83 protein-coding genes and 1 riboswitch are annotated in these 91,827 nt (G+C 72.1%); of the genes, 54 read left to right on the top strand and 29 right to left on the bottom strand.

Going from position 1 to position 91,827, the window contains the following annotated elements:
* Nucleotides 1–142: 142 nt before the first annotated feature.
* On the bottom strand, nt 143–643 hold the full coding sequence (gene bldD, locus ACH41F_RS39450) for a transcriptional regulator BldD (RefSeq protein WP_391240860.1): 501 nt from the start codon (nt 641–643) through the stop codon (nt 143–145).
* Nucleotides 644–895: 252 nt separating this feature from the next.
* Between bldD and pyrR the strand changes: the two genes are divergently transcribed.
* From pyrR to metK, 13 genes are all read left to right on the top strand, one after another.
* A complete protein-coding gene (gene pyrR, locus ACH41F_RS39445) occupies nt 896–1,480 on the top strand; it encodes a bifunctional pyr operon transcriptional regulator/uracil phosphoribosyltransferase PyrR (RefSeq protein WP_398839664.1) in 585 nt (194 codons plus the stop codon).
* Between the two features lie 79 nt (nt 1,481–1,559).
* On the top strand, nt 1,560–2,537 hold the full coding sequence (locus tag ACH41F_RS39440; protein WP_391240866.1) for an aspartate carbamoyltransferase catalytic subunit: 978 nt from the start codon (nt 1,560–1,562) through the stop codon (nt 2,535–2,537).
* A gap of 5 nt (nt 2,538–2,542) precedes the next feature.
* Entirely contained in the window at nt 2,543–3,829 is a 1,287-nt protein-coding gene (locus tag ACH41F_RS39435; RefSeq protein WP_391240869.1) for a dihydroorotase, read from the top strand.
* Nucleotides 3,826–4,392 carry a hypothetical protein gene (locus ACH41F_RS39430; RefSeq protein ID WP_391240871.1) on the top strand — a complete coding sequence of 189 codons (567 nt, stop codon included), beginning with the start codon at nt 3,826–3,828 and terminating at the stop codon, nt 4,390–4,392. Before ACH41F_RS39435 ends, ACH41F_RS39430 begins: the two co-directional genes overlap by 4 nt.
* Nucleotides 4,389–5,531: a glutamine-hydrolyzing carbamoyl-phosphate synthase small subunit gene (carA, locus tag ACH41F_RS39425; protein WP_391240874.1), complete on the top strand. Its 1,143-nt coding sequence runs from the start codon at nt 4,389–4,391 to the stop codon at nt 5,529–5,531. The genes ACH41F_RS39430 and carA overlap by 4 nt, the downstream gene beginning before the upstream one ends.
* Entirely contained in the window at nt 5,524–8,832 is a 3,309-nt protein-coding gene (carB, locus tag ACH41F_RS39420; RefSeq protein ID WP_398839663.1) for a carbamoyl-phosphate synthase large subunit, read from the top strand. The genes carA and carB overlap by 8 nt, the downstream gene beginning before the upstream one ends.
* 54 nt (nt 8,833–8,886) lie before the next feature.
* Nucleotides 8,887–9,993, top strand: a complete 1,107-nt coding sequence (locus ACH41F_RS39415; protein WP_398839662.1) for a quinone-dependent dihydroorotate dehydrogenase — start codon at nt 8,887–8,889, stop codon at nt 9,991–9,993.
* Nucleotides 9,990–10,835 (top strand): orotidine-5'-phosphate decarboxylase, encoded by an 846-nt coding sequence (gene pyrF / locus ACH41F_RS39410; protein WP_398839661.1) that lies wholly within the window; start codon nt 9,990–9,992, stop codon nt 10,833–10,835. Before ACH41F_RS39415 ends, pyrF begins: the two co-directional genes overlap by 4 nt.
* Before the next feature lie 320 nt (nt 10,836–11,155).
* On the top strand, nt 11,156–11,479 hold the full coding sequence (locus tag ACH41F_RS39405) for an integration host factor (protein ID WP_003977346.1): 324 nt from the start codon (nt 11,156–11,158) through the stop codon (nt 11,477–11,479).
* Nucleotides 11,480–11,539: 60 nt separating this feature from the next.
* Complete coding sequence (gmk, locus tag ACH41F_RS39400) at nt 11,540–12,097, top strand: guanylate kinase (RefSeq protein ID WP_391240886.1); 558 nt, start codon at nt 11,540–11,542, stop codon at nt 12,095–12,097.
* 65 nt (nt 12,098–12,162) lie between these two features.
* Entirely contained in the window at nt 12,163–12,435 is a 273-nt protein-coding gene (gene rpoZ, locus ACH41F_RS39395; protein ID WP_003982715.1) for a DNA-directed RNA polymerase subunit omega, read from the top strand.
* Nucleotides 12,436–12,551: 116 nt separating this feature from the next.
* Entirely contained in the window at nt 12,552–13,754 is a 1,203-nt protein-coding gene (gene coaBC / locus ACH41F_RS39390; RefSeq protein ID WP_398839669.1) for a bifunctional phosphopantothenoylcysteine decarboxylase/phosphopantothenate--cysteine ligase CoaBC, read from the top strand.
* Nucleotides 13,755–13,994: 240 nt separating this feature from the next.
* Nucleotides 13,995–15,203, top strand: a complete 1,209-nt coding sequence (gene metK, locus ACH41F_RS39385; protein WP_391240889.1) for a methionine adenosyltransferase — start codon at nt 13,995–13,997, stop codon at nt 15,201–15,203.
* A 60-nt stretch (nt 15,204–15,263) separates the two neighbouring features.
* Here metK and ACH41F_RS39380 read toward each other — a convergent pair whose 3' ends face one another.
* From ACH41F_RS39380 to ACH41F_RS39365, 4 genes are read right to left on the bottom strand one after another with little or no spacing between them, the layout of a single operon-like run.
* Complete coding sequence (locus ACH41F_RS39380) at nt 15,264–16,376, bottom strand: hypothetical protein (RefSeq protein WP_398839660.1); 1,113 nt, start codon at nt 16,374–16,376, stop codon at nt 15,264–15,266.
* A 26-nt stretch (nt 16,377–16,402) separates the two neighbouring features.
* Nucleotides 16,403–18,349 (bottom strand): ABC transporter substrate-binding protein, encoded by a 1,947-nt coding sequence (locus ACH41F_RS39375; RefSeq protein WP_398839659.1) that lies wholly within the window; start codon nt 18,347–18,349, stop codon nt 16,403–16,405.
* The gene (locus ACH41F_RS39370; protein WP_398839658.1) at nt 18,346–19,077 is read right to left on the bottom strand and encodes a TIR domain-containing protein; all 732 of its coding nucleotides are present in this window, start codon (nt 19,075–19,077) and stop codon (nt 18,346–18,348) included. Before ACH41F_RS39370 ends, ACH41F_RS39375 begins: the two co-directional genes overlap by 4 nt.
* 13 nt (nt 19,078–19,090) lie before the next feature.
* Nucleotides 19,091–20,383, bottom strand: a complete 1,293-nt coding sequence (locus ACH41F_RS39365; RefSeq protein ID WP_398839657.1) for a helix-turn-helix domain-containing protein — start codon at nt 20,381–20,383, stop codon at nt 19,091–19,093.
* Between the two features lie 229 nt (nt 20,384–20,612).
* Here ACH41F_RS39365 and ACH41F_RS39360 point away from each other — a divergent pair, with 229 nt between their 5' ends.
* Complete coding sequence (locus tag ACH41F_RS39360) at nt 20,613–22,766, top strand: primosomal protein N' (protein WP_391240892.1); 2,154 nt, start codon at nt 20,613–20,615, stop codon at nt 22,764–22,766.
* 188 nt (nt 22,767–22,954) lie between these two features.
* Here ACH41F_RS39360 and ACH41F_RS39355 read toward each other — a convergent pair whose 3' ends face one another.
* Nucleotides 22,955–23,497 carry a hypothetical protein gene (locus tag ACH41F_RS39355; protein ID WP_391240895.1) on the bottom strand — a complete coding sequence of 181 codons (543 nt, stop codon included), beginning with the start codon at nt 23,495–23,497 and terminating at the stop codon, nt 22,955–22,957.
* Between the two features lie 581 nt (nt 23,498–24,078).
* On the opposite strand from ACH41F_RS39355, the gene fmt reads away from it, so the two are divergent.
* Both fmt and ACH41F_RS39345 read left to right on the top strand, forming a co-directional pair.
* Nucleotides 24,079–25,011: a methionyl-tRNA formyltransferase gene (fmt, locus tag ACH41F_RS39350; protein WP_391240898.1), complete on the top strand. Its 933-nt coding sequence runs from the start codon at nt 24,079–24,081 to the stop codon at nt 25,009–25,011.
* Between the two features lie 100 nt (nt 25,012–25,111).
* Nucleotides 25,112–26,539: a transcription antitermination factor NusB gene (locus ACH41F_RS39345; RefSeq protein ID WP_391240901.1), complete on the top strand. Its 1,428-nt coding sequence runs from the start codon at nt 25,112–25,114 to the stop codon at nt 26,537–26,539.
* A gap of 109 nt (nt 26,540–26,648) precedes the next feature.
* Here the strand turns inward: ACH41F_RS39345 and ACH41F_RS39340 are convergent, their stop codons facing one another.
* Entirely contained in the window at nt 26,649–28,790 is a 2,142-nt protein-coding gene (locus ACH41F_RS39340; RefSeq protein WP_391240905.1) for an MMPL family transporter, read from the bottom strand.
* Between the two features lie 137 nt (nt 28,791–28,927).
* On the opposite strand from ACH41F_RS39340, the gene rpe reads away from it, so the two are divergent.
* The 7 genes from rpe to ACH41F_RS39305 all read left to right on the top strand — a co-directional run bounded on the left by rpe (nt 28,928) and on the right by ACH41F_RS39305 (nt 35,414).
* Nucleotides 28,928–29,614, top strand: coding sequence for a ribulose-phosphate 3-epimerase (gene rpe / locus ACH41F_RS39335; protein ID WP_391240908.1), 687 nt, complete (start codon nt 28,928–28,930; stop codon nt 29,612–29,614).
* A 79-nt stretch (nt 29,615–29,693) separates the two neighbouring features.
* Nucleotides 29,694–30,737, top strand: coding sequence for a sugar-binding domain-containing protein (locus tag ACH41F_RS39330; RefSeq protein WP_391240911.1), 1,044 nt, complete (start codon nt 29,694–29,696; stop codon nt 30,735–30,737).
* Nucleotides 30,738–30,777: 40 nt separating this feature from the next.
* A complete protein-coding gene (locus ACH41F_RS39325) occupies nt 30,778–31,149 on the top strand; it encodes a ribonuclease domain-containing protein (RefSeq protein WP_391240913.1) in 372 nt (123 codons plus the stop codon).
* Nucleotides 31,146–31,472, top strand: a complete 327-nt coding sequence (locus tag ACH41F_RS39320; protein ID WP_391240916.1) for a barstar family protein — start codon at nt 31,146–31,148, stop codon at nt 31,470–31,472. Before ACH41F_RS39325 ends, ACH41F_RS39320 begins: the two co-directional genes overlap by 4 nt.
* Nucleotides 31,473–31,579: 107 nt before the next feature.
* On the top strand, nt 31,580–33,022 hold the full coding sequence (locus ACH41F_RS39315; RefSeq protein ID WP_391241105.1) for a GuaB1 family IMP dehydrogenase-related protein: 1,443 nt from the start codon (nt 31,580–31,582) through the stop codon (nt 33,020–33,022).
* 412 nt (nt 33,023–33,434) lie between these two features.
* Complete coding sequence (locus tag ACH41F_RS39310) at nt 33,435–34,919, top strand: amino acid transporter (protein ID WP_391240919.1); 1,485 nt, start codon at nt 33,435–33,437, stop codon at nt 34,917–34,919.
* 42 nt (nt 34,920–34,961) lie between these two features.
* Nucleotides 34,962–35,414: an Lrp/AsnC family transcriptional regulator gene (locus ACH41F_RS39305; protein WP_359427279.1), complete on the top strand. Its 453-nt coding sequence runs from the start codon at nt 34,962–34,964 to the stop codon at nt 35,412–35,414.
* Here the strand turns inward: ACH41F_RS39305 and ACH41F_RS39300 are convergent.
* Nucleotides 35,407–35,853, bottom strand: a complete 447-nt coding sequence (locus ACH41F_RS39300; protein ID WP_398839656.1) for a hypothetical protein — start codon at nt 35,851–35,853, stop codon at nt 35,407–35,409. The genes ACH41F_RS39305 and ACH41F_RS39300 overlap by 8 nt on opposite strands.
* A gap of 336 nt (nt 35,854–36,189) precedes the next feature.
* On the opposite strand from ACH41F_RS39300, the gene ACH41F_RS39295 reads away from it, so the two are divergent.
* Nucleotides 36,190–37,392, top strand: a complete 1,203-nt coding sequence (locus ACH41F_RS39295; RefSeq protein ID WP_398839655.1) for an MFS transporter — start codon at nt 36,190–36,192, stop codon at nt 37,390–37,392.
* Here ACH41F_RS39295 and ACH41F_RS39290 read toward each other — a convergent pair.
* Nucleotides 37,361–37,930, bottom strand: coding sequence for a Repetin (locus ACH41F_RS39290; RefSeq protein ID WP_398839654.1), 570 nt, complete (start codon nt 37,928–37,930; stop codon nt 37,361–37,363). The two genes, ACH41F_RS39295 and ACH41F_RS39290, sit on opposite strands and share 32 nt — an antisense overlap.
* A 286-nt stretch (nt 37,931–38,216) precedes the next feature.
* On the opposite strand from ACH41F_RS39290, the gene ACH41F_RS39285 reads away from it, so the two are divergent.
* A complete protein-coding gene (locus ACH41F_RS39285) occupies nt 38,217–39,005 on the top strand; it encodes a nitrilase-related carbon-nitrogen hydrolase (RefSeq protein ID WP_391240932.1) in 789 nt (262 codons plus the stop codon).
* A 38-nt stretch (nt 39,006–39,043) separates the two neighbouring features.
* The gene (locus ACH41F_RS39280) at nt 39,044–40,744 is read left to right on the top strand and encodes a flavin monoamine oxidase family protein (RefSeq protein WP_398839653.1); all 1,701 of its coding nucleotides are present in this window, start codon (nt 39,044–39,046) and stop codon (nt 40,742–40,744) included.
* 12 nt (nt 40,745–40,756) lie between these two features.
* Here ACH41F_RS39280 and ACH41F_RS39275 read toward each other — a convergent pair whose 3' ends face one another.
* Nucleotides 40,757–41,683, bottom strand: a complete 927-nt coding sequence (locus tag ACH41F_RS39275; protein WP_398839668.1) for an alpha/beta hydrolase family protein — start codon at nt 41,681–41,683, stop codon at nt 40,757–40,759.
* Between the two features lie 162 nt (nt 41,684–41,845).
* Between ACH41F_RS39275 and ACH41F_RS39270 the strand changes: the two genes are divergently transcribed.
* Complete coding sequence (locus ACH41F_RS39270; RefSeq protein WP_398839652.1) at nt 41,846–42,442, top strand: TetR/AcrR family transcriptional regulator; 597 nt, start codon at nt 41,846–41,848, stop codon at nt 42,440–42,442.
* Nucleotides 42,443–42,496: 54 nt separating this feature from the next.
* On the opposite strand, the gene ACH41F_RS39265 is transcribed toward ACH41F_RS39270, so the two are convergent.
* Nucleotides 42,497–43,183, bottom strand: coding sequence for a DUF5995 family protein (locus ACH41F_RS39265; RefSeq protein WP_391240941.1), 687 nt, complete (start codon nt 43,181–43,183; stop codon nt 42,497–42,499).
* 171 nt (nt 43,184–43,354) lie between these two features.
* Between ACH41F_RS39265 and ACH41F_RS39260 the strand changes: the two genes are divergently transcribed.
* Nucleotides 43,355–44,482: a glycoside hydrolase family 6 protein gene (locus ACH41F_RS39260; protein WP_398839667.1), complete on the top strand. Its 1,128-nt coding sequence runs from the start codon at nt 43,355–43,357 to the stop codon at nt 44,480–44,482.
* Here ACH41F_RS39260 and ACH41F_RS39255 read toward each other — a convergent pair.
* Complete coding sequence (locus ACH41F_RS39255; RefSeq protein ID WP_398839651.1) at nt 44,461–45,855, bottom strand: uracil-xanthine permease family protein; 1,395 nt, start codon at nt 45,853–45,855, stop codon at nt 44,461–44,463. The two genes, ACH41F_RS39260 and ACH41F_RS39255, sit on opposite strands and share 22 nt — an antisense overlap.
* Nucleotides 45,856–46,000: 145 nt before the next feature.
* Between ACH41F_RS39255 and ACH41F_RS39250 the strand changes: the two genes are divergently transcribed.
* Nucleotides 46,001–46,459 (top strand): thioesterase family protein, encoded by a 459-nt coding sequence (locus ACH41F_RS39250; protein WP_391240947.1) that lies wholly within the window; start codon nt 46,001–46,003, stop codon nt 46,457–46,459.
* Here the strand turns inward: ACH41F_RS39250 and ACH41F_RS39245 are convergent.
* Nucleotides 46,419–47,630, bottom strand: a complete 1,212-nt coding sequence (locus ACH41F_RS39245; RefSeq protein WP_398839650.1) for an MFS transporter — start codon at nt 47,628–47,630, stop codon at nt 46,419–46,421. The two genes, ACH41F_RS39250 and ACH41F_RS39245, sit on opposite strands and share 41 nt — an antisense overlap.
* Before the next feature lie 118 nt (nt 47,631–47,748).
* On the opposite strand from ACH41F_RS39245, the gene ACH41F_RS39240 reads away from it, so the two are divergent.
* On the top strand, nt 47,749–48,927 hold the full coding sequence (locus ACH41F_RS39240) for an ROK family protein (RefSeq protein ID WP_391240953.1): 1,179 nt from the start codon (nt 47,749–47,751) through the stop codon (nt 48,925–48,927).
* A 48-nt stretch (nt 48,928–48,975) separates the two neighbouring features.
* On the opposite strand, the gene ACH41F_RS39235 is transcribed toward ACH41F_RS39240, so the two are convergent.
* Entirely contained in the window at nt 48,976–49,719 is a 744-nt protein-coding gene (locus ACH41F_RS39235) for an NAD(P)H-binding protein (RefSeq protein ID WP_391240956.1), read from the bottom strand.
* Between the two features lie 396 nt (nt 49,720–50,115).
* Nucleotides 50,116–50,246, top strand: a riboswitch (FMN riboswitch).
* Nucleotides 50,247–50,391: 145 nt separating this feature from the next.
* On the opposite strand from ACH41F_RS39235, the gene ACH41F_RS39230 reads away from it, so the two are divergent.
* The 9 genes from ACH41F_RS39230 (at nt 50,392) to ACH41F_RS39190 (ending at nt 57,668) form a co-directional block, all read left to right on the top strand.
* Complete coding sequence (locus tag ACH41F_RS39230; RefSeq protein ID WP_391240958.1) at nt 50,392–50,997, top strand: riboflavin synthase; 606 nt, start codon at nt 50,392–50,394, stop codon at nt 50,995–50,997.
* Nucleotides 50,994–51,635: a nicotinamide mononucleotide transporter gene (locus ACH41F_RS39225; RefSeq protein ID WP_391240960.1), complete on the top strand. Its 642-nt coding sequence runs from the start codon at nt 50,994–50,996 to the stop codon at nt 51,633–51,635. Before ACH41F_RS39230 ends, ACH41F_RS39225 begins: the two co-directional genes overlap by 4 nt.
* Nucleotides 51,632–52,921, top strand: coding sequence for a bifunctional 3,4-dihydroxy-2-butanone-4-phosphate synthase/GTP cyclohydrolase II (locus ACH41F_RS39220; RefSeq protein WP_398839649.1), 1,290 nt, complete (start codon nt 51,632–51,634; stop codon nt 52,919–52,921). The genes ACH41F_RS39225 and ACH41F_RS39220 overlap by 4 nt, the downstream gene beginning before the upstream one ends.
* Nucleotides 52,922–52,946: 25 nt before the next feature.
* Nucleotides 52,947–53,432, top strand: coding sequence for a 6,7-dimethyl-8-ribityllumazine synthase (gene ribH, locus ACH41F_RS39215; RefSeq protein ID WP_391240965.1), 486 nt, complete (start codon nt 52,947–52,949; stop codon nt 53,430–53,432).
* A 34-nt stretch (nt 53,433–53,466) separates the two neighbouring features.
* Nucleotides 53,467–53,739, top strand: coding sequence for a phosphoribosyl-ATP diphosphatase (locus ACH41F_RS39210; protein WP_171144228.1), 273 nt, complete (start codon nt 53,467–53,469; stop codon nt 53,737–53,739).
* A 47-nt stretch (nt 53,740–53,786) separates the two neighbouring features.
* Nucleotides 53,787–54,644 (top strand): ATP phosphoribosyltransferase, encoded by an 858-nt coding sequence (gene hisG / locus ACH41F_RS39205; RefSeq protein WP_391240969.1) that lies wholly within the window; start codon nt 53,787–53,789, stop codon nt 54,642–54,644.
* Between the two features lie 12 nt (nt 54,645–54,656).
* Nucleotides 54,657–55,100, top strand: a complete 444-nt coding sequence (locus ACH41F_RS39200) for a PH domain-containing protein (RefSeq protein WP_391240971.1) — start codon at nt 54,657–54,659, stop codon at nt 55,098–55,100.
* Nucleotides 55,101–55,275: 175 nt separating this feature from the next.
* Nucleotides 55,276–56,601, top strand: a complete 1,326-nt coding sequence (locus tag ACH41F_RS39195; protein ID WP_391240973.1) for a CNNM domain-containing protein — start codon at nt 55,276–55,278, stop codon at nt 56,599–56,601.
* On the top strand, nt 56,598–57,668 hold the full coding sequence (locus ACH41F_RS39190; RefSeq protein ID WP_391240976.1) for a CNNM domain-containing protein: 1,071 nt from the start codon (nt 56,598–56,600) through the stop codon (nt 57,666–57,668). The genes ACH41F_RS39195 and ACH41F_RS39190 overlap by 4 nt, the downstream gene beginning before the upstream one ends.
* Before the next feature lie 104 nt (nt 57,669–57,772).
* Here the strand turns inward: ACH41F_RS39190 and ACH41F_RS39185 are convergent, their stop codons facing one another.
* Both ACH41F_RS39185 and ACH41F_RS39180 read right to left on the bottom strand, forming a co-directional pair.
* Complete coding sequence (locus tag ACH41F_RS39185; RefSeq protein WP_391240979.1) at nt 57,773–59,635, bottom strand: AAA family ATPase; 1,863 nt, start codon at nt 59,633–59,635, stop codon at nt 57,773–57,775.
* A gap of 433 nt (nt 59,636–60,068) precedes the next feature.
* Nucleotides 60,069–60,689: a uridine kinase gene (locus ACH41F_RS39180; RefSeq protein WP_391240982.1), complete on the bottom strand. Its 621-nt coding sequence runs from the start codon at nt 60,687–60,689 to the stop codon at nt 60,069–60,071.
* Between the two features lie 221 nt (nt 60,690–60,910).
* On the opposite strand from ACH41F_RS39180, the gene ACH41F_RS39175 reads away from it, so the two are divergent.
* From ACH41F_RS39175 to ACH41F_RS39165, 3 genes are all read left to right on the top strand, one after another.
* On the top strand, nt 60,911–62,281 hold the full coding sequence (locus ACH41F_RS39175; RefSeq protein ID WP_391240985.1) for a C39 family peptidase: 1,371 nt from the start codon (nt 60,911–60,913) through the stop codon (nt 62,279–62,281).
* Nucleotides 62,282–62,379: 98 nt separating this feature from the next.
* Nucleotides 62,380–62,520 (top strand): SCO1431 family membrane protein, encoded by a 141-nt coding sequence (locus tag ACH41F_RS39170; RefSeq protein ID WP_391240988.1) that lies wholly within the window; start codon nt 62,380–62,382, stop codon nt 62,518–62,520.
* Nucleotides 62,521–62,582: 62 nt separating this feature from the next.
* The gene (locus tag ACH41F_RS39165; RefSeq protein ID WP_391240990.1) at nt 62,583–63,245 is read left to right on the top strand and encodes a TetR family transcriptional regulator; all 663 of its coding nucleotides are present in this window, start codon (nt 62,583–62,585) and stop codon (nt 63,243–63,245) included.
* Between the two features lie 55 nt (nt 63,246–63,300).
* Here ACH41F_RS39165 and ACH41F_RS39160 read toward each other — a convergent pair whose 3' ends face one another.
* Nucleotides 63,301–64,539, bottom strand: a complete 1,239-nt coding sequence (locus tag ACH41F_RS39160; protein ID WP_391240993.1) for a glycosyl hydrolase family 18 protein — start codon at nt 64,537–64,539, stop codon at nt 63,301–63,303.
* Between the two features lie 335 nt (nt 64,540–64,874).
* Between ACH41F_RS39160 and ACH41F_RS39155 the strand changes: the two genes are divergently transcribed.
* Nucleotides 64,875–66,047 carry an acyl-CoA dehydrogenase family protein gene (locus ACH41F_RS39155; RefSeq protein ID WP_391240996.1) on the top strand — a complete coding sequence of 391 codons (1,173 nt, stop codon included), beginning with the start codon at nt 64,875–64,877 and terminating at the stop codon, nt 66,045–66,047.
* A 496-nt stretch (nt 66,048–66,543) separates the two neighbouring features.
* On the opposite strand, the gene ACH41F_RS39150 is transcribed toward ACH41F_RS39155, so the two are convergent.
* The gene (locus ACH41F_RS39150) at nt 66,544–66,978 is read right to left on the bottom strand and encodes a hypothetical protein (protein ID WP_391240999.1); all 435 of its coding nucleotides are present in this window, start codon (nt 66,976–66,978) and stop codon (nt 66,544–66,546) included.
* Between the two features lie 268 nt (nt 66,979–67,246).
* On the opposite strand from ACH41F_RS39150, the gene ACH41F_RS39145 reads away from it, so the two are divergent.
* From ACH41F_RS39145 to fxsA, 4 genes are all read left to right on the top strand, one after another.
* Complete coding sequence (locus tag ACH41F_RS39145; RefSeq protein WP_039932055.1) at nt 67,247–67,687, top strand: Lrp/AsnC family transcriptional regulator; 441 nt, start codon at nt 67,247–67,249, stop codon at nt 67,685–67,687.
* A gap of 120 nt (nt 67,688–67,807) precedes the next feature.
* A complete protein-coding gene (locus ACH41F_RS39140; protein WP_398839648.1) occupies nt 67,808–69,406 on the top strand; it encodes an amidohydrolase in 1,599 nt (532 codons plus the stop codon).
* Between the two features lie 535 nt (nt 69,407–69,941).
* Entirely contained in the window at nt 69,942–70,739 is a 798-nt protein-coding gene (locus ACH41F_RS39135; RefSeq protein ID WP_391241005.1) for a glycosyltransferase, read from the top strand.
* 83 nt (nt 70,740–70,822) lie between these two features.
* Complete coding sequence (fxsA, locus tag ACH41F_RS39130) at nt 70,823–71,374, top strand: FxsA family membrane protein (protein ID WP_398839647.1); 552 nt, start codon at nt 70,823–70,825, stop codon at nt 71,372–71,374.
* A 106-nt stretch (nt 71,375–71,480) separates the two neighbouring features.
* Here the strand turns inward: fxsA and ACH41F_RS39125 are convergent, their stop codons facing one another.
* The 4 genes from ACH41F_RS39125 to ACH41F_RS39110 all read right to left on the bottom strand — a co-directional run bounded on the left by ACH41F_RS39125 (nt 71,481) and on the right by ACH41F_RS39110 (nt 74,946).
* The gene (locus tag ACH41F_RS39125; protein ID WP_003977404.1) at nt 71,481–71,855 is read right to left on the bottom strand and encodes an RNA polymerase-binding protein RbpA; all 375 of its coding nucleotides are present in this window, start codon (nt 71,853–71,855) and stop codon (nt 71,481–71,483) included.
* A 256-nt stretch (nt 71,856–72,111) separates the two neighbouring features.
* Nucleotides 72,112–73,443 (bottom strand): MFS transporter, encoded by a 1,332-nt coding sequence (locus ACH41F_RS39120; RefSeq protein ID WP_398839666.1) that lies wholly within the window; start codon nt 73,441–73,443, stop codon nt 72,112–72,114.
* 85 nt (nt 73,444–73,528) lie between these two features.
* Nucleotides 73,529–74,296: a glycerophosphodiester phosphodiesterase family protein gene (locus ACH41F_RS39115; protein ID WP_391241014.1), complete on the bottom strand. Its 768-nt coding sequence runs from the start codon at nt 74,294–74,296 to the stop codon at nt 73,529–73,531.
* Nucleotides 74,293–74,946: a YitT family protein gene (locus tag ACH41F_RS39110; RefSeq protein WP_398839646.1), complete on the bottom strand. Its 654-nt coding sequence runs from the start codon at nt 74,944–74,946 to the stop codon at nt 74,293–74,295. Before ACH41F_RS39110 ends, ACH41F_RS39115 begins: the two co-directional genes overlap by 4 nt.
* A gap of 98 nt (nt 74,947–75,044) precedes the next feature.
* Here ACH41F_RS39110 and ACH41F_RS39105 point away from each other — a divergent pair, with 98 nt between their 5' ends.
* On the top strand, nt 75,045–76,544 hold the full coding sequence (locus ACH41F_RS39105) for an aminotransferase class I/II-fold pyridoxal phosphate-dependent enzyme (protein WP_391241019.1): 1,500 nt from the start codon (nt 75,045–75,047) through the stop codon (nt 76,542–76,544).
* A 19-nt stretch (nt 76,545–76,563) separates the two neighbouring features.
* Here the strand turns inward: ACH41F_RS39105 and ACH41F_RS39100 are convergent, their stop codons facing one another.
* Nucleotides 76,564–78,429 (bottom strand): hypothetical protein, encoded by a 1,866-nt coding sequence (locus ACH41F_RS39100; RefSeq protein WP_398839645.1) that lies wholly within the window; start codon nt 78,427–78,429, stop codon nt 76,564–76,566.
* Nucleotides 78,430–78,478: 49 nt separating this feature from the next.
* Nucleotides 78,479–78,673, bottom strand: coding sequence for a hypothetical protein (locus ACH41F_RS39095; RefSeq protein WP_391241024.1), 195 nt, complete (start codon nt 78,671–78,673; stop codon nt 78,479–78,481).
* Nucleotides 78,674–78,936: 263 nt separating this feature from the next.
* Here ACH41F_RS39095 and ACH41F_RS39090 point away from each other — a divergent pair, with 263 nt between their 5' ends.
* The 4 genes from ACH41F_RS39090 to ACH41F_RS39075 all read left to right on the top strand — a co-directional run bounded on the left by ACH41F_RS39090 (nt 78,937) and on the right by ACH41F_RS39075 (nt 83,632).
* Nucleotides 78,937–79,329 (top strand): ankyrin repeat domain-containing protein, encoded by a 393-nt coding sequence (locus tag ACH41F_RS39090; RefSeq protein ID WP_398839644.1) that lies wholly within the window; start codon nt 78,937–78,939, stop codon nt 79,327–79,329.
* A gap of 301 nt (nt 79,330–79,630) precedes the next feature.
* On the top strand, nt 79,631–81,052 hold the full coding sequence (locus tag ACH41F_RS39085) for a HEAT repeat domain-containing protein (RefSeq protein WP_398839643.1): 1,422 nt from the start codon (nt 79,631–79,633) through the stop codon (nt 81,050–81,052).
* A 157-nt stretch (nt 81,053–81,209) separates the two neighbouring features.
* On the top strand, nt 81,210–82,343 hold the full coding sequence (locus ACH41F_RS39080; RefSeq protein ID WP_398839642.1) for a glycosyltransferase family 4 protein: 1,134 nt from the start codon (nt 81,210–81,212) through the stop codon (nt 82,341–82,343).
* Nucleotides 82,344–82,504: 161 nt separating this feature from the next.
* Entirely contained in the window at nt 82,505–83,632 is a 1,128-nt protein-coding gene (locus ACH41F_RS39075) for a glycosyltransferase (protein ID WP_398839665.1), read from the top strand.
* A 458-nt stretch (nt 83,633–84,090) separates the two neighbouring features.
* On the opposite strand, the gene ACH41F_RS39070 is transcribed toward ACH41F_RS39075, so the two are convergent.
* The 5 genes from ACH41F_RS39070 to ACH41F_RS39050 all read right to left on the bottom strand — a co-directional run bounded on the left by ACH41F_RS39070 (nt 84,091) and on the right by ACH41F_RS39050 (nt 88,715).
* Entirely contained in the window at nt 84,091–84,960 is an 870-nt protein-coding gene (locus ACH41F_RS39070; protein WP_398839641.1) for a biotin-dependent carboxyltransferase family protein, read from the bottom strand.
* Entirely contained in the window at nt 84,957–85,574 is a 618-nt protein-coding gene (locus tag ACH41F_RS39065) for an allophanate hydrolase subunit 1 (protein ID WP_398839640.1), read from the bottom strand. The genes ACH41F_RS39070 and ACH41F_RS39065 overlap by 4 nt, the downstream gene beginning before the upstream one ends.
* A complete protein-coding gene (locus ACH41F_RS39060) occupies nt 85,571–86,329 on the bottom strand; it encodes a 5-oxoprolinase subunit PxpA (RefSeq protein ID WP_391241042.1) in 759 nt (252 codons plus the stop codon). The genes ACH41F_RS39065 and ACH41F_RS39060 overlap by 4 nt, the downstream gene beginning before the upstream one ends.
* Nucleotides 86,330–86,361: 32 nt before the next feature.
* A complete protein-coding gene (locus ACH41F_RS39055; RefSeq protein ID WP_398839639.1) occupies nt 86,362–87,231 on the bottom strand; it encodes a putative hydro-lyase in 870 nt (289 codons plus the stop codon).
* Nucleotides 87,232–87,419: 188 nt separating this feature from the next.
* Nucleotides 87,420–88,715: an MFS transporter gene (locus ACH41F_RS39050; RefSeq protein WP_398839638.1), complete on the bottom strand. Its 1,296-nt coding sequence runs from the start codon at nt 88,713–88,715 to the stop codon at nt 87,420–87,422.
* 130 nt (nt 88,716–88,845) lie between these two features.
* Here ACH41F_RS39050 and ACH41F_RS39045 point away from each other — a divergent pair, with 130 nt between their 5' ends.
* Entirely contained in the window at nt 88,846–89,541 is a 696-nt protein-coding gene (locus ACH41F_RS39045) for a GntR family transcriptional regulator (RefSeq protein WP_398839637.1), read from the top strand.
* Between the two features lie 376 nt (nt 89,542–89,917).
* Nucleotides 89,918–91,444, top strand: a complete 1,527-nt coding sequence (locus ACH41F_RS39040; protein ID WP_391241051.1) for a hypothetical protein — start codon at nt 89,918–89,920, stop codon at nt 91,442–91,444.
* Nucleotides 91,445–91,827 lie beyond the last annotated feature (383 nt).

Genomic DNA, 91,827 nt, shown 5'->3' with positions numbered 1-91,827 from the left:
TGCCGCGGGCGCGCCCCGGCGGGCTGGGCCGGGCCCCGGGGGGCCCGGGGGCCCCGGGGCCCCCCCCGCCCCGGGGGGGGGGGGGGGGGGGGGCCCCCCCCCCCCCCCCGGGCGCCACGTTTCTGCTGAGGCGGGAAGCGGCTCAGTTGTCCTCGTGGGCGACCGCGCGACGAGCGTCCGCGTCCAGGACGCCCCAGTTGATCAGCTGCTCGGTGAGGACCGAGGGCGACTGGTCGTAGATGACGGCGAGTGTGCGCAGGTCGTCCTGGCGGATCGAGAGCACCTTGCCGTTGTAGTCACCGCGCTGCGACTGGATCGTCGCCGCGTAGCGCTGGAGGGGGCCCGCCTTCTCGGCCGGGACGTGGGCCAGCCGCTCCAGGTCCAGGACCAGCTTCGGCGGCGGCTCGGCGGCACCGCCCGGCGTGGTGCCCGGCAGCAGCTCCTGGACGGGTACGCCGTAGAAATCCGCCAACTCGGCGAGACGCTGCACGGTCACGGCACGGTCGCCACGCTCGTACGAACCGACCACGACCGCCTTCCAGCGTCCCTGGGACTTCTCCTCGACACCGTGGAGGGAAAGCCCTTGCTGGGTGCGGATGGCCCGGAGCTTGGCCCCGAGCTGTTTGGCGTATTCGCTGGACATATAGCTCCCCGGACACTGTGTCGACGCGGATGGTGTGATCCAAGCCGCGCGGCTGGTAACTCACTGTGAGGTTACGCAGCGTTACTCTTCTGCGTCAAGCCGAATGAGCCGCACCGCCTCTTCCGTGGTTGTGGTGGGCGATTAGGCCAGGGGGGTGATCGGGGGCGTCGTTCCGGCCTGCTACCGTGGATGGCGCAATTCCGACGTCCTTTAAGGTCCGTCCCGTGAGGCGGAGAAGGAGGTCCGTTTCATATGGACAAGCACAACCAGCAGGACTCCCAGGCCGAGGCGGCGCCCGATGCGCGGCCCGTTCTCGAAGGCCCCGACATCGCACGGGTGTTGACCCGTATCGCCCACGAGATCGTCGAACGCGCCAAGGGCGCCGACGACGTGGTGCTCCTCGGCATCCCGACCCGTGGCGTCTTCCTCGCCCAGCGGCTCGCCGCCAAGCTGGAGCAGATCACCGAGCGCAAGATTCCGGTCGGTTCGCTCGACATCACCATGTACCGGGACGACCTGCGCATGCACCCGCCGCGTGCGCTGGCCCGCACCGAGATCCCCGGTGACGGCATCGACGGCCGCCTCGTCGTCCTCGTCGATGACGTGCTCTTCTCCGGCCGCACCATCCGCGCCGCCCTCGACGCCCTGAACGACATCGGGCGTCCGCGCGCGGTGCAGCTCGCGGTCCTCGTCGACCGCGGCCACCGCGAACTGCCCATCCGCGCCGACTACGTCGGCAAGAACCTCCCCACGTCGCTGCGGGAGACGGTCAAGGTCCAGCTTGCCGAGGAGGACGGTCGCGACACCGTGCTGCTCGGCGCGAAGCAGACCCCGTAGCGAGACGGCGAGCGACGCCGGCCTTCGGCGTGCCCGCACGTGCCCGTAATCTCCCGAACTTCCCTACGGAGCCTGACAGATGCAGCGTCATCTCATCTCGGCCGCCGACCTCACCCGCGACGACGCCGTCCTCATCCTCGACACCGCCGAGGAGATGGCCCGGGTCGCCGACCGGCCGATCAAGAAACTGCCGACCCTGCGCGGCCGCACGATCGTCAACCTCTTCTTCGAGGACTCCACGCGCACGCGCATCTCCTTCGAGGCCGCCGAGAAGCGCCTGTCCGCGGACGTCATCAACTTCACCGCCAAGGGCTCCAGCGTGTCCAAGGGTGAGTCCCTCAAGGACACCGCCCAGACCCTGGAGGCCATGGGCGTCGACGCGGTCGTCATCCGGCACGGCGCCTCCGGGGCGCCGTACCGCCTCGCCAACTCCGGCTGGATCGACGCGGCCGTGATCAACGCCGGCGACGGCACCCACCAGCACCCCACCCAGGCCCTGCTGGACGCCTTCACCATGCGCCGCCGGCTCGTCGGGCGGGACGCCGGGATCGGCCAGGACCTGTCCGGCCGGCGCATCACGATCGTCGGTGACGTCCTGCACAGCCGGGTCGCCCGCTCCAACGTCGACCTGCTGCACACCCTCGGCGCCCAGGTCACCCTCGTCGCGCCGCCCACCCTGGTGCCGGTCGGCGTCGAGACCTGGCCCTGCGAGGTGTCGTACGACCTCGACAGCACGCTGGCCAAGTCCGACGCGGTGATGATGCTGCGGGTGCAGCGCGAGCGGATGAACGCCGCGTTCTTCCCGACCGAGCGCGAGTACTCGCGGCGCTACGGGCTCGACGGCGACCGCATGGCGCGGATGCCCGAGCACGCCATCGTGATGCACCCCGGGCCGATGGTCCGCGGCATGGAGATCACCGCCGAGGTCGCCGACTCCGACCGCTGCACCGTGGTGGAGCAGGTCGCAAACGGAGTCTCCATCCGGATGGCCGTTCTGTACCTGCTGCTGGGTGGCAACGAGCCCGCCGTCAGCCACACCCGTACCGAGGAGAAGTAACAGACATGAGCAAGATCCTGATCCGTGGTGCGAAGGTGCTCGGCGGCGAGCCGCAGGACGTCCTGATCGACGGTGAGGTCATCGCCGAGGTGGGCACCGGCCTGTCGGACGAGGGCGCCGAGGTCGTCGAGGCCGGCGGCAAGGTCCTCCTGCCGGGCCTGGTCGACCTGCACACCCATCTGCGCGAGCCCGGCCGCGAGGACTCCGAGACCGTGCTCACCGGCACGCGCGCGGCGGCCTCCGGCGGCTACACGGCCGTGTTCGCCATGGCCAACACCTTCCCCGTCGCCGACACCGCCGGTGTGGTCGAGCAGGTCTGGCGACTGGGCCGGGAGCACGGGTACTGCGACGTGCAGCCCATCGGCGCCGTCACCGTCGGCCTGGAGGGCCGCAAGCTCGCCGAGCTGGGCGCGATGCACGAGTCGGCGGCCGGTGTGACCGTCTTCTCCGACGACGGCAAGTGCGTCGACGACGCCGTGATCATGCGCCGGGCGCTGGAGTACGTGAAGGCCTTCGGCGGCGTCGTCGCCCAGCACGCGCAGGAGCCGCGCCTGACCGAGGGCGCCCAGATGAACGAGGGCGTCGTCTCCGCCGAGCTGGGCCTGGGCGGCTGGCCCGCGGTGGCCGAGGAGTCGATCATCGCCCGCGACGTCCTGCTCGCCGAGCACGTCGGCTCCCGCGTCCACATCTGCCACCTGTCGACCGCCGGGTCCGTCGAGATCGTCCGCTGGGCCAAGTCCCGCGGCATCGACGTCACCGCCGAGGTCACCCCGCACCACCTGCTCCTCACCGACGAGCTGGTGCGCACGTACAACCCGGTCTACAAGGTCAACCCGCCGCTGCGCACCGAGCGCGACGTGCTCGCCCTGCGCGAGGCGCTCGCCGACGGCACGATCGACATCGTGGCCACCGATCACGCCCCGCACCCGCACGAGGACAAGGACTGCGAGTGGGCCGCGGCCGCGATGGGGATGGTGGGCCTGGAGACCGCGCTGTCGGTGGTGCAGGAGACCATGGTGGACACCGGGCTCCTCACCTGGGCCGGGGTCGCCGACCGGATGTCCTTCACGCCCGCGCGGATCGGGCAGGCCACCGGACACGGTCGCCCCGTCTCGGCAGGTGAGCCCGCCAACCTCACGCTCGTCGACACGGAATACCGTGGGGACGTGGACCCCGCGGGCTTCGCCTCGCGCAGCCGGAACACCCCGTACGAGGGGCGTGAGCTGCCGGGCCGTGTCACGCACACGTGGCTCCGGGGCAAGGCCACGCTCGTCGACGGGAAGCTCACGTGACATCTGAAATCCTGCTGGCCGCCGAGCAGAAATCGGCTGAGGTCACCGACTGGGCCGCCCGTATCGGCTGGCTCGTCGGACTGGCGTTGTTCGTCGCGCTCATCTACTGGCTGATGCGCGAGGGCTGGAAGTGGCGCGGCACGCTCCAGGGCGACCTGCCCGAGCTGCCCAGCGCGCCCTCGGAGCCCGGTGCGGCCAGACTGACGATGAGCGGCCGCTACCACGGCTCCACCACCGCCGGGCAGTGGCTCGACCGCATCGTGGCGCACGGCCTCGGCACCCGCAGCCTGGTCGAGCTCACCCTGACGGAGGCGGGACTGGACGTCGTACGCCCCGGGGCCGCCGACTTCTTCGTCCCCCGCGCGGCGCTGCGCGAGGCCCGGCTCGACAAGGGCATCGCCGGCAAGGTCCTCACCGAGGGCGGGCTGCTGGTCGTGACCTGGGAACACGGCGACCGGCTGATCGACTCCGGGTTCCGCTCCGACCGGGCGGCCGAGCACAACGAGTGGGTCGACGTCATCAACTCCATGATCAACAAGACGGAAACGGAAGGCGCACGATGACCACCTCCACAAGGGGAGCCTCGAAAGCTCCCGCGGTACTCGTCCTGGAGGACGGCCGGATCTTCCGCGGCCGCGCCTACGGGGCCGTGGGGGAGACCTTCGGCGAGGCCGTGTTCTCCACCGGCATGACCGGCTACCAGGAGACCCTGACCGACCCCTCGTACGCCCACCAGATCGTCGTCGCGACCGCCCCGCAGATCGGCAACACAGGCTGGAACGACGAGGACGACGAGTCGCGGCGCATCTGGGTCTCCGGCTACGTCGTGCGCGACCCCGCGCGCGTACCGTCCAACTGGCGCGCCAAGCGGTCCCTGGACGAGGAGCTGGTGGCGCAGGGCATCGTCGGCATCAGCGACATCGACACCCGCGCGCTCACCCGCCACCTGCGCGAGCGCGGCTCCATGCGCGCCGGGGTCTTCTCCGGCGAGGCGATCGCCACCGAGTCCGAGCTCGTCGCGCGCGTGCAGGCCCAGCCGCACATGAAGGGCGCCTCGCTGTACGAGGAGGTCGCCACCCAGGAGGCGTACGTCGTCCCCGCGGTCGGCGAGAAGAGGTTCACCGTCGCCGCCGTGGACCTGGGCATCAAGGGCATGACCCCGCACCGCATGGCCGAGCGCGGCATCGAGGTGCACGTCCTGCCCGCCACGGCGACCGCCGAGGACGTCTACGCGGTCGACCCGGACGGCGTGTTCTTCTCCAACGGCCCCGGCGACCCCGCCACCGCCGACCACCCGGTCTCCGTCATGCAGGCGGTCCTGGAGCGCGGCACCCCGCTGTTCGGCATCTGCTTCGGCAACCAGATCCTCGGCCGCGCCCTCGGCTTCGGCACCTACAAGCTGAAGTACGGCCACCGCGGCATCAACCAGCCGGTGCAGGACCGTACGACCGGCAAGGTCGAGGTCACCGCGCACAACCACGGCTTCGCCGTCGACGCGCCGCTCGACCAGGTCTCCGAGACCCCCTACGGCCGCGCCGAGGTCTCCCACGTCTGCCTGAACGACCAGGTCGTCGAAGGCCTCCGGCTCCTCGACCGCCCGGCGTTCAGCGTCCAGTACCACCCCGAAGCGGCAGCGGGCCCGCACGACGCCGCCTACCTGTTCGACCGCTTCGTATCCCTGATGGAGGGCCAGCGTGCCTAAGCGCACCGATATCCAGTCCGTCCTGGTCATCGGCTCCGGCCCGATCGTCATCGGTCAGGCCGCCGAGTTCGACTACTCCGGCACCCAGGCGTGCCGCATCCTGCGCGCCGAGGGCCTCAGGGTCATCCTGGTCAACTCCAACCCGGCGACGATCATGACCGACCCGGAGATCGCCGACGCCACCTACGTCGAGCCGATCACCCCGGAGTTCGTCGAGAAGATCATCGCCAAGGAGCGCCCCGACGCCCTGCTGCCGACCCTGGGCGGCCAGACGGCCCTCAACACGGCCATCTCGCTGCACGAGGCGGGCACGCTGGAGAAGTACGGCGTCGAACTGATCGGCGCCAACGTCGAGGCCATCAACAAGGGCGAGGACCGCGACCTCTTCAAGGGCGTCGTGGAGGAGGTCCGCAAGAAGATCGGGCACGGCGAGTCCGCCCGCTCGGTCATCTGCCACTCCATGGACGACGTCCTCCAGGGCGTCGAGACCCTGGGCGGCTACCCGGTCGTGGTCCGCCCCTCCTTCACCATGGGCGGCGCCGGCTCCGGCTTCGCCCACGACGAGGAGGAGCTGCGCCGCATCGCCGGGCAGGGCCTCACGCTCTCCCCGACCACCGAGGTGCTCCTGGAGGAGTCCATCCTCGGCTGGAAGGAGTACGAGCTGGAGCTGATGCGCGACAAGAACGACAACGTCGTGGTCGTCTGCTCCATCGAGAACTTCGACCCCATGGGCGTGCACACCGGCGACTCGATCACCGTCGCACCCGCCATGACGCTCACCGACCGCGAGTACCAAGTACTGCGCGACGTCGGCATCGCGATCATCCGCGAGGTCGGCGTCGACACCGGTGGCTGCAACATCCAGTTCGCGGTGAACCCCGAGGACGGTCGCGTGATCGTCATCGAGATGAACCCGCGCGTGTCGCGTTCCTCGGCCCTCGCCTCCAAGGCGACCGGCTTCCCGATCGCCAAGATCGCCGCGAAGCTCGCCGTCGGCTACACCCTCGACGAGATCCCCAACGACATCACGCGCGAGACCCCGGCCTCCTTCGAGCCCACGCTCGACTACGTGGTCGTCAAGGCCCCCCGGTTCGCCTTCGAGAAGTTCCCGCAGGCCGACTCCACGCTGACCACCACCATGAAGTCGGTCGGCGAGGCCATGGCCATCGGCCGCAACTTCACCGAGGCCTTCCAGAAGGCGCTGCGCTCGCTGGAGAAGAAGGGCAGCCAGTTCACCTTCGTCGGTGAGCCCGGCGACAAGGAGGCCCTGCTCGCGGAGTCCGTCCGGCCCACCGACGGCCGGATCAACACCGTCATGCAGGCCATCCGCGCGGGCGCCACCCCCGAGGAGGTCTTCGCGTACACGAAGATCGACCCCTGGTTCGTCGACCAGCTCTTCCTGATCAAGGAGATCGCCGACGAGCTCGCCCAGGCGCCGAAGCTGGACCCCGAGCTGCTGGCCGAGGCCAAGCGGCACGGCTTCTCCGACCAGCAGATCGGCGAGATCCGGGGCCTGCGCGAGGACGTCGTCCGCGAGGTGCGGCACGCGCTCGGCATCCGCCCGGTCTACAAGACGGTCGACACCTGCGCCGCCGAGTTCGCCGCGAAGACGCCGTACTTCTACTCCTCCTACGACGAGGAGACCGAGGTCGAGCGGCGCGAGAAGCCGGCCGTCATCATCCTCGGCTCCGGCCCCAACCGCATCGGCCAGGGCATCGAGTTCGACTACTCCTGCGTGCACGCCTCCTTCGCGCTGAGCGAGGCCGGGTACGAGACCGTGATGGTCAACTGCAACCCGGAGACCGTCTCCACGGACTACGACACCTCCGACCGCCTGTACTTCGAGCCGCTGACGCTGGAAGACGTGCTGGAGATCGTCCACGCGGAGTCCCTGGCGGGCCCCATCGCCGGTGTCGTCGTCCAACTGGGCGGCCAGACCCCGCTGGGCCTGGCGCAGGCGCTGAAGGACAACGGCGTGCCGATCGTGGGCACGTCCCCGGAGGCCATCCACGCCGCCGAGGACCGCGGCGCCTTCGGACGCGTGCTCGCCGAGGCGGGCCTGCCCGCCCCCAAGCACGGCACCGCGACCACCTTCGCCGAGGCCAAGGCCATCGCCGACGAGATCGGCTACCCGGTCCTCGTGCGGCCCTCGTACGTCCTCGGCGGCCGCGGCATGGAGATCGTCTACGACGAGACCCGCCTCGCCTCCTACATCGCCGAGTCGACCGAGATCAGCCCCTCCCGGCCGGTCCTGGTCGACCGGTTCCTGGACGACGCGATCGAGATCGACGTCGACGCGCTCTACGACGGCCAGGAGCTCTACCTCGGCGGTGTCATGGAGCACATCGAGGAGGCCGGCATCCACTCCGGCGACTCGGCGTGCGCGCTGCCCCCGATCACCCTGGGCGGCTTCGACATCAAGCGGCTGCGCGCCTCCACCGAGGCGATCGCCAAGGGTGTCGGGGTGCGCGGCCTGATCAACATCCAGTTCGCGATGGCCGGGGACATCCTCTACGTCCTCGAGGCCAACCCGCGCGCGTCCCGCACGGTCCCCTTCACCTCCAAGGCGACGGCGGTCCCGCTGGCCAAGGCCGCCGCCCGGATCTCGCTGGGCGCGACCATCGCCGAACTGCGCGCCGAGGGCCTGTTGCCGGCGAACAGCGACGGCGGCGAGCTGCCCTTCGACGCGCCGATCTCCGTCAAGGAGGCCGTCATGCCGTGGTCCCGCTTCCGGGACATCCACGGGCGCGGCGTCGACACGGTCCTCGGCCCGGAGATGCGCTCCACCGGCGAGGTCATGGGCATCGACTCGGTCTTCGGCACCGCCTACGCCAAGTCGCAGGCCGGCGCCTACGGGCCGCTGCCGACCAAGGGCCGCGCGTTCATCTCGGTCGCCAACCGGGACAAGCGCTCGATGATCTTCCCGGCGCGCGAGCTGGTCGCGCACGGCTTCGAGCTGCTCGCCACCTCCGGCACCGCCGAGGTCCTCAAGCGCAACGGCATCAACGCCAGGATCGTGCGCAAGCAGTCCGAGGGCACCGGCCCGAACGGCGAGAAGACCATCGTGCAGCTCATCCACGACGGCGAGGTCGACCTCATCGTCAACACCCCGTACGGCACCGGCGGCCGCCTCGACGGCTACGAGATCCGTACGGCGGCCGTGGCACGGTCGGTCCCCTGCCTGACGACGGTCCAGGCGCTCGCCGCCGCCGTCCAGGGCATCGACGCCCTCAACCACGGTGACGTGGGCGTCCGTTCGCTCCAGGAACACGCCGAACACCTGACCGCGGCCCGCGACTAGCAGCCGACGAGGGGGACACCGGGAACGGTGTCCCCCTCTTCATGAGGACTGAACATGTACAAGCTCTTCTTCCAGCTGGTCTTCAAGCGGCTCGACCCCGAGCAGGCGCACCACCTGGCCTTCCGCTGGATCCGCCTCGCCGCCCGCGTCCCGGTGCTGCGGACCTTCCTCGCCGCCGTGCTCGCCCCCCGCTACCGGGAGCTGCGCACCGAGGCCCTCGGGCTGCGGATGCACGGCCCCTTCGGGCTCGCCGCCGGCTTCGACAAGAACGCGGTCGCCGTCGACGGCATGTCGATGCTCGGCTTCGACCACATCGAGATCGGCACCGTGACGGGGGAGGCCCAGCCGGGCAACCCCAAGCAGCGGCTCTTCCGGCTCGTGAAGGACCGCGCGCTGATCAACCGCATGGGCTTCAACAACGAGGGCTCGCTGGCCGTCGCCGCGCGCCTGGCCTCCCGTACGCCGGTTTTCAAGACCGTCGTGGGCGTCAACATCGGCAAGACCAAGGTCGTCCCCGAGGACCAGGCCGTCGCCGACTACGTGAAGTCCACCGAGCGGCTGGCGCCCTACGCCGACTACCTGGTCGTGAACGTGTCCTCGCCGAACACACCGGGGCTGCGCAACCTCCAGGCCACCGAGGCGCTGCGCCCGCTGCTGAGCGCCGTTCGCGAGGCAGCCGACCGCACGGTGCCCTCGCGCCGCGTACCGCTGCTGGTGAAGATCGCGCCCGACCTCGCGGACGAGGACGTCGACGCGGTCGCCGACCTGGCCGTGGAGCTCGGCCTGGACGGGATCATCGCCACCAACACCACCGTCGCGCGCGAGGGCCTCGGTCTGACGTCCGAACCCTCGCTCGTCAAGGAGACCGGCGGCCTGTCCGGCGCCCCGCTGAAGGCCCGCTCCCTGGAGGTGCTCAGGCGCCTCTACGCGCGCGTGGGCGACCGCGTCACCCTCGTGGGCGTCGGCGGCGTGGAGAACGCCGAGGACGTCTGGCAGCGCATCCTGGCCGGTGCCACGCTCGTCCAGGGCTACAGCGCGTTCATCTACGAAGGGCCCTTCTGGGCCCGCGCCGTGCACAAGGGGCTTGCCGCGCGCCTGCGCACCAGCCCGTACGCCACGCTCGCCGACGCGGTCGGCGCCGACACAAGGAAGACGGCATGAGCTCTTTCGCACCCTTCGGCGCCCGTCTGCGCCGTGCCATGGACGAGCGCGGCCCCTTGTGCGTGGGCATCGACCCGCACGCCTCCCTGCTCGGCGAGTGGGGCCTGAACGACGACGTGGCCGGTCTGGAGCGGTTCAGCCGCACGGTCGTCGAGGCGCTGTCCGACCGGGTCGCCGTCTTCAAGCCGCAGAGCGCGTTCTTCGAGCGCTTCGGGTCGCGCGGCGTCGCCGTCCTGGAGAAGTCGGTCGAGGAGGCGCGGGCGGCCGGCGCGCTGGTCGTCATGGACGCCAAGCGCGGCGACATCGGCTCCACCATGGCCGCGTACGCCGAGGCCTTCCTGCACCCGGACTCCCCGCTGTTCTCCGACGCGCTGACGGTCTCGCCCTACCTCGGCTACGGGTCGCTGTCGCCGGCGGTCGCGCTGGCCCGGGAGAGCGGCGCGGGGCTGTTCGTGCTCGCGCTGACGTCCAACCCGGAGGGCGGCGAGGTCCAGCACGCCGTCCGCGCGGACGGCCGGACCGTCGGCGCGACCATGCTGGGGCACCTGGCGGCCGAGAACGCGGGTGAGGAGCCCCTCGGTTCCTTCGGTGCGGTCGTCGGCGCCACGCTCGGCGATCTGTCCTCCTACGACCTGGACATCAACGGCCCGCTCCTCGCGCCCGGGATCGGCGCCCAGGGGGCCACTCCGGCGGACCTGCCCAAGGTGTTCGGGTCCGTGGTGCGCAACGTCGTCCCCAACGTCAGCCGGGGCGTCCTGCGGCACGGTCCGGACGTCGGCGCGCTGCGGGCGGCCGCGGAGCGCTTCGCGGAGGAGACGCGGGCCGCGGTGGCGCTCGTATGACGGTCGTCGAGGGTCCTCAGGACGGCCGAGGGGGTCCTCCGATCAGTGTCTCCAGGACGACTTGAGGCTGAATACATCCTCAAATCCAGGGCAATATGCCCCAAATGTCCGGCCTGACGGAGGCTGACCAGGACTTTTCCGCTGTTCTCGCTGACTCTGGCGGACTTGGCCGCTAGTCTCCGACGAGTGGGGGCACCTCCCGCACCCATGAGTAATGGGGGAGAACGGGCGAGCGTGTTGCTCGTGGCTCCCCAGGTGTGGGGCGACTAGGTTCCTCACCGGTCCGTATCCGACAGTTCAACATCCGAGGTGACGTAGGCGTGGCTCTTCCGCCCCTTACCCCTGAACAGCGCGCAGCCGCGCTCGAAAAGGCCGCCGCGGCTCGCCGGGAGCGGGCCGAGGTCAAGAATCGACTCAAGCACTCCGGCGCCTCCCTTCACGAGGTCATCAAGCAGGGCCAGGAGAACGACGTCATCGGCAAGATGAAGGTCTCCGCCCTGCTCGAGTCCCTGCCGGGCGTGGGCAAGGTCCGCGCCAAGCAGATCATGGAGCGTCTGGGCATCTCCGAGAGCCGCCGCGTGCGTGGTCTCGGTTCGAACCAGATCGCCTCCCTGGAGCGTGAGTTCGGCAGCACCGGTTCCTGAGTCCGGCCCGGTCCGGACCGGGAGTCCCGGGCACCCCGGGATTGCTGGAATAATCGCTGCATGAGTGAACGTCCGCGGCTGACCGTGCTCTCCGGCCCCTCAGGGGTCGGCAAGAGCACGGTCGTCGCCCATATGCGCAAGGAACACCCCGAGGTCTGGCTCTCGGTGTCGGCGACGACCCGTAGGCCCCGCCCCGGCGAGAAGCACGGTGTCCACTACTTCTTCGTCACCGACGAGGAGATGGACAAGCTGATCGCCAACGGTGAGCTGCTGGAGTGGGCCGAGTTCGCCGGCAACCGCTACGGCACCCCGCGCGACGCGGTGCTGGAGCGCCTGGAGGCGGGTGAGCCGGTCCTGCTGGAGATCGACCTCCAGGGCGCCCGGCAGGTCCGTGAGTCCATGCCGGAGGCCCAGCTGGTGTTCCTGGCCCCGCCCTCCTGGGAGGAGCTCGTGCGCAGGCTCACGGGACGCGGGACCGAGCCGCCCGAGGTGATCGAGCGCCGCCTTCAGGCGGCGAAGGTCGAGCTGGCGGCCGAGCCCGAGTTCGATGTGACCTTGGTCAACACCTCCGTCGAGGACGTGGCGCGCGAGCTGCTAGCCTTGATGGATGTGGTCTGATCGATGCTGTTCGGTCAGCGTTGATCATCCAGACTGATTCTTTCCCACCCATCGGAAGGCAGAGCGTGTCCTCTTCCATCACCGCGCCCGAGGGCATCATCAACCCTCCGATCGACGAGCTCCTCGAGGCCACCGACTCGAAGTACAGCCTCGTGATCTACGCGGCCAAGCGTGCCCGTCAGATCAACGCGTACTACTCGCAGCTCGGTGAGGGCCTCCTCGAGTACGTCGGTCCGCTCGTGGACACCCACGTGCACGAGAAGCCGCTCTCGATCGCGCTCCGCGAGATCAACGCGGGTCTGCTGACGTCCGAGGCCGTCGAGGGCCCGGCGCAGTAAGTAGTATTTTCGGCTTTGAGCTGACTTGTCCACAGGCCCGGCAGCGCGACTGTCGGGCCTGTGGTGTGTCATGGGAGCCGTAGCTCCGGTCGTAGCTTCGAGGGATGGGAGACCTGGTGGACAAGCCGAGGGTCGTGCTGGGGGTCAGCGGTGGCATCGCCGCCTACAAGGCCTGCGAGCTGCTGCGCAGACTGACGGAGTCCGGCCACGACGTGCGCGTGGTGCCCACCGCCTCCGCCCTGCACTTCGTCGGCGCCGCCACCTGGTCCGCGCTCTCCGGCCACCCCGTCTCGACCGAGGTGTGGGACGACGTGCACGAGGTGCCGCACGTCCGCATCGGGCAGCACGCCGACCTGGTCGTCGTCGCCCCGGCCACCGCCGACATGCTCGCGAAGGCGGCCCACGGCCTCGCCGACGACCTGCTCACCAACACCCTCCTGACCGCCCGCTGTCCGGTCGTCTTCGCCCCCGCGATGCACACCGAGATGTGGGAGCACCCGGCCACCCAGGAGAACGTGGCGACCCTGCGCCGCCGGGGCGCCGTCGTGATCGAGCCGGCCGTCGGCCGCCTCACCGGCGTCGACACCGGCAAGGGGCGGCTGCCCGACCCGGCCGAGATCTTCGAGGTCTGCCGTCGTGTCCTGGCCCGCGGCGTCACCGAGCCCGACCTCGCCGGCCGTCACGTCGTCGTCAGCGCCGGCGGCACCCGCGAGCCCCTCGACCCGGTCCGCTTCCTCGGCAACCGCTCCTCGGGCAAGCAGGGGTACGCCCTCGCCCGCACCGCCGCCGCGCGCGGGGCCCGGGTGACACTGATCGCCGCGAACACCGGCCTGCCGGACCCGGCGGGCGTGGACGTCGTCCCGGTCGGTACGGCCGTACAGCTGCGGGAAGCCGTCCTCAAGGCGGCCGGCGACGCCGACGCGGTGGTCATGGCCGCCGCGGTCGCGGACTTCCGCCCGCAGACCTACGCGGCCGGGAAGATCAAGAAGAAGGACGGCCAGGATCCGGACCCCGTCGTTCTGGTGCGGAATCCGGACATCCTCGCCGAGATCTCGGCCGACCGTCCACATCCCGGACAGATCGTCGTCGGATTCGCCGCCGAGACCGACGATGTGCTGGCCAACGGCCGGACGAAGCTCGCCCGCAAGGGCTGCGACCTTCTCGTCGTCAACGAGGTGGGGGAGCGCAAGACCTTCGGGGCGGAGGAGAACGAGGCGGTGGTGCTGGGCGCCGACGGCAGCGAGACCCCGGTGCCGCACGGCCCCAAGGAAGCCCTGGCCGAAATCGTGTGGGACCTGGTGGTCCGGCGCCTGCGCTGACTGTCTCATTCGCTTCACCCCGCTCTCACACCTCGCCGATTGAGGCGTGGCGGGCCTGGCCAAGCCCGCTCGGGATTGGGCAGAATGCCCGTGCCGCAGGTCACAGCGCTCCCGAGAGGCGAGACAGGGAGTCCGATGGCCGGGCGCGACCGATAAACTGTTCTCGGACGGTGTCGGGCGCAGCCCCCGAGCCCGTCCGCCCATGATCAGCCAGCAGCCGCTGCAACCCCAGGGAGCGTTGTGTCCCGTCGTCTGTTCACCTCGGAGTCCGTGACCGAGGGTCACCCCGACAAGATCGCTGACCAGATCAGCGACACCATTCTCGACGCGCTCCTGCGCGAGGACCCGACCTCCAGGGTCGCGGTCGAGACCCTGATCACGACCGGCCTGGTGCACGTGGCCGGTGAGGTCACCACCAAGGCGTACGCGCCGATCCCCCAGCTCGTGCGGGACAAGATCCTCGCGATCGGCTACGACTCCTCCAAGAAGGGCTTCGACGGCGCCTCCTGCGGTGTGTCGGTGTCGATCGGTTCGCAGTCCCCGGACATCGCGCAGGGTGTCGACACGGCGTACGAGTCCCGGGTCGAGGGCGACGAGGACGAGCTGGACAAGCAGGGCGCGGGCGACCAGGGCCTGATGTTCGGCTACGCGACGGACGAGACGCCGACGCTGATGCCGCTCCCGATCTTCCTGGCGCACCGTCTGTCGAGCCGTCTGTCCGAGGTCCGCAAGAACGGCACGATCCCCTACCTGCGCCCCGACGGCAAGACGCAGGTCACCATCGAGTACGACGGCGACAAGGCCGTCCGCCTCGACACCGTCGTGGTCTCCTCGCAGCACGCCAGCGACATCGACCTGGAGTCCCTGCTGGCCCCGGACATCCGCGAGTTCGTCGTCGAGCCGGAGCTGAAGGCGCTGCTCGACGAGGGCATCAAGCTGGACACCGACGGCTACCGCCTGCTGGTCAACCCCACCGGCCGCTTCGAGATCGGCGGCCCGATGGGTGACGCCGGCCTGACCGGCCGCAAGATCATCATCGACACCTACGGCGGCATGGCCCGCCACGGCGGCGGCGCCTTCTCGGGCAAGGACCCGTCCAAGGTGGACCGTTCGGCCGCGTACGCCATGCGCTGGGTGGCCAAGAACGTCGTCGCCGCGGGCCTCGCCTCCCGCTGCGAGGTCCAGGTCGCGTACGCCATCGGCAAGGCCGAGCCGGTCGGTCTGTTCGTCGAGACCTTCGGCACCGCCAAGATCGACGCCGAGAAGATCGAGAAGGCCATCGACGAGGTCTTCGACCTCCGCCCGGCCGCGATCATCCGCGACCTCGACCTGCTCCGCCCGATCTACGCCCAGACCGCCGCGTACGGCCACTTCGGCCGTGAGCTGCCGGACTTCACCTGGGAGAAGACGGACCGCGTGGACGCGCTGCGCCAGGCGGCCGGGCTGTAGAAGCCCGCAGGTGATGTGCGCGAGGCCCGGCGTCCGGTGGGGACGCCGGGCCTCGGCGCGTCACAGGTCGGGTTGGTCCGGCGGGGGTGGCCCTGGGGGCACGCCCTCGTCGTCGCCCTGGTCGACCGAGGCGCCGTCGAACCGGCGGCTCAGCTCCTCGGCGACCTCGGACTTGCCGTGGGCGCGGGCGAGGTTGGTGAGGCGTCCTGCGAAAAGGTCGATGTCTGGATCGTCGGGAGCGAAGCCGAACCAAGCCAGGAATGAGTCCACGGAGGGGGCCGGTGTCGCACCGTTCCCCGGGGACGGACGGCCGGGTTCGAACGTCTGCTGCCAGTCGGGGTGCCGGGGCTCCCAGGCTGCGCCGTCCGTGTACGAAGGACCAGGCACGGTCGTCACCAGGTGTTCGAAAGGTGGCGCTACCTCGTCGTTGTTGGCGGCGGCGGACAATTGGGCAAGTAGCCCGATCCGGTCGACCGCACCCTCGACCTCGTCCTCGTTTCTCGACAGCCACCACACGACGGCGCTGCCGGTGTCCTTGAGCACATCGTCGCCCAGGTATGCCCGCTTGTTGCGTTCGTAGTTGCGCTCGTGCTCCCAGACGTCCTCATCCTTACGGACACCCGCGAGCTTTGCGAGCCTTTCGCGGTCGGGCTCCGGCAGATTCAGTGTGACGTCTTGGGCCATCGCCATGACCCGCCCCGTGGAGTCGCAGCGCATGGTCGCCAAGGCGCCGTCGAGCTGGTGCTGGGTGAACGCGCTCCGATGGGGCGGCTGTTGAGCCGTCACCACGCGTGCTCGTTGCAGGACCGCGTCCACGGCGAGGCCGGCCGGGTTGGCGTACGGGGCGTCGTCAGACGTGTCGAGGACGAGCCACCGCACGGTGGCGGAGAAGGAGAAGTCGTAGTCCGGGACGGAGCTGGGCAGTGCCACATGGGCGACTCGCTGTTCCTGTCGTACGGATTCGGGCAGGTCGGGCTCTGTCAACAGGGCACGAGGAAACGCCTCCGGTGTCGGAGCGAGAATTCTGTGGATTGCCACGCCCACTACCAACAGCAGTGCGGCCATGGTGGGCCAGGCCCAGATCGGCCAGTCGGCACTCAGCCCGAGGATGACCAGGATCATCCCGAGGATCACGGTGACGAACAGTGTCATCGTGCGGTGTCCAGAACTCATGGAAAGCCCCCGGTGGTCGTTCGGTGTCAGGCGGCATGGCCGTAGGACTCGATGCCCTGCTCGTCGTTGATCCGCTGCAGCAGGTGGTCTGCGGTGTGTGAGCGCTCGACGCCCCCCGCGGTGCGGGCCCAGGCGCGCGCCACGCGATATACCTGCCCCGAGACCCGGATGTCCGGGGCGCAGGCGGCGGCCAGGACACGCAGGACGAGCTCGCGGTGGCGGAGGTCCTCGGCGGCGGTGAGCCACCCGGTGAGCGCGAGATGCCAGGACTCGACCGGCTGCCGGAGCACGCCCGCCCAGCACGACACCAGTGAGTCCCGTACGGTGCGGGAGCCGATCAGGCGTACGGGATCGGCGAGTTGCAGGAAGATCTCGCGGTCGCGGGCCCAGTGGCCCTGAGTGATCCCGGTGCTGAGGCGGTGGAGCATGCTCCGGTAGAGGCGGTGGTCCGCGCCCGTCAGTTTCAGCAGAGCGAGACGGGCATCGGCCCCGGCCTGCCGCTCGGCGCGGCGGGCGAGGTGATGCAGGCGGACCATCGCTTGGTCCGGATGGGAGCCCGCCATCGACTCGGCACAGACGACCACAAGTACTTGCCTGAGCCGCTCGCTCGTTTCCCGGGAGGTGGCCCACTCGTAGATCCTCTGTCGGAAATGGCGGCCGTGACGCTCGTCGTCCAGTCCACAGGCGAGCACCTGGGCGGCGCTCGGGATCAGATGGCCCGGTGCGCCCTTCGACGTCCATTGTTCCGTGAGGCAGATCAGATCCTCGGGGCGTGCGGTGCGCAGGCTCTGGTCGGCGAATCGCTTGACCGCGTCGTTCCGTTCGTTCTTGGGGAGCGGGATCTGGGCCAAGCAGTGTTCGAACCAGTCGCACAACTGCCGACGGATGTCCGGTAGGAATGTCCAGAAATGGTTGAGCACGCCCCGGTCGTACTCGGGGGTGCGGAAGAGCACCCTGCCGTCCGGCCCGGGCTCGGCCTTGATGGCGGAGAGCTCCGCGTGCAGGTCGTCGCGCTCCAGCCGGGGAGCGGTCTCCGGTGGATGGCTCAGGACGTCGAGCAGCGAGTTGGCTGCTCGGAGCACGACGTCCGGTGTGGCGCCGTGGAACATGGCGAGGGACAGCCGTAGCGCCTTGCGGCGTCCGCTCTGCTCGGCCGCGAGGTCCGTTGCCACGCGCATGCTCTGGTCCTGCCGATGGTGCAGGGCGGCGGCGAGCCAGTCCGGGAAACCACGGTCAGGCGGTGACGTGTCCCGATGGCGTCGGATCCGGTCTACCAGTCCGGCGACCTCACGCATCGGCGCCTGCGTCAGAAACGTTCCAAGATCGCTGCCGTCCAGCTGCTCGGGCTGGAAGACGACGTCGTCGAGCCGTAGACGGCGGCTGAGAACCTGTCGTGCGGAAGGGCGGCCGATCTCGACCGTGAACCGCTTGAGTCCGTCGTCGAGCAGATAGCCGAGACGGTGGGGCAGGACGACCACGAGATGGGCCCCGCGGTCCAGGAGGCCGGCCCGAAAACTGGGGAGGACGTTCTGAACGGCGACGAACCGGGACTCGTCCGCTTCCGAGAGGTCCAGCAACAGGCGGTCGCCGTCGTTGATGTCGTCCGCGTCGAGCGGGGCGGAGTCGGTGTCGTCGTCGGAGGTGTCAGGCAATTCGTGCAGAGTGCCGCGAGTGTCGGACAAGTCGTGCAGCAGCATGACTGCCGCGGTGCGGCGTCCGCTGCCCGGCAGGCCCCCGATCAGCACGGTGTGGCTCTCGGCAAGCCTGGAGCGTGCGTTCTGGGTCCCGGCCGGGGGAACGAAACGAGCGGCGAGGTGCTCGCGGTCCGCCTCTGCGATGACGCGTCTGCGGGCGCAGGACTGCTCCCGCAGTCGGGACGCGGCTTCCTGGAAGTAGTAGATGTACTGGTGGCCCTGTCCGGTATGCACGGACCCGTGGGCCTGGCCTACGTACGAGCCGATCGTCTCCGTCACCGGTCCTCGCCCCCGCGCGGGGTCCGGGTACCGAAGCCCTGCCGTATGCCACCCTGGTTGTCGCCGACGTAGTTGGTGCCGTCGCCGTTGATCTGGTTGCCAGGTCCGGTGTGGAGCGGGCCACGCGCATCGTTGATGTACGTGCCGACAGAGCCGCCGACCTGACCGATGCCACCGCTCTGGTGCTCGTTGTGGACGCCGGCGGCCCGTTCGGCCGGCCTGGACGCTTGGGCGGGTTTCCTGCTGTCCAGCGCGGCCAGGGCGGGCACCCGGCGGACGAGGCGGTCGCCGAGGCTGGTGAGGTCTTCCTCGATGCGGTGCACTTCCACACGCGTGTACTGGTAGTCCGCGAGCTCGGTGATCGAACGGGGCAGCCGCCGAGGATCGAGCTGCTCCACCTTGCGCCCGATGAAGACCGGCACGATCAGCGCGCCACCGGACAGAGCCTGCTCGATTTCCCGGCGCACCCAGTCATCTGGGTCGTCGAGTGCGCGCTTGCCCGGCTCGTCGCGATGGGGCGCGTCCATCCACTCCGCGTCGATGAGAACCAATAACACGTGGCACCGTCGAGAGGCGCGCAGGAGGGCGTCCATGGTGTCCCCGGGGGCGATCGCATACCGGGCGAGGAAGACGCTGTCCGGGCCGAACCGTGCTGAAAGATGGTGTTCGCACATGTAGGCGACCTCTTTGCCGCCCTTGGTCCGGTAGTTGACGAAGATCTCGTGCACGGGTGTGTCCCTTCTAGGAAGTGCAGCGGGCGAGAGTGTCGGACAGGTCCGGTGTCAACGCCCGCACGGATCGTTGGCGGGCATGCCTGCCGAGGATGCGCGAGAGGCGACGCAGATCGGCCAGGATCGTCGAGGAGTGGATGAGCCGGACCGACGGCAGCAGCTCTGACGTGATCCGGCAGGCATGGTCGAGTTCGCCCGCCGCCGCGTGCGCGAGGGCACGTCGTAGGCCGTACCGCGCCCGCGTGCGGAAGGCGTGGGGTGCGATGCGTGCGGTCTCCTCATCGAGAAGCGCTGCCGCACGTTGGGGACGACCGAGGTCGTACAGGCACCAACCGGTGAACATGGAGACGACGTCGGGAACCTGAGAGGCTCCGAGAACCGGCTGCGCGGGGTCGGCGGCGTCCTGTTCGAGCAGATCCCGCGCGCGGTCGAGGCTGCGCATGCAGGCGTCGTAGTCGCCCTCGACGGCCCTGGCCTGGGCGAGGTGCTGGGCCGCCAACCCACGGACGCGTAAGGGGGCGTCGCTGTCCAGAGCGTGTGTGGCCAGCTGAGCGGCGTCGGGGGCGTCTCCGCGATACAGGCTGATCAAGGAGCGGCGGACCTGGGCGTAGGTGGCCAGTCCAGGGTCCGAACCCGCCGCAGCCAGCTGGGCCGCCCGCTCCGTCCACCAGAGTGCTGCCGTGTCGTCGCCGGACTCCTGGGCCATCCAGCCCGTGTACTCGGCATAGCGGGAGGCGAGGAGAAGCAGCTCACGTCTGGCGTGAGGGCCGCTGCGTACGGCTGACTGCTCCAGGCTGTGCGTCTGGGCGATGAGCGGGGGCAGGACGCTCGCTGGTCCGGACGCCTGGCCGAGGCGACGGTACTGGTCGAACAACATGCGCGAGGCATCCACGAGCGTTTCCGCACCCGCGAGGTCCGGGGGCAGGGCGAATGGATCAGCCGAGCAGATGCTCAGCACGGAAGCGGCCCCCACCGCGATCAGATCCCGCCGTGTCACCGGCTGGAAGGAACTTGAACCGTCCTTGCGGAGCTGCATCAGCCACACCTCGTCGTCGCTACCGGGAACAGGCACAGGCGGCCGCGAGCGCTGGACGGGCACCAGCCGGGTCAGGGCGCCCCTGGCATCGAGCACGGTGTCGCACAGACGGGCCAACTCGGACGTCGGCGGCTTCAGACCGCGTTCGACCTTGCTGAGCTGGCTCTTGCTGTAATGCACGCGCTGTCCCAGCTGTTGCAGGGACAAGCGGGCCGCCATCCGCCTACGGCGGAGTTCCCGCCCGAAATCGTGCGACTGCTCCAGCACTTCGACCTCCGTCGCTCTCCGGCCGCCAGCCGGTGAGCGCCGCGATTCAGCGTGCGGGGAACGGCTGGGCCGAACAAGGTGAAACGGGCGTTTCCCGTTTCCTCATCCGGAGCGAAGCCGAGCTGAGGAAACATGTCGAGAAAGCGATTTCAGCCAGGAGGCGGAAGGACGGGGCGCGGGAGGGCCCGGGCGGCGCCGGTTGTCAGTCGGGTTTGGTAAGAATGCAAGGGTGAGCGGCGAGGACGAGCAGGTGGGTGCGGGGGGCGAGGGGGCGCCGCCCGAGCAGCTCGCGCTCATTCGGGAGAGTGTGCGGAACGCGAAGGTGCCGCGGGCGAAGCCGCGCACGTGGCGGGGGGCCGCGCTTGCCAAGGAGCTGCCCGTCGCCCGGGTGCTGGTCGACAAGGGCGTACTGCATCTCGACCGGTACTTCGACTACGCCGTGCCCGAGGAGCTCGACGCCGAGGCGCAGCCCGGGGTGCGGGTGCGGGTGCGGTTCGGGGCCGGGCGGCATCGGGTGCGGGACGGGCGGCGTGAGGGCGGCGGGCTGATCGACGGGTTCCTCGTGGAGCGGCTCGCCGAGTCGGAGTACTCCGGGCCGCTGGCCGCGCTCGCCCAGGTCGTCTCGCCCGAGCCCGTGCTCGATCAGGAGCTGCTGGGCCTCGCCCGGGCCGTCGCCGATCGGTACGCCGGGAGTCTCGCGGACGTGTTGCAGCTCGCCGTGCCGCCGCGCAGTGCGCGGGCCGAGCAGCGTCCCTCGGCCGAGCCGTTGCCGCCGCCGGGAGCGCCCGAGGCCGGCTCCTGGGGGCGGTACGAGCAGGGGGCCGGGTTCCTGGAGGCCCTCGCCTCCGGTGCGGCGCCACGGGCCGTCTGGAACGCGTTGCCCGGGCCCGAGTGGAGCGAGGAGCTGGCGCGCGCCGTCGCCGCCACGCTGGCTTCCGGGCGCGGGGCGCTCGTCGTGGTGCCGGACGGGCGGGCCGTCGCGCGCGTGGACGCCGCGCTGACCTCCCTGCTGGGGGAGGGGCGGCATGCCGTGCTCACCGCCGACGCCGGGCCCGAGAAGCGCTACCGGGAGTGGCTCGCCGTGCGGCGGGGGACCGTGCGGGCCGTGGTGGGCACGCGCGCCGCCATGTTCGCGCCCGTGCGGGACCTCGGGCTCGTCGCCATCTGGGACGACGGCGACGACAGCCACAGCGAGCCGCACGCGCCGCAGCCGCACGCGCGTGAGGTGTTGCTGCTGCGGGCCGCCCAGGACAAGTGCGCCTTCCTGCTGGGGGGTTGGAGCTGCACCGTGGAGGCGGCGCAGCTCGTCGAGAGTGGGTGGGCGCGACCGATCGTCGCCGCCCGCGAGCAGGTCCGGAGTACCGCGCCGCTCGTACGTACCGTCGGCGACCAGGATCTCGCCCGGGACGAGGCGGCTCGGGCCGCCCGGCTGCCGACGCTCGCCTGGCAGGCCGTCAGGGACGGGTTGAAACAGGGGCCGGTGCTGGTGCAGGTGCCCCGGCGTGGCTATGTGCCGCGCATGGCGTGTGCCAACTGCCGGGCGCCCGCGCGGTGCCGGCACTGCGCCGGGCCGCTGGAGGGGCAGGAGGGAACGGGGGCCCTGCGGTGCGGGTGGTGCGGGCGCGAGGAGAGTGGCTGGCACTGTCCTGAGTGCGGGGCATTCCGGTTGCGGGCCCAGGTCGTGGGGGCGCGCCGGACCGCGGAGGAGCTGGGGCGGGCCTTTCCCGCCGTGCCGGTGCGCACGTCCGGGCGGGAGCATGTGCTGGACACCGTGCCGGGGGCGCCCGCGCTGGTGGTGAGTACACCGGGGGCCGAGCCGGTCGCCGAGGGCGGATACGCGGCGGCGCTGCTGCTGGACGGCTGGGCCATGCTCGGGCGGCCCGATCTGCGGGCCGGTGAGGACGCGCTGCGGCGGTGGATCGCCGCGGCGGCGCTGGTGCGTGCGCAGGGGGCCGGGGGGACCGTGGTGGTCGTCGCCGAGCCGACGCTTCGGCCGGTGCAGGCGTTGGTGCGGTGGGATCCGGTGGGACATGCGGTGCGGGAGCTGTCCGAGCGGGCCGAGCTGGGGTTCCCGCCGGTGTCCCGGATGGCGGCCGTGTCGGGGGACGCGGAGGCGGTGACGGCGTTTCTCGCGGCCGTGGAACTGCCGGGGGAGGCCGAGGTGTTGGGGCCGGTTCCGATGCCTGTGACGGCCGTGCGGGGGCCGCGGCGGGTGGGGGCTCCGCCGCCGGGGGAGCAGTGGGAGCGGGCGTTGATCCGGGTGCCGCCCGGGAAGGGGGCGGCGCTCGCCTCCGCGCTGAAGGCCGCGCAGGCCGCGCGGATGGCCCGCGGGGGTGCGGAGCCGGCGGTGCGGGTGCGGATCGATCCGCCGGACATCGGGTGAGGGGTGGGGAGCTGTGGGGCGGGTTCGGCGGCCATCGGTGGGGTGACGTGGTACGGGTGCGGCGGCCGCCGGTCGGGTGCGGGTGACTCCTTTGGGGTGGGCGTCGTCGGCGGCTGGCCGTCGGGACGTCCCGGCGTGCGGCTGCCCTCCCAGGAAGTCCCCAGGAGGGCAGAGGGGCGGGGTGGGTGTCAGCCGTTCCGGGGGCCGGGGAAGGCTGTGGGGCGTACCTCGTCGCGCAGGGACGGGCTGCCCGCCGTGGGCTGGGTCGGCATGGAGCGGGCGGCGGGCACGGTCGGTACCGAGGTGATGCCGGTGTTGACGTTGACCGTGCGGGTGGTCGACGTCTCGGTGGTGCGCTCGGCCTCGGCGGCGGCCTGGGTCACGGCGCGACGCGCACCGTAACGGCGGTGCACCGCCTGCTTGGTGACCCCGAGCGCGGAACCCACCGCGTCCCACGAGAAGCCGAGCGAGCGGTCGAAGTCGACCGCGGCCGTCACGAGGGTCTCGACGCTGTCCCGCAGCTCCTGCGCGAGACGGACCGTCGGCGCGGGGGCGCGGCCGTAGACGACGAAGCCCGTGGACGGGCCGGAGCGGCGCGGGCGGTAGACGTTCCCCAACTGGGCGGTGAGCGTGCGTAGTGCGTCCACCTGCCGGCGGACCCGCTCGATGTCCCGCACCAGCAAGTGCAGGCTGGCCCGAGCCTGGGCGTCGTGGGTTGCGTGGTCGGCCATGAACAAGCCTCTCGAACCGGCGATGAAAAGGATCGGGCCGCGACTGCGGCCCGTTGTGGTCAACTCTTTCTTGACCAACGCGGGATCGCTCCGCGGGTCACGCATGGGGGGCGCAGCGGCATATGCGTGCGCCCCGGCAGGGGTACGCACCGCGACCCCGGTGCGGCCCGCGCCGTCGCGTCGATCCGGCCCGCGCCGTCGTGCTGGTTCGGCCTCGGCGTCGCGTTGATCCGACCCCACGGTCACCCTGTGCGGTCCCCACCGTCGCCCCCTGTGCGGTCCTCACCGTCGCCCTGGTGCGGTCCCTGCCATCGTGCCGCTGCGCTCCTCGCCGTCGCCCTGGCGCGGTCCCCGCCGTCGCGTTGATCCGGCCCCCACGGTCACCCCAGTGCGGTCCCCGCCGCCGTGCCGCTGCGCTCCCCACCGTCACTCCAGTGCCGCCCCCGCCGTCACCACCGTGCGCCCCGCCCTCCCCACCAAGCCCTCCCCACCGCCCATGGTCCCTCCTCCCGACGTCACCCGGGGTCATAGACTTGTGCGTTGCCCGTATCGACCCCCGCCCGAGAGGCCCGCACCCACCTATGAAGCTCGTCTTCGCCGGTACCCCCGAGGTCGCCGTTCCCGCTCTGGACGCTCTCATCGCCTCCGGGCGGCACGAGGTGGCAGCCGTCGTCACGCGGCCCGACGCGCCGGCCGGGCGCGGGCGCAGGCTCGTGGCGAGTCCGGTGGCCGAGCGGGCCGTGGAGGCGGGCATCGAGGTGCTCAAGCCCGTGAAGCCGCGGGACCCGGAGTTCCTGGAGCGGCTGCGGGAGATCGCCCCCGACTGCTGCCCCGTCGTCGCCTACGGCGCGCTGCTGCCCCGGGTCGCCCTCGACGTGCCCGCCCACGGCTGGGTCAACCTGCACTTCTCGCTGCTGCCCGCCTGGCGTGGGGCGGCGCCCGTGCAGCACTCCATCATGGCCGGGGACGAGATCACGGGCGCGTCCACGTTCCTCATCGAGGAAGGCCTGGACTCCGGGCCCGTCTACGGCACCGTCACCGAGGAGATCCGGCACACCGACACCAGCGGCGACCTGCTGACCCGGCTCGCCTTCGCGGGCGCCGGGCTGCTCGCCGCGACCATGGACGGGATCGAGGACGGCACCCTGAAGGCCGTACCGCAGCCCACCGAGGGCATCACCCACGCGCCGAAGATCACCGTCGAGGACGCCCTGGTCGACTGGGCCACGCCCGCGCTGCGGGTCGACAGGGTCGTCCGCGGATGCACGCCCGCTCCCGGCGCCTGGACCGTCTTCCGCGGGGAGCGGCTCAAGCTCATCCAGGTGCAGCCCGTGCCCGACCGCGCCGACCTCGCGCCCGGGCAGCTGGCCGTGGGCAAGAACAGCGTCCAGGTCGGCACCGGCTCGTACGCCGTGGAGCTGCTGTGGGTGCAGGCCCAGGGCAAGAAGCCGATGCGGGCCGCCGACTGGGCGCGTGGGGTGCGGATCGGCGAGGGCGAGACCCTGGGCGCCTGACGCCCGCCGGGGCTTCTCGAACCCCTCGGCCGGGCGCACGCGCGCGAGTGGGACGTACCCTTGGGGCGTATCCCGTCACCACATCCGGAGCACCTTTTTCGTGAGCGAGCAGTCCCGTGGGCCCCGCCCGTCCGGCAAGCCCTACCGTCGGCCCAAGAAGGACCCCGTCCGCATCCTCGCCTTCGAGGCCCTGCGGGCCGTCGACGAGCGGGACGCGTACGCCAACCTCGTCCTGCCGCCGCTGCTGCGCAAGGCGCGGGAGAAGGCGGGGCCCGACGCGTTCGACGGGCGGGACGCCGCGCTGGCCACCGAGCTCGTCTACGGGACGCTGCGGTGGCAGGGGACGTACGACGCGGTCATCTCGGCGTGCGTCGACCGGCCGCTGAGGGAGGTCGACCCGCCGGTCCTCGATGTGCTGAGCCTCGGGGTGCACCAGCTGCTGGGGACGCGGATCCCCACGCACGCGGCCGTGTCCGCCTCCGTCGAGCTCGCGCGCGTGGTGCTCGGTGACGGGCGGGCCAAGTTCGTGAACGCCGTGCTGCGCAAGGTCGCCCAGGACGACCTGGAGGGGTGGATCGCCAAGGTCGCGCCGCCCTACGAGGACGACCCCGAGGACCACCTCGCCCTCGTGCACTCCCACCCCCGCTGGGTCGTCTCCGCGCTGTGGGACTCGCTCGGCGGCGGACGGGCGGGGATCGAGCGGCTGCTGGAGGCCGACAACGAGCGGCCCGAGGTGACCCTGGTCGCCCGCCCCGGCAGGGCCACCACCGACGAACTGCTGCGGGAGGAGGCCGCCGTCCCCGGACGCTGGTCGCCGTACGCCGTGCGGCTGGCCGAGGGCGGCGAACCCGGGGCGATCGAGGCCGTGCGGGAGGGGCGTGCGGGGGTCCAGGACGAGGGCAGCCAGTTGGTGGCCCTGGCGCTCGCCGACGCGCCCCTCGAGGGGCCGGACGAGAAGTGGCTCGACGGGTGCGCGGGGCCCGGTGGCAAGGCCGCGCTGCTCGCCGCGCTGGCCGCGGAGCGGGGGGCCACCCTGCTCGCCTCCGAGAAGCAGCCGCACCGGGCCGGGCTCGTGGCCAGGGCGCTGGCCGGGAACCCGGGGCCGTACCAGGTCATCGCCGCGGACGGGACCCAGCCGCCGTGGCGGCCGGGCAGCTTCGACCGGGTGCTGATGGATGTGCCGTGCACCGGGCTCGGCGCGTTGCGGCGGCGGCCCGAGGCGCGGTGGCGGCGGCGGCCGGAGGACCTGGAGGGGTTCGCGCCGTTGCAGCGAGGGCTGTTGAGGACCGCGCTGGAGTCCGTGCGGGTGGGCGGGGTCGTGGGGTACGCGACCTGTTCGCCGCATCTCGCCGAGACCCGGGCGGTCGTCGAGGACGTGCTGAAGCAGTGGCCCGACGCGGAGTTGATCGACGCGCGGCCGCTGCTGCCCGGGGTGCCGGAGCTCGGTGAGGGGCCGGACGTGCAGTTGTGGCCGCACGTGCACGGGACCGACGCGATGTATCTGGCGTTGATCCGCCGGACGGGGTGAGGTCCGCCCTCGCGCCGTAAGGGATGCGGGTCGCCGTGCCTGGGCGGGTCCGTCGTGGCTCGTCGCGCCCACGCGGCGGAGCCGCCCGTTCAACACAGCCCCGGACCCCTCAGGGCGTTCGGCTCACCCTCTCCGGCTCGGTCGCCGCGGGAGCGTCACCGTCCTCCCGCGCCAGTTTGTGCGGCCACCACACCTTCGGGCCCACGTCCAGGAACAGGGACGTCACCAGGACCGACCGGACGATGAACGTGTCCAGGAGGACGCCCAGCGCCACCGCGAAGCCGATCTCGGCGAAGGCGACCATGGGCAGCGTGCCGAGGGCCGCGAAAGTGCCGGCCAGGACCAGGCCCGCGGAGGTGATGACCGCGCCCGTCGCGGCGAGGCCGGTCACCACGCCGGGACGCGTGCCCTGGCGGGCCGCCTCCTCGCGGATGCGGGTGGTCAGGAAGATGTTGTAGTCGATGCCCAGGGCCACCAGGAAGACGAAGACGAAGAGCGGGAAGTCCGTCGTCTCTCCCGCGTAGTCGAACAGGTACCGGAACGCGAGCGCGCTGATGCCCAGGGCCGCCGCGAACGACAGGATCACCGTCCCGATCAGCAGCAGCGGGGCGATCAGGGCGCGCAGCAGGGCGCAAAGGATCAGCAGGACCACGGCCAGCACCAGCGGGATGATCAGGATGTTGTCGTGCGTGGTCGCCTTGTCCATGTCGAGCAGGGAGGCCGTGCCGCCGCCGACCTGGGCATCGGCGTCGGGTACCGCGTGGACCGCGTCCCGGACGCGTTCGACGGTCTGCTTCGCCGCTTCGCTGTCGGCCGGGTCGGTCATGGTCGCCTCGAAGAGGACCTTGCCGTCGAAGGACGGTTTCGTGCCCGGGGGCAGGCCCAGGGAGGCGGGGACGACTCCGTCCGTGGCGGCCACCGCCTCCCGGACCCGTGGTGCCTGCGCCTGGTCGCTGATGACGATCAGGGGGTCGCCGGCGCCCGCCGGGAAGTAGCGGGCGGAGACCTCCTGGCCGACGATCGAGTCCGGTTCACCGGTGAACGCGTCCGCGTTGCTGATGCCCTCGGCGCGCAGCTGGATCAGGCCCAGCGAGCAGACGGCGAGGATCAGCGCGGTGGCGCCCCAGACCATGCGCGGACGACGGGCGATACGGCGGCCCATGCGGGCCCACAGTCCCCGCTCGATGCGGTCGGGGTCGCCGAAGCGCGGGATCGCGGGCCAGAAGATCCAGCGGCCGCAGATCACCAGCAGGGCGGGGAAGAGCGTCATCATCGCCAGCAGGGCGACCGCGACGCCGATCGCCGCGACCGGGCCGAGGCCGCTCGTCGAGTTCATCTCCGCCGCCAGCAGCACCAGCATGCTCAGCACGACGGTCGCGCCGGAGGCGAGCACGGCCGGGCCCGCCCGGTGCAGGGCCAGCGCCATCGCCTCGTGCCGGTCCTCGTGGCGGTGCAACTCCTCGCGGTAGCGGGCGACGAGGAGCAGGGCGTAGTCCGTCCCCGCCCCGAAGACGAGGACGGTGAGGATGCCCGCGCTCTGGCCGTTGACCGTGAGGCCCGCGTGTTCGGCGAGGAAGTAGATGAGGGCCTGGGCGGTGAACAGGGCGGCGATGACCGAGAGCAGCGGGACCACCAGGAGGGTCGGGCTGCGGTAGGTGATCAACAGCATCACGACGACCACGCCCATCGCGGACAGCAGCAGCGTCGAGTCGATGCCCTCGAAGGCCTCGGAGAAGTCCGCGGAGGTCCCGCCCGGGCCGGTGATGTGCACGGCCAGTCCGTCGCCGCCCTCGCCGACGTCGTCCCGGATGCTGTCGACCGCGGGCGCGATCTCCTCCCAGCCCTTCTCGTCCATCGTGATCGGCACGAGGATCTGGGCCGCGCGCGGATCCGCCGGACGGTCCCAGACCGGGCCGCGGGTCTCCGCGCCGCGGATGCCGTGCTCGCGCAGCTCCTTCAGCTGCCGGGCGTCCTCGGCGATCAGCGCCCGGTCCTGGGCGGTCAGCCCGTCCGCGCGGGCGTAGACGACGATCGCCGGGATCTGCTCCGGTCTGAAGTCCTCGGAGATCTTCAGGACTTGGGTGGACTCCGCCGAGCCGGGCAGCCAGGAGGCGGCGTCGTTGTCCTGGGCGTCGGTGAGTTTCTGGGCGAACGGGGCCGTCAGGAACAGGGCCACCAGCCACAGGGCCAGGACGACCCACTTGGCGCGCCGCCCGCACACGAGGTGCCCGATGCCACGCTTGTCACTCATGCCGACCCCCGCAACCACGCCCCGTCAAGGTGCGGACAACCGCGCGACCAGCCATATACGGCCCGCACCGGACAAAAGACCGTACCCATCCGGTACCCGTGCGGCCAACCCCCCCCAGGGCATGGCAGGCTTGGGTCATGGCCGCGCAGATCAACCCCAGCATCCTGTCCGCAGACTTCGCCCGCCTCGCGGACGAGGCGAAGGCGGTGCAGGGAGCCGACTGGCTCCACGTCGACGTCATGGACAACCATTTCGTCCCGAACCTCACGCTCGGGGTGCCGGTCGTAGAGTCTCTGGCCCGTGCGACGGACACTCCGCTGGACTGTCATCTGATGATCGAGGCCCCCGATCGGTGGGCGCCCCAGTACGTCGAGGCGGGGGCCGGTTCCGTCACCTTCCACGTCGAGGCGGCCGCCGCCCCGGTCCGGCTCGCCCGGGAGATCCGGGCCAAGGGCGCCCGCGCGGCCATGGCGCTCAGGCCGGCGACGCCGATCGAACCGTACGAGGATCTGCTCCCCGAGCTCGACATGCTGCTGATCATGACGGTGGAGCCGGGCTTCGGGGGACAGGCGTTCCTCGACATCATGCTCCCCAAGATTCGCCGCACCCGCGAGTTGATCAGCAAGCACGGCCTCGACCTCTGGCTCCAGGTCGACGGCGGAGTCTCGGCCTCCACCATCGAGCAGTGCGCCGACGCCGGGGCCGATGTCTTCGTCGCGGGCTCCGCCGTCTACAACGCGTCCGACCCGGCCGAGGCGGTACGCGCACTACGCACCCAGGCGGACTCGGCCACCGCCAAGGCGTCCTGGGCGTGCGGCCACTGAGCCACGGGAACGTGAACGGCTTTCTGCAGGGCCTGATCAAGTCCGCCGGATCTGCAAGGATGAACGGCGAATCCAGAGTGTGAACAGCAGTGAGGAGATGGCCGTGTCGGGTATGTCGGCGGGCCGGTCAGCCATGCGGATGGGACCCGCTGAGCTGGTGCAGGCGGCGGCGATGGCCCGCCGCTTCTACCTCGAGGGCAAGTCCAAGATCCAGATCGCCGAGGAGTTCGGCGTCAGCCGCTTCAAGGTGGCCCGGGTTCTGGAGACGGCCCTCGAGCGGGATCTCGTACGCATCGAGATCCGGGTGCCGGCCGAGCTGGACGCCGAGCGCTCGGACGCGCTGCGCGCCCGGTACGGCCTCAGGCACGCCGTCGTGGTGGAGTCGCCGGCCGAGGCCGAGGACTCGCCCGACCCCGAGAACCTCGGGGAGACGGCCGCCGACCTGCTCGGCGAGCTGGTCAACGAGGGCGATGTGCTGGGCCTGGCCTGGGGCCGGTCCACCATCCACATGGCGGCGGCCCTCGACCGGCTGCCCCCGTGCACGGTGGTGCAGCTGACGGGGGTCTACGACGCCGGGACCGCCGAGCGCGGTTCGGTGGAGGCGGTACGCCGGGCCGCTCAGGTCTCGGGCGGCGACGCCCACCCGATCTACGCGCCCATGCTGCTGCCGGACGCGGCCACCGCGGCCGCGCTGCGCAACCAGACCGGGATCGCCCGGGCCTTCGAGTACTTCGACAAGGTCACGGTCGCCTGTGTCTCCATCGGGTCCTGGGAGCCGGGCATCTCCACGGTCCACGACATGCTCAGCGACGAGGAGCGCGCGCACTACGCCTCGCTCGGTGTCGCCGCCGAGATGTCCGCGCACCTCTTCGACGGCGAGGGGCGCCGGGTGGGCCGGGACCTCGGCGAGCGGTGCATCACCGTCAAGGCCGACCAGCTCCGCCGTGTCCCCGAGGTCGTCGCGATCGCGGGCGGGGCGCGCAAGGCGTCCGCGATCGACGCGGTGCTGCGGTCCGGGCTGGTCACCAGCCTGGTCACGGACACCCAGGCCGCGGACGTGCTGATGACGACGGGTTCGACGCCGAGGCCGGCGCTGAACAGGTCCGACCCGGACGGACCCTGACGGAAGGTCATGCGGGGGCGGCCGTGGCAGCGTGGGAAGCATGCTGTCGCGGTGTGTCTCCCGGGTGCTTCTGTGTGTACTGCTGCTGGCCGGCTGCTCGGCCACCGGCGACGACCGTCCCGCGTGGGTCGGCGACCTGGCCACCGTCCAGGAGGCCCGGCTGCCCGCCCAGGCCCGCGAGACGCTCCGGCTCATCGACGCGGGCGGCCCGTTCCCGTACCGCAAGGACGGCAGCGTCTTCGGCAACCTCGAGCGGCTGCTGCCCGCGCACCAGCGCGGTTACTACCACGAGTACACCGTCCCCACCCCCGGCTCGCGCGACCGCGGGGCCCGGCGCATCGTCACGGGGGAGGGCGGGGAGACCTACTACACCGACGATCACTACGACTCGTTCAGGGCGGTGCTGAGATGACACAGACCGTGATCGCGGTGGACCTCGCGGGGGTCTCGGACAAGTCGGGACTGATGGACCGCTGCGCGCGGGACCTGGGGCTGCCGGACTGGTTCGGCCGTAACTGGGACGCCCTGGCCGACGTCCTGTCCGACCCCGGCCTGTGGCCGCGGGGCGCCACCGAGCAGGAGCCGCTGGTCGTCGTACGGAACTGGCGGGCGTACGCCGAGGCGCGGCCGGAGGAGTGGGAGACCGCGTGCGAGGTGTTCGCCGGAGCGGTGGCGCTCACGGTCGCGCTCGCCCTTGGAGGATCGTCCCAAGGGCCCTCTGACCTGCCTGGATGATCTGCCGGGGCATGGCATTCCGGTCGACATGGGACAATGAAGTACGTGCTCTTCCCCCTGGCTGACCTGTCCGGGGGCCACCTCTGAACGACTGGGATGTGCAGCACGTGCGTTTCCTCAACGACATCCAGCCCCCGTACGACCTGACGTACGACGACGTCTTCATGGTCCCGAGCCGCAGCGCGGTCGGTTCGCGTCAGGGTGTGGACCTCAGCTCCCCGGACGGCACGGGCACCACGATCCCGCTGGTCGTCGCCAACATGACCGCCATCGCCGGGCGCCGGATGGCCGAGACGGTGGCCCGCCGCGGTGGCCTGGTGGTCATTCCGCAGGACATCCCGATCGAGGTCGTCACCGAGGTCGTGACCTGGGTCAAGAGCCGCCACCACGTCCTGGACACCCCGATCGTGCTGGCCCCGCACCAGACCGTCGCCGACGCCCTCGCGCTGCTGCCCAAGCGGGCGCACAACGCCGGTGTCGTCGTCGACGGGGACGGCCGGCCCGTCGGTGTCGTCACCGACGCGGATCTGACCGGCGTCGACCGCTTCACGCAGCTGGAGGTCGTGATGTCGCGCGACCTGCTGCTCCTGGACGCCGACATCGACCCGCGCGAGGCGTTCAACCGGCTCGACGCGGCCAACCGCCGCTACGCGCCCGCCGTCGGCCGCGACGGCACACTCGCCGGCATCCTCACCCGCAAGGGCGCCCTGCGCGCCACGCTGTACACGCCCGCCGTGGACGCGCACGGCAAGCTGCGGATCGCCGCCGCCGTCGGCATCAACGGCGACGTGGCCGGCAAGGCCAAGCAGCTGCTCGACGCGGGCGTGGACACGCTCGTCATCGACACGGCGCACGGCCACCAGGAGTCGATGATCAGCGCGATCAAGGTGGTCCGCGCGCTCGACCCGCAGGTGCCGATCGTGGCCGGCAACATCGTGGCCGCCGAGGGTGTGCGGGACCTCGTCGAGGCCGGCGCGGACATCATCAAGGTCGGCGTGGGCCCCGGTGCCATGTGCACCACCCGCATGATGACCGGTGTGGGCCGGCCGCAGTTCTCGGCGGTCCTGGAGTGCGCGGCCGAGGCGAAGAAGTACGGCAAGCACGTGTGGGCCGACGGCGGTGTCCGGCACCCGCGCGATGTCGCCATGGCGCTGGCCGCGGGCGCGTCCAACGTGATGATCGGCTCCTGGTTCGCGGGCACCTACGAGTCGCCGGGCGACCTCCAGCAGGACGCGAGCGGGCGCCTGTACAAGGAGTCCTTCGGCATGGCGTCCGCGCGTGCGGTGCGCAACCGCACCTCGGAGGAGTCGGCGTACGACCGGGCCCGCAAGGCGCTGTTCGAGGAGGGCATCTCCACCTCCCGGATGTTCCTCGACCCGGCCCGGCCGGGTGTCGAGGACCTGATCGACTCGATCATCGCGGGCGTCCGCTCCTCCTGCACCTACGCCGGTGCGGGCTCTCTGGAGGAGTTCGCGGAGAAGGCCGTCGTCGGCATCCAGAGCGCCGCCGGCTACGCCGAGGGCAAGGCGCTGCACGCCAGCTGGAGCTGAGGCACCGCCCGCGTCGCACACGGCCCCCGTCGAAGAACCGGGGGCCGTGCGCGCTGCCGCGCCACTGACCCTGTCGTCGGGATTCCGTCGTTCGCCCGGAGGGCCCGCCGACCGGCATCGGGACCGAGCCCGTCCCGGTCGTCGACCGGCCGGGATCGGCCGTGAAACCTGCCCTGACCAGGCCCGGCGCAACACTCCGAAAGCCCTTGTGCAACGAACACCCGTCCCCTCGCCACGAACGCAACGAACTTGCGGACACGCGCAAGGTTGCTGCATTACGACCGCGATGCCCTGGCTCGTAGGGTCATGCGCTGTACGTAGCGTGGCGGGGACCCCGCTCGGTGGGTTCCTGCCTCGCGCAGGTGCGCCGCCGGCCCCCGCCGCCCTCAGGCAGTGACGAAGGAGTCAGCGCGTGCTCGACCAAGGCGCACCCCCGCAACAGCGCACCGGGACCGGATCGGCGTCCCCCGGGCTCGGCGCCCGTCTGATGCGGCGCAAGCCCGTGGAACGCCTGGTGGCCGAGGGTGGCCAGGGCGAGGGCGGCAGTCTGCGCCGGTCCCTCGGACTCTGGCAGCTGACCATGATCAGCATCGGTGCCACGCTCGGCACCGGCATCTTCGTGGTGCTCGGGGAGGCCGTGCCCAAGGCCGGACCGGCGGTCACCCTGTCCTTCGTGATCGCGGGTCTGACGGCGCTGTTCTCGGCCCTGTCCTACGCCGAGCTGGCCGGCACGATCCCGGTCTCGGGGTCCTCGTACTCGTATGCGTACGCAACGATGGGTGAGCTGGTCGCCTGGGTCTGCGGCTGGTGTCTGATCCTGGAGTACGGCGTCTCGGTCGCCGCCGTCGCCGTCGGCTGGGGCGAGTACCTCAACGAACTGCTCGACGGGACCCTCGGCGTCACCATCCCGGACGCCCTGTCCGCACCGCCCGGCGACGGCGGGGTCTTCAACCTCCCGGCGCTGATCGTCGTCCTGCTCGCCATGGCCTTCCTGCTGGGCGGTGCCCGGGAGTCCGCGCGGGCCAACACCGTCATGGTCATCGTGAAGATCGCCGCGCTGGTGCTGTTCTGCGCCATCGGCGTCCAGGGCTTCCGCTCCGGCAACTACGACCACTTCATGCCGCTCGGCATGGCGGGCGTGAGCGCGGCCGGCGCCACGCTGTTCTTCTCCTACATCGGCTTCGACGCCGCCTCCACCGCCGGTGAGGAGGCGAAGAACGCCCAGCGCGACCTGCCGCGCGCGATCATGCTGTCGCTGGTCATCGTGACGGCGCTGTACGTCCTCGTCGCGGCCGTCGCGGTCGGTGCCAAGCCCTGGCAGCGGTTCGGGGACTCCGAGGCCGCGCTCGCCCAGATCATGCGCGACGTGACCGGACAGGCCTTCTGGGGCACCCTGCTGGCGTTCTGCGCGGTCATCGCCATCGCGAGCGTGGTCCTGACCGTGCTCTACGGCCAGACCCGGATCCTCTTCGCGATGTCCCGGGACGGGCTCGTGCCCAAGGCGTTCTCGCGGGTGCACCAGAAGACCGGCACGCCCCGCGTCAACACGGTCATCGTCTCCCTGTTCTGCGGGGTCCTGGCCGCCGCGATCCCGCTGGGGCAGCTCGCGGACGCCACCAGCATCGGCACCCTCTTCGCCTTCGGTCTGGTCAACATCGCGGTCGTGGTGCTGCGCCGGACCCGGCCCGACATGCCCCGCACCTTCCGGGTGCCGCTGTCGCCGGTGCTGCCCGCGCTGGGGCTCGGCTTCTGCGTCTGGATGATGGGCAGCCTGTCCGCCGTCACCTGGGTGGTCTTCGGGGTCTGGATGGCGGCCGGGCTCGTGTTCTACTTCGTGTACGGCCATCGCCGTTCCCGTCTGGCAACGCCTGAGACGCTCCCGTCCCGCGACAACTGAGACGCTCCCGTCTCGCCACACCTGAGAGCTGATCCACCCACCGTGCTCAACGATCTCGACGAACGCATCGTCCACGCCCTCGCCGAGGACGCCCGCCGCTCCTACGCGGACATCGGGCAGATCGTCGGCCTCTCCGCGCCCGCCGTGAAGCGGCGCGTGGACCGGCTGCGCGCCACCGGGGCCATCACCGGCTTCACGGTCCGGGTCGACCCGTCGGCCCTCGGCTGGGAGACCGAGGGGTTCGTCGAGATCTACTGCCGGCACAACACCTCGCCGGACACCATCCGGCGGGGCCTGGAGCGCTACCAGGAGGTCGTGGCCGCGTCCACCGTCACCGGGGACGCGGACGCGGTCGTGCAGGTCTTCGCCTCCGACATGCGGCACTTCGAGCGGGTCCTGGAACGGATCGCGGGCGAGCCCTTCGTGGAGCGCACCAAGTCGGTGCTGGTGCTGTCCCCGCTGCTGCGGCGGTTCTCGTCCGGCTCGCCTACCTGAGCCGCTCGGCCCGTTCGCGGATCGCCGCCAGCAGCCGCCCGGTGGCGACGGCATGCGCACCGGTGCGCATGAGGAGCAGCCGGTAGAGGGCGCCCCCGGGCCCGGGGAACCTGGCCCGGGTCTCGGCCCGCAGCCGGGTGCCGCCCGCGGCGGCCTCCTCCCAGCGGAAGATCAGGGCGTACGTCGAGAAGTGGTGGCGTCCGACCAGCACCAGCTCCCCTCCGGGCGCCGCGCGGACCACCCGGAAGCCGGGGAACGTCGACCCCTCGGCCGGCGGCCGGGGTCCGGACGACGTGCGGTCGGCGCAGCCCAGCAGGCGGCCCAGCCCGGAGCCGAGGGAACGGTCCAGGACCTCCCCGACGGCGCGCCGCACGGCCTCCGCCGGCGCCGCGGCCACCGTGGCGTGCTCGTCGATGTGGGGGAGCGCGGCGATCTCCATCTGACCTCCTAGGCCGGCCGTCCTGCGGTCGGCGCGTCGTCGTCCAGCGGGTCGTGCACGGTGGAGTCCACCGGGTCCGAACAGTAGTGGTCGCCCGTGCGCCCGCCGCGACCGGCTCCCTGACGTGCCCGTCGAGGGCCAGGACCCACCCCGTGCCGTCGTCAGGGCAGGGTGCACCGGGTGATCGCCGCCGTCAGGAATTCGCTGGGCAGCGGGCCGCGAGGTGTCTACCATCGATGCCATGACCTGGCGACATTGATCCACCAGCCGTGCCTCCCGAGGACCGCCTCGGACGCCGTACCGACGACGTCCGCACCGTCCTTCCGGGAAGGCCTCATGACACTCTCACCCGCACGCGTGCCCACGACCGGCGTCCGCCGGCTGACGGCCACGCTGTACGGCTACACGTTCCTCGACGACTTCGTCCTGCTCTACCCGGTGTACGCGCTGCTGTTCGCGGACACCGGCATGTCGCTCTGGCAGATCTCCTCCCTGTTCGCCCTGTGGTCGATCACCGCCGTCGTGCTGGAGGTCCCCTCCGGCGCCCTCGCCGACGCGGTCTCCCGACGGCTGCTGCTGTGGGTCGGCCCGCTGTTCAACGCGGTCGGGTTCGCCCTCTGGGTGCTCGTCCCGTCGTACGGGGCCTTCGCGCTCGGTTTCGTCCTGTGGGGCGTCGGCGGCGCGCTGTGCTCCGGCTCGCTGGAGGCGCTGGCCTACGACGAACTGGACCGGCTCGGGGCCGCCGACCGGTACGCGCGCGTGATGGGGCGTGTGCGGGCGGCGCGGCTGCTGGCCACCATGGCGGCGATCGGGCTCGCCGGGCCGGTGTTCGCGCTCGGCGGCTACGCGGCCGTGGGCGCGGGCAGTGTGCTGGCCTGTCTGCTGGCCGCCGTGCTGGCGACCCGCCTCCCGGAACACCGGACGCGGCCGGAGGGCGGGGGCGACGGCTGGGCGGCCACCCTGCGGGCCGGCCTCGCCGAGGCGCGCCGAGACCGTTCCGTACGGGGGGCCCTGCTGCTGATCCCGGCCGTCGCCGCGGTGTGGGGCGCGCTCGACGAGTACACCCCGCTCCTGATCCGCGACACCGGGGTGGCAAAGGCCTCGGTGCCCGCCCTGATCCTGCTCGTGTGGACGCTCGTCACGGTCGCGAGCCTGCTGACCGGACCGGCCGAACGCCTGGGCACGACCGGTACGGCCTGGCTGCTCGCGGCCTCCGCGGGGGCCCTGGCGGTCGGCGCCGCGGTCCGGACACCGGCCGGGATCGTGCTCGTCGGCCTCGCCTTCGGCGGGTTCCAGCTGGCCGAGGTGCTCGCCGACGTCCGCCTCCAGCACCGTATCGACGACGCCCGCCGCGCCACCCTCACCTCCCTGGCGAGCCTGGGCACCGAGCTGGTCACGGTCGCCACGTTCGGCGCGTACGCCCTGCTCGGCACGGTCGCGGCGCACAGCACCGTGTTCGTGGTGCTCGCGGTGCCCTATCTGCTGACGGCGCTGGTGCTGGCGTCGGCTAGAGGTCGGGCTGCCACGGCACGACCGTGAAGTCGCCCGTGCCCTGTTTGACCTTCTCGAACGGGGCCGAACTCACGCACTTCGGCAGGTCCTTGGGGCCCAGGCCCTCGGTCGCCGCCCAGCTGTAGCCGAGCCGGTCGCGGTGGCCGGTGTCGTGCACGGTGACGCCGACCCGGGTGCCCTTGGCGCCCGGCAGGTCGGTGTCGGTGACGACGCCGGACACCACGGCCACCTTGCCGCCGGTGAGCAGACAGTCCACGGTCGCCTTCGCCCAGGCGCCACGACCGTTGACGTGGTGGCTCCACGCGAAGGTGCCGGTCGCCTTCATCGGGTCGGTGTTGTCACCGGCCGCGAGGTGCGCGTCGAAGGAGAAGGTGATGTCGTCACCGGCGGAGCGGTACAGCTTGGCGGTGCCGGTGAGGACGGCGGCCTCCCGGGGTCTCACCTCGGACGCGGCACGCGGGGCGGTGCGCTCCGCCCGCCCGTCCGCGGCGGTCGCGGAGGCGGCGGCCCCCGTGCAGAGAAGCAGCGCGGCACCGAGCACAGTGATCCTGGTACGACGGTTCATGACCGTCCTCTCCGTGGGATGCGGGACGCTCACCACTGTCCTGGGGCCGCGCCCCCCGGGCATCGCGCCACGGTCGGCACTCCGGGTGCGCCCCGGGTCGCGCCCGCCCCTGCCGTGTACGCCCGCAGGGGGACGCGCGGGTACGCAACGAATCGCCGCAGCGCCCGGCACCGACGCAACAAACCGCTCACCAGCGCGCAACGGCTCCTTCTTGTCCGCCCTGGTCAGCCGCCCGTACCGTCTACATGGCCCCCACATCCACCCTTTCGCCCCGGTGAGGACACGCATGCGTACCGCCCTGCTCCAGAGCTCCGGCCGCCCCGGCTCGGTCGACGGGAACCTCAAGGTCCTCGACGAGGCCGCGGGCCGGGCCGCCGCCGCGGGTGCCGGGCTGCTGGCCGCGCCGGAGATGTTCCTGACGGGGTACGCGATCGGCGACGACATCGCCCGCCTCGCCGAGCCCGCCGACGGCGACAGCGCGGACGCGGTCGCGGAGATCGCCGCGCGGCACGGCATCGCCCTGGCGTACGGCTACCCGGAGCGCTCCGGCGACGCGGTCTTCAACTCGGCGCAGCTGATCTCGGCCACGGGCGACCGCCTCGCCAACTACCGCAAGACGCACCTCTTCGGCTGCTTCGAGCGCGACCACTTCACACCGGGCGAGCAGCCGGTCGTGCAGACGGAACTCGACGGCGTCCGCGTCGGCCTCATGATCTGCTACGACGTCGAGTTCCCGGAGAACGTCCGCGCCCACGCCCTCGCGGGCACCGACCTGCTGGTCGTCCCGACCGCGCAGATGCACCCCTTCCAGTTCGTCGCCGAGTCGATGATCCCGGTGCGCGCCTTCGAGAACCAGATGTACGTGGCGTACGTCAACCGGGTCGGCAGGGAAGGGGAGTTCGAGTTCGTCGGCCTCTCCACCCTCGCCGGCCCCGACGGGGTGGCCCGCACCCGCGCCGGACGCGGTGAGGAGCTGGTGTTCGCGGACGCCGACCCCGCCTTCGTCGCCGCCTCCCGCGAGGCGAACCCGTATCTGACGGACCGCCGCCCCGGTCTCTACGGGTCCCTGGTCTGAAGCCCCCTTTCCCTGTTGTCGCAAGGAGTCCGTACCCCATGACGTCCACGGTGCCCAACGCCGTCCAGCACGCCGACGAGCAGCAGCCGCCGATCACCATGTTCGGCCCGGACTTCCCGTACGCGTACGACGACTTCCTCGCCCACCCCGCGGGTCTCGGCCAGATACCGGCGACCGAGCACGGCAGCGAGGTCGCTGTGATCGGCGGCGGCCTGTCCGGCGTCGTGGCCGCGTACGAGCTGATGAAGATGGGCCTGAAGCCGGTCGTCTACGAGGCCGACCAGATCGGCGGCCGGCTGCGGACCGTGGGCTTCGACGGCCCGGGCACCGAGGGACTGAGCGCCGAGATGGGCGCGATGCGCTTCCCGCCCTCCTCCACCGCCCTCCAGCACTACATCGACCTGGTCGGACTCGAGACCCGCCCCTTCCCCAACCCCCTCGCGGAGGCGACCCCTTCGACGGTCGTCGACCTCAAGGGCGAGTCGCACTACGCCGAGACGATCGAGGACCTGCCGCAGGTCTACCGTGACGTCGCCGCCGCCTGGAACAAGTGCCTGGAGGAGGGCGCCGACTTCTCCGACATGAACCAGGCCATGCGCGAGCGGGACGTGCCGCGCATCCGCGAGATCTGGGCGAAGCTCGTCGAGAAGCTCGACAACCAGACCTTCTACGGCTTCCTCTGCGACTCCGAGGCCTTCCGGTCCTTCCGGCACCGCGAGATCTTCGGCCAGGTCGGCTTCGGCACCGGTGGCTGGGACACCGACTTCCCCAACTCCATCCTGGAGATCCTGCGGGTCGTCTACACCGAGGCCGACGACCACCACCGCGGCATCGTCGGCGGCTCCCAGCAGCTGCCGCTCCGGCTGTGGGAGCGCGCGCCGGAGAAGATCGTCCACTGGCCCCACGGCACCTCGCTGGCCGAGCTGCACGTGAACGGCGAGCCCCGCCCCGCCGTGACCCGGCTGCACCGCACGGCCGGCAACCGGATCACGGTCACCGACGCGAACGGCGACATCCGCACCTACCGGGCGGCGATCTTCACCGCCCAGTCCTGGATGCTGCTGTCGAAGATCGCCTGCGACGACTCGCTCTTCCCGATCGACCACTGGACGGCGATCGAGCGCACGCACTACATGGAGTCCAGCAAGCTCTTCGTGCCCGTGGACCGGCCGTTCTGGCTGGACAAGGACGAGGAGACCGGGCGGGACGTCATGTCGATGACCCTCACCGACCGTATGACGCGCGGGACTTACCTCCTCGATGACGGCCCTGACAAGCCGGCCGTCATCTGCCTGTCGTACACCTGGTGCGACGACAGCCTGAAGTGGCTGCCGCTGTCCGCGAACGAGCGGATGGAGGTCATGCTGAAGTCGCTGGGGGAGATCTACCCGAAGGTCGACGTCCGCAGCCACATCATCGGCAACCCGGTCACCGTCTCCTGGGAGAACGAGCCCTACTTCATGGGCGCGTTCAAGGCCAACCTGCCGGGCCACTACCGCTACCAGCGGCGCCTGTTCACCCACTTCATGCAGGACCGGCTGCCCGAGGACAAGCGGGGCATCTTCCTCGCCGGCGACGACATCTCCTGGACGGCCGGCTGGGCCGAGGGGGCGATCCAGACCGCCCTCAACGCGGTGTGGGGCGTCATGCACCACTTCGGCGGGGCGACGGACGCGACGAACCCGGGTCCTGGTGACGTCTACGACGAGATCGCGCCGGTCGAACTCCCGGAGGACTAGCCGCTGTGCGGCCTACTTGCTCTCGACCCTGCCGAGCGGGTCGGGAGCGGCTGCCAGCGCCTCGCACGCCGTTCGCCACGCGGGGTCCCCGGGGTGGAGCGTGCTGCGGAGGTAGGCGGTGGTGAGCCGCTGGACGAGGGCGACCCGGTCGGGGTTCTCGTCGGTGGTCTCGGCGACGTCGTACCCGGAGACCCCGCCGAGGCCGTGCTCGGCGTCGAAGAGGGTGAGCAGCGACTTGGGGCCGGGGGAGAGGTCGTAGGGGTCCCGGAACCACTCCGGGCCCCGGACGGTCAGATGCGTGGCGGCGTCCTTGTCGCCGATGACCACCAGGGCCGGTGCGCGCATCCCGGAGAAGTCCGGACCGGCCATGAACGCGTAGTTCTCGGCCACGAAGTCGGTGACGGAGTCACCGCCCCCGCCCGGCGCCGCGAGCAGCACACCCGCCGTGATCCGGGGCTCGGTCAGGTCCACCACCGTGCCGTCGAGCGGGTCGGTGACCCGGGTGCCCAGCAGCATGCTCGCGGTGTGCCCGCCCATGGAGTGCCCGGCCACCGCGACCTTCTCGCGGTCCACCCGCCCGCGCAGCTGGGGCACGGCCTCCTCGACGAGGTCGAGTCCGTCGAGGACGCGGGACATGTCCTCGGCGCGGGACCGCCAGAACAGGGGCGCCCCCGGGGTGTCGGGGTCCAGGCGCAGCGACCGCGAGCTCAGGTGGGTCGGCTGGATCACCACGAAGCCCTGTGCCGCCCAGTGGTGGGCGAGGGGCGCGTAGCCGTTCAGGGAGGAGAGGTGGTTCGAGTGGCCCTGGCCGTGCGACAGGAGGAGGACCGGCAGGTCGCCTCCGGTGACGGGCGCGGAGACCCGGACCTGGAGGTCCACGGCGCGGCCCGGGGCGGGCAGCACGATCGGGCTGACGGAGAGGACGGGTGCGTTCACGATGACTGATCTCCTTCGGCTTCAGCCGGAGCTGAAAGCGGAACACTGTTCCGTTTAATATACGGAACACTGTTCCGTTTGGTCAACGGCTAAGGTCGTCCCTGGCTGACGGCCATGCCCGGCCGAGGCCACGCCTGACGTCAACGCCGTCGGAAGGACAGCACGGTGCCCACTGGAGACCAGCCCGGGGCGGCGTCGCCCCGGAGCAAGCGGGCCGATGCGCAGCGCAACCAGCAGACGCTGCTCGCCGCCGCGGCGGACGTCTTCGTCACCTCCGGCGTCGACGCGCCGATCCGGGAGATCGCGGCCAGGGCGGGGGTCGGGCTCGGGACGATCTACCGGCACTTCCCCACCCGGGCCGATCTCGTCGTCGCCGTCTACCGCCACCAGGTCGAGGCCTGCGCCGAGGCCGGTCCGCGGCTGCTCGCCGAGGCCGACTCGCCCTCGGAGGCGCTCGGCCGATGGGCCGACCTGTTCGTCGACTTCCTGGTCACCAAGCACGGCCTCGCCAACGCCCTGCAGTCGGACAGCGGCGGCTTCGACGCCCTGCACGCCTACTTCCTGGACCGCCTGGTGCCCGTCTGCACCCGACTGCTGGACGCGGCCGCGGAGGCCGGCGAGATCGACTCCGACATCGAGGCCTACGAACTGATGCGCGGCATCGGCAACCTGTGCATCGGACGGGGCGGCGACCGCCCCTACGACCCGCGCCGCCTGGTCGCCCTGCTCCTGCGGGGACTGCGGGTCCCGCCGTCGCCCTGAACCGCCCGGCCCGGGCGCCACGCCGACCGGGCCCGGTTCCGCGACGGAGCCGGGTCAGTCCGGCAGCGGCGTCAGCAGCATCCGTCCCGCGAAGCCGACCGCGGTGTCCAGCCGCTGCGTGAACTCCTCGGCCACGTCGGGCAGTCCGCGCAGCGCCCACAGGGCCCGGGCGGCCGTCCAGGTGGCCTCCCGGGCGCGCTCCAGGCTCCACGCGCCGAGCAGATGGGTGAGCGGGTCGGCGATCTGGAGGAGGTCGGGGCCCGGCATCAGTTCTTCGCGGATGCGCTCCTCCAGCGACACGAGGAGATCGCCCACGCGGTCGAACTCGTCCTCCACGTCCACGGGTTCGCAGCCGAGCGTACGGCAGGTGTCCACCACCGCCAGCGCGAGATCGTGCCCGATGTGCGCGTTGATGCCCGCGAGAGCGAACTGCAGCGGACGTACGCCGGGATGGCGGCGGTACTGGAACAGGGGCCGCCAGCACGCGGGCGGGCGGTGCTCGACCGCCGCCACCTCGACGGCCCGCAAGTACCGCTCGGCGAACCGTACGTCCAGCGTGATCGCCGCCCGCGCGTCCGTGAACCGGCCGGCGTCGATGCCCCGGTCGACCGCCTCGGTGACGGCGAGGTAGACGCGGTTGAACACCGCGATCCCGTCCCGTGGCGGAAGCGCCTCGTCCAGGGCGCGCATCCGGGAGACGACGGTGTCCACCGGAGTGACGAACTGTTCCAACTGCGACATGCAGGCAGGGTCCCAGGCCTAGGGTGGCCGGAGCACCGGCGGGCCCGACGCTTCCCCAGAACGGGGGAACGCGCCCGCCGAAGGGGGAGGGGTTCACTGGTGGCGGGCTCACGTGCGCACCGCCTGGCCGAACGCAAGGCCGAGCGCAGGCGTGCCGCACGCCGCAGCGGCATGGTCGCCGCGGCCTCCGTCGTGGTCGCCGTGGCCACCGCGACCGGGATGGTCTCGGCGTTCGACGACCGGCGAGGCTCCGACGAGGCACGCCCGGAGGTGACGGGGTCCCCGACCCTGGAGCTCCAGCCGCCCCCGCCGACGCCGTCCCCCTCGGCCACCGGGCCGGCCTCCGCGTCCGCCTCGCCGAAGAAGAAGAGGACCGCGAGCCCCTCGCCCCCACCGACGAGGACCGAGAAGAAGCAGCGGACCGCCGCGGCCCCCACCCGGCTCTACCGCCACCCCGCCTCCCAGGTCCTCGACTGGGTCCGCGCCCACCCCGGCGACCCGCGCCAGGACGTCATCGCGTCCCGCATCGCCGACCAGCCGGCGGCCGTCTGGTTCGCCGACCACACCCCGTCGACCATCACGGCACGCGTGCGCGCGGTCACCTCCGGGGGCGCGGCGCAGGGCCGGGTGCCGGTGGTCGTGGCGTACGCGATCCCGGACCGCGACTGCGGCGGGGCCTCCCAGGGCGGGGCGCCGGACCTCGACGCCTACGACGCCTGGATCGACCGGTTCGCCGCGGGGCTCGGCTCCGGCGAGGTCGTGGTGATCCTGGAACCCGACGCGATCGCCCAGTCCGAGTGCCTGTCCACCGCTCAACGCGCCGACCGGTTCGCCTCGTTGGCCCGCGCGGGGCGTGTCCTGAAGGAGGCCGACCCCAGGGCCCGGGTCTACTTCGACGCCGGCCACTCCGGCTGGCACCCCGCGACCAGACAGGCGGAACTGCTCCGGCAGGCGGGCGCCGCCGACGCGGCCTCCTCCGACGGCGTCTTCAGCAACGTCTCCAACTTCCACCGCACCGCCGACGAGATCGTTTACGACCGACAGGTCCTCGCCGCCCTGCGGGGCCCGGCGGGCCTCGGCGCGGTCATCGACACCAGCCGCAACGGCGCCGGCGCCCCCGCCGACGGCGAGTGGTGCGACCCGGCCGGCCGCAAGATCGGCCGGGCCCCGACCCTGGACACCGGCGAGCCACGCATCGACGGCTACCTGTGGGTGAAGCTGCCGGGGGAGTCGGACGGCTGCAAGGGCGCGCCGGGCACGTTCACCCCCTCCTACGCCTACGACTTGGCGTCGTCGTAGTCGTCGGAGTCGTAGGCCGAGGTGCCCTCGTCCAGCAGCGGCCTCTGCGTCCTGAGGTGGGCCGGGGCGAAGGCCCGCAGCGCGTGGTAGCCGGTGATGACGACCAGCGTGCCCAGCGCGATGCCGCTCAGCGAGAAGGTGTCCGTGAACTTCATCGTCACGTCGCCGACGCCGATGATGATGCCCGCCGCGGCCGGCACCAGGTTGAGCGGATTGCGCAGGTCCACCTTGGCGTTGATCCAGATCTGCGCGCCGAGCAGGCCGATCATGCCGTAGAGGATGACGGTGATGCCGCCGAGGACTCCGCCGGGGATCGCGGCGACGACCGCGCCGAACTTGGGGCACAGGCCGAACAGGAGCGCGAAGCCGGCGGCGGCCCAGTAGGCGGCCGTCGAGTAGACGCGGGTCGCGGCCATCACGCCGATGTTCTCGGAGTACGTGGTGTTGGGCGGCCCGCCGAGCGCGGTGGACAGCATCGAGCCGACGCCGTCGGCCGAGATCGCGGTGCCGAGCCGGTCGTCCAGCGAGTCCCCGGTCATCTCGCCGACCGCCTTCACATGCCCGGCGTTCTCGGCGACCAGGGCGATGACGACGGGCAGCGCGACCAGGATGGCCGACCACTCGAAGGACGGGCCGTGGAAGCTCGGCAGCCCGATCCAGTCGGCCCGGCCGACTGCGGAGAGGTCCAGGCGCCAGTGGTCGGTGAGCCTGCCGCTCGCGTCGACGGAGTGGATGCGGCCGAAGATCCGGTCGAAGGCCCAGGAGACGCCGTAGCCGAGGACCAGCCCGAGGAAGATAGCGATCCGGGACCAGAAGCCACGCAGACAGACGACCGCCAGACCGGTGAACACCATCACCAGCAGGGCCGTCCACTGGTCCTGCGGCCAGTACGTGGAGGCGGTCACCGGCGCCAGGTTGAAGCCGATCAGCATGACCACCGCGCCGGTGACGATCGGCGGCATCGCCGCGTGGATGATCCGCGCCCCGAACCTCTGCACGGCGACACCGACCAGGAACAGCGCGACGCCGACGGCGAAGACCGCCCCGGTCACCGTGGCGCTCGTACCGCCCTGCGCGCGGATGACGGCGGCCACGCCCACGAAGGACAGCGAGCAGCCGAGGTAGCTCGGCACCCGGCCGCGGGTGGCGAGCAGGAAGATCACGGTCGCGACGCCGGACATCATGATCGCGAGGTTGGGGTCCAGGCCCATCAGGACCGGCGCCACGAAGGACGCCCCGAACATCGCCACCACATGCTGCGCGCCGAGGCCGACCGTGCGCGGCCAGGACAGCCGCTCGTCGGGGCGGACCACCGCTCCGGGCGCCGGGACGCGTCCGTCGCCGTGCAGTTTCCAGCCGACGCCAAGATCCATGGTGCGGTTTCGCTTTCGTCGTACGTGCGGATGTCCGGACCATTGTCAGGGAGATCCGCCCAGGTCACCGCCCCGGGTCGGGGATCCGGCCGAGCGCCCGCCCAAGGTGGGGGTGTCTCTGCCGTACCCCCCTGGAGCACCACCCGTGACCGTCGAAGCGCCCCCGTCCACCGCCCTGCACCACGGCCGGCTGATCCCCGTCACCGTCCACTTCGACGACCTGGACGCCCTCGGACTGCTGCACAACGCCCGCTACCCGCTCAAGGTCGAGCAGGCCTGGACCGAGCTGTGGCAGGAGCACGGCATCCACTTCGACGGCGACTGGGTCGCGGCCGGTGACGCCTGCAACGCGGTCAAGGAACTCCGGATCAGCTACGAGGCCCCGGTCACCCGGGCCGGCGCCTACGCCGTCCACCTGTGGCTGGAGCGGCTCGGCACCACCGGCCTGACGTACGGCTTCCGGTTCTGCTCGCGGGACGGCTCCGTGACCTACGCGCGGGGCACCCGTGTCCTGGTCCGGCTGGACCCCGGGACGATGCGTCCGGCGCCGTGGAGCGAACGGTTCAGGGCCGCCGGTCGGGCACTGCTGCGGCCGGACGGCTGACCTTCGGGCGGTCGCGGTCACCGGCACGCAGCACACCGGCGAAGGCCACCAGCCCGCTCGCCAGCACGGTCACCAGCACGAACGACACCAGCAGGCTGGTCGCCTGGGCGATGGTGCCGATCGCGCTCGGGGCGATGAGCCCCGAGGTGTACGTGATCGTCGCGACGCCCGCGATGGCCAGGCTGGGATTGGCGCCGCTGCGGCCCGCGGCGGCGAAGCACAGCGGGACCACCACCGCGATGCCGAGCCCCATGAGCGCGAAGCCGGACATCGCCATCGCGGGGTTCCTCGCCACGACGATGAGCACCCCGCCGAGCACCGCCAGCACCCCGCCGGCCCGCACCGTGCGCACCGAGCCGAAGCGGTCCACGATCCGGTCGCCGGCGATCCGCGCGATCGCCATGGTGAGGGTGAAGCCGGTCGTGCACGCCGCCGCGAGTCCCGCCGAGGCCTCCAGCTGGTCCCGCAGATACACCGCCGACCAGTCCAGGCTCGCGCCCTCCGCGAAGACCGCGCAGAACCCGACGGCACCGATGAGCAGCGCGGACCTCGGCGGCAGCGCGAACCGCGGCGGGGGCTCCTCGTCCTCGGTGGGCTGGAGGTCCAGCACCCAGCGACAGGCCAGCAGACCGAGGAAGGTCAGCACGCCCGCCGCCAGCGCGTGGTGCACCCGGGCGTCCGAGCCCAGGTGGGCGGCGAGCGTGCCGGCCGCCGAGCCGACCAGGGCGCCCGCGCTCCACAGGCCGTGCAGGCCGGACATGATCGACCGGCCGAGCCGGTTCTCGACCTCGACGCCGAGCGCGTTCATCGCCACGTCGGCCATGCCGGCCGTCGCGCCGTAGACGAACAGGGCCAGGCACAGGGTCGCCAGATTCGGGGCGAGGGCCGGCAGGACCAGGGAGAGCGTCCACAGGGCGATCAGCCCGCGCAGCGCGTTGCGTGCGCCGAAGCGGTGGCTGACACTGCCGGCCAGCGGCATCGCCAGGGAGGCGCCGAGGGCGGGGAAGGCGAGGGCGAGGCCCAGCTGCCCGGCGCTGACCGAGGCATGGTCCTGGATCCAGGGGACGCGTGTCGCGAACGACCCGGTGACGGCGCCGTGCACGGCGAAGACGGCCGCGACGGCGTACCGGGCGCGCCTCACCTGCCCTTGGTCGTACTGCACTGCACTCATGCTCCCGCCCCTTCGCGGTCTCCGGGCCATCGGCGACGTAAACTATCAGGGTCCCTGCCTGATAGATAGTCGCTACGAGGCCGCCCTCGGGGTCCGGCCGATCTGGAAGGATCCCGGCATGCCCGCATCCCCCAGCACCGCCCGGGTCATCAACGACCGGCTCGCCCTGCGCCTGCTCCAGCAGGAGGGCCCGCTGACGGCGGGACAACTGAAGCAGCTGACCGGACTGTCCCGGCCCACCGTCGCCGACCTGGTCGAACGCCTCATCGCCGCCGACCTGATCGAGGTGGTCGGGGAGTCCGGCGAGCAGCGCCGCGGACCGAACGCGAAGCTGTACGGCATCGTGGCGGACCTCGCCCACCTGGCCGCGCTCGACGTCCGCACCGAGGGCGTCCGGGTCGTCGTCTCCGACCTGCTGGGGCGCCCGCTGGCCGAGGCGTCCGTGCCGATCGGCGACGACACCGGGACCGGACCGGCCGTGGAGCAGGCGGTGGCGCTGGTCGAGCGGACCGCGAAGGAGGCCGGCGTGGACCGCCTTCACACGGTCGGCATCGGAGCCCCCGGCCTCATCGACCCGGCCACCGGTGAACTCCGCGACTCGACCGGCCTGCCCGCCTGGCACCGCCGCCTGGTCGCCGTCCTCCAGGAACGCCTCCCGAAGGCCCGCGTCCACGTCGAGAACGAGACCAACCTCGCGGCACTGGCGGAGCAGCGCGACGGCGCGGCGCATGACCGGGACACCTTCGTGCTGCTGTGGCTCGGACATGGCACCGGGGCGGCGGTCGTCCTGGACGGCGTGCTGCGGCGAGGCGCCTCCGGGGGGACCGGGGAGATCGGCTTCCTGCCGGTGCCCGGCACCTCGGGACTGCCCTCGGCGACCGGCTGCGACGGAGGCTTCCACTCGCTGGCCGGCTCGGCGGCGATCGCGGAACTGGCCCGGCAACACGGGGTGCGGGGCGCCGCGTCCGGGGCCGAGCCGGTGGCCGCGGCGCTGGTGGGCAACGCGGTGGCCGAAGGGGTCTACGGCTTCCTGGACGCCCTCGCCGACCGGCTCGCCGTGGGCGTCTCCTCCGTCGTGGCCGTCCTGGACCCCGGCTGCGTGGTCCTCGGCGGCGAGGTCGGCCGGGCGGGCGGCGCGGACCTCGCCGACCGGGTGGCGCTCCGGGTCCGCCGGATGTCCCCGCTCCCGACCGAGGTCCGCCCGAGCGTCCTCGGCGGCGACGCGGTCCTGCGCGGCGCCCTCCTGACGGCCCGCGACCACGCCCAGGACGAACTCTTCACCCCGGCCGATCGCTGATCGCGGATGCGGTCCGGGGGCACGGCCCCGGCCGCCGCCCCGCCCCTCTCAGCCCGCGAAGCGCCGGGCCAGATACTCCTCGAACGTCCCCTTGCCCACCGCCCGCTCCGGGGTCAGGTGGCCGCCCTCGCGGAAGGCGCGGTACGCCTTGCCCCACAGCGGCAGGTTCACCACGCCGCGTCGGCGGCCGGTCGCCTTGAGGTACGCGCGGGCGAGCGAGTCGAAGGTGCGCACCTCGGGGCCGCCCAGGTCCGCCACGCGTCCCGCGGGCGGCGAGGCCGCCAGCTCGGCCAGCCGGTCGGCGACCTCGGCCACCTCGATGGGCTGGTCGCAGACCCCGGCGGGCAGCGGCACCACCGGCGACTTGGACAGCCCCTGGAGCATCATGACGAGCAGGTCGTGGAACTGGGTCGCCCGCAGCACGGTCCACCCCAGCCCGGACGCCTCGATCTGCTTCTCCACGGCGAGCTTGGCGCGGTAGTAGGGGAACGGCACCCGGTCGACGCCGACGATCGAGATGTAGACCAGGTGTCCCACCCCGGCCCGCCGTGCCGCCGCGATCAGGTGCGCGGCCGCCTTCTCGTCCCCGCCGGTCTGGCTGGAGGCGCAGTGCACGATCGTGTCCACGCCCTCGACGGCCGCGTCCAGCGCGCCGCCGCCCTCGCGCAGGTCGACGGCGTACGGCTGGGCGTGCCGGCTGAGCACCCGCACCTCGTGCCCGTCCGCCCGCAGCCGCTCGGCGACGAGCCGGCCGAGTGTTCCGGTACCGCCGGTCACCAGGATCGTGGCCATGCTGTTCAGCTCCTTCGGACTCCGGACGCTCCCCGGTGGAGCGTCCCTCTCCAGGTGAGACGGAACAGCCCCCGTGAAATGTGACAGTCCCCCGGAGGGAGCCGAGCCGGCCGCGCCCGGACCCCAGTCTGTCCGGGTCTAGTGCCGCCCGCACGTCGCCGATCGCACGTGCCGGACGCGCCCCGCCGCCATGAACGCGGTTGAGAGGCCCGGCGGCGGGCAAGGGCCGTCGTCACCGCCGCCGGGCCGGTCCAGGGAGATCCAAAAAGGACTAGACCAAAGACTCCATCAGGTCGGGCGGGTTGAGAAGCCCAGTGACCACACCTGTGAGCCACCCCACATCACTCACCCGTATGGACGCCGATCGGGCGTGGCACACTGGCTCTGTATCAGCAGCAGCGCACTCCGGGGTCGGTGAAAGTCCGAACCGGCGGTTACAGTCCGCGACCCGACCGCTTCCAGCGGCCGGTTGACCAGGTGAAATTCCTGGACCGACGGTTAAAGTCCGGATGGGAGGCAGTGCGCGGCGGGCGAGCATTCGTGCGCGTCGTCGTATTCACCCGTCCTCGCGGACGGGTTCGTCCGGCGTCGCCCCCGTGCTCCTGCTCGTGAACTCTGTCGTCATCGACAGCCCCGGAGTCCGTGCCCCGATGTGGCAGGAGGACCCGGGACGTGTTCACCGGAATCGTCGAAGAGCTGGGCGAGGTCACCGCCGTCGAGAACCTCGGCGACGCGTGTCGCTTCCGTCTGCGCGGCCCCGTGGTCACCGAGGGCGCGAAACACGGTGACTCCATCGCCGTCAACGGCGTCTGCCTCACCGTCGTCGAGCACGAGGGCGACGAGTTCACCGCCGACGTCATGGCCGAGACCCTCAAGCGCTCCAGCCTGGGCGACCTCGCCGTCGGCTCGCGCGTCAACCTCGAACGCCCCACCGCCGTCGGCGCCCGTCTCGGCGGCCACATCGTGCAGGGCCATGTCGACGGCACCGGCCGGGTCCTGGAGCGCACGCCCTCCGAGCACTGGGAGATCGTCAAGGTCTCCCTCCCCGCGGACCTCTCGCGCTACGTCGTGGAGAAGGGCTCCATCACCGTCGACGGCATCAGCCTCACCGTCGTCGACGCCGGCCCCGACCACTTCACCGTCAGCCTCATCCCCACCACCCTCGACCTGACCACGCTCGGCCACAAGCAGCCCGGCGACCCGGTCAACCTCGAGGTCGACGTCGTCGCCAAGTACGTGGAGCGGCTGCTCGCGAGCGCTCGGGGGGCGGCACAGTGAACTGGCTGAACACCGAGGCGTTCACCGCCTTCGACCAGCACATCCTCTGGTCCGACATGATCGGCAACATCACCGGCCTGGTCGCCCTGGCCCTTGGCTGGCGGCGTTCCATCTGGAGCTGGCCCGTGCAGTTCCTGGCCGGCCTCATCCTCTTCGGCGCCTTCTACGGCCACCTGACCGGCAGCGCGGGCAAGCAGGCCATCGTCATGGTCGTCGCGCTGTACGGCTGGTGGCAGTGGAACCGCAAGAAGGGCGAGACCGGCGACGGCCACATCGCCCCGCGGTTCGCCACCTGGACCGAGCGCGCGGTGATGGTGGGCGCGGCCGCCGCCGGCACCGTCGCGGTGGCGCTGCTGTTCAAGGCGTACCCGAGCCTGTCCTGGGACCCTTGGCCGGACGCCTACATCTTCGTCGGCACCATCGTCGCCATGTACGCCCAGGCGCGCGGCATGGTCGAGTTCTGGTTCGCCTGGCTCCTCGTCGACCTGGTGGGCGTCCCCCTGAACTTCGCCAACGGCTACGCCTTCTCCGGCTTCGTCTACGTCATCTACGGCGCGCTCGTCCTGTGGGGCATGCGCGACTGGTGGCTGCGCTCCCGCCAGGGCACGCGGCCCGCTCTGGAAGGAGCGCCGGCATGAGTACGGCACCGATCCTGTACAGCACCGACGGCCTGGAAGACCTCTCGCTCGACCCGATCGAGCAGGCCATCGCCGACATCGCCGCCGGCCGTCCGATCGTCGTGGTCGACGACGAGGACCGGGAGAACGAGGGCGACCTCGTCATCGCCGCCGAGAAGGCGACCCCCGAGATCGTCGCCTTCATGATGAGCGAGTGCCGTGGTCTGATCTGCGCCCCCATGGAGGGCGAGGAGCTGGAGCGCCTCGAACTGCCGCAGATGGTCCAGGACAACACCGAGTCGATGAAGACCGCGTTCACGGTCTCCGTGGACGCCTCCGCCGCCCACGGCGTGAGCACCGGCATCTCCGCCGCCGACCGCGCCACCACGCTCCGGCTGCTGGCGGGCGGCAACGCCGAGCCCACCGACTTCGTCCGCCCCGGCCACGTCTTCCCGCTGCGCGCCAGGCCCGGCGGCGTCCTGACCCGCAACGGCCACACCGAGGCCGCCGTCGACCTCGCCCGGCTCGCGGGGCTGCGCCCGGCCGGCGCCATCGTCGAGATCGCCGGTGAGGACGGCCGGATGCTGCGGCTGCCCGAGCTGATCCCGTTCGCCCGCAAGCACGGCCTGACGATCATCTCCATCGAGGACCTGATCGCCTACCGCCGCAACGCCGAGCCCACCGTCCGCCGCGAGGCCGAGGTCCATCTGCCCACCTCCCACGGCGAGTTCACGGCGTTCGGCTATCGCTCCACCGTCGACGGCGTCGAGCACGTCGCCCTGGTGCACGGCGAGATCGGCGACGGCGAGGACGTCCTGGTGCGCGTCCACTCCGAGTGCCTGACCGGCGACATCTTCGGCTCCGCCCGCTGCGACTGCGGACCCCAGCTGGACGCCTCCCTGGAGCGCATCCAGGCCGCGGGCAGGGGAGTGGTGGTCTATCTGCGCGGCCACGAGGGACGCGGCATCGGCCTGGTCTCCAAGCTGCGCGCCTACGAGCTCCAGGAGCGCGGCCGGGACACCCTCGACGCCAACCTCGAACTCGGCCTGCCCGCCGACGCCCGGGACTACGGCGCCGGCGCCCAGATCCTCGAGGACCTCGGCGTGCGCAGCGTGCGCCTGATGACCAACAACCCGGACAAGTCCGAGGCCCTGCTGCGGCACGGGCTCAAGGTCACCGGCCGGGAGCCGATGCCGGTACAGGCGGGCGAGCACAACCTCCACTACCTGCGCACCAAGCGGGACCGGATGGGCCACGACCTGCCCTGGCTGGACACCGCACCGGTGTCCACCTGCAAGAACCAGTAATCGCACCTCTAGGAGACGAGAGAACGTGAGCGGCAAGGGCGCACCCGAACTGTCCGTACGCAATGTGGGTGACCTCCGGGTCGCCGTCATCGCGGCGCAGTGGCACGAGAAGGTGATGGACGGTCTGGTGGACGGCGCCCTGCGCGCCCTGCACGACCTGGGCATCGACGAGCCGACCCTGCTGAGGGTCCCCGGCAGCTGGGAACTCCCGGTCGTCGCCAAGGTCCTCGCGGGCCGGGGCTACGACGCGATCGTCGCCCTCGGCGTCGTGATCCGCGGCGGCACCCCCCACTTCGAGTACGTGTGCCAGGGCGTCACCCAGGGCCTCACCCAGGTCTCCGTCGACACCGGTGTCCCCATCGGCTTCGGCGTGCTGACCTGCGACACTGAGGAGCAGGCCCTGGACCGGGCCGGCATCGAGGGCTCGAACGAGGACAAGGGGCACGAGGCGGTGACCGCCGCGGTGGCGACGGCGGCCACCCTCCGCTCAGTATCTGAACCGTGGCATTAGGCCGGCCGGCACAACGGCTAGGGTGGGCAGCACCATGTCCAATAAGACGTTCGAGGAGCTCTTCGCCGAGCTCCAGCAGAAGGCCGCCACCGGCGACCCCGCCACTTCCCGCACCGCTGAGCTGGTCGGCAAGGGCGTCCATGCCATCGGCAAGAAGGTCGTCGAAGAGGCCGCCGAGGTGTGGATGGCCGCCGAGTACGAGGGCAAGGAAGCGGCCGCCGAGGAGATCTCGCAGCTGCTGTACCACGTCCAGGTGATGATGGTCGCCCGCGGCATCTCGCTCGACGACGTCTACGCCCACCTGTGAATCCGTCCGTTCCGCACCCACCCCGTCACGCGAAGGAAGCCGACCTCATGCTGCGCATCGCCGTCCCCAACAAGGGTTCCCTGTCAGGCCCTGCGGCGGAGATGCTGCATGAGGCCGGCTACCAGCAGCGCCGGGAGTCCAAGGAGCTGCGGATCGTCGACCCGGAGAACGAGGTCGAGTTCTTCTACCTCCGCCCCCGCGACATCGCGATCTACGTCTCCTCCGGCCGCCTCGACATCGGCATCACCGGCCGCGACCTGCTGATCGACTCCGGCGCCAGTGCCGAGGAGATCCTCCCGCTCGGCTTCGCCCGCTCCACCTTCCGCTTCGCCGCCAAGCCCGGCACCGCCAGCGGCGTCCAGGACCTCAAGGGCAAGACCGTCGCCACCTCCTACGAGGGCATCGTCGAGGGCCACCTCGCCGACAGCGGCGTCGACGCCTCCGTCGTCCACCTCGACGGCGCCGTCGAGACCGCCATCGAGCTCGGTGTCGCCGAGGTCATCGCGGACGTCGTGGAGACCGGCACCTCGCTGCGCAACGCGGGTCTGGAGGTCTTCGGCGAGCCGATCATGAAGTCCGAGGCCGTCGTGATCCGCCGTGTCGGCGCCGACACCACCTCGGAGAACGAGCCCAAGGTCCAGCAGTTCCTGCGCCGCCTCCAGGGCGTCCTGGTGGCCCGGACCTACGTGATGATGGACTACGACTGCCGCGTCGAGCAGTTGGAGAAGGCCGTCGCCCTCACCCCGGGCCTGGAGTCCCCCACGGTCTCCCCGCTGCACAACGAGGGCTGGGTCGCCGTCCGCGCGATGGTCCCCGCCAAGGAGGCCCAGCGGATCATGGACGACCTCTACGACATCGGCGCGCGGGCCATCCTGACGACGGCCATCCACGCCTGCCGTCTCTGAGGGCCGCACACCATGTCCGAACTCCCCGCCCTTCCCGTCACCTTCCGGCCGGGCCGCACCCGGGCCGTCCTGCTCAGCGCGGCCGTCGCGCTCTTCGTGGTCATCACGGCGATCGCGCTGCTGCTGGAGAAGCTCGGCCCCGGCGAGCGCCTCAGCTTCGTCCTCACCGCGGCCCTGCTGGCCGGTGTGCTGGCGCTGCTGGCCCGGGTGAAGGTCGTCGCCGACGAGTCCGGTGTCACCGTGGTGAACATCGCCGGCAGGCGGCGCCTGGCCTGGGCCGAGATCGTCCAGGTGAACCTCCGCCCCGGCGACCCCTGGGTGTTCCTCAACCTCAGCGACGGCACCAGCCTGCCCGCCCTGGGCATCCAGCCCGGCATCGCCAAGCAGCAGGCCATCGCCGACGCCCGCGCGCTGCGGGCGCTCGTCGAGGCCCACGGCCCGGGGGATCTGCCGTAGAGGGCCCTGTCTTGATTAATCTGGTGGCGGAGGCGTTCTCATGGCGCCTCCGCCGCTGATGTTCCCCCCGGTCCTCAGAGGCCCCCCTGCTATCCGAGGAGTGATTCCCTCCAGCGATGGACGGATCGTCCTGTAGTACCTGCGCCGCCCCCTTCCGACCCACCGAGGCGGCGGCATGACCATCCCCCTGCTGCTCCTGGCAGCCGCGTTCCTGCTGATTCTGGCCAACGGCTTCTTCGTGGCCGCCGAGTTCGGCCTCGTCACGGTCGACCGTCCGGAGGCCGAGAGGGCCGCCGCCGAGGGCGACAAACGAGCCGCGACGGTCGTGGAGTCGCTCAAGGAACTCTCCTTCCAGCTCTCCGGCACCCAGCTCGGCATCACCATCACCTCCCTGGTCGTCGGCATGCTCGCCGAACCGGCCCTCGCGGAGCTGCTGCACGGCCCCTTCACCGCGATCGGCATACCCGAGGGCGCCGTCTCCGGCGTCACCGTGGTCGTCGGCATGCTCCTGGCCTCCGCGGTGCAGATGGTGATCGGTGAGCTCGTGCCCAAGAACTGGGCGGTCTCCAACCCCCTCCAGGTCGCCCGCTTCGTCGCCGGCCCGCAGCACGCCTTCGCCCGGCTGTTCCGCCCGGTCATCGCCGCGCTGAACGCCGTCGCCAACCGCCTCGTCCGCGCCCTGGGTGTCGAGCCCACCGACGAGCTGGCCTCCGCCCGCACCCCCGGCGAGCTGGTCTCCCTGGCCCGGCACTCGGCCCGGGCCGGCACCCTGGAACAGGACACCGCCGACCTGTTCGTGCGGACCCTGTCCCTCGCCGAGCTGACCGCGCAGCACGTGATGACCCCGCGCGTGAAGGTCAGCTCGCTCCAGGCGTCCGCCACCGCCGAGGACGTGGTCAACCTGACCCGCGCCACCGGCCTGTCCCGTTTCCCGGTCTACCGCGAGAAGATCGACGAGATCGTCGGCATGGTCCATCTCAAGGACGCCCTCGCCGTCCCGGCCCACGACCGGCTGCGCACCCCGGCCGGCCGGATCGCCCGCCCCGCGCTGCTGGTCCCGGAGACCCTCCCGGTCCAGCCGCTCCTGGCCCGGCTGCGCAGCGAGCAGCCCATCGCGGTCGTCGTCGACGAGTACGGCGGCACGGCGGGCGTGGTCACCCTGGAGGACATCGTCGAGGAGATCGTCGGCGAGGTCCGCGACGAGCACGACGGTCTCGACGTGCCCGAACTCGCCGCCGCCCCGCCGGAGGACGGCCGGCCCGCCTGGGACGCCGACGGCAGCTGCCGCGTCGACATCCTCCAGCGCATAGGCCTGGACGTGCCCGAGGGACCGTACGAGACGGTCGCCGGCCTCGTCGCCGACCTGCTGGGCCGCATCCCGGCCGTGGGCGACCGCGCCGAGCTCCCCGGCTGGCGGCTCTCGGTGCGCCAGGTCGGGCACTACCGGGCCGAGCGGGTACGCCTGGTCCGTACGGCCCCCGTCATGGAGGCGGCCCGATGAGCGTGCTCCAACTCCTGTTCGCCGCGCTGCTCGTGCTCGCCAACGGCTTCTTCGTCGGCGCCGAGTTCGCGCTGGTCTCCGTCCGCCGCAGCCAGATCGAGCCGCTCGGCACCGCCCGGGCCCGCCAGGTGCTCTACGGTCTGGAGCGGCTGCCGCAGATGATGGCCGCGGCCCAGTTCGGCATCACCGTCTGCTCGTTGACGCTGGGCGCGGTCGCCGAGCCCACCGTCGCCGCGCTGCTCGAGCCGGTCTTCGAGTGGATCCACCTGCCGCACGGCATGATCCACCCGCTGGGCTATGTGATCGCGCTGGCAGCGGTGGTCTTCTTCCACCTCGTCATCGGTGAGATGGTCCCGAAGAACCTGGCGATGGCCGCCCCGGAGAAGGCCGCGCTGTGGCTGAGCCCGGGCCTGGTCGTCTTCGCCCGCTTCTGCCGGCCGATCACCCTCGCCCTCGGCGCCTGCGCCCAGGGCATCCTGCGCCTCTTCCGGGTCGAGCCCAAGGACGAGGTCGAGGCGGTGTTCACCAGCGAGCAGCTCAACCGGCTCGTGGAGGACGCCGGACAGGCGGGCCTGCTCGACCCCGAGGAGCAGGAACGCCTGGAGGACGCGCTGGAGCTGGGCTCCCGCCCGGTCACGGACGTGCTGCTGAAGCGTGAGTCACTGGTGACGGTGGGGCCCTCGGTCACCCCCGGCCAGGTCGTGGAGCTCACGGCCCGCACCGGCTACTCCCGCTTCCCGGTCGTGGCCGACAACGGCGCCTTCATGGGCTACCTGCATGTGAAGGACGTCCTGGACCTGGAGGAATCGGAGCGGGCGGTGCCCCAGCACCTCTGGCGCAAGATGACGACCCTGCGGTCCGAACTGCCCCTGGACGACGCCCTGACGGTCATGCGGCGAGCGGCGACGCACCTGGCCCAGGTGACGGACGCGTCGGGCAAGGTCCTGGGCCTGGCGGCGCTGGAGGACGTACTGGAACTCCTGGTGGGCGAGGTGACGGACCCGGCGCACCGGGACACGGCGCCGCAGCCGAGGATGGCCGAGCAGAAGGAAGCGGTGGCGAGCTGACGCGGGTTCCCCGCACCCACCCAGGGGCGCGGGGGACTGCGCGACAAGCCACGACGGGCCCGCAGTCGCGCGACGCCAGAAGTCACCGTGCTCTTGGGCGGAGCTCACATCGCCGACGGATCCTGGGGACCCCGCCCTGACAGCACTTCCCCGTACGCCTGCATGAGATCCGGCAGCCGTAGTGTCGACAAGTCGTCCCGCGTCAGCATCCCCGGGTACGTCGACAGCCGCAGATCCCGGTACGCGCAGCTCTTCTCGTACAGCGTGCGCAGGAACCGCCCGTTGCCCAGCTCGTCGATCCACCCCTGGTCCACCACGTGCCCGGCGATGGACCGCAGCTCGTCGAGGGCCTCCTCGTCCCACACGTCACCGTTCTCCGCGGCCAGCACCTCGCCGATGGAGGTGAGTTCGAGCGGCCGGTACGAGGGGAAGTCCACCCGGGTCGTGAAGCGGGAGGACAGTCCGGGGTTGGCGGCCAGAAGCCGGTCCATGCCCTCGGGATAGCCGGCCAGGATGACGACCAGGTGGTCCCGGTTGTCCTCCGCCCGCTTCAGCAGCACCTGCAAGGCCTCGTCGCCGTACGCGTCGCCCTTGCCGTAACCGGAGTTGGACAGCGAGTAGGCCTCGTCGACGAAGAGGACCCCGCCGATCGCGGAGTCGATGAGCTCGTTGGCCTTCACCGCCGTCTGCCCGAGGTACTCGCCCACGAGATCGGCGCGCTGGGCCTCCACGAGATGGTCGCCGCCGAGCAGCCCCAGGGCGTAGAAGACCCGGCCCAGGATGCGGGCGACCGTGGTCTTGCCGGTGCCCGAGGGGCCGGAGAAGACGAAGTGCCGCTTCGGCGGCTGGACCGGCAGACCCTGACCGGCCCGCAGCCGTGCCATGTTCAACTGGGCCGACAACGCCTTGACCTGGCGTTTCACCGGCTCCAGACCCACCATGCGCTCGAGTTCGGCGAGGGCTTCCTCGAGCAACACCGGGTCGGTGGGGCCGGCGGGCAGCGTCGGCGAGGGCAGGGTCTTCTCGCGCACCGACGGGTCGGACACCGACGGCAGCGGACCGGCCGCGGGCAGGTCCGGCTCGGAGAACTTCAGGTCACGGCCGTCGGCGCCGCCGAAGAGCGGATCGAGGCCGTCCGGTCCTTCCAGGACGTCCTGCACGCCGGAGAGCGCGATCGAGGCGAGGTCGGCGGCCTCGTCGTACCCGTCGCCCTCGGAGATCGCCGCGAGCCGGGCGGCGGTGTCCATGAAGGCCGGGTCGACCCGGTGGACCGCGCGGTACAGGGGGAGGGCGGCCGCCGAGCGGCCCGTGCCCTCGTGCGCCCGGGCCAGCCAGTAGCGCAGCTCCTTGCGCTGGGGCTGTTCGCTGCGGCAGCGCATCAGGGCCGCCGACAGCAGCGGTTCGGCCTGGCCGTACATCTCCAGCCGCACCCGGGCCATGCCGCCGAACAGGCCGGCCTCGATGCCCAGCAGGGGGTCGTCGATCAACGGGTCGGTGTGCCGGACGAGCTGGTCCCAGTCCTTGACCAGATAGGCGCGGCAGGCGTGCAGGAAGCGCACCTGGGGGTCGGTGTCCACGGGCGGCAGGCCCGCGAGGGCCCGGTCCAGCTCCGGGACATGGCGTCCGTCCAGCCAGTGCGAGGCGTGCGCGAGCAGCAGGTCGCGGGGGCTTTCCAGCACGGGCTGCACCCACCAGCCCAGCCAGTACCAGGAGTTGAGGGTGCGGCGGTGCCGGGCGCGCTGTTCGCCGAAGCGTTCCCGGTGGCGGAACATCCGCAGCAGCGCGGTCGTCGTGTCGACGCGCAGCGCGTGCAGGCCGAGCCAGCCGTCCGCCATCCCCGGATCCATCCGCACCGCGGCGCGGAACTCCTCCTCCGCCTGCGGATAGGCGCCCATCGTGTAGGCGTCCACACCTCGCAGCCAGGCGAGGTCGGCCGGGGCCTGCGAGCCCTGCGTGCCGAAGTCCATCACGTCCCCCACAAACCGTGCCCCCGTTGGTTGGTCACCGAGCCGTCGCCCGCCGACCGCCTTGATCGAACCGCCTTGCTGCGGACCGGAGTTGCAACGGTGCGCGGAGCTGCCGTCCTTAAGGTCGCACCGAGGGCATCGTACCCGCGGGGGTACGGCCCGCCGAAGGGTGCCGCACAGGCCGTTTGGCGAGGTGGGAGCAGACGGGGCGCATCCGTGATGGTGACCGAGGGTGAGCGAATCACGGCCCGGAGCGCCCGGAAAAGGGGGTGAGGGCAGAACGAAGCCCCCGATCACGGGGGAACAACCGGGGGCTTCGCGACTGCGGGCGGCTGCTGAAGGCCGCGCATTGAGAACGTAAGTCCTGTACGGCCCCTCGGTCAAGCCGAGTTGAAGCACTCCGGGAAGTTCGACCGCAAGGGTCTTCACAAGTTCAGCACATTGCGGATGGTCCGTCACCCAGCGTGAGGGGCTGGTCCGATCCAACCGTCCCAGCAGGACCCGGGAGCACCTCGTACCCCTTCTCTCCCTGCCGCACCAGAAGATCGGCGTACGGGCGAGAAGGGTCCTCGGCGAAGTGAGCGGTCTCGGCCCGGACCCACCCGGCCCAGAACTCCCGCTGCTCCTCCCCGTCCCGTGACCGGCCGCGCGCCCAGGACTCCTCTCGGGGCAACTCCATCCACAGCAGCCGCGCCAGATGCGGGCGCAGCGCACGGCGGCCCGCGCCGACCCCCTCGAGGAGGACCACAGGCGCCGCGGGCAGGGTGCGGGGCGGCCCGAAGCGGCGGGTGCGCCAGTCGTAGGGGGAGTAGCGCGCGCGCTCGCCACGGGTGAAGGGCTCGATCACCTGGGTCAGCAGCCGACCGGTCCAGGCGAACAGTTCGTCGTGGCTCGCGATGTCGTCCAGGTGCAGCACCGGCGCGCCCCCCAGCGCTGCGGCCAACTCCCCGGCGAACGTGGACTTTCCGGAACCGGCGTGACCGTCGACGCCGATCAGACGGGCCGGGCCGCAGGACGGCGCGAGGCCGTGGAGGTGGTCGGCGAGGGAGCGCATGGCCGGTTCCTGGAGTTTTCGCGAGTCCGACAGGGGGCTTGTGCACTCTAACCGTGGCCCCGGAGGGTGCCGCCGCAGGTCATGCCAGTGGTCGAGGCCAATATTCGTGGGCGTGGCATGGCCCGAAGTGCTGGCAGGCGCGGGCGGCTGCGGTCATAGTTGGCGCACAACCGTGCAGTGGACCTGCCCAGAACCGGACCAACTTGGGGGTCATTCCGCCCATGAGCAGAGCCGAACAGCCGTCCCGCAGAACCGTCCTGGCCGCCGCGGTCGCCGCCGCGGTGGCCGGCAGCGCAGGGCCGGCGGCCGCAGCCGGCGGCGTGACCGGCACCGGGGCCACCGTCCGCCGGGCCGACCGGTCCGGCCTCGTCGACAACCGCTTCTGGACGACGTACGCCGACTGGCGCGGCGGCCGCGCGAACGGCACCCGTGCCGTCGCCGGTGCCCGGCCGGGCGTGGTGATCGGCGCCGCGGCGGGCCGTGTCGACTACACCGACCCGCACACCGGGAAGACGGCCGCCTGGGAGTACGCGACCTGGACCTCCCCGGTCCACCGGCTCGCCGTCCCGGCCACCGAGGCGATCGCGTCCTGGAACGCGCACACCCCGGACGGCACCTGGCTCCAGGTCGAGCTGAAGGGCACCTACTCCGACGGCACGGACACCCCCTGGTACGTGATGGGCCGCTGGGCGGCCGGTGACCAGGACATCCGGCGGACCTCGGTCGACGACCAGACGGACGACAAGAGCAGCATCTGGACGGACACCTTCGCCATCGACGACCCGGCGACGGGTCTGCGCCTCACCTCGTACCGGCTGCGCCTGACCCTCTACCGCAAGCCCGGCACCAAGAGGACCCCGACCGTGTGGCGGCTCGGCGCGATGGGCTCGGACGTCCCGGACCGCTTCACCGTCCCGGCCTCCACGCCGGGGCTCGCCCAGGAACTGATCGTCCCGCGGTACTCGCAGGAGATCCACGCCGGCCAGTACCCGGAGTACGACAACGGCGGCGAGGCGTGGTGCAGCCCCACCTCCTCGCAGATGATCATCGAGTACTGGGGCGGCCGGCTCACCCCGGCGCAGCTGGCCTGGGTCGATCCGGCCTACGCCGACCCCCAGGTGTGCCACGCGGCCCGGTACACCTTCGACTACCAGTACGCGGGCTGCGGCAACTGGCCGTTCAACGCGGCCTACGCGGCCACGTTCGAGGGCCTCCAGGGCGTGGTCACCCGGCTCGGCTCGCTGACCGACCTGGAGACGCTGATCGCGGCCGGCATCCCGGCCATAACGTCCCAGTCCTTCCTCAAGGAGGAGCTGACCGGGGCGGGTTACGGCACCTCCGGGCATCTGATGACCGTGATCGGCTTCACCGCCGACGGCGACGTGATCGCCAACGACCCGGCCTCGCCGAGCAACGAGGCGGTGCGACGGGTCTACAAGCGGCGCGAATGGGAGAACATCTGGCTGCGCACCAAGCGGTACAACGCCGGCGGCAAGGTCGTCTCCGGCACCGGCGGCGTCTGCTACCTGTACTTCCCCGCGCGGCCGACCGCACGGCAGTGCAAGGCGCTCGCGGCGGTGGGTGTGCGCTGAGCCACACCCCGAGCGCACAGGCCCCGGAGAAACCGGGGCCTGTGCGCTGTGACCGACATCTCTGCCGCAAAAGCCCTGCTCGGTGGCAAAGTGGACACATGACTGCGAACTCAGCCGCCGCCCCCCGCGTCCGCACCGGCGGCCCCCAGGAAGACGGCCCGAAGGCCCTCGAGCACGTCATGGGCTGGACCCTGGTCGTGGTGGTCGCGATGCTTATGACCCAGCTCGGACTACTGTGACCTGACCCGGGATTGACCTGACATACTGCGGGTGTCCCGCCCCGTTGAGACCAGGGTCGAAATTGAGTATCAGCCAACAGCGCGAGGCCGCCCGCCCCAAGGCGCGCGGCACCGAGCGTTCGGTGGCGCGCCGCGCCGAACTCATCGCGATCGGGCGCCGGTTGTTCGCCGACACGTCCTACGACGCGCTCTCGATGGACGACATCGCCCGCCAGGCGCACGTCGCCAAAGGGCTGATCTACTACTACTTCCAGTCCAAGCGCGGCTACTACCTGGCCATCATCCAGGACTCCGTCGCGGACCTGGTCGCCTTCGCGGCGAGCGGCATCCAGCTGGCCCAGGTGGACCGGGTCCAGCGCACGATCGACGGCTATCTGCGCTACGCCGAGCACAACCAGGCCGCGTACCGGACCGTCGTGAGCGGCGGGGTCGGCTTCGACGCCGAGGTGCACGCCATCCGGGACGGCGTGCGCGAGGCCATCGTCGCGACCATCGCCGAGGGGGCGTACGGCCGGACCGACATCTCGGCGCTGGCCCGGATGGGCCTGTTCGCCTGGGTGTGCAGCGTCGAGGGCGCCACCCTCGACTGGATCGACGGCCCGGCCCAGCTCACCCGCGACACCATGCGCGAACTGCTGGTGAAGACCCTCGGCGCCTCCATGCGCGCCATCGAGGAACTGGACCCCGCCTACCCGGCCCCGAGCCCGGCCCGCCGCGACGCCTGACGCGCCGAGGGGCGAAGGCTCCGGCGCCTCCGCCCCATGTGCCGCACCGGCACGGTCAGTTGATCGCCTTGATCAGCTCGCCGCCCGAGGTGTCCCCGCTCAGCTCCCAGAAGAAGGTGCCGCCCAGCCCCTGCTGGTTCTTGTAGGCCATCTTCGTGGCGATGGTCGCCGGGGTGTCGTAACTCCACCAGTCGTTCCCGCACTTGGCGTACGCCGTCCCGCCCACCGTGCCGGTCGCCGGGCACTTGGCCTTGAGCACCTTGTAGTCCTCGAAGCCCGCCTCGTACGTCCCCGCCGCCGGGCCGGTCGCGGTGCCGCCGGGTGCCGCCTGGGTCACCCCGGTCCAGCCGCGGCCGTAGAAGCCGAGGCCGAGCAGCAGCTTCGAGGCGGGGATGCCGAGGCCCTTGAGCTTGGCGATGGTCGCCGAGGTGTGGTTGCCCGCCTGCGGGATGCCGGCGTAGGAGTGCAGCGCCGAGTGCGGGGCCGTCGGGCCGGTCGCGGCCCAGGCGCCGAAGTAGTCGTACGTCATCGGGTTGTACCAGTTCACGTACTGCGCCGCGCCCGCGTAGTCCGCCGCGTCGATCTTGCCGCCCGGGGTGGCGTCGGCCGTGATCGCCGCGGTGACCAGGTTGCCGGAGCCGAAGGTGGCCCGCAGTGCCGCCATCAGGTTCTTGAAGGCCGCCCGGCCGCTGGTGTCACAGGTGTTGCCGCAGGCGTTGGGGTACTCCCAGTCGATGTCGATGCCGTCGAAGACATCGGCCCACCGGGAGTTCTCGACCAGGTCGTAGCAGGACCGGGCGAACGCGGCCGGGTTCTTCGCCGCCTCGCCGAAGCCGCTCGACCAGGTCCAGCCGCCGAAGGACCAGATGACCTTCAGGCCCGGGTGCTTCCTCTTCAGCTCGCGCAGTTGGTTGAAGTTGCCGCGCAGGGGCTGGTCCCAGGTGTCGGCGACCCCGTCCACGGACTCGGCCGCGGTGTAGGTGCGCTCGGTCGCCGCGTAGGAGTCGCCCATCGCGCACTTGCCGCCGGTGACGTTGCCGAAGGCGTAGTTGATGTGCGTGAGCTTCGCGGCGGAGCCGGAGGTCTCGATGTTCTTGACGTGGTACTTGCGGTCGTAGGTGCCCCATTCGGTGAAGTAGCCGACGACCTTGGAGCCGGCCTTCACCGCGGGCCTCGCCGCGGGTTCGGCGGTCGCGGTGCCCGCGCCGGCCAGCAGTCCGGCGCCGAGGACCGCGCAGCACGCGGCGGAGACGAGCGCCCGGAAGCGGGTGCGGGGGCGAGGGGATTCGTGCATCGGGTGTCTCCTCGTGGGGGAGAGGGGAGCGTGCGCCGATTGGCATGAACGCGGTAAAGCGGTGGTCCGTCACAGTAGGAGGACTAGACCAGTGCGTCAATGGTGCGTACCAATCTCGAGTCCCGCGGGACCCCCGCTCGGTTTCTTGAAGTAAGCGGTCGTTAACTGGTGACGCGGTGCCGCCGATCGGGCATACTCACAGCCCAGAGCCGCTGGTCAACAGCTTCCGCGACCCGAAAGTGCGACCATCGGCCCAGCCGCAGCAAGACCCGGCGGAGCCGCCCCCAACCAAAGGCGCACGCCGACGTGCCCGACACAGGGAGGAGAGCGTCGCCATGCCCGACCGCGCCCCGCAGCAGGTGGACCGGCAACTGCCCACGGACGAGGCACGGGAGCTGATCTCCCTCGTCCGCGACATCGCGCAGCGCGAGATCGCCCCGCGGGCGGCCGAGGAGGAGGACGCCGGGCACTTCCCGCGCGAGATCTTCACCCTGCTCTCCCGCTCCGGCCTGCTCGGACTGCCTTACGACTCCGCGTACGGCGGCGGCGACCAGCCCTACGAGGTCTACCTCCAGGTCCTGGAGGAGCTCGCCGCGGCCCGCCTCACCGTCGGCCTCGGCGTCAGCGTGCACACCCTCGCCTCCTACGCCCTGGCCGCCTACGGCAGCAAGGAGCAGCAGGCCGAGCACCTCCCCGCCATGCTCGGCGGCGGACTGCTGGGCGCGTACTGCCTCTCCGAGCCCTCGTCCGGCTCGGACGCCGCCTCCCTGCGGACCAGGGCGGTGCGGGACGGCGACAGCTGGGTGATCACCGGCACCAAGGCGTGGATCACCCACGGCGGCGTCGCCGACTTCTACACGGTCATGGCCCGGACCGGCGAGGAGGGCCCGCGCGGGATCACCGCGTTCCTGGTGCCCGGGGACGCGGCGGGCCTGAGCGGGGCGCCGCCGGAGAAGAAGATGGGCATGAAGGGCTCGCCCACCGCCCAGGTCCACCTCGACGGCGTCCGGGTCGGCGACGACCGGCGCCTGGGCGAGGAGGGGCAGGGCTTCGCGATCGCCCTGTCCGCGCTGGACTCCGGACGGCTGGGCATCGCGGCCTGCGCGATCGGCGTGGCCCAGGCGGCTCTGGACGCGGCGCTGGCGTACGCGACCGAGCGGCGGCAGTTCGGCAAGGCCATCGTCGACTTCCAGGGGCTGCGGTTCATGCTGGCCGACATGGCGACCCAGATCGAGGCGGGCCGGGCGCTGTACCTGTCGGCGGCACGGCTGCGGGACGCGGGCCGGCCGTTCGCCAAGCAGGCCGCGATGGCCAAGCTGCACTGCACCGACACGGCGATGAAGGTGACCACCGACGCCGTCCAGGTCCTCGGCGGGTACGGCTACACCGCGGACTTCCCCGTCGAGCGCTACATGCGCGAGGCCAAGGTCCTCCAGATCGTGGAGGGCACCAACCAGATCCAGCGGATGGTCATCGCCCGCCACCTGGCAGGTCCGGAGCAGCGCTGAACTGACCCGGCCTCACCTGCGGCGCCGCGAGCCGCACCCACTCCGGGTCGTGGCGCCCCGGCAGGGTCCGGCCGCGGTCGGCCCACATGCGCAGCAGATCTCGGTAGATGGGCGGGTCCACGGGAGGCGGAACCGATCCCGCGGGCGGAGGCACGAAGATGTGGCGCTGACGCCCGGTCGCCGAATATGTGGGGGTCACACCAGGGCAACGCGATGACGGTCGGACAGGTCACCCGCCGACGGAATCGACCGTGAGTTCACCGACGTCGCCCGGCACCGAGTCCGGCCCCTCGACGGCTGCCTGACGTTCAGTCAGCCGGGTGATCTCCCGGGGAGATGCGCCGGGGGGAGGGCCGAATGCCGCTCGCCATGGGGTCCCTGACGATCGGTGAGACCGTCGCGCCGCGCACCCGGACGCGCTGGACCTGCACCACGGCAGCCGCGAGCCATGGCGCAGGGCAGCTACGGGAATCGAGCGATGACCCTTGGGGTGCGCTCAGGCGGCGTGACGCCGCATGACGGGGACCCTGATCGGGCGCGAGCCCGGCCCACCGACGTGGGAGAAGGGCTGGGTCCGCCAGTCGAGCCCCTGAGGGAGCGTCAACAGCAGGGCGGTGTCCTGCTCCTGGGGCTCCAGGTCCTCGTCCGCGGGACGCGCCTCGGCGGCGCGGCGGCCGGTGCCGGCGCAGACCGTGAGCCCGAACGGGTTCCAGGGCGAGGCGCACAGCGCGTGCTCCGGCAGGAACTCCTCGTCCGCCAGCAGCGCGATGGGCTGGGCGCAGTCCGGGCACACGACCCGGAACATCTCGAAGGTGTCGTACGCGTCGAGTTCGTCCTCGAGGGCGTCGGGTTCGACGCCCTCCGGCTCGGGCTCGGCGACCGCCTGGAGTCGCTTGGGTGCGGTACGACCAGGGCGCTTAAGACTCTGCATTGGGTTCTCCCCCTCGGGCTGGGCCGTGAAGGCACTGCGGCCTCGACCACAGCAAGCACTTCCCGCCCCGTCTCGGAGGTAATCACGAGACCATCACGGAGACCGTCCGGGAGCTGTGGCGTTCGTCACATGCCACTCGCAGGTGCCCGAGGCGGCCCGTTTGTCCCCCGGTCGGCTCACCGGCCGCTCCCGGCCACATCACGAACCGGGTATGACCTGCGCCGCTCCTGTATCCGAGGAGATCAGGCGCACTGTAGGTTCTTGCGCCATGGAGGAGCTGGACCGTCAGATCGTGCAGCTGCTCGTCAAGGACGGGCGGATGAGCTACACAGACCTCGGCAAGGCCACCGGCCTGTCCACGTCGGCCGTGCACCAGCGGGTGCGCCGGCTGGAGCAGCGTGGCGTGATCCGGGGGTACGCCGCCGTCGTCGACCCCGAGGCCGTCGGGCTGCCCATGACCGCGTTCATCTCGGTGAAACCGTTCGACCCCAGCGCGCCCGACGACATCGCCGAGCGGCTGGCCGGGGTGCCCGAGATCGAGGCCTGCCACAGTGTCGCGGGCGACGAGAACTACATCCTCAAGGTACGGGTGGCGACCCCGCACGAGCTGGAGGAGCTGCTGGCACGCGTGCGGTCGCTGGCGGGGGTGTCGACTCGGACGACGGTGGTGCTGTCGACCCCGTACGAGGCCCGCCCACCGCGGATCTGAACCGGGTTTCGCCGGCACGCGCGGGTCGTTCCTGGCCGGTCACGCGGTTCCCCGCGCCCTGAGTGCGTCACGACTGCCCCGAGTCGGGAGCCGTCGCCGTGAGGCGCGAGACTGTTCCCCATGAGTGAGTCCACTGCCGTACCCCAGACCGTCCTTCTCCGCCGTGGCGAGGTCCACAGTCCCGCCGACCCGTTCGCCACCGCGATGGTCGTGGAGCGCGGGCAGGTCGCCTGGGTCGGGTCGGAGGGCGCCGCCGACGCCTTCGCGGACGGCGTCGACGAGGTCGTCGACCTGGACGGCGCTCTGGTCACCCCGGCGTTCACCGACGCGCACGTGCACACCACCGCCACGGGACTCGCTCTCACCGGCCTCGACCTGTCCCGCGCCCCCTCCCTGGAGGCGGCCCTCGCGCTCGTACGGGAGTTCGCCGCCGCCCGCCCGGACGACCGCGTGCTCCTCGGGCACGGCTGGGACGCCGCCCGCTGGCCCGGTGGCCGCCCGCCGACGCGCGCCGAGCTCGACGAGGCCACCGGTGGCCGGCCGCTGTACCTGTCCCGCATCGACGTCCACTCGGCGGTCGTGACCACGGCCCTGCTCGACATGACGTCCCTGGGGCGCGTGGACGGCCCTCTGACCGCCGACGCCCACCACGCCGTGCGCGCCACCGCCCTCGCCGCCGTCACCCCCGCCCAGCGCGTCGAGGCCCAGCGCGCGGCCCTCGCCCACGCGGCCTCCCTCGGCATCGGATCGGTCCACGAGTGCGCCGGACCGGAGATCTCCTCCGAGGACGACTTCACCGGCCTGCTCCGGCTCGCCGCCGAGGGCGCCGGGCCCCGGGTCGTCGGCTACTGGGCCGAGCAGGACGTGACGAAGGCGCGCGAACTGGGCGCGGTCGGCGCGGCCGGGGACCTCTTCGTCGACGGCGCCCTCGGCTCCCACACCGCCTGTCTGCACCAGCCGTACACCGACGCCGAGCACACCGGCACCGCGTACCTGGACGCCGACGCCGTCGCCGCACATGTCGTGGCCTGCACCGAGGCCGGGATCCAGGCGGGCTTCCACGCGATCGGCGACGCCGCCGTGACCGCCGTCGTCGAGGGCGTCCGCACCGCCGCCGAGAAGGTCGGACTGCACCGGGTGCGCGCCGCCCGGCACCGCGTCGAGCACGCCGAGATGCTCGCCCCGCAGACCATCGCCGCCTTCGCCGACCTCGGCCTCACGGCCTCCGTGCAGCCCGCCTTCGACGCCCTGTGGGGCGGCGAGGACGGCATGTACGCGCGACGCCTGGGTGCCGAGCGGGCCCGCGCCCTGAACCCCTTCGCGGCCCTCCTGAGGGCCGGGGTACCGCTCGCCTTCGGCTCCGACAGCCCCGTCACCCCGCTCGACCCGTGGGGCACGGTCCGCGCCGCCGCCTTCCATCGCACGCCGGAGCACCGAGTCTCGGTCCGCGCCGCGTTCACCGCCCACACACGCGGCGGCTGGCGGGCGATCGGACGGGACGACGCGGGCGTGCTGGTGCCGGGCGCGCCCGCCGACTACGCGGTGTGGCGCACGGACGAACTGGTCGTCCAGGCGCCCGACGACCGGGTCGCCCGCTGGTCCACCGACCCCCGCTCCGGCACCCCCGGGCTCCCCGACCTCTCCCCGGGCGCCGACCTGCCGGTCTGCCTGCGCACGGTGGTGGGCGGCCGGACCGTGTACGTGCGGCCGAGCGAGTGATCTCCCGGGGTGGCGCGGTGACGACCGGCCGCCGTCGCCCTGTCTCGCGACCTGCGCATCCTCCGGGCTGACCAGGGCGTTGTGCGCAGACCCGCAGCTCAAGCGGCTGTTGACAGCCGACGGCAGGGGGCCGGTAGGTTCGGCCCAGTCCACCACCGGACGCCCGACCGGGGAAGGTCCGCCGACTCGTCGCCGCGCCGCTGGGTCAGGGACGGTGTGCCGCACCGGGCACCGCCACTTGCAGCCAGGCTCAGCGCCCGCGCCGCAGCGAGGGAACGTTCCGGCTGGTCGGGGAGGTGTGACCCGGGTGGGGCCCGGACGCTCAGTAGACAACGGCTTTCGGTCGACCCGCAGCCAGCGGGCCCCAGGTCGGCCCGAAGGGCGCCGGGCCCCCATCCGCAGCACGCACGGCCGCGAGAGGCGCGCCCGCACCCCGATCTTGCGAAAACGACACCACCATACGAACGTCTTGTCGCGTCGGCCCAGGCCGCGCCCACTATGGTGGACGTCTGCGGACGAACGTGAAGGGGCAGCAGTGAACGACGGCGACGGGGCCCTTGCGGCACAGGGTCAGGGGAGGCAGTTCGGCCCGCTCGGCACGGCCTTGGTGATCATCCCGACCTACAACGAGGCGGAGAACATCAAGTCCATCGTCGGCCGGGTCCGCGAGGCCGTTCCCGAGGCGCACGTCCTTGTCGCCGACGACAACAGCCCCGACGGCACCGGCAAGCTCGCCGACGAACTCGCCGCCACCGACGACCACGTCCAGGTCCTGCACCGCAAGGGCAAGGAGGGCCTCGGCGCCGCCTACCTCGCGGGCTTCGCCTGGGGCCTGGAGCACGGCTACGGCGTCCTGGTCGAGATGGACGCCGACGGCTCCCACCAGCCCGAGGAGCTGCCCCGCCTGCTGACCGCCCTCAAGGGCGCCGACCTGGTCCTCGGCTCCCGCTGGGTGCCCGGCGGCCGGGTCGTGAACTGGCCCAGGTCCCGCGAGTTCATCTCCCGCGGCGGCAGCCTCTACTCGCGGGTGCTGCTGGACGTGCCGATCCGGGACGTCACCGGCGGCTACCGCGCCTTCCGCCGCGAGACGCTGGAGGGCCTCGGTCTCGACGAGGTCGCCTCCCAGGGCTACTGCTTCCAGGTCGACCTCGCCCGCCGCGCGATCAAGTCCGGCTACCACGTCGTCGAGGTCCCCATCACCTTCGTCGAGCGCGAGCACGGCGACTCCAAGATGAGCCGCGACATCCTCGTGGAGGCGCTGTGGCGGGTCACCACGTGGGGTGTGGGGGAGCGGGTCGGCAAGGTGCTCGGCAGCCGCGACAAGAAGGCCTGACGGCGCCCGTACGCCCTGGTCGCACAGCCGGGGCTGATCGTCCCCTTATCCCGTGCTGAGCCCTGCCCAGGCACACTGGACGCATGACGACTGGCGCTCCGACCTCGACGCATCCCGCCCGGCCCCCGCGCTCCCGGTTGCGCACCGTCCTGCCGCTGGGGATCGCGGCGTGGCTGGTGCTGGAGATCTGGCTGCTGACCCTGGTGGCCGGCGCCGCGAGCGGATTCGTGGTGCTGTTGCTGCTGCTCGCCGGCCTGGTGCTCGGCGCGGTGGTCATCAAGCGGGCGGGACGGCGGGCCTTCCGGAACCTGAACGAGGCCTTCCAGCGCGGCACCGCGCCGTCCGGTGGCGGTGGCAACGGCCTGATGATGCTGAGCGGCCTCCTCCTCATGCTCCCCGGCCTGATCTCGGATGCGGTGGGCCTGGTCCTGCTGATCCCTCCGGTCCAGAAGGCCGTCTCCCGCCGGGCCGAGCGCACCTTCGAACGCAGGCTCCGCGAGGCCGGCGGCTCCCTGGGCGGCGCCTTCCAGCAGGCCCGGCTGCGTCGCCCCGACGGCAAGGTCGTCCAGGGCGAGGTCCTCAGGGACGAGCCGGCCGGTACACCTGAGGACCGGCGGCCTCCGCTGACGGGCTGAGGACCACCCGGACGGGTGCGGACACACGAGACCGCGGGCGCCGTACGTGAAGTACGGCGCCCGCGGTCTCGTGCTTGCGTTGTGTTCCGCCCGAACCGTGGCGGGACTACGCGGACTTGCGGCTGTCCCGGGGGTGAACCGCGATGTTCATCGCCCCCGAACGCAGAACAGCCAGACGCTCCTCGAGGACCTCTTCGAGTTCCTCTCGGGTGCGCCGTTCCATCAGCATGTCCCAATGTGTACGCGCGGGCTTGGCCTTCTTCTCTTCAGGGCCGTCGCCGTCCACGAGGAGTGCCTGGGCCCCGCAGACCTTGCACTCCCACTCCGGCGGGATCTCCGCCTCGACCGAGAAGGGCATTTCGAACCGGTGCCCCTTCTCGCATGCGTACTCCACGGCCTGGCGCGGGGCCAGGTCGATGCCGCGGTCCGTCTCGTAGCTGGTCACCACGAGGCGCGTGCCGCGAAGAGCTCGCTCACTCATGAATCGTGCCTCCCGGGCTTGTCGCCCACAGGACAGGTGTCGCTGTCGTCGTCATCCGGTCAACGTCCGGTCGGCGGTAAAGATTCCCGGTTCCGGGCAATGCGTCGCCGTCGTAGCCGCCCCTTGTTGTACCCACCAGCGCCCGGTTTGTCACATCTGCTAGCAGATGTCACCCAGCGTTTCGCTATCTTTGACGCGCAGTAACGGTACGCCTGGCAGGCCAAACGCGTACACTACCGCCCTTTCGCGCCGAACGCTAAATCTTCTCGGGAACGGGATTGCCCGCGTCGTGGATCGCCTGGCGCACCGGAACCCGCGCGAGCAGGGCGAACCCCAGGACGAAGAAGGCCACCAGGGAGAGGATCGCGTCCCGATAACTTCCGGTCAGCTGGAACGTGAGGCCGAACAGAAGCGGGCCCAGCCAGCTCATGCCGCGGTCGCTCATCTCGTACGCCGAGAAGTACTCCGCCTCCTTGCCGGGCGGGACGAGATGGGAGAACAGCGAGCGGGACAGGGCCTGGCTGCCGCCGAGGACCAGGCCGATCCCGGCGGCCAGCACGAAGAACCACACCGGCGCCCCGGCCGGCAGGAAGTAGCCGGCCGCCAGGGTGAGCGTCCAGGCCACCAGCGAGCCGAGGATCGTGCGCTTCGCGCCGTACACCCGGGCCAGCCGGCCCATGCCCAGCGCGCCCGCCACCGCCAGCACCTGGACCAGCAGGACGGCGCCGATGAGCGTGGACTGGCCGAGGCCGAGTTCCTCGGAGCCGTAGACGGAGGCCTGGGAGATCACGGTCTGGATGCCGTCGTTGTAGACGAGGTACGCCAGCAGGAACGCGAGGGTCAGCGGTTGGCGGCGCATGCTCCGGATCGTCGCCGCCAACTGCCGGAAGCCGGGCGTGCTCGCCTCCTTCACCGCCATGCGGCGGTCGCGCAGCCGGCGCAGCGGGACGAGGGTGAAGGCGCCCCACCACAGTCCCGCCGAGGCGAGGCAGACGCGGACCGCCATGCCCTCGGAGAGGCCGAAGGAGTCGCGGGCGGTGTAGAGGACCAGGTTCACGACCAGGACCAGCGAGCCCGCCGCGTACCCGAAGGCCCAGCCCCGGGAGGAGACCGCGTCGCGTTCCTCGGGCCCGGCGATCTGGGGCAGGTAGGAGTTGTAGAGCATGGTCCCGACCGCGTTCGCCGCGTTCGCCACGATCAGCAGGACGCCGCCGAGCAGATAGCGCTCGCCGTCGAGGAGGAACATGGCCGCCGTCGCGGCGGCCCCGGTGTAGGCGGCCGCCGCCAGCAGCGGCTTCTTCCGGCCGGTGCGGTCGGCCGCCGCGCCCGCCACGGGCATGACGAGCACGGCCACGATCACCGAGAGGGACACCGAGTACGCGAAGAAGGACCCGGCGCGCACCGGTATCCCGAGCGGATGGACGAAGCCGTCCGCGTCGGCCGCCTTCTCGGCGACCGAGGTCAGATAGGGGCCGAGGAACACGGTGAGCACGCTGGTCGAGTAGACCGAGCACGCCCAGTCGTAGACGTACCAGCCGCGCTGTTCGCGGCGCCGCTCGGCGGCCTCGTCGGCGCCTGCGGCAGGCATGGCGTCGGTGCTGGCGTCGGTGCCCAACCCGGCCCCCTCGGTGGTCCCGCGCCTCGGTCCCGCGGTGCCGGGGGTGCGGGGGCCGTCAGACCCAGACGCCCCGGTCCTCCATGACCTTGCGCAACGTGTCGATGTGATCGGTCATGATGCCATCGACCCCCAGGTCCAGGAGCCGGTGCATGGCCTCGGGATCGTTGATGGTCCACACGTGCACCTGGAGCCCGCGCGCATGGGCGGCGCGGACGAACCGGCGGTCGACCACCTGGATGCCGTTCTGGGCCTCGGGCACCTGGGCGGCGACCGCGGAGCGGCGCAGCGCGGCCGGCACGCCCCAGGAACGCAGGCGCAGGTTGAGGACGCCACGGGTGCCGTAGGAGGTCGCCAGGCGCGGGCCGGCGAGCCGCTGGGCACGCACCACCCGGGCCTCGGAGAAGGACCCCACGCAGACCCGGTCCCACGCGCCGGTGCGCTCGACCAGCTCCAGGAGCGGGTGGAGCGCCGACTCGGCCTTCAGGTCGACGTTCCAGCGGGCCTCCGGGAACGTCTCCAGGAGCTCGCGGAAGAGCGGCACCGGCTCTCTGCCCGCCACGCGCGCGTGCCGCACCTCCGACCAGGGCAGCTCCTCGATCCGGCCCGCCCCGTCCGTCACCCGGTCCAGGGTCGCGTCGTGGAAGGCGACGAGTTCGCCGTCCGCCGTGGCGTGGACGTCGGTCTCCAGGTAGCGGTAGCCGGTCTCGACCGCCCGCCGGAACTGGAGCTGGGTGTTCTCCAGACCGTCCGCCGCCCCGCCCCGGTGGGCGAAGGGGATCGGGCCGGGATGGTCGAGGTAGGGGTGGCGTATCCGGGTGGTCACGGACGCAGTATCGCTCCCCGGGGTGGCCCGGTGGCAACGACCGTGCTGCCCTCCGATGCCGCCGGGACGTCGAACACCCGCAGGAACAGCTGGGCGAACGGGCCGATGGACACCGCGTACAGCAGCGTGCCGACGCCGATCGTGCCGCCCAGGGCGAAGCCGGTGGCGACGACCGCGATCTCGACGGCGGTCCGCGTCAGCCGGACGGAGCGGCCGGTGCGCCGGTGCAGGCCGGTCATCAGGCCGTCCCGTGGGCCCGGTCCGAAGCGGGCGGCGATGTAGAGACCGGTGGCGGCGCCGTTGAGCACGACGCCCGCGAGGAGGAGCGGGATCCGCACGGCCAGGGTGTGCGCCTCGGGCAGCGCGGCGAGCGTGCCGTCCATGGCGACGCCGACCACGAAGACGTTGGAGACCGTGCCCAGGCCCGGCCGCTGGCGCAACGGGATCCACAGCAGGAGCACCGCGGCGCCCACGACGATCGACACCACGCCGATGGTCAGCCCGGTCAGTTCGGCTAGGCCCTGGTGCAGCACGTTCCAGGGCTCCAGGCCCAGGCCCGCCTCGACGAGCAGCGCGGAACTCGCTCCGTAGAGGGCGAGACCGACGTACAGCTGGATCAGCCGGCGTCCGAGCCGGCTCTGTGCGGACAAGTGGTGCCCCCGTGGTCGTCGTGGCCTGGTCCATGACACCCTGTGGCGTGGGTGGAGACGTCATCCATGGCCAATTCGGGGAAGGTGGACTGATTTCCATGGCGCAGTGGACCTCGGCGGTGGGAGCGGCGCAGCTCGCCCGGCTGCTCAACTCGCAGCAGGACCGTCCTGCGGGCCCCGGCACGCGCCGTCCGCCCGCCTACCGGGCGCTCGCCGACGGCATCCGGCTGCTGGTGCTGGAGGGCCGAGTCCCGGTCGCGGCCCGGCTGCCCGCCGAGCGCGAACTGGCCCTGTCCCTGTCCGTCAGCCGTACGACGGTGGCGGCCGCCTACGAGGCGCTGCGCGCCGAGGGCTTCCTGGAGTCACGGCGCGGGGCCGGAAGCTGGACCGCCGTCCCGGCCGGCAACCCCCTGCCCGCGCGCGGTCTGGAGCCGCTGCCCCCCGAGGCGCTCGGCTCGATGATCGACCTCGGCTGCGCCGCGCTGCCCGCCCCCGAGCCCTGGCTGACCCGCGCCGTCCAGGGCGCGCTGGAGGACCTCCCGCCGTACGCCCACACCCACGGCGACTATCCGGCCGGGCTGCCCGCGCTGCGCGCGATGATCGCCGAGCGGTACACCGCGCGCGGGATCCCGACCATGCCCGAGCAGATCATGGTGACCACCGGCGCGATGGGCGCCATCGACGCGATCTGCCATCTCTTCGGCGGCCGTGGCGAGCGCATCGCGGTGGAGTCGCCGTCCTACGCCAACATCCTCCAGCTGATGCGTGAGGCGGGCGCCCGGCTGGTGCCCGTCGCCATGGCCGAGGGGCTGAGCGGCTGGGACATGGACCGCTGGCGCCAGGTGCTGCGGGACGCGGCGCCCCGGATCGCCTACATCGTCGCCGACTTCCACAACCCGACCGGCGCGCTCGCCGACGACGACCAGCGTCGCCGGCTGGTGGACGCGGCGCGCTCGGCGGGCACCGTGCTGGTCGCCGACGAGACGATGAGCGAGCTGTGGCTGGACGAGGGGGTCGAGATGCCGCGGCCGGTGTGCGGGTTCGACCCCGCGGGCTCCACCGTGATCACCGTGGGCTCGGCGAGCAAGGCCTTCTGGGCGGGGATGCGCATCGGCTGGGTGCGGGCGGCACCGGACGTCATCCGCAGCCTGGTCGCCGCGCGCGCCTACGCCGACCTGGGCACCCCGGTGGTGGAGCAGCTGGCCGTGAACTGGCTGTTCAGCACGGGGGGCTGGGAGCAGGCCGTGGACGTGCGGCGGGCGCAGGCCAGGGAGAACCGGGACGCCCTGGTCGCGGCGGTGCGGCGGGAGCTGCCGAGCTGGGAGTTCGAGGTGCCGCGGGGCGGGTTGACCCTGTGGGTGCGGGCCGGGGGGCTGTCCGGGTCGCGGCTCGCCGAGGTGGGGGAGCGGGTCGGGGTGCGGGTGCCGTCGGGGCCGAGGTTCGGGGTGGACGGGGCCTTCGAGGGGTATGTGCGGCTGCCTTTCACCGTGGGGGGCGCGGTGGCCGAGGAGGCGGCGGCGCGGCTGGCCATGGCGGCGAAGCTGGTGCAGAGCGGGGCCTCCGGGGGTGGCGAGGCGCCTCGTACGTTCGTCGCGTAGAGGCGCCGCGCCGGGGCCCCTACTCCGCCCGTACCGCTTCCACCGGGACTGCTTCGGCCGCGACGGCTGCGGCCGGGACGGCCTCCGTCGGGACGGCGTTGATGATGGCTGCGGCCGGGACGGCCTCCGTCGGGACGGCGTTGATGATGGCTGCGGCCGGGATCGCCTCGGTCGGGACGGTGTTCACAGCGGCTGCGGTCGGGACGGCTTCCACGATGGCTGTGGCCGGGACCGCTTCCGCCGGGACGGTTTTCTCGAAGGTTGCGGCAGGGACGGCCTCCGCCGGGACGGTTTCCACGACGACTGTGGCCGGCACCGTGTCGGCCACCACCGCGTCGGCCGGGAGCGGTTCGGGCTGCGCCTCCGCGTCCGCCGGGGTCGTCCGCGGGGGCAGCAGCGCGAGCACCGCCTTGCGGTCCGCGTCGCTCGTCGCGTCGTCGTAGGGGTCCGGCGTGGACGGGACCTGGAGGCGGAGCACCGGGCCGGCGCCCAGGCGGGCGTAGCCGCGTCCGGGTGGGACCTCGGTGACCGGCGTGGTCTGCGGCCGGGCGCCCAGGACGGCCTCCACCTGGCCGGCCGTCGCGGGGCCGAGCACGACACGCGCGCGTGTGTGCTGTCGTACGGCGTCGCTCAGTGTGTCCGCGCTGTCGAACTGGTCCGCCACGACCACCGTCACGTTGGCCGCGCGACCGTGCCGGAGGGGGACCTGGAGGAGGGACTGCGGGTCACGATGGCCGTCGGCGGCGGCCAGGTGCGTGAACGCGCTCGGGCGGTCCACGAGGAGCCACAGGGGGCGCCTGGTGTCCTCGGGGGGCTGCTGGCCCGCCTGGCGGGCGCGGTTCATGGCGATCAGCCGCCGTTCCGTCTCGGTGGCGGCCCACTCCAGGCTCGCCAGGGCCCCGGTCAGCCCGCACTCGACCGCCAGGACGCCGTCCCGGCCGGTGAGGCAGGCGTACTCGCCGGTGCCGCCGCCCTCGACGATCACCACGTCGCCGTGGAGGAGCGCCTGGAGCGCGACGGAGCGCAGCAGGGTCGAGGTGCCGCTGCCCGGCTGGCCCATGACCAGCAGATGCGGCTCGGTGGAGCGGACGCCGGTGCGCCAGACGACGGGGGGTACGTCGCGCTGCTCCTCGCCGTAGGTGAGCGGGAGCGTGCGCCGGACCTCGCCGGGGTCGGTGAAGCCGAGCACCGTCTCGCCGGGGGACGTGACGAAACGCTGGGCGGCGATGTCGGTGGGCAGCGGCGGCAGGACGGAGACGGCGAGCTCGTTGCCCTCCTCGTCCCAGGTGAAGCGGTACTCGCGGCCGCGGCCGGACTTGGCGTGCAGCAGCTGCTCGATCCGCGCGCGGGAGTCGGCCTCGCCGTCGGTGAAGTAGGCGGGGTAGCGGATCACGAGGTGAGTGACGCGGTTCGTCTCGTCGAACTCGTAGGCCGGGAAGGCCTTCTCCCACTCGCCGCCGTGGGCGTAGAGGGGAGCCGGGTCCTCGGCCGTCGAGAAGTAGGGGACCAGGGCCTCGTAGAGCGTGCGCAGGCGCTCGGTCTGCGACTCGTCGGGGCCCTCGGGGGCCGGTGGGGTGCGGTCCCGGCCCTGCCAGGCCGCCGCCGCCATCAGGGTGATGACAGCGAGCAGCGGGCCGTACGGCACCAGGGCCACGACCAGGACCACCGACGCCACCAGGAACAGCAGCGGTCCGCGCTTGTCCTTGGGGGTGTCGGCCCACCTGCGCCGGCCGGCCGAGGCCAGCCGGCGCAGACCGCGGGTGATCGTGATCAGCGGATGGAGGACGTCGGTGGCGCTGTCGGCCGCCGTCCGGGCCAGCTCCCGGCTCCGGGCGATCTGCGCGCTGCCTGTGCTCAGGATGCGGGGGAGGGGGCGCCGGGCCACTTCTGTCTCCTGATGGTGCGTACGGACTGGAGGCGGAAACCGGGCGGCGTCAGAACTTGATGCCGCCCAGGAGGCTCGCGAGGCTCTCGCCGCCCGCCTTGATGCTGGGGGCGATGGCCGTGCTCGCCAGGTAGAAGCCGAACAGGGAGGCGACGAAGGCGTGGGACGCCTTGAGGCCGTCCTTGCGGAAGAAGATGAAGACGACGATGCCGAGCAGCACGACGCCCGAGATGGAGAGGATCATGTGAGTGCTCCTGGTTCAGGTGGGGACAGTCACCATGAGTACTTCCAGGATCACAGCATGTATCCATACGATAAAAGGTGCAACTGGGTGAATTACGGGCGATTTCACTCGGTCGGCAGGGGTCGGTTGGGGCCGGACGAGCAGGGGACTTGCGTCCGACCGGGTCAGTGGTGATCTTTACCTCCGGCACATCGGGTCATGTGCCGCGCCAGCCAGTACCCTGGCGATTCACCTGAACGGTTGTATGAGAGGCGGAACGGCCGATGACTGAAGCCCCCGACCCGGAGGTCGTGGAGCTGGCGACCAAGATCTTCGATCTGGCCCGCCGGGGTCAGGCCGAGGCGCTCGTGGCGTACGTCGACGCGGGAGTTCCGGCCAACCTCACCAACGACCGCGGGGATTCCCTGCTGATGCTCGCCGCCTATCACGGCCACGCCGACGCGGTGCGCGCGCTGCTCGCCCGGGGCGCGGAGGCGGACCGCATCAACGACCGAGGCCAGACCCCGCTCGCGGGGGCGGTCTTCAAGGGCGAGACGGAAGTCATCAAGGCGCTGCTGGACAGCGGTGCCGACCCGGCCGCGGGAACTCCGTCGGCCCTCGACACCGCTCGCATGTTCGACAAGACGGAACTGCTCGAGTTGTTCGACGCACACTGACCCGAACGCTCTGACCAGCAACAACACAGAAAACGGGGGAGGCGGTACGGGGCCGCCGAAATTTCGGTCGCGGCAGATGTAAGTGCCGAGTCATCATGACGTCGTGATTCACGGACGCGATGGCTGGGCAGGCGTTGCCGCACCGCGCGGGCCGTGATGCGGTCCGCATGGGCCACCGACGAGAGGCAGAGAGAAATGGTCTACAGCAAGCAGGAAACGGCGGGCGCCCCGACGTGTTGTCACGCGGCCAGGTGAAGCAAGAACCCCGGTTGCGTCGACGCTTGATGTGAGGCTGTTTCCCATGTTCGAACCGGTCATAGCGCCCAGCGGTACGCTGCTCGGCCTCCTCCAGAGGGGCCGCGGCGACGGAACACTGCACGCGCTCACCGCCCCGCGGGCCGAAGCGCTCGCGGCCCTCAACCACTGTGTGCTGCGCGATCCCCGCCACGACTGGCAGGTGGAAAACCGCTCCCTCTACTACGCCCGCCTCTACCTCGACCTGAGCGGCGAGCTGGACGAGATCGAGGCCCACCTCTTCGACGTAGAGGACCACCTCGACGACGAGGAGTCCCGTACGGGCCTCAGCCTGGCGGTCCTCGGGCACCTCGCCTCCTACGGCAGGCGGGACGCGCTCGAACTGCTGCGCAGGTACGCCGCCTCCGGCTCCAACTGGGCCTGGGCACTGGACGAACTGGCCCTCAGGGACGACGACGCCGGGCTGCGTGCCCTCGCCGTCCCCGTGCTGGCCCGGTTCGCCACCGACGCCGAGGGCGAGGCCGAACTGGCCGCCACCGTGCGCGACGCCTTCGAGCCACGGCCCTGGCGGCTGTGGGCGGAGGATCCGCGCGAGTCGATCGCCGCACGCGTGCGTGCCGCTCACGAGGCCGGCTGTTTCGACCGCTGGCAACGCCAGATGCGACCTACCGGGCCCCGTCCGGGGTGGAGCGTGCGGGCGGTCTTCGAATGGGCCGAGCAGGGCGTCGAACGCGGCGCCGCGCTCCATGTGCCCGCCGCCCGCTGCCTCATGGCCGTCGCGGGGCCCGAGGACCGGCCCGAGATCGTCGCCGCCGCCCAGGACGGCACCGAGGGCGCCCGCTGCACCGCCCTGCGCTACCTGGCCGACGCCCATGATCCCGACGCCCTCGACCTGATCGAGGCCGCCGTGGTCACCGGATCGGCGCCGGTCGTGGAGGCCGCCGTCGACGCCTTCGAACGGATGCGCAGTGTCGCCGCCGTGGACCGAGCCCGCGGCTGGGCCCACCGGCCCGACCCGCTCGGCGCCGCCGCCGGACGGATGCTCGCCTGCCGCGGCGGCACCCAGGACCGTGACCTGGTCCTCGCGGCCCTGCGGGAGGCCGTACGAGGAGAGGGGCCGGACGCGCCGACCCTGTGGACCCTCGTCGACGGCACCGGACGGCTCGGCATCGCCTGCGCCGCCCCCGTGCTCCGCCACATCTACCGCGAGACGGCCTCCTCCCATCTGCGCGGCCGAGCCGCCCGGGCCCTCGCCGCGACCGACCCCTCCTTCGCCACCGGCTTCGCCGTCGAGTGCCTGTGGGACTGCGAGGAGACCACCCGCGAGATCGCCGCCCGGCACGCCGAGACTGCCGACGCCCGGGTCGTCGAGCAGCTCCGCCGCCTCGCCGCGGACCCGGCCGAGGAGGCCGAGGTCCAGACCGCCGTACGCAGCCGGATCGGTCCCTCGGACACCACCGCCATGTGAGGGCTGCCCTCAGGGTGAACTCGGGGTGACTCGCGGGTCAGGTCCGCATGGACACGGCCTGACCTGCGCGGGTGTGCATCGCAACGCTCACGGGACGTTCCTCGCCCGGAAAGATCCACGTTGACGCGTCCACGTCCGGTGCGGCGACAACAGCGGTATGCGTGTCGTCATCGTGACCGAGTCCTTTCCCCCCGATGTGAACGGCGTGGCCCACTGCGCGCTCCAGACCGCCCGGCACCTTGTGGACCGCGGTCACTCCCCGCTCGTCGTCGCGCCGGCCACCGCGGCCGGTACCGGACCCGGCCCCGACGTCCCGGCGCCCTGCCCCGTCGTCCGTGTCCCCTCGCTCCCCCTTCCCGGCTACCCCCAGGTCCGCGTCGCCCTTCCCAGCCGACGCGTCGCCGCGGCGATCGCCGCGCACCGTGCCGACCTGGTCCACCTCGCCAGCCCCTTCGTCCTCGGCGTCCGCGGCATGGCCGCCGCCGCCCGGCTCGGCCTCCCGGCCGTCGCCGTCTACCAGACCGACCTCGCCGGTTACGCCCGCACCTACATGGGCCTCGGTGAGCAGGCCGCCTGGCGGCGCATCCGCTCCGTGCACGCCGCCGCCCACCTCACCCTCGCCCCGTCCAGCGCCGCCCTGCACGACCTGGAGGCCCACGGCGTCCCCCGAGTCCGGCTGTGGCCGCGCGGCGTGGACACCGTCCGCTTCCGCCCCGCGCTGCGCGATGCGGCGCTGCGCCGTGAGCTCGCCCCGAACGGCGAGCTGATCGTCGGCTACGTCGGACGGCTCGCCCCCGAGAAGCAGGTCGAACTGCTGGCCGACGTCTGCCGCCTGGAAGGCGTGCGGGTCGTGGTGGTGGGCGACGGACCCAGCCGGCCCGGGCTGGCGGAGGCGCTCCCCGGCGCCGTCTTCCTGGGCCGTCGCACCGGCGACGAGCTCGCCCGGATCTTCGCCTCCCTGGACGTCTTCGCGCACACCGGCCCCTTCGAGACCTTCTGCCAGACCGTGCAGGAGGCGATGGCCAGCGGGGTGCCCGTCGTCGCCCCCGCCACCGGCGGCCCGCTGGACCTGGTCGCCCACGGGCGCACCGGCCTGCTGGTCCCCCCGCGCGACGCGGCCGCCCTGCGGGACGCCGTGTGGGCCCTGGCGGCCGACCCCGGCCTGCGCGCCGCGTACGGCGCCGCCGGACGCGCCACGGTGGAGGGGCGCACCTGGGAGGCCGTCGGCGACCAACTGCTGGGCCACTATGCGGGCGTGCTCACGACGCGGCGTACGGCGGTGGCGGTGTGAGTGGGGTGGGGGCTGGGGGCGGTGTGTGTCCGTCGTCGGTCGGTGGTGGTGGGCGTGGTGTGGTCCCGCAGCGGATCGGGGGTGAGGCCTTGAGCGCGGCGGGGACGGGTTCCTCGCCGGGCGGCGAGGGCGGCGGGGGCGGCGGGGGCGGCGGTCGCCCGTTGCGGATCGTGCGACTCGCCAACTTCGTCACGCCCGCCTCCGGGGGCCTGCGCACCGCGTTGCGTGAGCTGGGCAAGGGATACCGGGCCGCCGGTCACGAACCCGTGCTCGTCGTGCCGGGCGAGCGGATGAGCGACGTAGAGACCGAGCAGGGGCGGGTGATCACCCTGCCCGGTCCGCTGCTGCCCGGCACCGGCGGGTACCGCGTGCTCACCGACCGACGGCGGGTGGCCGGGCTGCTGGAGCACCTGGCTCCCGACCGGCTGGAGGTCTCCGACCGTACGACCCTGCGGTGGACCGGCAGGTGGGCGCGGCGGGCCCGGGTGCCCGCCGTGATGGTCTCCCACGAGAGTACCGACGGCGTCCTGCGCACCTGGGGAGTCCCCGAGGGCGCGGCCAGGCGCGCCGCGGACGCCCTGAACGTCCGGACGGCCCACACCTACGCGCGCGTGGTGTGCACCACCGAGTTCGCCGAGCGCGAGTTCGTGCGGATCGGGGCGCGCAACGTCGTCCGGGCGCCCCTGGGCGTCGACCTGGTGGAGCGGCATCCCGCGCTGCGCGACCCGGGGGTGCGTGCCCGGTACGCGCGCGGGGCCGAGACGCTGCTGGTGACGTGCACCCGGCTGTCCGTGGAGAAACGGCCCGGCACGGCGGTGGACGCCCTGGAGGCGCTCCTGCGGCGCGGACGGCGGGCCGTGCTGGTGGTGGCCGGGGACGGTCCGCTGCGGGGACGTCTCGAACAGCGGTCGCGTGGGCTGCCGGTCGTCTTCCTCGGCCATGTCGCCGACCGCGCGCTGCTCCGGGCGCTCCAGGCCTCCGCCGACGTGTGCCTGGCCCCCGGCCCGGCCGAGACCTTCGGGCTCGCCGCGCTGGAGGCGATGGCGTGCGGGACACCGGTCGTGGCCAGTGCCTCCTCGGCCCTGCCCGAGGTGATCGGCCACGCCGGGGCCGTCGCCGCGGACCACGGGGGTGCCTTCGCGGACGCCGTCGAGACGCTGCTGGAGCGGCCCCTCGGCGAGCGCCGGGAAGCGGCACGCGCGCGTGCCGAGTGCTTCGGGTGGCCTACGGCGGTGGAGGCGTTCCTTGCCGCGCACGACGTGCCGATCTCGGTGTCCGGGGGCGTGTGAGGAGGTCGGTCCGGTTCGCCGCCCTTGGTGACACCTGCTCAGCGGGGGTGCTGGCGGCTCGCGCTGCGGTTGCCCCCGCGTTGGTGGCCCGGACCGGACTCGCGGTCGGGGATGTGCGTTCGTCCCCAGCAGCCCGAGTTTCCTTAGCTGGCTGGAACGGGGGGTCTGTGGCGGTCGGTCATCGTGGGTACGGGGGGCTGGCGGTGCGGCGATCTGTTGCCGCGGCTGTGGCCGCTTGCTGTGTCGCTTGTCGCTGCTCGCTTGCCGCTTGCCGCTCGTCGCGGACAGGTGTCCGTGATCTGGCGTGCCCGTGGTCCGGGGACCGGTGGTTCGGAGCGCCGGTGTCCGGTGCCGGGCCGCTCCGGGATGTCCGAGGCCCGGCGCGCCCGTGACGGCGCCGAGCGGCGGACGGACGCCCTGAGTCGCGGCTGGGCGCCCCCAGTAGCGACTGGGCGCCCTCAGCGGCGGCGTACCTCCACGAAGCGCACCGGTGTCCCGGGTACCGCCTGGGCGGCTGCCGCTAGGTCCCCGGTGCGGACCACGGCGATGACCGGGTAGCCCCCGGTGGTCGGGTGGTCCGCCAGGAACACCACCGGGCGGCCGTCCGGCGGGACCTGGACCGCGCCCAGCACCATGCCCTCGCTGGGGAGTTCGCCCGGGACGGCACGCTCCAGCGCGGGTCCCTCCGTGCGCAGGCCGATGCGGTTGCTCGCGGAGGAGACCCGGTAGGTGCGGGACGTGAAGACGCGCAGCGCCTCCCGGGTGAACCAGCCGTCACGCGGGCCCAGTGTCACGCGCAGGATGAGTTCCGCCGGGGGCGCCGGCTGCGGAGCCACGTCCACGCGTGCGTGGGGCTCTGTCGGGGCGCCCAGGGGCAGGACCGCGCCGTCCGTGAGGGGCGGGGGGCCGAGGCCGGACAGGAGGTCCGTGGAGCGGCTGCCGAGGACCGGCTCGACGGTGACGCCGCCCGAGACGGCCACATAGGAGCGCAGCCCGGAGACCGCCCGGCCGACGTCGAGGAGGGCACCCGCGGGGACCGGCACCGGGGCGCCCCACGCGACCGGGCGGCCGTCCACTGTGACCGGGCAGGGGGCGCCTCCCACGGCGACGGTGACCGCGCAACGGGGGCGCAGGGCACAGCCGTCGAGCGTGGTCTCCAGGACGGCCGCGCCGGGAGCGTTGCCGACCAGGCGGTTGACGAGCGCCGCGGCGGGTCCGTCCAGCGCCCCCGAGCGGGGCACCCCGAGATGCGCGTGGCCGGGACGGCCCCGGTCCTGGAGGGTGGTCAGCATCCCGGACCGTACGACGGCGAGCGCGCGGTCGGTCATGCCGAACCCACCGTGACGAACCGCACGCGCGTGCCCGGCGACAGCAGAGCCGCCGGCACGCGTGCGTGGTCCCACAGCACCGCGTCCGTCGTGCCGATCAGCTGCCAGCCACCCGGCGACGAACGCGGGTACACGCCCGTGTACGGGCCCGCCAGAGCCACCGAGCCGGGCGGCACGGCCGTGCGCGGGGTCGCCCTGCGCGGGACGTCGTAGCGCTGCGGGAGACCGGTGAGGTAGCCGAAACCGGGCGCGAATCCGCAGAAGGCGACCGTGAACTCGGTGGCCGCGTGGATGCGGGCCACCTCCCGCGGCGGGACGCCCCAGTGCGCGGCCACGTCGGCGAGGTCCGGGCCGTCGTAGCGCACGGGCAGCTCGACGACGTCACCCGTGCGCGGGGGAGCGGGCGGTGCGGCGGAGGCGGTCAGCTCGGAGGCCAGCCGGGCGGAGTCCGTGAGGCCGTCGAGGAGGACCGTGCGGGCCGCGGGGACGATCTCGGTCGCGCTCAGGGAGCCCTCAGCGCGGCGGCGCAGCAGCTCCGCGTGCAGGGCCCGGGCCTCCTCGCCCGAGGCGACCTCGACGAGCAGCGCGTCGTCACCGACGGGCAGCACCCTCATGTGAAGGCCTCCACGCGGACCCCGGACTCCGTGAGCCCCGTACGGACCCGGCGGGCCAGCTCCACGGCGCCCGGCGTGTCCCCGTGCAGACACAGCGAGCGCGCCCGGACCTCGATGCGCGCGCCGGAGCGGGAGGTCACCGAGCCGTCCCGGGCCAGCCCCAGCGAGCGCGCCACGACGGCCTCCGGGTCGGTGACCACCGCGCCCTCCTCACCGCGCGGCACCAGGGTGCCCCGCTCGGTGTACGCGCGGTCCGCGAACGCCTCCGTGACCGCCGGGAGGCCCGCCTTGCCGGCCAGGTCCAGCAGGCGCGAGCCCGGCAGGCCCAGCACGGGCAGCGTGGCGTCCGCGAGGAGGACACCGTCGACGACCGCGGCGGCCTGCTCCTCGTCGTGCACGACCCGGTTGTAGAGCGCGCCGTGCGGCTTGACGTACGACACGCGCGTGCCCGCCGCGCGGGCGAAGACCTCCAGGGCGCCGATCTGGTACGCCACCTCGGCCGTCAGCTCGGCGGGCGGCACGTCCATGGCCCGCCGCCCGAACCCGGCCAGGTCCCGGTAGGAGACCTGGGCGCCGACCCGTACCCCGCGCTCGGCGGCCTGCTCGCACACCCGCCGCATGGTGACCGGGTCCCCGGCGTGGAAGCCGCAGGCCACGTTGGCGCTGGTGACGACGGACAGCAGTTGTTCGTCGTCGGTCAGCCGCCAGCGGCCGAAGCCCTCGCCGAGGTCGGCGTTGAGATCGATCGAGATCATGGAAGTTCCGCGTCTCCTTGCCGGGCCCTCTCTCAGGCCACTCGGTACTGCTGGTCGCGGGCGTCGGTGAGGAACATCTGGCCCGGGGCATGGGTGATCGCGAACGGCGGGCGCGAGGCCGTCACCACGGCCTGCGGGGTCACTCCGCAGGCCCAGAACACCGGGATGTCGTCCGGCTCGCGGTCCACCGGGTCCCCGAAATCGGGGCGATCGAGGTCGTCGATCCCGAGGGTCGAGGGGTCGCCGCAGTGTACGGGGCCGCCGTGCACCGCAGGGAGCAGACTGCTCTCCCGGATCGCCGCCGCCAGGTGCTGGGGCGGCACCGGACGCATCGACACCACCATCGGGCCGTGCAGGCGCCCCGCCGGCCGGCACTGCCAGCTGGTCTCGTACATCGGGACGTTGCGTCCCTGCTCCAGATGACGGATCGGCACGCCTGCCTCGCTCAGTGCCCACTCGAAGGTGAAACTGCACCCGATGAGGAACGACACCAGGTCCTCACGCCAGTGTGCGCGCACGTCGGTCGGCTCGTCCACCAGCTCGCCGTCCTGCCACACCCGGTAGCGCGGCAGGTCGGTGCGCAGGTCGGCGCCCTCGGCCAGGACGGTCGTGGGGGAGCCCGCGTCCGTGACGTCGAGCACCGGGCAGGGCTTGGGGTTGCGCTGGCAGAACAGCAGCATGTCGTACGCCCAGTCCGCGGGCACCGCGATCAGGTTGGCCTGGGTGTGACCGGCGGCCACCCCGGCCGTGGGGCCGGTCAGGCCCGCCCGGAAGCGGGCCCTTGCGTCTTCGGGGCGCCACGCGTGCGCGTGGTCGTCGACGCGGGTCAGGGGCTGGTCCTCGGCGATGGTGAGAAGGCGGTCTGCGGCTCCGCTCGACGGGAGCTCATCGGCGCCGGTCATGGGTCGCTCCTCGGCGCCCGTCAGGGCTTGGTCTCCGGCGACCGTCAGGAGCTGGTCTCCGGTGCGGGTCAGGGATCGGTGCCCGGTGGGCGGCAGAGGTCGGTCCTGGGCGGGCGGCAGAAGCCGGTCATGAGCGGGCGGCAGAAGCCGGTCCTGGGTGTGGGGCAGAGGTCGGTCCTGGGTGCGGTTCACGTCAGTTCCCTTCCGCGGGTCTCCGGCAGGCCGAGCAGGGCCAGCGCGGCGATGCCGTAGCCGATCGCGCCGAACACCAGAGCACCGCCCACGCCCCAGCTGTCGGCCAGGAAGCCGACCGTGGTGGGAAAGACGGCGCCCACGGCACGTCCGGCGTTGTACGTGAAGCCCTGTCCGGTGCCGCGCACCGCCGTCGGATACAGCTCGGCCAGGAAGGAGCCGAAGCCGCTGAAGATCGCCGACATGCAGAACCCGAGCGGGAAACCGAGCACCAGCAGCAGGGTGTCGGCCCCCTCCGGGATGTTGCCGTACGCCAGGACGCACAGGGCCGACAGGAGCGCGAAGAGCCAGATGTTGCGGCGGCGGCCGAGCCGGTCGGTGAGGTAGCCGCCGGTCAGGTAGCCGAGGAAGGCGCCGGAGATCAGGAAGGTCAGATAGCCGCCGGTGCCGACGACGGAGAGGCCGCGATCGCTCTTGAGGTACGTGGGGACCCAGGTGGCGAGCGTGTAGTAACCGCCCTGGACACCTGTGGAGAGCAGGCCCGCGAAGATCGTCGTACGCAGCAGGCCGGGTTTGAAGATCGCTGTGAAGGGGGTCCGCTCGGTGCTCCGCTCCCGCACGGCGATGGCCTGCGGCGCGTCCTGGACCCGGCGGCGCATCCAGACCACGAGCAGGGCGGGGAGCGCGCCGGTCCAGAACATCACGCGCCAAGCCGTGCTGTCGTCGAAGACCGAGAAGACCAGCGTGTACGCGGCGACGGCCAGGCCCCAGCCCACCGCCCAGGCGCTCTGGATCGCGCCCAGCGTGCGGCCCCGGTGCGCGCTGCTCGCGTACTCGGCCACGAGGATCGCGCCGACCGCCCACTCACCGCCGAAGCCGAGCCCTTGAAGGGCGCGGAAGACCAGCAGCGACGCGAAGTCGGGCGCGAAACCGCAGGCCACGGTGAAGACCGCGTACGTGATCACCGTGATCATCAGGGCCCGCACCCGTCCGACGCGGTCGGCCAGCACGCCCGCGAGGGCGCCGCCGATGCCGGAGGCCAGCAGCGTGACGGTGGTGAACAGGCCGGTCTGGCCGCTGTCCAGGTCGAAGTACGCGGCCAGCGCGACCATGCTCAGCGGCAGCGTGAAGTAGTCGTACGCATCGAGGGCATAGCCGCCGAACGCGCCGGCGAAGGCGCGCCGACCGCGCGGACCGAGCGCGCGGAACCAGCCCAACGCCCCGTCTTCGTCGGCGTGTTCTGTCTTCGCGGGGTCGGCGGTCATGGCCCGGGGTGGGGGAGTCGTGCTCATGTGCACCTCGCTAGGGGAGGACGGAGGGTGCGGAACTGAGCCGTGCGATGAGCAGAAAGGTAGAGGATCGTTGAACGATCCTTCAATACCCCTGTTGTTTCGTTCTCGTGTCTGCGGTTGAATTCCGGGCATGGCAGAGCAGCTGACCAGCCTCGCCGACGATCGCGCCCTCCTCGGCCGCACCAGCACCGCGGAGCGGGTCTCGGACATCCTCAGAAGCCGTATCGCCGAGGGCTACTTCCCGCCGGGGACACGCCTGTCGGAGGACAGCATCGGGGGCGCGCTCGGGGTGTCCCGCAACACACTGCGGGAGGCCTTCCGCCTGCTCACCCACGAACGTCTGCTCGTCCACGAGCTGAACCGGGGCGTGTTCGTCCGGGTCCTGAGGGTGGAGGACGTCGAGGACATCTACCGCACCCGCCGCCTCGTGGAGTGCGCCGTCGTACGCGGGCTGGGCGAGCCGCCGTACGACGGAGAGGGACTCGCCGAGGCCGTCGCCGCCGGGCAGCGGGCGGTGCGCGAAGGTGACTGGAAAGCGCTGGGCACCGCCAACATCCACTTCCACCGGGAACTGGTCGCGCTCGCGGGCAGCGAACGCACCGACGAGCTGATGCGCAGCGTCTTCGCCGAACTCCGCCTCGCCTTCCACGTGGTGGACGACCCCCGCCGGCTCCACGAGCCCTACCTCGCGCGCAACCAGCAGATCCTCCAGGCGCTCCAGGCGGGCGACAAGGCCGAGGCGGAGCGACTGCTCGCGACGTACCTGGACGACTCGCTGAGGCGCGTGGTCGAGGTGTACATGCGGAGGGTGGGCGAGGACGGTTAGCTGCTGTTCGGGGGGCGGCCGGCTGCTGTGCGGGGAGGCGGGGGCGGCTGGCTGCGTGCGGGGGCGAGGTTGGCTGCGGTCGGTTCGGCGGGGGACGGGAGCGGGTGCCAGCGGGTCGGGCGGGGGTGCGTCCGGCGGTCGGGGTGGTCCGGTAGAGGTCGGGACGGCTGGGGCCGGTCCGGAGGGGCAGGGGGAGTGGGTCCCGGCGGGGCAGGTGGGAGCGAGTCCCGGTGGGTCGGGCGGATGTGGGTGTCGGCGGGGGGCGGGCGGATGCGGGTCCCCGCGGGTCGGCTGAGCCACCGTGTGAAATCCGGGGGGCGGGGTCGCTTCTGCGGCGTTTCGGCCGTTGTCAGACCGAGGGCCTAGTCTGTGCACCGTGACTTCGCCTGCGACGACGGACAGTGTTCCGCCCCAGCTCAGCGCGGGGCCGCGCCCCGCACCGGGCCCGGCCGCCGACGAGGGGCTGGCGCGTCGGCTGCGCGCGCTCGCGTGCACCGCGCCGCTGCATGACCTCGACGTGCGCAAGGCCAACCTGGCGGGCGAGTACTCGGTCTACGGCATGGCGGAGGTGGCCCTGGCCGCCATCGACCTGGTCACCCTGAACATGGACTTCGACACCGGCGCCGACCACGACCAGATCGTCGCCCGCCTCATCCCGCGCATCGCCGCACAGGCCCCCCAGCGGCCCGTCGCCGAGCACGAGCGGGTGGCGCGCTGGGTCCTGGAGAACCTGATCAACGTCGGCAGCGTGGACCGGGGGTTCCGCGCGGTGTACGGCACGTTCGCGACCGACGGCACATACGTCCGGCGCGACTACGACTTCAAGCTGATCGAGGAGGTGCCCGGCCCCGGCGGCTCGGTCTACCTCCGGACGACCGACGAGGCGGTCAACGTCCTCGTCGGCGCCCTCGACACCGACGTCACCAGCGCCCAGATCGCCGCCGAGGTCAAGCTGGAGGTGCTGATCAGCCGCGGCCGCCTCGCCGATGCCCAACTCGCCGCCGAACAGGCCCGGTACCGGACAGTGCAGTACTCCGAGACCCTGCGCCGCGCCCTGGACGCGACCCGGCGCAACGTCCGGGCGGTGGACTGGCTCAACGCCGTGCCCGACATGATCGCCGAGGCGCTCGACCACGTGGCCGACCGCTACCGCCACGAGAACGCGATCCTCACCAACATCCGCAAGGCGCGCGACGAGTCCGAGGATCCCGAGCAGAAACGCCGGGCCGCCGAACTGGTCGACATCGTCAAGGACTGCATCCGCCGGCACACCCAGCTCCAGTCCCGACTGCTGGAGGCAGGGCCGCTCTTCCGGGCCGAACAGGACCGGCAGGCCTTCGCCACGCCCATGACGACCTCGGGCATAGACCTCTACGGGCAGCTGGTCTCGCCCGTTCTGCCACTGCCCGTGGAGCAGGCGGTCCGGGTCACCGACGCGTTCTTCGCGCGCGGCACCGGTCTGCGCACCCCGGTGTCGGTGCGGGTCGGGGACCTCGTCGACATACTGCTGACCCCGCCGGTGGAGCGGGAGCACCTGGGTGCGGAGATGCCCGAGCCGGACCTCATCGCCACCCCGGACGACAGCCGGTTCAGCGAGGAGCAGCTGGCCTCCGCGATGGAGCTGCTCGACCTGCCCGCGGACGCGCCGCGCCGACTGTCGGGGCTGCTCGCGGACGCCCGTCGGCGGGACCCCGATCTGCCGTACCTGGTAGCCCTGTTGGCGGTGCACGCGGCCAGCCCGCCGGTGGGCACCGCCTACCGGCAGGGCGAGGAGAAGCTGTTGTTCGCCGTGGACGACGGAACCGAGCTGGACGACCCCGAGTTCGGCGGGGCCGACCTGATCGTCGGCACGGCCCTGCTGGACGCGGCGGGCATGGCGGCGGACAGGACGGAAGCGGCATGAGGCGAGCGACAGGGCAGCCGGGCGTCGCCGCGACTGGGCGGCATCGCAGCGGAGGACCGGCCGTGGCGGCCGGTCGGCGGCGCGGTGACGGGGTCGTTCGTGGCCGGGACGAAGGCGGGCCGGGCGGAGCCGCACCACAGTCGGGAGCGGCCGTGACCGGGCGACAGCCCAGAGAAGGCCTGGTCGTGACCGGGCGACGGCGCGGCGACGGGCCCGGGCGTGGCCCGGACGGTGGCGTCGTGGGCCGGGCGGCAGCAGCGCAGCGGGGAGCGGCCGTGACCGGGCGTCAGCCCAGAGAAGGCCTGGTCGTGACCGGGCGACGGCGCGGCGACGGGCCCGGGCGTGGCCCGGACGGTGGCGTCGTGGGCCGGGCGGCAGCAGCG

The organism is Streptomyces sp. NPDC020489, from assembly GCF_044386545.1.
Taxonomy (GTDB): Bacteria; Actinomycetota; Actinomycetes; order Streptomycetales; family Streptomycetaceae; genus Streptomyces.
This window is presented reverse-complemented; position numbering and strand designations above follow the sequence as displayed.

Excerpts from the sequence above, each read along its gene's own strand:
- ACH41F_RS39235 (WP_391240956.1), bottom strand. The coding sequence starts at position 49,719 with ATGGCCACGATCCTGGTGACCGGCGGTACCGGAACACTCGGCCGGCTC.
- ACH41F_RS39265 (WP_391240941.1), bottom strand. The coding sequence starts at position 43,183 with ATGTCGCAGTTGGAACAGTTCGTCACTCCGGTGGACACCGTCGTCTCC.
- ACH41F_RS39065 (WP_398839640.1), bottom strand. The coding sequence starts at position 85,574 with ATGAGGGTGCTGCCCGTCGGTGACGACGCGCTGCTCGTCGAGGTCGCC.
- ACH41F_RS39195 (WP_391240973.1), top strand. The coding sequence starts at position 55,276 with ATGACCATCCCCCTGCTGCTCCTGGCAGCCGCGTTCCTGCTGATTCTG.
- ACH41F_RS39070 (WP_398839641.1), bottom strand. The coding sequence starts at position 84,960 with ATGACCGACCGCGCGCTCGCCGTCGTACGGTCCGGGATGCTGACCACC.
- ACH41F_RS39355 (WP_391240895.1), bottom strand. The coding sequence starts at position 23,497 with ATGGCCGACCACGCAACCCACGACGCCCAGGCTCGGGCCAGCCTGCAC.
- ACH41F_RS39260 (WP_398839667.1), top strand. The coding sequence starts at position 43,355 with ATGGTCGCCGCGGCCTCCGTCGTGGTCGCCGTGGCCACCGCGACCGGG.
- ACH41F_RS39290 (WP_398839654.1), bottom strand. The coding sequence starts at position 37,930 with ATGAACCGTCGTACCAGGATCACTGTGCTCGGTGCCGCGCTGCTTCTC.
- ACH41F_RS39145 (WP_039932055.1), top strand. The coding sequence starts at position 67,247 with ATGGAGGAGCTGGACCGTCAGATCGTGCAGCTGCTCGTCAAGGACGGG.
- rpe (WP_391240908.1), top strand. The coding sequence starts at position 28,928 with ATGGCCGCGCAGATCAACCCCAGCATCCTGTCCGCAGACTTCGCCCGC.
- ACH41F_RS39155 (WP_391240996.1), top strand. The coding sequence starts at position 64,875 with ATGCCCGACCGCGCCCCGCAGCAGGTGGACCGGCAACTGCCCACGGAC.
- carA (WP_391240874.1), top strand. The coding sequence starts at position 4,389 with ATGACCACCTCCACAAGGGGAGCCTCGAAAGCTCCCGCGGTACTCGTC.
- ACH41F_RS39060 (WP_391241042.1), bottom strand. The coding sequence starts at position 86,329 with ATGATCTCGATCGATCTCAACGCCGACCTCGGCGAGGGCTTCGGCCGC.
- hisG (WP_391240969.1), top strand. The coding sequence starts at position 53,787 with ATGCTGCGCATCGCCGTCCCCAACAAGGGTTCCCTGTCAGGCCCTGCG.
- ACH41F_RS39220 (WP_398839649.1), top strand. The coding sequence starts at position 51,632 with ATGAGTACGGCACCGATCCTGTACAGCACCGACGGCCTGGAAGACCTC.
- ACH41F_RS39080 (WP_398839642.1), top strand. The coding sequence starts at position 81,210 with ATGCGTGTCGTCATCGTGACCGAGTCCTTTCCCCCCGATGTGAACGGC.
- ACH41F_RS39170 (WP_391240988.1), top strand. The coding sequence starts at position 62,380 with ATGACTGCGAACTCAGCCGCCGCCCCCCGCGTCCGCACCGGCGGCCCC.
- ACH41F_RS39240 (WP_391240953.1), top strand. The coding sequence starts at position 47,749 with ATGCCCGCATCCCCCAGCACCGCCCGGGTCATCAACGACCGGCTCGCC.
- bldD (WP_391240860.1), bottom strand. The coding sequence starts at position 643 with ATGTCCAGCGAATACGCCAAACAGCTCGGGGCCAAGCTCCGGGCCATC.
- ACH41F_RS39105 (WP_391241019.1), top strand. The coding sequence starts at position 75,045 with ATGGCGCAGTGGACCTCGGCGGTGGGAGCGGCGCAGCTCGCCCGGCTG.
- ACH41F_RS39190 (WP_391240976.1), top strand. The coding sequence starts at position 56,598 with ATGAGCGTGCTCCAACTCCTGTTCGCCGCGCTGCTCGTGCTCGCCAAC.
- ACH41F_RS39245 (WP_398839650.1), bottom strand. The coding sequence starts at position 47,630 with ATGAGTGCAGTGCAGTACGACCAAGGGCAGGTGAGGCGCGCCCGGTAC.
- ACH41F_RS39415 (WP_398839662.1), top strand. The coding sequence starts at position 8,887 with ATGTACAAGCTCTTCTTCCAGCTGGTCTTCAAGCGGCTCGACCCCGAG.
- ACH41F_RS39280 (WP_398839653.1), top strand. The coding sequence starts at position 39,044 with ATGACGTCCACGGTGCCCAACGCCGTCCAGCACGCCGACGAGCAGCAG.
- ACH41F_RS39055 (WP_398839639.1), bottom strand. The coding sequence starts at position 87,231 with ATGACCGGCGCCGATGAGCTCCCGTCGAGCGGAGCCGCAGACCGCCTT.
- pyrF (WP_398839661.1), top strand. The coding sequence starts at position 9,990 with ATGAGCTCTTTCGCACCCTTCGGCGCCCGTCTGCGCCGTGCCATGGAC.
- ACH41F_RS39090 (WP_398839644.1), top strand. The coding sequence starts at position 78,937 with ATGACTGAAGCCCCCGACCCGGAGGTCGTGGAGCTGGCGACCAAGATC.
- ACH41F_RS39120 (WP_398839666.1), bottom strand. The coding sequence starts at position 73,443 with ATGCCTGCCGCAGGCGCCGACGAGGCCGCCGAGCGGCGCCGCGAACAG.
- ACH41F_RS39320 (WP_391240916.1), top strand. The coding sequence starts at position 31,146 with ATGACACAGACCGTGATCGCGGTGGACCTCGCGGGGGTCTCGGACAAG.
- ACH41F_RS39380 (WP_398839660.1), bottom strand. The coding sequence starts at position 16,376 with ATGAGTTCTGGACACCGCACGATGACACTGTTCGTCACCGTGATCCTC.
- ACH41F_RS39180 (WP_391240982.1), bottom strand. The coding sequence starts at position 60,689 with ATGCGCTCCCTCGCCGACCACCTCCACGGCCTCGCGCCGTCCTGCGGC.
- ACH41F_RS39300 (WP_398839656.1), bottom strand. The coding sequence starts at position 35,853 with ATGGAGATCGCCGCGCTCCCCCACATCGACGAGCACGCCACGGTGGCC.
- ACH41F_RS39185 (WP_391240979.1), bottom strand. The coding sequence starts at position 59,635 with ATGGACTTCGGCACGCAGGGCTCGCAGGCCCCGGCCGACCTCGCCTGG.
- pyrR (WP_398839664.1), top strand. The coding sequence starts at position 896 with ATGGACAAGCACAACCAGCAGGACTCCCAGGCCGAGGCGGCGCCCGAT.
- fmt (WP_391240898.1), top strand. The coding sequence starts at position 24,079 with ATGAAGCTCGTCTTCGCCGGTACCCCCGAGGTCGCCGTTCCCGCTCTG.
- ACH41F_RS39050 (WP_398839638.1), bottom strand. The coding sequence starts at position 88,715 with ATGAGCACGACTCCCCCACCCCGGGCCATGACCGCCGACCCCGCGAAG.
- ACH41F_RS39340 (WP_391240905.1), bottom strand. The coding sequence starts at position 28,790 with ATGAGTGACAAGCGTGGCATCGGGCACCTCGTGTGCGGGCGGCGCGCC.
- ACH41F_RS39160 (WP_391240993.1), bottom strand. The coding sequence starts at position 64,539 with ATGCACGAATCCCCTCGCCCCCGCACCCGCTTCCGGGCGCTCGTCTCC.
- ACH41F_RS39045 (WP_398839637.1), top strand. The coding sequence starts at position 88,846 with ATGGCAGAGCAGCTGACCAGCCTCGCCGACGATCGCGCCCTCCTCGGC.
- ACH41F_RS39285 (WP_391240932.1), top strand. The coding sequence starts at position 38,217 with ATGCGTACCGCCCTGCTCCAGAGCTCCGGCCGCCCCGGCTCGGTCGAC.
- ACH41F_RS39325 (WP_391240913.1), top strand. The coding sequence starts at position 30,778 with ATGCTGTCGCGGTGTGTCTCCCGGGTGCTTCTGTGTGTACTGCTGCTG.
- fxsA (WP_398839647.1), top strand. The coding sequence starts at position 70,823 with ATGACGACTGGCGCTCCGACCTCGACGCATCCCGCCCGGCCCCCGCGC.
- ACH41F_RS39140 (WP_398839648.1), top strand. The coding sequence starts at position 67,808 with ATGAGTGAGTCCACTGCCGTACCCCAGACCGTCCTTCTCCGCCGTGGC.
- ACH41F_RS39200 (WP_391240971.1), top strand. The coding sequence starts at position 54,657 with ATGTCCGAACTCCCCGCCCTTCCCGTCACCTTCCGGCCGGGCCGCACC.
- ACH41F_RS39125 (WP_003977404.1), bottom strand. The coding sequence starts at position 71,855 with ATGAGTGAGCGAGCTCTTCGCGGCACGCGCCTCGTGGTGACCAGCTAC.
- ACH41F_RS39085 (WP_398839643.1), top strand. The coding sequence starts at position 79,631 with ATGTTCGAACCGGTCATAGCGCCCAGCGGTACGCTGCTCGGCCTCCTC.
- ACH41F_RS39150 (WP_391240999.1), bottom strand. The coding sequence starts at position 66,978 with ATGCAGAGTCTTAAGCGCCCTGGTCGTACCGCACCCAAGCGACTCCAG.
- ACH41F_RS39435 (WP_391240869.1), top strand. The coding sequence starts at position 2,543 with ATGAGCAAGATCCTGATCCGTGGTGCGAAGGTGCTCGGCGGCGAGCCG.
- ACH41F_RS39175 (WP_391240985.1), top strand. The coding sequence starts at position 60,911 with ATGAGCAGAGCCGAACAGCCGTCCCGCAGAACCGTCCTGGCCGCCGCG.
- ACH41F_RS39095 (WP_391241024.1), bottom strand. The coding sequence starts at position 78,673 with ATGATCCTCTCCATCTCGGGCGTCGTGCTGCTCGGCATCGTCGTCTTC.
- ACH41F_RS39440 (WP_391240866.1), top strand. The coding sequence starts at position 1,560 with ATGCAGCGTCATCTCATCTCGGCCGCCGACCTCACCCGCGACGACGCC.
- ACH41F_RS39210 (WP_171144228.1), top strand. The coding sequence starts at position 53,467 with ATGTCCAATAAGACGTTCGAGGAGCTCTTCGCCGAGCTCCAGCAGAAG.
- ACH41F_RS39255 (WP_398839651.1), bottom strand. The coding sequence starts at position 45,855 with ATGGATCTTGGCGTCGGCTGGAAACTGCACGGCGACGGACGCGTCCCG.
- gmk (WP_391240886.1), top strand. The coding sequence starts at position 11,540 with ATGAGTGAACGTCCGCGGCTGACCGTGCTCTCCGGCCCCTCAGGGGTC.
- ACH41F_RS39295 (WP_398839655.1), top strand. The coding sequence starts at position 36,190 with ATGACACTCTCACCCGCACGCGTGCCCACGACCGGCGTCCGCCGGCTG.